This is a genomic window from Mesorhizobium sp. P160187 (genome assembly GCF_057766425.1).
Genome location: NZ_JBYMDX010000003.1, coordinates 2,455,058 through 2,568,710 on the forward strand (window position 1 = coordinate 2,455,058; position 113,653 = coordinate 2,568,710).

Annotated in this window: 100 protein-coding genes and 1 pseudogene (1 of these 101 only partly in view); 50 read left to right on the plus strand and 51 right to left on the minus strand. The window is 63.4% G+C overall.

Features of this window, described 5'->3' with window-relative positions; genetic code table 11:
* Window positions 1–85: 85 nt before the first annotated feature.
* A complete protein-coding gene (locus AC3CCE_RS15315; protein ID WP_032894632.1) occupies window positions 86–1,309 on the minus strand; it encodes a polysaccharide biosynthesis/export family protein in 1,224 nt (407 codons plus the stop codon).
* Between the two features lie 218 nt (window positions 1,310–1,527).
* On the minus strand, window positions 1,528–2,205 hold the full coding sequence (locus AC3CCE_RS15320) for a sugar transferase (protein WP_023668816.1): 678 nt from the start codon (window positions 2,203–2,205) through the stop codon (window positions 1,528–1,530).
* Between the two features lie 634 nt (window positions 2,206–2,839).
* On the opposite strand from AC3CCE_RS15320, the gene AC3CCE_RS15325 reads away from it, so the two are divergent.
* The gene (locus tag AC3CCE_RS15325) at window positions 2,840–3,085 is read left to right on the plus strand and encodes an exopolysaccharide production repressor protein (RefSeq protein WP_488377156.1); all 246 of its coding nucleotides are present in this window, start codon (window positions 2,840–2,842) and stop codon (window positions 3,083–3,085) included.
* 47 nt (window positions 3,086–3,132) lie between these two features.
* Here AC3CCE_RS15325 and AC3CCE_RS15330 read toward each other — a convergent pair whose 3' ends face one another.
* From AC3CCE_RS15330 to AC3CCE_RS15355, 6 genes are all read right to left on the minus strand, one after another.
* Window positions 3,133–4,968, minus strand: coding sequence for an ABC transporter ATP-binding protein (locus AC3CCE_RS15330; RefSeq protein WP_023711265.1), 1,836 nt, complete (start codon window positions 4,966–4,968; stop codon window positions 3,133–3,135).
* A 5-nt stretch (window positions 4,969–4,973) separates the two neighbouring features.
* On the minus strand, window positions 4,974–5,942 hold the full coding sequence (locus AC3CCE_RS15335; protein ID WP_352624049.1) for a phosphoenolpyruvate carboxykinase (ATP): 969 nt from the start codon (window positions 5,940–5,942) through the stop codon (window positions 4,974–4,976).
* Complete coding sequence (locus tag AC3CCE_RS15340) at window positions 5,942–7,858, minus strand: lasso peptide isopeptide bond-forming cyclase (protein ID WP_023711263.1); 1,917 nt, start codon at window positions 7,856–7,858, stop codon at window positions 5,942–5,944. Before AC3CCE_RS15340 ends, AC3CCE_RS15335 begins: the two co-directional genes overlap by 1 nt.
* Before the next feature lie 3 nt (window positions 7,859–7,861).
* Window positions 7,862–8,236 (minus strand): lasso peptide biosynthesis B2 protein, encoded by a 375-nt coding sequence (locus AC3CCE_RS15345; RefSeq protein ID WP_245261015.1) that lies wholly within the window; start codon window positions 8,234–8,236, stop codon window positions 7,862–7,864.
* Window positions 8,237–8,261: 25 nt separating this feature from the next.
* Window positions 8,262–8,531, minus strand: coding sequence for a PqqD family protein (locus AC3CCE_RS15350; RefSeq protein ID WP_245259933.1), 270 nt, complete (start codon window positions 8,529–8,531; stop codon window positions 8,262–8,264).
* 161 nt (window positions 8,532–8,692) lie between these two features.
* Window positions 8,693–8,845, minus strand: a complete 153-nt coding sequence (locus AC3CCE_RS15355; protein WP_023684233.1) for a lasso RiPP family leader peptide-containing protein — start codon at window positions 8,843–8,845, stop codon at window positions 8,693–8,695.
* A 484-nt stretch (window positions 8,846–9,329) separates the two neighbouring features.
* Between AC3CCE_RS15355 and AC3CCE_RS15360 the strand changes: the two genes are divergently transcribed.
* The 9 genes from AC3CCE_RS15360 to AC3CCE_RS15400 all read left to right on the plus strand — a co-directional run bounded on the left by AC3CCE_RS15360 (window position 9,330) and on the right by AC3CCE_RS15400 (window position 19,977).
* The gene (locus AC3CCE_RS15360) at window positions 9,330–10,454 is read left to right on the plus strand and encodes a nucleotidyltransferase family protein (RefSeq protein WP_352624046.1); all 1,125 of its coding nucleotides are present in this window, start codon (window positions 9,330–9,332) and stop codon (window positions 10,452–10,454) included.
* A 142-nt stretch (window positions 10,455–10,596) separates the two neighbouring features.
* Entirely contained in the window at window positions 10,597–11,619 is a 1,023-nt protein-coding gene (locus tag AC3CCE_RS15365; protein WP_023703574.1) for a glycosyltransferase family 2 protein, read from the plus strand.
* 127 nt (window positions 11,620–11,746) lie between these two features.
* A complete protein-coding gene (locus tag AC3CCE_RS15370) occupies window positions 11,747–12,142 on the plus strand; it encodes a cytochrome P450 family protein (RefSeq protein WP_023668807.1) in 396 nt (131 codons plus the stop codon).
* A gap of 121 nt (window positions 12,143–12,263) precedes the next feature.
* Window positions 12,264–13,163, plus strand: coding sequence for an endo-1,3-1,4-beta-glycanase ExoK (gene exoK / locus AC3CCE_RS15375; protein WP_023668806.1), 900 nt, complete (start codon window positions 12,264–12,266; stop codon window positions 13,161–13,163).
* A 55-nt stretch (window positions 13,164–13,218) separates the two neighbouring features.
* Window positions 13,219–14,550: a UDP-glucose dehydrogenase family protein gene (locus tag AC3CCE_RS15380; RefSeq protein ID WP_023668805.1), complete on the plus strand. Its 1,332-nt coding sequence runs from the start codon at window positions 13,219–13,221 to the stop codon at window positions 14,548–14,550.
* A gap of 31 nt (window positions 14,551–14,581) precedes the next feature.
* Window positions 14,582–15,661, plus strand: a complete 1,080-nt coding sequence (locus AC3CCE_RS15385; protein ID WP_023711257.1) for a glycosyltransferase — start codon at window positions 14,582–14,584, stop codon at window positions 15,659–15,661.
* A gap of 223 nt (window positions 15,662–15,884) precedes the next feature.
* Window positions 15,885–17,126: a glycosyltransferase gene (locus AC3CCE_RS15390; protein ID WP_023696969.1), complete on the plus strand. Its 1,242-nt coding sequence runs from the start codon at window positions 15,885–15,887 to the stop codon at window positions 17,124–17,126.
* A 221-nt stretch (window positions 17,127–17,347) separates the two neighbouring features.
* Window positions 17,348–18,517, plus strand: coding sequence for a glycosyltransferase (locus AC3CCE_RS15395; RefSeq protein WP_352624127.1), 1,170 nt, complete (start codon window positions 17,348–17,350; stop codon window positions 18,515–18,517).
* Window positions 18,514–19,977, plus strand: a complete 1,464-nt coding sequence (locus AC3CCE_RS15400; protein ID WP_023684224.1) for a lipopolysaccharide biosynthesis protein — start codon at window positions 18,514–18,516, stop codon at window positions 19,975–19,977. The genes AC3CCE_RS15395 and AC3CCE_RS15400 overlap by 4 nt, the downstream gene beginning before the upstream one ends.
* A 225-nt stretch (window positions 19,978–20,202) precedes the next feature.
* On the opposite strand, the pseudogene AC3CCE_RS15405 reads toward AC3CCE_RS15400, so the two are convergent.
* A pseudogene (locus AC3CCE_RS15405) lies at window positions 20,203–21,369 on the minus strand (polysaccharide pyruvyl transferase family protein); the annotation flags it as partial.
* A gap of 177 nt (window positions 21,370–21,546) precedes the next feature.
* On the opposite strand from AC3CCE_RS15405, the gene AC3CCE_RS15410 reads away from it, so the two are divergent.
* From AC3CCE_RS15410 to AC3CCE_RS15435, 6 genes are all read left to right on the plus strand, one after another.
* Window positions 21,547–22,719 (plus strand): glycosyltransferase, encoded by a 1,173-nt coding sequence (locus AC3CCE_RS15410; RefSeq protein ID WP_352624042.1) that lies wholly within the window; start codon window positions 21,547–21,549, stop codon window positions 22,717–22,719.
* A gap of 42 nt (window positions 22,720–22,761) precedes the next feature.
* A complete protein-coding gene (locus AC3CCE_RS15415) occupies window positions 22,762–23,757 on the plus strand; it encodes a glycosyltransferase family 2 protein (RefSeq protein WP_023694195.1) in 996 nt (331 codons plus the stop codon).
* Window positions 23,757–24,701, plus strand: a complete 945-nt coding sequence (locus tag AC3CCE_RS15420) for a glycosyltransferase family 2 protein (RefSeq protein ID WP_196813759.1) — start codon at window positions 23,757–23,759, stop codon at window positions 24,699–24,701. The genes AC3CCE_RS15415 and AC3CCE_RS15420 overlap by 1 nt, the downstream gene beginning before the upstream one ends.
* Entirely contained in the window at window positions 24,691–25,641 is a 951-nt protein-coding gene (locus AC3CCE_RS15425; RefSeq protein WP_023668796.1) for a glycosyltransferase family 2 protein, read from the plus strand. Before AC3CCE_RS15420 ends, AC3CCE_RS15425 begins: the two co-directional genes overlap by 11 nt.
* 75 nt (window positions 25,642–25,716) lie before the next feature.
* Window positions 25,717–26,613 (plus strand): UTP--glucose-1-phosphate uridylyltransferase GalU, encoded by an 897-nt coding sequence (gene galU / locus AC3CCE_RS15430; RefSeq protein WP_023668795.1) that lies wholly within the window; start codon window positions 25,717–25,719, stop codon window positions 26,611–26,613.
* Between the two features lie 190 nt (window positions 26,614–26,803).
* Complete coding sequence (locus tag AC3CCE_RS15435; protein ID WP_023668794.1) at window positions 26,804–29,182, plus strand: polysaccharide biosynthesis tyrosine autokinase; 2,379 nt, start codon at window positions 26,804–26,806, stop codon at window positions 29,180–29,182.
* A gap of 89 nt (window positions 29,183–29,271) precedes the next feature.
* Here AC3CCE_RS15435 and AC3CCE_RS15440 read toward each other — a convergent pair whose 3' ends face one another.
* Window positions 29,272–29,973, minus strand: coding sequence for a metallophosphoesterase family protein (locus tag AC3CCE_RS15440; protein WP_245266110.1), 702 nt, complete (start codon window positions 29,971–29,973; stop codon window positions 29,272–29,274).
* 71 nt (window positions 29,974–30,044) lie between these two features.
* Complete coding sequence (locus tag AC3CCE_RS15445) at window positions 30,045–31,952, minus strand: propionyl-CoA synthetase (RefSeq protein WP_352624039.1); 1,908 nt, start codon at window positions 31,950–31,952, stop codon at window positions 30,045–30,047.
* Between the two features lie 218 nt (window positions 31,953–32,170).
* On the opposite strand from AC3CCE_RS15445, the gene AC3CCE_RS15450 reads away from it, so the two are divergent.
* The 4 genes from AC3CCE_RS15450 to AC3CCE_RS15465 all read left to right on the plus strand — a co-directional run bounded on the left by AC3CCE_RS15450 (window position 32,171) and on the right by AC3CCE_RS15465 (window position 35,227).
* Window positions 32,171–32,968 (plus strand): DUF2259 domain-containing protein, encoded by a 798-nt coding sequence (locus AC3CCE_RS15450; RefSeq protein ID WP_352624037.1) that lies wholly within the window; start codon window positions 32,171–32,173, stop codon window positions 32,966–32,968.
* Between the two features lie 545 nt (window positions 32,969–33,513).
* On the plus strand, window positions 33,514–33,801 hold the full coding sequence (locus tag AC3CCE_RS15455) for a PqqD family protein (protein WP_023684213.1): 288 nt from the start codon (window positions 33,514–33,516) through the stop codon (window positions 33,799–33,801).
* Window positions 33,801–34,235, plus strand: coding sequence for a lasso peptide biosynthesis B2 protein (locus tag AC3CCE_RS15460; protein ID WP_023668789.1), 435 nt, complete (start codon window positions 33,801–33,803; stop codon window positions 34,233–34,235). The genes AC3CCE_RS15455 and AC3CCE_RS15460 overlap by 1 nt, the downstream gene beginning before the upstream one ends.
* Window positions 34,232–35,227 carry a serine kinase gene (locus tag AC3CCE_RS15465; protein ID WP_352624034.1) on the plus strand — a complete coding sequence of 332 codons (996 nt, stop codon included), beginning with the start codon at window positions 34,232–34,234 and terminating at the stop codon, window positions 35,225–35,227. The genes AC3CCE_RS15460 and AC3CCE_RS15465 overlap by 4 nt, the downstream gene beginning before the upstream one ends.
* Before the next feature lie 8 nt (window positions 35,228–35,235).
* Here AC3CCE_RS15465 and AC3CCE_RS15470 read toward each other — a convergent pair whose 3' ends face one another.
* From AC3CCE_RS15470 to AC3CCE_RS15540, 15 genes are all read right to left on the minus strand, one after another.
* Window positions 35,236–36,261, minus strand: a complete 1,026-nt coding sequence (locus AC3CCE_RS15470) for a nucleotidyltransferase family protein (RefSeq protein WP_352624125.1) — start codon at window positions 36,259–36,261, stop codon at window positions 35,236–35,238.
* Between the two features lie 131 nt (window positions 36,262–36,392).
* Window positions 36,393–37,379 carry a dihydroxyacetone kinase subunit DhaK gene (gene dhaK, locus AC3CCE_RS15475; RefSeq protein WP_352511057.1) on the minus strand — a complete coding sequence of 329 codons (987 nt, stop codon included), beginning with the start codon at window positions 37,377–37,379 and terminating at the stop codon, window positions 36,393–36,395.
* Window positions 37,380–37,399: 20 nt separating this feature from the next.
* On the minus strand, window positions 37,400–37,825 hold the full coding sequence (locus AC3CCE_RS15480) for a hypothetical protein (RefSeq protein WP_023668784.1): 426 nt from the start codon (window positions 37,823–37,825) through the stop codon (window positions 37,400–37,402).
* A 10-nt stretch (window positions 37,826–37,835) separates the two neighbouring features.
* Window positions 37,836–39,422: a phosphoenolpyruvate--protein phosphotransferase gene (gene ptsP / locus AC3CCE_RS15485; RefSeq protein ID WP_352624031.1), complete on the minus strand. Its 1,587-nt coding sequence runs from the start codon at window positions 39,420–39,422 to the stop codon at window positions 37,836–37,838.
* Complete coding sequence (locus AC3CCE_RS15490; protein WP_352511054.1) at window positions 39,406–39,708, minus strand: HPr family phosphocarrier protein; 303 nt, start codon at window positions 39,706–39,708, stop codon at window positions 39,406–39,408. The genes ptsP and AC3CCE_RS15490 overlap by 17 nt, the downstream gene beginning before the upstream one ends.
* A 21-nt stretch (window positions 39,709–39,729) precedes the next feature.
* Window positions 39,730–40,119: a dihydroxyacetone kinase phosphoryl donor subunit DhaM gene (gene dhaM / locus AC3CCE_RS15495; protein ID WP_352511052.1), complete on the minus strand. Its 390-nt coding sequence runs from the start codon at window positions 40,117–40,119 to the stop codon at window positions 39,730–39,732.
* The gene (gene dhaL, locus AC3CCE_RS15500) at window positions 40,116–40,718 is read right to left on the minus strand and encodes a dihydroxyacetone kinase subunit DhaL (protein ID WP_352511049.1); all 603 of its coding nucleotides are present in this window, start codon (window positions 40,716–40,718) and stop codon (window positions 40,116–40,118) included. Before dhaL ends, dhaM begins: the two co-directional genes overlap by 4 nt.
* Before the next feature lie 70 nt (window positions 40,719–40,788).
* Window positions 40,789–42,432, minus strand: coding sequence for a dihydroxyacetone kinase subunit DhaK (locus AC3CCE_RS15505; RefSeq protein WP_352624028.1), 1,644 nt, complete (start codon window positions 42,430–42,432; stop codon window positions 40,789–40,791).
* A 64-nt stretch (window positions 42,433–42,496) separates the two neighbouring features.
* Window positions 42,497–43,510 carry an ABC transporter ATP-binding protein gene (locus tag AC3CCE_RS15510; protein WP_023694183.1) on the minus strand — a complete coding sequence of 338 codons (1,014 nt, stop codon included), beginning with the start codon at window positions 43,508–43,510 and terminating at the stop codon, window positions 42,497–42,499.
* Window positions 43,503–44,615 carry an ABC transporter ATP-binding protein gene (locus tag AC3CCE_RS15515; protein WP_352624025.1) on the minus strand — a complete coding sequence of 371 codons (1,113 nt, stop codon included), beginning with the start codon at window positions 44,613–44,615 and terminating at the stop codon, window positions 43,503–43,505. Before AC3CCE_RS15515 ends, AC3CCE_RS15510 begins: the two co-directional genes overlap by 8 nt.
* Before the next feature lie 2 nt (window positions 44,616–44,617).
* Window positions 44,618–44,821, minus strand: a complete 204-nt coding sequence (locus AC3CCE_RS15520; protein WP_023694181.1) for a hypothetical protein — start codon at window positions 44,819–44,821, stop codon at window positions 44,618–44,620.
* A 214-nt stretch (window positions 44,822–45,035) separates the two neighbouring features.
* Window positions 45,036–45,986, minus strand: a complete 951-nt coding sequence (locus AC3CCE_RS15525; RefSeq protein WP_352624023.1) for a carbohydrate ABC transporter permease — start codon at window positions 45,984–45,986, stop codon at window positions 45,036–45,038.
* Window positions 45,983–46,930 carry a carbohydrate ABC transporter permease gene (locus AC3CCE_RS15530; RefSeq protein ID WP_352624123.1) on the minus strand — a complete coding sequence of 316 codons (948 nt, stop codon included), beginning with the start codon at window positions 46,928–46,930 and terminating at the stop codon, window positions 45,983–45,985. The genes AC3CCE_RS15525 and AC3CCE_RS15530 overlap by 4 nt, the downstream gene beginning before the upstream one ends.
* A 228-nt stretch (window positions 46,931–47,158) precedes the next feature.
* Complete coding sequence (locus tag AC3CCE_RS15535) at window positions 47,159–48,490, minus strand: ABC transporter substrate-binding protein (RefSeq protein ID WP_023684201.1); 1,332 nt, start codon at window positions 48,488–48,490, stop codon at window positions 47,159–47,161.
* Between the two features lie 268 nt (window positions 48,491–48,758).
* Complete coding sequence (locus tag AC3CCE_RS15540; RefSeq protein WP_352624021.1) at window positions 48,759–49,442, minus strand: PIG-L deacetylase family protein; 684 nt, start codon at window positions 49,440–49,442, stop codon at window positions 48,759–48,761.
* 26 nt (window positions 49,443–49,468) lie between these two features.
* Between AC3CCE_RS15540 and AC3CCE_RS15545 the strand changes: the two genes are divergently transcribed.
* From AC3CCE_RS15545 to nhaA, 5 genes are all read left to right on the plus strand, one after another.
* Window positions 49,469–50,359 (plus strand): DMT family transporter, encoded by an 891-nt coding sequence (locus tag AC3CCE_RS15545; RefSeq protein WP_352624019.1) that lies wholly within the window; start codon window positions 49,469–49,471, stop codon window positions 50,357–50,359.
* A gap of 40 nt (window positions 50,360–50,399) precedes the next feature.
* Entirely contained in the window at window positions 50,400–52,862 is a 2,463-nt protein-coding gene (hrpB, locus tag AC3CCE_RS15550; RefSeq protein ID WP_352624017.1) for an ATP-dependent helicase HrpB, read from the plus strand.
* A gap of 32 nt (window positions 52,863–52,894) precedes the next feature.
* Complete coding sequence (locus AC3CCE_RS15555) at window positions 52,895–54,220, plus strand: ActS/PrrB/RegB family redox-sensitive histidine kinase (RefSeq protein ID WP_352518597.1); 1,326 nt, start codon at window positions 52,895–52,897, stop codon at window positions 54,218–54,220.
* A gap of 86 nt (window positions 54,221–54,306) precedes the next feature.
* A complete protein-coding gene (locus AC3CCE_RS15560; protein WP_352518568.1) occupies window positions 54,307–54,870 on the plus strand; it encodes an ActR/PrrA/RegA family redox response regulator transcription factor in 564 nt (187 codons plus the stop codon).
* Window positions 54,871–55,230: 360 nt separating this feature from the next.
* The gene (gene nhaA, locus AC3CCE_RS15565) at window positions 55,231–56,418 is read left to right on the plus strand and encodes a Na+/H+ antiporter NhaA (RefSeq protein ID WP_352624015.1); all 1,188 of its coding nucleotides are present in this window, start codon (window positions 55,231–55,233) and stop codon (window positions 56,416–56,418) included.
* Between the two features lie 52 nt (window positions 56,419–56,470).
* On the opposite strand, the gene AC3CCE_RS15570 is transcribed toward nhaA, so the two are convergent.
* Together AC3CCE_RS15570 and AC3CCE_RS15575 are read right to left on the minus strand one after the other, a co-directional pair.
* Window positions 56,471–56,971 carry an MmcB family DNA repair protein gene (locus AC3CCE_RS15570; protein WP_352624013.1) on the minus strand — a complete coding sequence of 167 codons (501 nt, stop codon included), beginning with the start codon at window positions 56,969–56,971 and terminating at the stop codon, window positions 56,471–56,473.
* 566 nt (window positions 56,972–57,537) lie between these two features.
* Complete coding sequence (locus AC3CCE_RS15575) at window positions 57,538–57,708, minus strand: hypothetical protein (protein WP_023685143.1); 171 nt, start codon at window positions 57,706–57,708, stop codon at window positions 57,538–57,540.
* 165 nt (window positions 57,709–57,873) lie between these two features.
* Here AC3CCE_RS15575 and AC3CCE_RS15580 point away from each other — a divergent pair, with 165 nt between their 5' ends.
* A complete protein-coding gene (locus AC3CCE_RS15580) occupies window positions 57,874–58,194 on the plus strand; it encodes a hypothetical protein (protein WP_023736191.1) in 321 nt (106 codons plus the stop codon).
* Between the two features lie 381 nt (window positions 58,195–58,575).
* On the opposite strand, the gene cueR is transcribed toward AC3CCE_RS15580, so the two are convergent.
* Window positions 58,576–58,992, minus strand: a complete 417-nt coding sequence (cueR, locus tag AC3CCE_RS15585) for a Cu(I)-responsive transcriptional regulator (protein WP_023672853.1) — start codon at window positions 58,990–58,992, stop codon at window positions 58,576–58,578.
* A gap of 238 nt (window positions 58,993–59,230) precedes the next feature.
* Between cueR and AC3CCE_RS15590 the strand changes: the two genes are divergently transcribed.
* On the plus strand, window positions 59,231–59,848 hold the full coding sequence (locus tag AC3CCE_RS15590) for a L,D-transpeptidase (RefSeq protein WP_023692663.1): 618 nt from the start codon (window positions 59,231–59,233) through the stop codon (window positions 59,846–59,848).
* A 182-nt stretch (window positions 59,849–60,030) separates the two neighbouring features.
* Here the strand turns inward: AC3CCE_RS15590 and AC3CCE_RS15595 are convergent, their stop codons facing one another.
* The 6 genes from AC3CCE_RS15595 to AC3CCE_RS15620 form a co-directional block, all read right to left on the minus strand.
* Window positions 60,031–60,600 carry a NifU family protein gene (locus AC3CCE_RS15595; protein ID WP_023685140.1) on the minus strand — a complete coding sequence of 190 codons (570 nt, stop codon included), beginning with the start codon at window positions 60,598–60,600 and terminating at the stop codon, window positions 60,031–60,033.
* A 201-nt stretch (window positions 60,601–60,801) separates the two neighbouring features.
* Window positions 60,802–61,293, minus strand: a complete 492-nt coding sequence (locus AC3CCE_RS15600; RefSeq protein ID WP_023672856.1) for a universal stress protein — start codon at window positions 61,291–61,293, stop codon at window positions 60,802–60,804.
* A 101-nt stretch (window positions 61,294–61,394) separates the two neighbouring features.
* Entirely contained in the window at window positions 61,395–62,462 is a 1,068-nt protein-coding gene (trpS, locus tag AC3CCE_RS15605) for a tryptophan--tRNA ligase (RefSeq protein ID WP_023672858.1), read from the minus strand.
* Window positions 62,463–62,634: 172 nt separating this feature from the next.
* On the minus strand, window positions 62,635–64,242 hold the full coding sequence (gene murJ / locus AC3CCE_RS15610) for a murein biosynthesis integral membrane protein MurJ (RefSeq protein ID WP_023712866.1): 1,608 nt from the start codon (window positions 64,240–64,242) through the stop codon (window positions 62,635–62,637).
* A 76-nt stretch (window positions 64,243–64,318) separates the two neighbouring features.
* Window positions 64,319–67,114 (minus strand): [protein-PII] uridylyltransferase, encoded by a 2,796-nt coding sequence (locus AC3CCE_RS15615; RefSeq protein WP_023715570.1) that lies wholly within the window; start codon window positions 67,112–67,114, stop codon window positions 64,319–64,321.
* Between the two features lie 33 nt (window positions 67,115–67,147).
* Window positions 67,148–67,990 carry a glycosyltransferase family 25 protein gene (locus AC3CCE_RS15620; RefSeq protein ID WP_352496904.1) on the minus strand — a complete coding sequence of 281 codons (843 nt, stop codon included), beginning with the start codon at window positions 67,988–67,990 and terminating at the stop codon, window positions 67,148–67,150.
* A 176-nt stretch (window positions 67,991–68,166) separates the two neighbouring features.
* On the opposite strand from AC3CCE_RS15620, the gene AC3CCE_RS15625 reads away from it, so the two are divergent.
* From AC3CCE_RS15625 to AC3CCE_RS15640, 4 genes are all read left to right on the plus strand, one after another.
* Window positions 68,167–70,680 carry a heavy metal translocating P-type ATPase gene (locus AC3CCE_RS15625; RefSeq protein WP_352624007.1) on the plus strand — a complete coding sequence of 838 codons (2,514 nt, stop codon included), beginning with the start codon at window positions 68,167–68,169 and terminating at the stop codon, window positions 70,678–70,680.
* 43 nt (window positions 70,681–70,723) lie between these two features.
* Entirely contained in the window at window positions 70,724–71,107 is a 384-nt protein-coding gene (gene copM / locus AC3CCE_RS15630) for a CopM family metallochaperone (protein ID WP_023685134.1), read from the plus strand.
* 92 nt (window positions 71,108–71,199) lie between these two features.
* Window positions 71,200–72,045 carry an aldo/keto reductase gene (locus tag AC3CCE_RS15635; protein WP_023685133.1) on the plus strand — a complete coding sequence of 282 codons (846 nt, stop codon included), beginning with the start codon at window positions 71,200–71,202 and terminating at the stop codon, window positions 72,043–72,045.
* 52 nt (window positions 72,046–72,097) lie between these two features.
* Window positions 72,098–72,856 carry an MBL fold metallo-hydrolase gene (locus AC3CCE_RS15640; protein ID WP_023685132.1) on the plus strand — a complete coding sequence of 253 codons (759 nt, stop codon included), beginning with the start codon at window positions 72,098–72,100 and terminating at the stop codon, window positions 72,854–72,856.
* A gap of 4 nt (window positions 72,857–72,860) precedes the next feature.
* Here the strand turns inward: AC3CCE_RS15640 and AC3CCE_RS15645 are convergent, their stop codons facing one another.
* From AC3CCE_RS15645 to mutS, 3 genes are all read right to left on the minus strand, one after another.
* Entirely contained in the window at window positions 72,861–73,415 is a 555-nt protein-coding gene (locus AC3CCE_RS15645; protein ID WP_352624004.1) for a TetR/AcrR family transcriptional regulator, read from the minus strand.
* Between the two features lie 66 nt (window positions 73,416–73,481).
* On the minus strand, window positions 73,482–73,946 hold the full coding sequence (locus AC3CCE_RS15650) for a nuclear transport factor 2 family protein (RefSeq protein ID WP_352624002.1): 465 nt from the start codon (window positions 73,944–73,946) through the stop codon (window positions 73,482–73,484).
* 73 nt (window positions 73,947–74,019) lie between these two features.
* On the minus strand, window positions 74,020–76,749 hold the full coding sequence (gene mutS, locus AC3CCE_RS15655; protein ID WP_352624000.1) for a DNA mismatch repair protein MutS: 2,730 nt from the start codon (window positions 76,747–76,749) through the stop codon (window positions 74,020–74,022).
* 164 nt (window positions 76,750–76,913) lie between these two features.
* Here mutS and AC3CCE_RS15660 point away from each other — a divergent pair, with 164 nt between their 5' ends.
* The 3 genes from AC3CCE_RS15660 to AC3CCE_RS15670 all read left to right on the plus strand — a co-directional run bounded on the left by AC3CCE_RS15660 (window position 76,914) and on the right by AC3CCE_RS15670 (window position 81,717).
* Window positions 76,914–78,095 (plus strand): glycosyltransferase family protein, encoded by a 1,182-nt coding sequence (locus AC3CCE_RS15660; protein WP_352511031.1) that lies wholly within the window; start codon window positions 76,914–76,916, stop codon window positions 78,093–78,095.
* A 144-nt stretch (window positions 78,096–78,239) separates the two neighbouring features.
* Window positions 78,240–80,519 carry an NADP-dependent malic enzyme gene (locus AC3CCE_RS15665; RefSeq protein ID WP_023685127.1) on the plus strand — a complete coding sequence of 760 codons (2,280 nt, stop codon included), beginning with the start codon at window positions 78,240–78,242 and terminating at the stop codon, window positions 80,517–80,519.
* 124 nt (window positions 80,520–80,643) lie between these two features.
* A complete protein-coding gene (locus AC3CCE_RS15670) occupies window positions 80,644–81,717 on the plus strand; it encodes a GGDEF domain-containing protein (RefSeq protein ID WP_352511029.1) in 1,074 nt (357 codons plus the stop codon).
* 71 nt (window positions 81,718–81,788) lie between these two features.
* Here AC3CCE_RS15670 and AC3CCE_RS15675 read toward each other — a convergent pair whose 3' ends face one another.
* The gene (locus AC3CCE_RS15675) at window positions 81,789–82,781 is read right to left on the minus strand and encodes an adenosine kinase (protein WP_023709632.1); all 993 of its coding nucleotides are present in this window, start codon (window positions 82,779–82,781) and stop codon (window positions 81,789–81,791) included.
* Between the two features lie 216 nt (window positions 82,782–82,997).
* On the opposite strand from AC3CCE_RS15675, the gene AC3CCE_RS15680 reads away from it, so the two are divergent.
* Both AC3CCE_RS15680 and AC3CCE_RS15685 read left to right on the plus strand, forming a co-directional pair.
* Window positions 82,998–83,900, plus strand: coding sequence for a DMT family transporter (locus AC3CCE_RS15680; RefSeq protein ID WP_352511027.1), 903 nt, complete (start codon window positions 82,998–83,000; stop codon window positions 83,898–83,900).
* A 202-nt stretch (window positions 83,901–84,102) separates the two neighbouring features.
* Window positions 84,103–84,804: a sulfate transporter family protein gene (locus tag AC3CCE_RS15685; RefSeq protein ID WP_352511025.1), complete on the plus strand. Its 702-nt coding sequence runs from the start codon at window positions 84,103–84,105 to the stop codon at window positions 84,802–84,804.
* 5 nt (window positions 84,805–84,809) lie between these two features.
* Here AC3CCE_RS15685 and AC3CCE_RS15690 read toward each other — a convergent pair whose 3' ends face one another.
* The 6 genes from AC3CCE_RS15690 to AC3CCE_RS15715 all read right to left on the minus strand — a co-directional run bounded on the left by AC3CCE_RS15690 (window position 84,810) and on the right by AC3CCE_RS15715 (window position 89,399).
* The gene (locus AC3CCE_RS15690; RefSeq protein WP_352623996.1) at window positions 84,810–85,808 is read right to left on the minus strand and encodes a proline racemase family protein; all 999 of its coding nucleotides are present in this window, start codon (window positions 85,806–85,808) and stop codon (window positions 84,810–84,812) included.
* Window positions 85,809–85,821: 13 nt separating this feature from the next.
* On the minus strand, window positions 85,822–86,625 hold the full coding sequence (locus tag AC3CCE_RS15695) for an isocitrate lyase/PEP mutase family protein (RefSeq protein WP_352623994.1): 804 nt from the start codon (window positions 86,623–86,625) through the stop codon (window positions 85,822–85,824).
* 77 nt (window positions 86,626–86,702) lie between these two features.
* On the minus strand, window positions 86,703–87,521 hold the full coding sequence (locus AC3CCE_RS15700) for a hypothetical protein (RefSeq protein ID WP_352623992.1): 819 nt from the start codon (window positions 87,519–87,521) through the stop codon (window positions 86,703–86,705).
* Window positions 87,522–87,697: 176 nt separating this feature from the next.
* On the minus strand, window positions 87,698–88,357 hold the full coding sequence (locus tag AC3CCE_RS15705; RefSeq protein ID WP_023725825.1) for an HAD family hydrolase: 660 nt from the start codon (window positions 88,355–88,357) through the stop codon (window positions 87,698–87,700).
* On the minus strand, window positions 88,358–88,843 hold the full coding sequence (gene dut / locus AC3CCE_RS15710) for a dUTP diphosphatase (RefSeq protein ID WP_023698959.1): 486 nt from the start codon (window positions 88,841–88,843) through the stop codon (window positions 88,358–88,360).
* Window positions 88,844–88,928: 85 nt separating this feature from the next.
* Entirely contained in the window at window positions 88,929–89,399 is a 471-nt protein-coding gene (locus tag AC3CCE_RS15715; RefSeq protein ID WP_023690042.1) for an Lrp/AsnC family transcriptional regulator, read from the minus strand.
* A gap of 114 nt (window positions 89,400–89,513) precedes the next feature.
* Here AC3CCE_RS15715 and AC3CCE_RS15720 point away from each other — a divergent pair, with 114 nt between their 5' ends.
* The 3 genes from AC3CCE_RS15720 (at window position 89,514) to AC3CCE_RS15730 (ending at window position 92,250) form a co-directional block, all read left to right on the plus strand.
* On the plus strand, window positions 89,514–89,768 hold the full coding sequence (locus tag AC3CCE_RS15720) for a DUF6356 family protein (protein WP_023685117.1): 255 nt from the start codon (window positions 89,514–89,516) through the stop codon (window positions 89,766–89,768).
* Window positions 89,769–89,783: 15 nt separating this feature from the next.
* Window positions 89,784–90,578: a class II glutamine amidotransferase gene (locus AC3CCE_RS15725; RefSeq protein ID WP_352623989.1), complete on the plus strand. Its 795-nt coding sequence runs from the start codon at window positions 89,784–89,786 to the stop codon at window positions 90,576–90,578.
* 298 nt (window positions 90,579–90,876) lie between these two features.
* The gene (locus AC3CCE_RS15730) at window positions 90,877–92,250 is read left to right on the plus strand and encodes an amidase (RefSeq protein ID WP_352623987.1); all 1,374 of its coding nucleotides are present in this window, start codon (window positions 90,877–90,879) and stop codon (window positions 92,248–92,250) included.
* On the opposite strand, the gene AC3CCE_RS15735 is transcribed toward AC3CCE_RS15730, so the two are convergent.
* Window positions 92,244–93,317 carry an NAD(P)/FAD-dependent oxidoreductase gene (locus AC3CCE_RS15735; RefSeq protein WP_352623985.1) on the minus strand — a complete coding sequence of 358 codons (1,074 nt, stop codon included), beginning with the start codon at window positions 93,315–93,317 and terminating at the stop codon, window positions 92,244–92,246. The two genes, AC3CCE_RS15730 and AC3CCE_RS15735, sit on opposite strands and share 7 nt — an antisense overlap.
* A 140-nt stretch (window positions 93,318–93,457) precedes the next feature.
* On the opposite strand from AC3CCE_RS15735, the gene AC3CCE_RS15740 reads away from it, so the two are divergent.
* Window positions 93,458–95,050: a peptide chain release factor 3 gene (locus AC3CCE_RS15740; RefSeq protein WP_352511014.1), complete on the plus strand. Its 1,593-nt coding sequence runs from the start codon at window positions 93,458–93,460 to the stop codon at window positions 95,048–95,050.
* Between the two features lie 180 nt (window positions 95,051–95,230).
* Here AC3CCE_RS15740 and AC3CCE_RS15745 read toward each other — a convergent pair whose 3' ends face one another.
* Window positions 95,231–95,701, minus strand: coding sequence for a VOC family protein (locus tag AC3CCE_RS15745; RefSeq protein WP_352511013.1), 471 nt, complete (start codon window positions 95,699–95,701; stop codon window positions 95,231–95,233).
* A gap of 271 nt (window positions 95,702–95,972) precedes the next feature.
* Here AC3CCE_RS15745 and ilvD point away from each other — a divergent pair, with 271 nt between their 5' ends.
* A complete protein-coding gene (ilvD, locus tag AC3CCE_RS15750) occupies window positions 95,973–97,817 on the plus strand; it encodes a dihydroxy-acid dehydratase (protein ID WP_352511012.1) in 1,845 nt (614 codons plus the stop codon).
* A 267-nt stretch (window positions 97,818–98,084) separates the two neighbouring features.
* Here ilvD and AC3CCE_RS15755 read toward each other — a convergent pair whose 3' ends face one another.
* Window positions 98,085–99,842: an ABC transporter ATP-binding protein gene (locus AC3CCE_RS15755; RefSeq protein ID WP_352511011.1), complete on the minus strand. Its 1,758-nt coding sequence runs from the start codon at window positions 99,840–99,842 to the stop codon at window positions 98,085–98,087.
* Window positions 99,843–100,017: 175 nt separating this feature from the next.
* On the opposite strand from AC3CCE_RS15755, the gene AC3CCE_RS15760 reads away from it, so the two are divergent.
* The gene (locus AC3CCE_RS15760; protein WP_352511010.1) at window positions 100,018–101,298 is read left to right on the plus strand and encodes an amidohydrolase family protein; all 1,281 of its coding nucleotides are present in this window, start codon (window positions 100,018–100,020) and stop codon (window positions 101,296–101,298) included.
* A gap of 72 nt (window positions 101,299–101,370) precedes the next feature.
* Window positions 101,371–102,294 carry a DMT family transporter gene (locus AC3CCE_RS15765; protein ID WP_352511009.1) on the plus strand — a complete coding sequence of 308 codons (924 nt, stop codon included), beginning with the start codon at window positions 101,371–101,373 and terminating at the stop codon, window positions 102,292–102,294.
* A 1-nt stretch (window position 102,295) separates the two neighbouring features.
* Here AC3CCE_RS15765 and AC3CCE_RS15770 read toward each other — a convergent pair whose 3' ends face one another.
* A complete protein-coding gene (locus tag AC3CCE_RS15770; RefSeq protein ID WP_352511008.1) occupies window positions 102,296–103,198 on the minus strand; it encodes a phosphotransferase in 903 nt (300 codons plus the stop codon).
* A gap of 107 nt (window positions 103,199–103,305) precedes the next feature.
* Here AC3CCE_RS15770 and AC3CCE_RS15775 point away from each other — a divergent pair, with 107 nt between their 5' ends.
* Window positions 103,306–103,938 carry a class I SAM-dependent DNA methyltransferase gene (locus AC3CCE_RS15775; RefSeq protein WP_352511007.1) on the plus strand — a complete coding sequence of 211 codons (633 nt, stop codon included), beginning with the start codon at window positions 103,306–103,308 and terminating at the stop codon, window positions 103,936–103,938.
* A 12-nt stretch (window positions 103,939–103,950) separates the two neighbouring features.
* Here AC3CCE_RS15775 and AC3CCE_RS15780 read toward each other — a convergent pair whose 3' ends face one another.
* Window positions 103,951–106,404, minus strand: coding sequence for a GcvT family protein (locus AC3CCE_RS15780; protein ID WP_352511006.1), 2,454 nt, complete (start codon window positions 106,402–106,404; stop codon window positions 103,951–103,953).
* Window positions 106,401–107,285, minus strand: coding sequence for a phosphotransferase family protein (locus AC3CCE_RS15785; protein WP_023736174.1), 885 nt, complete (start codon window positions 107,283–107,285; stop codon window positions 106,401–106,403). The genes AC3CCE_RS15780 and AC3CCE_RS15785 overlap by 4 nt, the downstream gene beginning before the upstream one ends.
* A 420-nt stretch (window positions 107,286–107,705) precedes the next feature.
* Here AC3CCE_RS15785 and AC3CCE_RS15790 point away from each other — a divergent pair, with 420 nt between their 5' ends.
* The 6 genes from AC3CCE_RS15790 to AC3CCE_RS15815 all read left to right on the plus strand — a co-directional run.
* Window positions 107,706–108,470, plus strand: a complete 765-nt coding sequence (locus AC3CCE_RS15790; RefSeq protein WP_023685103.1) for a DeoR/GlpR family DNA-binding transcription regulator — start codon at window positions 107,706–107,708, stop codon at window positions 108,468–108,470.
* A 407-nt stretch (window positions 108,471–108,877) separates the two neighbouring features.
* On the plus strand, window positions 108,878–109,489 hold the full coding sequence (locus tag AC3CCE_RS15795; protein WP_023712606.1) for a DedA family protein: 612 nt from the start codon (window positions 108,878–108,880) through the stop codon (window positions 109,487–109,489).
* An 80-nt stretch (window positions 109,490–109,569) separates the two neighbouring features.
* Window positions 109,570–110,481, plus strand: coding sequence for a LysR family transcriptional regulator (locus AC3CCE_RS15800; RefSeq protein ID WP_023673412.1), 912 nt, complete (start codon window positions 109,570–109,572; stop codon window positions 110,479–110,481).
* A 211-nt stretch (window positions 110,482–110,692) separates the two neighbouring features.
* Complete coding sequence (locus AC3CCE_RS15805; RefSeq protein ID WP_023692632.1) at window positions 110,693–111,847, plus strand: ABC transporter substrate-binding protein; 1,155 nt, start codon at window positions 110,693–110,695, stop codon at window positions 111,845–111,847.
* A 206-nt stretch (window positions 111,848–112,053) separates the two neighbouring features.
* Window positions 112,054–113,052 (plus strand): ABC transporter ATP-binding protein, encoded by a 999-nt coding sequence (locus AC3CCE_RS15810; protein ID WP_352497095.1) that lies wholly within the window; start codon window positions 112,054–112,056, stop codon window positions 113,050–113,052.
* A gap of 220 nt (window positions 113,053–113,272) precedes the next feature.
* On the plus strand, window positions 113,273–113,653 hold the start of the coding sequence (locus tag AC3CCE_RS15815; protein ID WP_352496890.1) for an ABC transporter permease. The gene runs 585 nt beyond the window's last position; the window shows 381 of its 966 coding nt (coding positions 1–381); it begins with the start codon at window positions 113,273–113,275; the stop codon falls past the right edge of the window.

Here is a 113,653-nt window from a genome sequence, read left to right on the forward strand (position 1 = left end):
CCTCGCCGAGCGAGCCCGAGCGCTAGAGCAATTCCGGGAAAAGTGGGAAACGGTTTTCCGTCCGGAATTGCTCCAAACAAACAGGTTACTGGCTGGCCGTCGGCGCCAGCTTCACCTTGATGACGTCGCCCGGCAGCACCGGCGTATCTTCCTTGGCGTCGATCTCGCTGGTCTTGCCGTCCGTCACGCGCACCAGCGAATAGATGAGCGCCGGCTCTTCATTGTGGTTTGTGATGGCGGCGGTCGTGGCCGGGTCCGATGCCTGGGCCATCAGGCCCTGTTGCATGTTGACCCTGAGTGCGGCTTCGTTGAGGTCTGCTTCGACCTGCTGCCGGTCGGCGGCAAGTCTCGAGTTCAACGTGTTCTGGGCATCGATGGCATCCTGCGTCGCCTTGCTGACCGACTGCTTGGCGGTGAGGATCGCCGTCTCATAGTCCAGGATCTTGCCCTGCAGATCGGTGACCGACTGTTGCGAGGAAAGCAGGCGTGCGTTGGCGACCAAGCCCTTTTGCGCCAGCGGACCGATACTGTCCGCCTGCTGCTGCGCCAGGTCGACCTGCTTTTGCTGGTTGACGATCTTTTTCTGCAGCGCCTCGATTTCGGACTGCAGGACCCCTTTCAGATCGTCAAGCGCCTGCAGCTTCAGCTTCAACGCTTTCTGGTCGGAGATCAGGATCTGCATTTCGTCGGCGACGATTGTCGCCAGGCGCGGGTCGCCCTCGACTTCCTTAGGCGCCTCGAAACTCTCCTTGCCGGCGAGATCGGCATCGATGCGGGCACGCTTGACGATCAACCGCACGCGCTGGTCGTCATAAATGTCGAAATTGCCCTTGGCGGTGATCAGATCCTTGCCGAGCTGGGTGCCGAAATCGGCGTTGCGCCGGATGCCGCCGGCGATGCTGATCGCCTTGAGCACGGTCAGCTCCGGCACATAGGGAAACTGGCCAGGCGTCTGGATCTCGCCCGAGATGTAGAACGGCCGGAACTGCACCATTTCCACCGAGGCTTCCGGCTTGTCCGACAAGGCAAGCTTGCGCTGCAGGGCGACGCTGATCGCGGTCGCAACCTCCGACGTGGTCTTGCCGGCGGCCGGCAGTTCGCCGACGAACGGCACCGACAAATTGCCGGCTGGACCGACCGAATATTCGCCGTTTACCGCCGACCAGTCACGGAACGTGCCTTCCACCGTCTGCCACTCGGCGACGCGGATGTTGAGCTTGTCCTGCGAGCCGAGCCGGTACTCGTCGGCCATGGCCGGAACCGCGAGCGACAGAGCGAGGCACGTGGCGACGAGCCGTGCCGGCCGCATCGGGCCGGCAAGGCGAAAATACGCTGATATGTCTGTTTTCAACTGAACGTTTCCGATCCGTTTTGGCCCCATCCGCCCGATAGGCCTGCTGCCGAGTGCCTCCTTCGGAACCTGGCAGAATACTATGGCTGCAATGCGAGACCGGCCCATCGCCGAATAGCTTTGGACCGGATTGGCTTCGGGCCGTACCGGCCCGATTGCTGACCAGTTGCGGTCGGTCAGTAGGAACCGCGCGACATCCACACCGCAGGCACGGTCTTGAGGATGATGCGAACGTCTTCGAACAGCGACCAGTTCTCGACATAGTGACGGTCGAACGCGACGCGACTGTCATAGGAGACATCGTTGCGTCCGCTGACCTGCCAGAGCCCGGTCAGGCCCGGCCGCGACTTCAAATAATAGACCGCGGCGCTGCCGTAGATCTCAAGCTCGTCGCGCACCACCGGGCGAGGCCCGACAAGGCTCATGTCGCCCTGCAGGATGTTGATGATCTGCGGCAGCTCGTCGAGGCTGAGCTTGCGCAGAACGGCGCCGACGCGGGTGACGCGCGGATCGTTCTTCAGCTTGCGGGTCGCGATCCATTCGGCGTTGGCTTCCGGATTGGCCGCGAGATAGGCGGCCAGCACACGTTCGCCGTCTTCGACCATGGTGCGGAACTTGAGGCAGGGGAAAATCCGCCCACCGCGTCCGATGCGCTTGTGGCCGTAGAAGATCGAGCCGCCGTCGGAAAGCTTGACCAGAAGGGCCACCATCAGGAACAGCGGGCTAAGCGCCACCAGGCCGACAAGTGAACCGAAAATATCGAAACTGCGCTTCAGCAGCCCGCCGATGGGTGGCGGAAAATCTACGCCGACATGCGAAAATGCCGCATTGGCCGACTTGGCAACGTCCCTCATGCAAAAGCTCCATACGTTGAACGGATGGTTTATGCCACGATACCAAAAAAATGCTGCAGCGCAACACACAATTTCCCATATGGCTGAAATAGTCACGTCAGGAATTGACTAAATAATAAACCCTCCTTGCCCAAATTTTGCCCTTTATGGCGGGTTTGTGACGAATAATTAGCAACCGTAGGAAATGTAATGCATTTTTTCGGCGGGTTTTGGGCAAATCGTCCTTTGCCGCAGAGGGAACGGCTTTAACTGATTTTCGAATCACTGGCTTTGCTAAATTAATCAAGTAAAATACTAATCAACGTTGTAGATTCTACTGTAGTATAAAGCGCATGACGAGTTAGGTCACCACCCCTGCGTGTGCATCGCAGCATGGCGGAGTCCAAGCCGCCGCCAAGCCGAAAATTATTGCAGGTTGCCCTTGCCGTCAGTTTCGCGCCTTAATAGAGTCGCAAATTATTCCTGATAGAGTCTGGATGGGTTGGGAAGGCCGGAAGCAACCGGCCGAAAAAGAGCAGCTAAATAAGCTCGCATGGCGAATGGGGAGATACTCGGGTGGGTAAGTCATCGCTTTTGCATGCTCGGGCCGGTTGACGGGCCGCCGAACATGTCATTACCAAAATTCGTCATTGGAATGGTTTTCGCCCTCGGGATCGTGGTCGCGTGGTCCTATGTCGACGGCGCGACGGTCACCACAACGGTGCTTCGCGTCATCGGCTGCGCTGTCCTCATCCAAGTCGGTTATTTCCTGCTGGTGTATGTTATGATCGCCAGGAGCGCGCCGACATCGGCCGACAGGGCTCGCGACGCCGAAAGAAGCCTCGGCGCCGACAAGGCGGTTGAAGGCGAGAAGCTCTCGGCGAGGCGCAGCGTGCATTGAACAGTCTGAAGCCGCAAGGTCGGCCTCGGATCATCTTGCAGCCGGACTCAGCCTGCTTCGGCCGGCTCGGGTTCCGATTGCTCGCCTGAAAGCATTTTCGACAGGCGGCTGCCGGCCTTCGCTTTCAACCTCTGATATTGCCCGACTTCGACGATTCGTCCGTTTTCGACTGCAACCACCCAGTCGGCGAAGGCGATCATCGATGGCCTGTGCGCAATGGTCAGGATCGTCATCGATCCGCGCAAGCCGTCGATCGATTTGGCGATCAGGGACTGGTTCTGCCAGTCGAGCGCGCTGGTCGCCTCGTCGAGAATGAGCAGCGAAGGTTTGCGCAGCAGCGCGCGCGCCAGCGCGATGCGCTGGCGTTCGCCGCCCGAGAGCCGGACGCCGCGGTCGCCGACCACCGTGTCGAGCCGCAACTCCAGCCGCTCGACGAAGTCGGCGCCATGCGCAGCGCGCAGTGCAGTCCACAGCTCCGCGTCACTGGCTTGCGGCGCGGCAAGGCGCAGATTGGCGGCGATCGTATCGTGCAGCAGGAACACGTCTTGCGGCACATACGCCACCTGGTCGCGCCAGCGCCGGCGGTTGGCGGCGCCGATCTCGACGCCATCGGCCAGGATTTTGCCCTCGCTCGGTTCGAGCAGGCCAAGCAGCATGTCGGCAAGCGTGCTCTTGCCCGATCCTGACGGACCGATCAGCGCCGTTACCTTGCCGGCGGGTAGGCCAAAGGTGACATCGCTCACCACCGGCTTGCCGCCCGCCTCATAGGCAAAGGAGACATTGCGTATGTTGAGCCCGACATCGAGCGACAGCTTGGCATCCGATTCGAGGTTTGCCGGCTCGCGCTCGGCATCGAAACGCGCCTGCATGTCGCGCATCGAGGCATAGGCCGGCAGATTGATCAGCACCTGCTGCGCCTGCATCTGCATGTCCATGAAGCGCGGCGCAATGCGCATGAACACCAGAAGCAGGACAACGATCTCGGCCAGCGAGAGGTTGAAGCGCACCAAAGCGACATAGATGAACAGGCTCAGACCAATGACGCTGGCGACCTGGAACAGAGCGGTGCCGATGGTGCTGTTGCGCACATAGTTGATGTTGTCGGCCTTCATCTTCTCCAGTGTCGCGCGAAGCTGCGCGTAATAGGTCGCCTCGACATTCAGGCTCTTGGCCACCTTGATGCCGCCGAGGAACTCCGAGACCGTTCGGTACTGCTCCTGGCGATTGCTGGTCAAAACCCGGCCGAAGGCGCTGGCTCGTGCCCGAAACGGCTGCAGCGCCAGGAAGGTGACGATGCCGACGACAATGGCAAACGCCGTCATCACTGTCGAAATGAACAGCGAGACAACGAGATAACCCGCCAGAAGCACGGCGATCTGCACCAGCATCAGCAGGGAGAACGCCGCCGACTGCACGCGGTCGATATCGCCGGTCAGCGCATGGTCGAGATCGGAGCTGCGCATGCGCGCGAATATCCCCCACCGCGCCTTGCCGATGCTCTCGAACAGGTTCATGCGCAGCCGATTGATGAAGTCGAGCAGCAGCCGCGCCATGTAGACGGATTTATAGCGGTTGAACGCTGCCTGCAGCGCGACAAGCCCGACCAGCAGGCAAAGCACCGTGGTCAATTGCAGCGTTCCGTCCGGAGCCAGCCAGCGCACCCAGTCGCGGTCAGGCAACCTGACCGCGAAATTCTGCTCGGGTCGCCCGACCAGATGCAGCAGCGGCACCAGAAGCAGGATCGAGATGCCTTCGGTCAGGCTTCCCAGGATCAGGAACAGCAATGCCGTGAAGGTCCTGCGCCCGCCGATCCGGGCCATGGCGGCGCCGAAGCCGGCGACATCGCGGTAAAACGAAAAGCGCAGGATCTGCGATGCGGACATGTCAGTCACCGCGGCCCTTTGTCGGCCGCCAGATCGTTTTCGATCAGGGCGACGGCTTCGCCGATACGGTCGAGCCCGGTGGGCACTTCGAGGCGACAGACGCCGATCTGGCTGGCCAGGGCCGCGCATTGGCGAAGATGTGTCGTGGCAAAATCGCCGACCAGGGCTGGACGGCCGAAACGCGTCACATAGGAAAATTTGATGATGGCCGGCAGGGCGCCGATGCCTGGCAGCGGCATGATCGCTGCTTTGTCGCTGCGCTCGAGGATATAGATCCGGGTCGCCGGCACCGCGTCTGCCGCAAATCCGGCGTGCAGGCGATGCTGCATCTTGTCGATCGCCGCATGCACCTGCGGGCGTATCTCTGCCTGGCGGATGGGAAACGCGGCGGCCGCATCGGCGGCGAGTTTCAGCTGCGGAAAACCCGGAACGATCATCGGCCGGTCCGTGAGATCGAGCGCCACGACATCGTCGGTCAGCAATCGATGCCCGGCGCGGATCATCGCGCTCGCGGTCGTCGATTTCCCGGCGCCCTTGTCGCCCATGAAGACAGCGCTCTTGCCGCCGACCGCAATGGCGCTGGCGTGCAGGATGAGCAGGCCGCGCTGGTGCAGGAGCAGTGCCATGACCGGACCGAGCAGCGGAAACGCCAGCAGCGCATCGTCGACATCGGGCGCCGGCTCCACCTCGATCCGGCAGGCATCGGTGATCAGGAAGGCGCCGACCGTCTGCCATGCCAAATATTGCTGCCGCGGCTCGAAACGGAAAGCGGTTCCGGTCTCGGGCGAGGGTTTTGGCAGGTCGATCGGGCCGACCGTGATCAGCACATCGACGCAAGCTGGTTCGCTCGGCTCTAGCTCAGGCAGTTCGACCTGCGAAGCGATCGTCAGCCCATAGGCTTTGTACAAGTGCTGTGCGCGAGCAGCAATTGCATGGCGGTCATCAGCGGCAAGAGGCATGTTGGCCGGCATCATCAGTGGCTCCCGCGCTGTTGCACCTGCCGCAGCCACAACGATAGCGAAATCGAACGCCATACATACTGGACATCGGGCAAGGTCGCGGCCTCGGGTTGGCTGGAAATGCGGCCATAGGCGGCGGTCACCTCAGGCAGGTTGACGTAAGGGGCAATCCGCGCCGCATCTTTCACCAGCACCTTGTCCAGGAGATCGCGGTGGTTGCCCAGCATGCCTTTGACCAAATTGGAGGTGAAATCGATCTTGTCGCGCCGCCACTGCACCGCCGGGGGCAAAATTCCTTCCATGGCACGGCGCAACACCGAGCGGCCAAAGCCCTGGTTCAGCTTTTCCGCGCCGGGCAGTGCCAGGCAGAACTCGACCAGAGGCTTGTCCCAGAAGGGGTAGCGCGGCTCGACGCCGAAATTCGCCGCCGCCTTGTCGAGTACCTCGAAGGCGTGCGGCACCATGCCGTTCGACAGCAGCCAGCGATGGGTCAAGGTCTCGCTGGCGCTGACCGCGGGCGGCATATAGCCGGCCCTGCGGAACCGTTCGACGAGGTCGGTACGCATCGCCAGGTCCGGATTGATCAGGGCGCGCCAGCTCGTCGCCGGCCGCCCAGTGGGATGGCGCCGCAATTTGCCAAGCACGCGGTTCGCGAACCGCTTGATTCTCGCGATGCGCCAGGCCGGCCCGTAAAGGGTAAGGAACTGGTAGTAGAGGCCGAGCATGCCATCGCCATAGGTGTTGGAGGCGCTGCGCAGCTCGCGCCACAGCTCCATCCATTTGCCGGCATAGGCGAGTTCGTGCAGATGGCCGTGGCCCTGCGAAACCACCTCGTCGCCTCCATGGCCGTCGAGCAGAACCTTCATGCCCTTGCCGCCGGCGGTCCTGTAGATGTCGCGGGTCAGCGACAGGCCGGGCGCAAGAAACGTTTCTTCCTGCTCCTCCAGGATGCGGTCGAATTCGGCGAAGGGGGCATAATTGCCGACCGAAATCAAAGTGCCGTCGACCTTCTGCTGGCCCAGCACCGCCTCGATGAACGGACGCTCATCCATCGGCGAGCCCTTTTCGAACACCAGCGAGAAGGTCGGCAGCCTCGATCTTTGCTGGGCGGCATTCTGCAGGCCCGCCACGCAGGCGATCGAGGAGGAATCGAGGCCTCCGCTCAGCATAGCACCGACCGCAGGCGTGCCGCGCATGCGGTTGCGGACCGATTGCGAGAACAGATGCCGGAATTCCTCGGCCGTGTCCGATCGCATCGGCCTTGGCGAGGGTTCGATCTGCCAGTAGCGGCGCAGCACCACCTGGTTGCCGGTCACTGTCAGACTGTGGCGCGCCGGCAGGCGGAAGATATCGGCATAGGCTGTCGACTGCGGATCGTCGGGCAGCCCGGCCAGGAATCCCGAAATCTGGTGTTCGCTGATGCGCATGTCGACGCCGCCGGCATCGAGGATCGGCCCGATCTCCGAGGCAAAGACGAAGCGCCGGTCGCTCGAATGATAGTAGAACGGTTTGACGCCGAAATGGTCGCGCACGCAAAACAGCTGCCGGCGCTCGCCATCCCAGATGGCAAAGGCGAAGTCGCCTTGCAGATGCTCGGGGCAGGCTTCGCCCCAGCGCAGATAGGCGCTCATCACAAGCACGGCGTCGGCAACCGAATTGTCCCGGATGCCGAGCCTGGCCAAGAGTTCGTCGCGGTTGTCCAGCCGGCAATCCGCGGTGATTGCGAGCTTGCCGCCGGCCATGGTCAGCGGGCCGGGGCCGGCTTCATCGGTGGTGTTGAGCCAGGCGTGGCCAAGAACGACGCCCTCGTCGATCCACCACGAACTGCCGTCAGGCGCGCGATGCTGCATGCGGGCAAGCATGCGCTGGATGTCGGCCGCGGCGGCCTGCCTGCCTTCCTGCCTCAGCAGAATTCCGGCGACGCCGCTCATCGCTCACTGGCCGTGGTCGACGAGATGGTTAAACCTGCCAAGCGAGCCGCCGAGCACGATATGGTCGCCGCTGACCAGCCAGGCATGCGCCTTCAACTCGGTGCCGGTATCGCGCTCGATGCCGATGCGGATTTTTGAGGCGTTGCCCTGGCGGGCAAGCAAATATTGGCCGGAAAGCGCTTGGGTCAGACAGCTTGCGCCAGGCACCAGGCGGGCAGCCGCAGCCACGCCCCAGGCGACACGCCTGAGATCGCCGATGTCGGCTGGTTCGCGCGCGTCGAGCCGGGTCACCATGCGGCGCACTTTGTTGTAGGAAAGCAGCGTCAGCCCCAGCCGCACCGCCACGACCACCGCAAGGCAGTGGGCGAGAAAGAGCATCTCCGGCCCGCTCAGTGAGAAAGCTCTAGACAAGTTCCTCATCATGGAGCCTCGCAAGCCCGGCGTCCGCCAAGCCCTTCAACAATCCATCGACATCGGCCTTGCAGCGTTCCGGATCGACATTGTAGCGATCCAGCACGGCGCTGCGGATTTCGGAAATCGGCCGCGGCTCCTGGATCAGCTCCCAGATATAGGCGCCGACGCTGTTCAGGCTGTAATAGATGTTGGACCTCATATCGAGCAGCGCCAGGCCGTTGCCGAATTCGCAGGCCACGGCATCCTTGCTCGCGCTCATCCGATCATGGTCCGTGGGGTTCCAGTCCATCCTAAACCTCGCTCACAACCAACGCTTCGACAATTCCGGACAAAGACGCGAGAGCCGGGGTTTGACCCCCGACTCTCCTTAGTGCGCTCTGTTTGCAGAGTCCGGACTTTGTCACCCCAACGAGAGAATACTCAGGAGAAGGTGAGTTCGCCGACCGGCGTATGTGCCGGAAACGAGGCGTCGAGTGCCGTAGTACCGCTACCGCCTTGCGTGATGGTCTCGATCGAGCCGTGGACCGTCAGGCTAGGGGTTTCGTACTCATGCTTTTCAACATTCTGTTCCAATTTACTCTCCACTTGTGGACTGGAAGCGGCCTGTCGATTGCCGGCAGCGAGCTATTGCTGCACCGCAATAGCTGCATGGCAGCATTTATGAGTCAAGCCTGATTTACCAGCCGTTAATCAATTCTCGGTTGCGACTCCCTTCAATGGTGATCAAAGCGCTTTGCATTTTCACATCCAGGAGAATTCAGCAGAGTGTCCGAGGCCATGAACTAAGTATCTGATTTAGTTACGTTAAATTTTCCTTCGAATGCTCCTCACTTGGGCGCTGGCGCATTCCCACAAAATTGTTGCTGACGTACCCGCCACAAGCCCCGATCAGGCGGCGCCTTGCATCTCGTTGTAGGACTGTGTTGCGAAACGTTCAGGTTGCAGGAAAATTGGCGCCAAAGGAAAAACTGGACGCGGCGCATGAATTTGGCGATGCTTTGCTTCGCACTTGCAATATAACGCGCCTGGCGAATTTTTTGCGGAGATGCTGCAGCAGATGGCCTTGCAGGAAGGGACCTTCGAAAGGTTGCGCGCCGCTGGCTGCGCCGACGAAGTGGCCTATGTGCAGGCGTGCCTGCGGCTGTTCTTCGCCTCCGGGGCGAGCCCCAGCACCGCGCCTGCACCGGCCATCTCCGTTGCCGATGTTTGCGACATCGCCAGGCTGAACAAGGTCGCCACCTTCATGCTGAAGGCGCTGTCGCGCCCACCGGCGGGCGAGACGCCGCCGGGATTGCTCGAGTGGCTCGACACTTATCGCCGGCGCACGATTGCGATGAACTCGTCCGGCATCATGGATTCGATGGCCATCGACAAGGCGCTGCGCTGCAGCGGCATCGATTTCGTGTTCCTGAAGGGGCCCCTCCAGCAGCAACTGCTCTATGGCGACCATTTCATGAAGCCGTCCGGAGATGTCGACATATTGGTGTCGCCGGCCGGCTTCTTTAGAGCTCGCGATGCGCTGCGCTCGATCGGCTACGAGGTCGCCGGCAAGTCCCGCTCCGTCTGGTGGGTGCGCTTTCTGGGCGAGCAGCACATGGTTCGCAGCCAGGGTCGGAAATTGTCCACAGTCGATCTCCATTACCGGCTCCAGCAGCCGGGATCGCCCAGCCCGCGCGATACGGAAGGGTTCCTGCGCCGCAAGCGCGCGCTTGCGATCGCCGGCTCCAGCGTGCCGTTCATCTCGGCCTCCGACACTTTGCTTCTGTCCTGCATCAGTGTCGCAAAGGCGCTGTTCAACCGCGAGCCATGCGCGGGCTATGTCTGCGATATCCGGGCCGCTGCCAGTCGGCTGAGCGAGGCCGAGCAGCAGACTGTGCTCGACTACGCGGCCGAGCAGGGGCTGGCTGACACCCTGCTGCTGGGCCTGCGCGCCGCCGATGTGCTGCTTGGTGGCGCCGGCACGCTGCTGTCGGATCGGGCCACCAGGATCCTGTCACGCATCGGCAATGAAGACCTGTTCCACATGGTCATCGCGCCGTGGCTGTCGTCGCTCAGATGGCCGCAACGGCGCACCGTTTTGTGGGAATTGTGCGGCCGCGAACCTGTCCGCTATCTGACCGAGGCCGGCTGGGCCGCGTCAGCCGACCTCAGCCGGCGGATTTTCGAGCGGGAAAGCCGGTGACGATGAGGGTCGTCATGCAGCAGGCAGATAACGTTCCGTCCCGATCCGCTGGGGATGGATCGGGGGATGGATCGGGGTCCGGCGCCGCGCGCCGGGAGGGCGAGGGGCCTCGCGACACTTTATGCAATCGAAAGGCCACCCTATGTCCATGACAGAATCCCGGGTCTGCGTGATCATCGCGGCGCGCAACGCGGCCCGGACCATTCCCGCAGCCATCGCCTCGGCGCTGCGCGAGCCGGAGGTGGCGGAAGTCGTCGTCGTCGACGACGCCTCCACCGATGACACCGCAAAGGTGGCCAGCGCTGCCGATGATGGCAGCGGCCGGCTTTCGGTCATCCGGCTCGACGCCAATCGCGGCCCGTCCTTCGCCCGCAATACCGCCATTGCCGGGTCGAAATCACCTTTCATCAGCATTCTCGACGCCGACGATTTCTTCCTTCAGGGACGGTTTCGCCAGCTGTTTGCCAGCGCCGACTGGGATTTCGCCGCCGACAACATCATGCTGATCCGTGACGATACGGCGACCGATGTCTCGAAGATCGTCGCCCCGTCCTTTTCGGCGGACCCGGAATTCCTCGACTTCGAGCGATTCATCGAGGGCAACATCTCCAGACGGCGTGTCCAGCGCGGCGAACTCGGCTTTCTCAAGCCGGTGATATCAAGAGCTTTCCTCGACAGGCATGGGCTGCGTTACGACGAGAACCTGCGTCTCGGCGAAGATTACGAACTCTACGCTCGCGCCTTTGCCCTTGGCGCACGCTTCAAGGTCATCCGTTCCTGCGGCTATGGCGCGATCGTGCGCGCCGATTCGTTGAGCGGGCGCCACAAGACACAGGATCTGAAGCGCCTCGCCGATGCGGATCTGGCACTGCTCGAGATCGACAGCCTGCCGGAAGGCTCCAAGGCCCTGCTGCGCAAGCACGAGCGGCATGTGCGTGACAAATACCGGCTGCGCAATTTCCTCGATGTGAAGGCCGAGCGCGGCATGGCGTCTGCCGCCGCCTATGCGCTGGCCAGCCAGTCGAACTTCATTCCCATCGTTGTCGGCGTGGCCGCCGACAAGCTCGATGCGTTGTTTCGCCACGCCGGTCTGTCCCCGCGGCAGCAGCCGGTGCCGCCTTTGCGCTTCCTCATGGCCGCTACCAACACGGCGGCGCAAAAGTAGGCTCCGCCAAGTCCGGGACGGCGGCCGCAAGGCTGAAAAAATTGCCTTTCTGAAACTCGGAGGTTGCCTACACGCCCCGACGATGGCACTGTATGTTGCGGTGCAGCAATTTTGGAAGGCCAACCGGATGGCTTCAATTTTCGGCTTCAGGTCCAGGGACCCAGCGCGCGACAAGCAGACCGATCTGGCGCGTTTCGACCGTCTGGCAAAGCTGTTGGATCAGATCACGGCCGAGATTGCGGCCGAGAAGACCGGGTTGGAGGCCCGCTACCGGTCGAAGTCCACCAACGCGGCCTTCCTGGTCGAGTCGATGGAGAACGGCTCGGCGTCGGCACGCAAGCTGTCGGAAGTCGGCGAGCTGACGAAGTCCATCCTGAACTGCGAACAGCGCATCGCCGAGCTGGTGCGCCAGACGAGCCGGATGAAGGAACTGCGTCATTCACTCGACGCGATCGTCGGCGAGGATGGCCAGAGTTCTGATTCGCACGGGGAATATGTCAAACCCGCAGGTCGCTTCGGCTGAACACGGTCACACGAGACACAGAAGAGAAAGTTCGGGGACGGAGGATCGGGATCGGCCCGTTAGCAATGTGGGCCAATCGGTGACTTTGGGTTGGGGCGGAACAGCACAAAGGTGAATTGATATGAACGCAGATCCGAAGACGACGCCCATGGCGGCAATCGATGCCATGATTTCGACGCGGCCAAATCGGCCAATGCGTCTTGTAAACCCAACGCGTCTTCTATCCGTTGGTGCGCTTCTGTTGGCGGCAGCCGCAGCTCTGCTCGGCGCCGCCCACCCCTCCCGCGCCCAGGACGCCTCCCCGGAGATGCAAAGCGCACCGTCCTTCGTCGACGATTTCAAGAGTTTCGATCGTTCGCGCTGGTATGTCTCCGACGGTTGGTCGAACGGCAATCACCAGAACTGCACCTGGTCGAAAAGCCTGGTAAAATTTTCCGACAACATGCTGACGCTCGGCTTCGAAAAGCGCAAACTGAAGGACCGCGAGTTCGCCTGCGCCGAGATCCAGACCAAGCAGCGCTTCGGCTATGGGACCTATGAAGCACGGATGAAGACCGACACCGGATCCGGTCTCAACGCCGCTTTCTTTACCTATATCGGCCCTGCCGACAAACAGCCCTGGTATGAGATCGACTTCGAGGTGCTGACCAAGGATACATCCAAGGTGCAGGTCAACAGCTACATCGCCGGCAAGCCCAAGAACGAGAAGCTGGCCGAGGTCGAAGGCGGCGCCGACAAGGGCTTCAACGACTATGCCTTTATCTGGGAAAAGGACCGGCTGCGCTGGTACGTCAACGGCAAGCTGGTCCAGGAGGTGACCAATCCCGAGCAATTGCCGACCCACTCGCAGAAGATATTCTTCAGCCTCTGGGGCAGCGACACGCTGAAAAACTGGATGGGCGCCTTTTCCGACCCCGGCCGCCAGGTGACGATGCAGGTGCAGCGCGTCGCCTTCACCGCGCTCGGCCAGCCGTGCCAGTTTCCGGAATCGCTGGCATGCAGTGTAAGCAGCATAAAGTAGATCTGAACCGGCCCGGCTATATAAGGCCAAAGGGCGTGAACAGGAATTAACCCGAATGAATTTGACGGTCTTTGGAATTGGCTATGTCGGTCTCGTGCAGGCCGCGGTGCTGGCGGAGGTCGGGCACCAGGTGGTGTGCGTCGATGTCGATGAAAAGAAGGTCGAGCGGCTCAACCAGGGCCTGGTGCCGATTTTCGAACCGGGACTGGAGGCCCTGGTCAAGGAGAACCACGCCGCCGGCCGCATCAAGTTCACCACCGATGCCGCCGCCGGCGTCAAGCATGGCGAGATCCAGATGATTGCGGTCGGCACGCCACCCGGCGAAGATGGTTCGGCCGACCTCAAATATGTGCTGGCGGTGGCCGAGACCATCGGCCGCGAGATGGACGGTCCCAAGATCGTCGTCGGCAAGTCGACCGTGCCGGTCGGCACCTGCGAAAAGGTGAAGGCCAAAATCGCCGCGACGCTGAAGGCGCGCGGGCGCCAGGACCTGGCTTTCGACGTCGCTTCCAATCCTGAGTTCCTCAAGGAGGGTTCCGCCGTCGCCGACTGCATGAAGCCTGACCGCATCATTGTCGGCACCAACAGCGAGGGCACCGAGGCGGTGATGCGCGAGCTCTACGCGCCGTTCAACCGCAACCACGAGAAGATGATCGTGATGGACGTGCGCAGCGCCGAATTCACGAAGTACGCCGCCAACTGCATGCTGGCGACCAAGATCTCCTTCATGAACGAAATGGCCAATCTGGCCGAGCAGCTCGGCGCCGACATCGAGGAGGTACGCAAGGGCATCGGCTCGGATCCGCGCATCGGCTACCACTTCATCTATCCCGGCCTCGGCTATGGCGGTTCGTGCTTCCCCAAGGATGTCCGCGCGCTGATCAAGACCGCCGAAGGTGTCAAGTTCGACGCCAAGCTGCTGCGCGCCGTGGAGGAGCGCAACAATGCCCAGAAGTCGGTGCTGTTCGACAAGGTGCACCGTTATTTCAAGGGCAGTCTCAAGGGCAAGACCTTCGCGCTCTGGGGCCTCGCCTTCAAGCCCAACACCGACGACATGCGCGAGGCGCCGGCGCGCGTCCTGATGGAGGCGCTGTGGCAGGCCGGCGCCAATGTGCAGGCCTACGATCCCGAGGCGATGCAGGAATGCCAGGCCATCTACGGCCTGCGCGACGATCTGCTTTTGTGCGGCACCAAGGAGGCGGCGTTGCGCGGCGCCGACGCGTTGCTGATCGCCACCGAGTGGAAGAGTTTCCGCGCCCCGTCCTTCGACGCGGTGAAGGATGCCCTGACCACGCCGGTCATCTTCGATGGCCGTAACCTCTATGATCCCAAGGTCATCGCCCGTCACGGCATCGAGTATTTCTCGATCGGCAGGATGGCGGCGTGAAGGCAGGGCGGCACAACGCGGAGCCAGGTTCATGAAAGTTCTGTTTGCAGGCGGCACCGGCTACACGCCGCAATTCAGCGGGGGCGTCCAGTCGAGCACCCACCACCTGGTCGAGCAATTGCGCGAAAACGGTCACGAGGCATCCGTTCTGGCAGCCCTGTTCGGCGACGGCATGTTCGGCTTCAGGGCGCGCGCCAAGATGAAGCTCCTTCGTCAGCGCGCGGTCATCGACAATTTCCCGGGCTATCCGGTTGTACGGGCGTGGTTCCCCTGGGAAGCGGCCGACTTCGCCGTCAAAAAGTTGAGGCCGGATGTCGCGGTCGTGCAGTGCCACAATTCGGTGCCGATCGGCAGAGAGCTGCAGAGGCTTGGCGTGCCGCTGACCGTCTATCTGAGGAATGTCGAATTCGACGAATTGGCCGGCGATCTGCGTGAGCTCCATTCGGCGGTCTATATCGCCAACTCCGAGTTCACCGCGCGCGCCTATAAGGCAAAATTCGATATCGATTCGACGGTTATTCCGCCGACCATCAATCCCGCGTTCTACAGCACACCGACGACCGGTGAATTTGTCACGCTCATCAATCCGTATGAGGAAAAAGGCTTCGATCTTGCGGTGCGCATTGCCGCCGCCTGTCCCGAGATCCCGTTCCTGTTCGTCGAAAGCTGGAAGCTCGACGACGATCATCGAGCCCGGATCGAAGCAACAATCTCTCCCCTCCAGAACGTCAAGCTGGAAAGCCGCACCAGCGACATGAAGACGGTCTACGGCCGCACGAAAATCCTGCTTGCGCCCAGCAAATGGGAAGAAGCCTGGGGCCGGGTGGCCTCGGAAGCGCATTGTAGTGGCATTCCCGTGGTCGGCTCGCGGCGCGGCGGTCTGCCGGAAGCGATCGGCGCCGGCGGCGTGGTACTGGACTACGACGCCCCGCTCGCCGACTGGGTCGCAACGGTCAGGCGGCTGTGGAGCGATGAGGCCGAGTACAAGCGGCTGTCAGCGACAGCACGTCAGTTTTCGGAGCGGCGGCAAATGAACCCCGACAGCCAGTTCGCAACGTTCATGGGCGTTCTCGACCGCGCAAGACGTGTCGGTTTGGAGCGCGCAGCCTAAACGCGTCGTGTTGCAGTTCAGCTGAGACGCTGCACGACCGTGGTCGCGCAAAGTTCCCGTTAGCCAGGTCCAGGCGTCGTGCGCCCGTCCGGATCACTTTTAATTGCTGCAGTGCAATATCTTGTGGCACTGCAGCAATCAACGTGTATTCTGCCTGTCTACATTAGGGCTTGTGCGATATGGACCGCTTGGTCCGAGCAAGCCCCAACCTTATGGGCGGGTCATGCGCGTGGGCTTTGTCGTCGGCGAATTCCCTCTGCTTTCGGAAACCTTCGTCGTGGACCAGATGGCTGGGCTGCTGGCGCGGGGCTTTCAGGTCGAAGTGGTCTGCGAAAAGATGCAAGGTGACCACCGAATTGACCGGCAAAGCGAGCCGATGGCGACGCTGCTCGCCAGAACCCGACATTGGTGGCGATGGGCCGCTGTAATCAGCAAATTTGTACAGCGTCTGCCGCCGCGTCTGCGATACAAGGCCTCGACCGTTCTCGACATCGCCTTTGCACGCCGCCTGAACCGCTGCGACGTGATTGTCGCCCACTTCGGACAGAACGGCGAGAGAGCAGCCGCACTGAAGAAATGGAAGGTGCTCAAACCACCGATCATAACCATCTTTCACGGCGCGGACGTGGCGATCCCGGCGCGGCAGGCAGTGCTCGCGACACAATATGCCGGGCTGACCAAGCATGGGACCCTGAACCTGCCCGTCAACGATTACTTCCGCACGATGCTGCTGGAAGCCGGCCTGTCCCAGGCGAGCACGACGGTCCACCATATGGGAATTGACACCCGCGAAATCGGCTATCGCTGGGAATCGTGGGAAGGCACCCAACTGGTCGTGACGACGGTTTGCCGCCTGGTCGAAAAGAAAGGCGTCGAGTTCGCCTTGCGAGCCCTGGCCTCCCTCAAGGCCTCCCAGCCGCAGCTAGACTGGCGTTACGACATTGTTGGCGACGGTCCTCTGCGGATGAATCTGGAGAGGCTGGCCGTAGAGCTGGGCTTGGCTGGTCGCGTAACATTCCTCGGCAGCCTCCCTCACGCAGAGGTGAAAAGACGGCTTCGCATGGCGCATCTCTTTTTGCTGCCAAGTATCACTGCCAGCGACGGGGATATGGAAGGCATTCCGGTCGCGCTCATGGAGGCCATGGCCGCCGGATTGATTGCGGTCAGCACGTATCATTCGGGAATCCCGGAGCTCATCAAGGATGGGGAGACGGGGTTGCTTACGCCCGAGCGAGATATTTCAGCGCTTGCCGGCAAGCTTGCCTGGGCCGGGGAGCACCCGACCGAATGCGAGCGTATCGCGCTTGCCGCACGCCGCAAAGTCGAGGACGACTTCAACGCAGATGTTCTGAATGAACGTTTTGCGCAGATCGTTACCCAACTGGCCACATCGAGCCCTGCGCATGAACCTGCCGGTCATGTCGGGGTTTCCGAGGGCCTGGCGGATCCTTCATCTGCCGGCTGACACTGCTGCTCTGCGTTTGATCGGCAGACACGCCAAGCCGAGGGAGATCTTGCTACAGTGCACCAAAAATGTTGCAGTGCAGCAAGACCTGTACTAACGTCCCTGCGGGTGGGCCAACAGCGGTAGAGTTCCATGCTGCATGTCTTGTGCCTCCGGCACCCTGTTTTCGGCCCGGCTTTTGTCAAGGGCACACCGGCTCTCCGCACGAGCGCATCCTGCCGATGAAGATTTGCTTCGTAGTCGACAAGTTCCCCTCATTGTCCGAAACCTTTGTTCTCGACCAGATAGCCGGATGCCTTGAGCGCGGCATGGAAGTCGGCGTCGTCTGCAACGAGACGTCCTTCGGCAGGGACAGCAACATCGATGATCCGCGCTGGCAGGCGCTGCCAGGAAAGGTCGTATGCTGGTGGGGTGGCCTGGCTCGCTATCGCCCGCTGCTCAGGAAGTGGTCCGGCAGGTTCTGGGACAAGCTCTCGACCGCCATCGACATTGCTCATGCGCGAAAACTGCAGGGCGCCGACGTCATCGTTGCCCATTTCGGCAACAACGGCATGCGCGTGGCCCGCGCCATCAAGCGCGGGAGGATTTCCGCTCCCCTGGTGACGATATTTCACGGCCGTGATGTCGGCGAACCGCTGCATGACAATACGCTCGCGCGCTACAAGATTGTGTTCGAAAAGGGCGTTCTTCAACTGCCGGTGAATGCGTTTTTCCGCGATGCCTTGATTGAGGTCGGTGCATCGCCGGAGCAGGTTGTGGTTCACCATATGGGGGTGCGGCCGAGTGACATCGACTATCGGTGGCGTTCATGGGAGCAGGCTACGCTCTCTTTCATCTCGGTCTGCCGCCTGACTGAAAAGAAGGGCATCGAATATGCGCTTCGCGCGCTTGCTGGCCTGCCGCGGCGAGACTGGATCTACTCGGTGATCGGCGGCGGAGAACTTCTCGAGGAGCTGAAGGGGATCGCCGCAGAGCTCGGCATTGCCGACAGGGTGAATTTTCTTGGGCCCCGGCCGCACAGCGAAGTCAAACAGCGTCTGCGCGATGCGCATGTGTTCCTGCTGCCCAGCGTCGGCGCCCGCGATGGCGATCTGGAAGGCATTCCGGTTTCGCTGATGGAAGCGATGGCCGCCGGCCTGACGGTGGTCAGCACATATCATTCCGGGATCCCTGAACTGATCGACGATCACAAGACGGGTTTTCTCGTGGCTGAGCGGGACGTTGCGGCGCTGACCGGAAAGCTTGCCTGGATCGCCGAGAATCCGAAGCCGTGTGAAGAGATCGCTCTCGCGGCGCGCAAGAAGATCGAGGCCGAGTTCAACTCCGATCTGCTGAACCAACATTTCGTGGAAATCGCCATGCGGCTTGGCGAAACGAGGTCGCTTGCATGAACGCCAATCCGCCCCCCCAGTTCGGTCGTGTCGCCCTGCGCGGCGGGCTGGTAACCATCGGCGCCCAGGGCTTCAAGATGGCGATCCAGTTTCTCTCCGTCATCGTGCTGGCCCGTCTGCTCGTCCCCGAGGATTTCGGTCTGGTGGCTTCCGTCGGGCCGATCGTGGCCTTCGTCGGGCTGCTTCAGAATCTGGGCCTGCAGCAGGCTGTGGTTCAGCGCAAGGACATCAGCAACCAGCAGCTCAACCAGGTGTTCTGGATCAGCGCGCTCGTCGGGCTGGGTAGTGCCGTGGTAGTGGCCGGCCTGGCGCCTGCCATCGCCGCGTTCTATGGCGATCAACGTATGTCCGGCATCACCCTTGGCTCCGCCCTGCCGCTGCTTCTCGGCAGTCTCGCCGCAGTGCCGCTGGCGTTGATGAACCGGCACCTGCAGTTCGGCCAGCTCGCACTGAACGACGTGATAAGCGCCGCCGCCGGACTTCTGGCCGCCGCAATCGCGGCCTATGCGGGGTTGGGCTACTGGTCGCTGGTCATCGGCCCGGCGGTTTCGGCAGCTATCGCCCTGGCTGCCGCCTGGCTGGTGGCGCGTTGGACGCCTTTGCGGCCGGACCTGAAGGTCGATGCCGATATATTGTCGTTCGGCGCCAACCTGACCGGCTTCAACCTCGCCAACTTCTTCTCGCGCAATCTCGACAACATTCTCATCGGAAAATATTCCGGTGCGATCGAACTCGGCTATTACGACCGCGCCTACAAGCTCCTGTTGTTCCCGCTGCAGAACATCAACCAGCCGCTGACACGGGTTATGGTGCCGCTGCTCAGCCGCATCCACGATGACAAGGCCCGCTTTCGCGATATCTATGTGCGCACCAACTGGATGCTGGCGGCCGTTACCATGCCGGGCATCGCGGCGCTGACGCTGACCTCCAATCAGATCGTCGGACTTCTCTTCGGCGCGGGCTGGGCACCGGTCGCACCGATCTTTGCCTGGCTGGGCATCGCCAGCCTGGTCCAGTCCGTTTCAAGCACGACGGGATGGATATTCATCTGTCAGGGCAAGACGAAGACCATGTTCCATTGGGGCATCTATTCGTCGCTGACGACCGTCGCTGCCTTCGTCGTTGGCCTGCACTGGGGCGCCGTCGGCGTTGCCGCGGCCTATGCCATCAGCGGTTACGTGCTGCGCGTTCCCGTGCTGGCGCTACTGGTCCATCGCGTCGGTCCGGTGACCGCCGCCGACTTCCTGCTCATGCAGGGGCTTTTCATCGCCTCGTCCCTGCTTGCCTGGTTCCTGTACCTGTGGTTGCCGGCGTCTCTAACGGGCCAGTCAGACCTGCTCGCGGTCTTTTTGGCGCTTGCCCTCAACTACGGCATCGGTCTCGTTTTCATGCTTGCCGTCCCGCAGTCGCGACGCGCTTTGTTCACCACCCTGTCCAACGCCGCGCGCAATATCCGCTGAGCGGCCGGCGATCAGCGGCGCCAGCAGGTTTGTGGCCGACATTGCCGAAGCATGTTCTTCGAGCACGGCCTGAAGGCTTGTCTTGCGATAGCGGTCGAGATCTCCCGCAAACCGGCCGAGCTTTTCGCGCGCCTCTTCGGGCGTCACGGTGTCGATGTCGAGCAGCACATCGTCGACACCGATTCGCTTGGCCACTTCCTTGGTTTTGAACTCGTAGGCGATCGGCAGCACCGGCGTGCCGACGCAAAGCGACATGATCATCATATGCATGCGCGTCGCGACGACGAAGTCGAAGCCCTTCACCAGCGCCATCAACTGGTCCGGCGTGTGGAACGAAGCGTCCACTGTCACGTGGCTGGCGATCTCAGGATCGAGCTTGGCAACGATGGCCTGCGCGGTCTTGGAATCGTCATGGGCATATTCCGGCACGCCCTGACACGTGGAGACGAAGGTCACCTCCTTGCCAAGGTCCCTGACAAGAATTGTGGCGATCTCGCGGATCGAATCCAGATAGCGGCGCATGCCGCCCTCACCGTCGCTGACGTAGTTCCAGTGGCGGACCGAAATAGCGACGCGGCCCGTCGACGCCGGCGGCTGGCTGGAAGCGAGACGCTTGCCGATCCTGTCGGTATCCGCCAAGGCGAATACGGCATCGGCCACCACGTGGCACTTGCCGAGATCCTTCACCAAATCCCGGATATGGGTCCGCGACCGTTCGTCGCGCAGCAGGACGAGCGGGCTGCGGTTAAAGATCGGGCCGAGCTCCTGGCGGTTGTAACTTTTGTCGAACGGACCGAGGGATTGCGTGAAGAAGACCGGATCCTTGCCAAATACGGCATCGAGCCTGAACTGATTGAGGCGTCGTTCGAGATTGTAGTTCTCGACGAGATAGGTTCCCCCTGTGGTGACCACCATGTCCGCGTCGGCGTAGATATCGAGACCGCGCCGGTCGCGATAGCTGAAAAAATTGCCTAGGGCGCTGCTGCCAAACCAGCGCAGGGCCTGGAGAACGAGCCGATTGTAGATCGGCTTGAACCGGTCCCTCAGCCCGCTGCCATTCTTGTATCGGAACAGGGATTCCGACAGCAGCTTATGAAATTCGAGGTCGGGATAATCCGTCTTCGGATAGAGTCGTTCCGCAACCTCGGGCTGGCTGTCGAAGACGGCAAACCGCACGTCGCCTTGCACGATCGTCTTGAGAATGTGGCGGATCGCCAGCAGAATCGCCGCATCCCCGGTATTCAGGCAGACTGTGTTTTCAACGACGATCTTCATGGGATACCTCATTTCGTCAGCAGATTCCGCGGCGGGGCCTGCGGTGCCTAGGACGGGCATGGTGACCGAAAACACCAACGCCAGGACGATCCCGATGCGGCTCGCGTCACAATTCATCGCTGCATCGGGCTGGGTGACCAGTCAGAGCGGCGCTCAAGCCCGACGGAGGGTAACGCATCAATTTTGCAGTGCAACAAAAAACGTGCACTTATGCTACGGCGCACCAAAAATGTTGCGATGCAGCAAAAGCTGGGTTAGCATTCCCGTGGGTGGGCCAACAGCGGTCGAGTTTTCATGCTGCATGTCTTGTACCTTGTGCACGATGTTTCCGACCCGGCCGTGCGCCGGCGGATCATAATGCTCAAGGCAGGCGGCGCGCGGGTCACGTTGGCCGGCTTCCGTCGGACCACAAATGCTGTTCCCGACGTCGAGGGGCTGCAGCCGGTCGACCTCGGCGCGACGCGTGACGGCCGATTCGGCCAGCGTCTGGCGGCGGTCGCCAAGGCGGCGCTGTCGATAGGCTCGAAGCTTTCGGCGATGCCGAAGCCCGACCTCATCATCGCGCGCAATCTGGAAATGCTGGCGCTGGCCAGGCGCGCCAAGGCCGCCTTTCGCGGCGGCGTGCCGATCGTCTACGAATGCCTCGACATCCATCGCCTGGTGCTGCGCAATGACATGCTGGGCAAAGCACTGCGCACAGCGGAGCGTTATCTCGCCCGCGACGTGAAGCTTCTGGTGACGAGCTCACCGGCCTTCATCGCCAATTATTTCAAGCCGTTCGGGCAGGTCGCCGCACCGGTGGAACTGGTCGAAAACAAATACTTCGAAACCGCGCCGATCGCCTTGGATGACAGGTCAAAGGCCGAAAACCCTGCAGCACCCCCGTGGCGCATCGGCTGGTTCGGCGCGCTGCGCTGCCGCCGCTCGCTGGAGCTGCTGGCCGACTTCACGCGCCGTCAGGGCGGGCGCTTCGAGGTCGTCCTCCGGGGCCGTCCGGCACTCTCGGAATTCCCGGATTTCCATGCTTTTGTCGAGGCCGAACCCTATCTCTCCTTTCGTGGCCCCTACCGCAACCCGGAAGACATGGCCGCGATCTACGGCGAAGTGCATTTTTCTTGGGCGATCGATTTCTTCGAGGAAGGGCAGAATTCGGAATGGCTGCTGCCCAACCGCCTCTATGAGGGCTGCCGCTTCGGCGCCGTACCGATCTCGATGGGCAATACCGAGACCGGGCGCTTTCTCAACCAGCAGGACGTTGGCGTCCTGCTTTCCGATGCCACGCCCGAAATCCTGGAAACCGCGCTCGGCCGCATGGACCAGGAGCACTTCGGCAAGGCCAAGGCGCGTGTGCTGGCCCGCAACCCACGAACCTGGAGTTACGACCGCAGCGACTGCCGCGCCTTTGTCGACAGGCTGCGCGGCCTTGCGGTTGCCCCTGGTTCGTTCGCCACCGAGGCACTGGCCTGAAGGATGACCAATGACAAAAGTGCAGTTCATGGAAAGGCGCCGATGACGCAAACCGAAGCGCTGCCGCCAAGCCTGATCGTCATTCCGTGCCTGAATGAGGCAGCCCATATCGGCGCGTTGCTCGAGCAGCTCAGGCCGGCAGCGCTAAGGCTCGGCGCCCGCATCGTCGTTGCCGATGGCGGCAGCACCGATGGTACTTTGGCCATTGCCGAAGCGGTTGCGGCCAAGGACCCTCAGGTCGTCCTCCTGAACAACCCAAAACGTATCCAGAGCGCGGCGATCAATCTCGCCGTCGCCAGCCTCGGTGACGGCGCCGAATACCTGATCCGCATCGATGCCCATGGCGGCTATCCCGCCGATTATTGCGACCGGCTGGTCGAGGAGGCGCTCGCCACTTCAGCCGATTCGGTCGTCGTCTCGATGCTGACCAGCGGCAGCGGCGCGGTGCAGAAAGCGGTCGCGGCGGCGCAGAATTCCAAGCTCGGCACCGGCGGCTCCAAGCACCGGCACCTTTCCGCCGGCGAATGGGTGGACCATGGCCATCACGCGCTGATCCGGATCTCGGCCTTCACCGCGGTCGGCGGCTATGACGAGACCTTCAGCCACAATGAGGATGCCGAACTCGACTACCGCCTGCGCCGGGCAGGCTACCGCATCTGGATGAGCGGCAAGACGCAGATGGTCTACTATCCGCGTTCGTCGCTGAAGGGCCTGTATTTCCAATATCTCGGCTATGGCCGCGGCCGCGCCAAGAATGTGCTCAAGCACCGCATGATCCCGAAAGTTCGGCAGATGATCCCGCTGCTGGTGGCGCCGGTCGTCCTTCTCGCGGTATTTTCCTTTATCCACTGGCTGGCGGCGGTGCCGCTGCTGGTCTGGGCTTCGGTCTGTCTGGGCTACGGCGCTGTGACCGCCATCAGCCAGCGCAATCCCAACAATGTGCTGGCGGGCATTTCGGCGATGGTCATGCATTTCGGCTGGTCGCTCGGGTTTTGGCTGCAACTGCTCGGCTCGCGATCGCAGCGCGGGGTGGCATGATGGTCGCCGACAGCCGCCGAATCGACATCTGCGTCTGCACGTTCCGGCGGCCGGAACTGGCCGACACGCTGCGGTCGCTCGCTGCCATGGATATGCCTGCCGGTTTCGGCATCGGCGTCATCGTCGCCGACAATGACGACGAGCCGACCGCCGAGCCGCTGGTGACCGCGCTGGCGAGCGAATTGAAGCTCGTGGCCCGCTACCGGCACGCCCCGGCGCGCAACATCTCGGTTGCCCGCAACGCCTGTCTTGATGCCAGCACGGCCGATTTTGTCGCCTTCATCGACGACGATGAAACCGCTTCCCGGCAATGGCTGGCCGAACTGATTGCTATCGCGGAGACAAGCGGCGCCGAGGCCGTGCTCGGTCCGGTGCGGGCGCTCTACCGCTCGGATGCGCCGGACTGGATGCGCAAGGGCGATTTCCATTCGACCTTGCCGGTCTGGGTGCAGGGCGAAATCCGCACCGGCTACACCTGCAACGTCCTTTTGAGGATGAGCGCCGACAGCTTGCGCGACCGTCGTTTCAGCCTGGCGCGCGGCCAGAGCGGCGGCGAGGACACCGAATTCTTCGACCGCATGGTCAAGGCAGGCGGTCGCATCGCCTTTGCGCCGGAGGCGTGGGTCGAGGAAGTCGTGCCGCGTTCGCGAGCCGCTTTCGACTGGCTGCGCCGCCGCCGCTTCCGCTTCGGCCAGACGCACGGCCACCTCATCGGCCATGACGCAGGCGTGATACAGCGTGCGAAGGCTGTCGGCCTTGCCTCGGCCAAGGCCGCCTATTGCTTCGGCATGGCGGCGTTGACTGCGATTAGCCCGGTCCGCCGCAACCGCAGCGTGCTGCGCGGCATCATGCATGTCGGCGTCGTCAGCGGCCTGGTCGGTATCAGCGAAATTCGCCAATACGGACTGTCTTCCCCGCAGCAAGGAGGCAAGCGTGCAGCCTGACGTCTCCTTTGTCATCGCAGCCCACAATGCCGCGGCCACGCTCGACCGGGCGATCGCAAGCGCCATGGCCCAGCGCGATGTCAGCGTCGAAATCATCGTCGCCGATGACCAGTCGCGCGACAACACGCTCGACGTCGCAAGAGCCTATCCAAAAGATGTCGTCAAAGTGGTTGCGCTGCCGGCAAATCGTGGCCCTGGCGGCGCCAGGAATGCCGGCCTCGACCTCGCCACAGGCCGCTGGGTCGCGGTGCTCGATTCCGACGATGCCGTCCTGCCCGGGCGGCTCGCCGCCATGATCGCGCGAGCCGAAAGTGCGGGCGCTGTAATCGCCGTCGACAACCTCCAGGTGGTGCGCGAGGACGGCATTGCCGAAGCGACGATGTTTCCCGCCAAATATCTGGAGGGCCTGCGTGAAATCACGCTCGCCGACTACATCGCTGGCAACATCGTTTTCGAATCCACGTTCAACCTTGGCTATCTCAAGCCGATCTTCCAGCGCCGTTTCCTGATCGAAAACGGGCTTCGCTATGATGAAAGTCTGAGCATAGGCGAGGATTACATCCTGCTCGCCAACGCGCTGGCCAAGAGCGGAAAATGCGTCGTCGAGCCGACGACCGGCTATATCTACCACATCCGCACGGGCTCGATCTCGCGCGTGCTCGAGCTTCACCATATCGAGGCGATGCGCAAGGCCGACGCGGTCTTCGCCGAGACCAATTCCATGGACGCTGCTGCTGCGGCCGCCTTCGCCAAACGCGCCCGCAGCCTGCGCAAGGCGGCATCGTTCCTGTCGCTGGTCCAGCACATCAAGGCGCGTTCGCCGTTGAAAGCGATACGCACCGCGCTAAGTGATCCGGCGGCTGTCAGGCACATGTCGATGCCGATCGCCGTCCGCCTCAAAAGGGTGGCGGCGCAGTTTGCCGTCGGCGCGGAGAGGTAAGGAGGGCGAGTACATGAAGACGTTTGTTCGTGGCCTGCAACAGGCTGAAATCGATCTGCTCAGAAGGAATTTGCGATGAAGAAAATCAGGAAGGCAGTCATCCCTGTGGCGGGGCTTGGAACACGGTTCCTGCCGGCAACCAAGTCGATTCCGAAGGAGATGCTGCCCGTGGTCGACCGGCCGGTCGTCCAATATGCGGTGGACGAGGCCTTCGAAGCCGGCATCGAGCACATCGTGTTCGTCACCGGCCGCAACAAGGCTGTCATCGAGGACTACTTCGACCTGCACCCCGAACTGATTGGAACGCTCGAACAAACCGGCAAGAAGACCCAGCTGGAGGCGCTCGAAAGCATGCTGCCCGTGGCCGGCGCCACCAGCTTCATCCGCCAGCAGTCGCCACATGGTCTCGGCCATGCGGTGTGGTGCGCACGCGAAGTCATCGGCGACGAGCCCTTCGCCCTGCTGCTCCCCGATATGGTGTCGTTCGGTCGCCGAGGTTGCCTGGCTGAAACAGTCGATCTCTATCAGCAGACCGGCGGCAATGTGATCGCCGTCGAGCGCTGTGATCCCAGCGAGACCAGCAAATACGGCATCGTCGGGCGCGGCGCCGAGACAGGCAGCGGCTTCGAGGTGACGGCCATGGTCGAAAAGCCGGCGCCGGCCAATGCGCCGTCGAACTATTACATCAACGGCCGCTACATCCTGCAGCCCGAGATCTTCTCGCTGCTGGGCAACCAGCAGCGCGGCGCCGGCAACGAAATCCAGCTTACCGATGCCATGGTGCGGCTGGCGAAAAGCCAGTCTTTCTTTGCCCAGCCTTTCAATGGCCGCATGTTCGACTGCGGCTCCAAGGAAGGCTTCATAGAGGCGACCATCGCCTTCGCGCTGGCGCGCGACGACATGAAGGGACCTGTGCTGGAAATGCTGCAGGCGTTCGTGCGGTCGCATGAGCGTCAGGAAGTGGCCGCATAATGCCCATCTTTCGAGGGCATATGCGTTTGGACGATGGCGCGGCTCATGCCTGCACGCCTGGCCGCTCAGGCCCGGCGCCGGATGGCATGAAGCTTGCGTTGCATATCTTGCCCCCGATCTCCGCAGCTTCGGACGAGGTGGGACCTGACCCGTCTCGCTCCGGCGCCTGTAACCTAGAATTGGATCGAAGATGAATTATGCCAGCTTTCCTCTCGACAAGAGGATGCCATTGCCCAACCCCGATCAGGAAAAGGGTGAAGACTTCATCGACGTCGAGCGCCTGCTTGGCATGGCGGCGCGTCAGGTCAAGGTGGTGGCAGTCTGCGCCATCATCGGCCTGTTCCTGGGGTTGCTCTATCTGCAGACCACGCCCAAGCAATACATGTCGGTCGCCAGCGTGCTGATCGACGAAGGCCTGAACAAGGTCATCGACGACATCTCGGCTGCATCCGTCACCATGCAGACCGACGCCGCCCTGCTCAGCCAGATCGAAATCATCACCTCGGCGCGGCTGGCCTCGGTGGTGGTCGACAAGCTGAAACTCGACCAGAACGCAGAGTTCATGAACCCGCCGCAATCGGCGCTGGTCAAGGGCATCGGCTTCGTGCGCGGCGTGATCGGCTATTTCCGCTCAAGTTCCGCCGAGCAGATTCCCGGCATGGAAAACGTCGATGAGGCGACACGCCAGGCCATGATGCAGACGGCGCGCCACGACTATGCCGTGCTGAAGCTGCAGAGCGAGGTGCTGGCGCAGCGCAACGGCCGCTCCTATGTGCTCGCCATCGGTTACCAGTCGACCAATCCGGCGCTCGCCACCGCCATCACCAAGGCCTATGCCGACGCCTATCTCGCCGACCAGCTCAACGCCAGTTTCGACGCCACCGAACGCGCTGCGGTCTGGCTGCAGGGCCGGCTGACCGAGCTTCGTCAGAACTCACAGGCGGCCGCTATGGCGGTCGAGAAATTCAGGGCCGAGCATGGTCTGGCCGCCAACAGCGACGGCCAGCTGATCAGCGACAAGCAGATTGCCGATCTCACCGCGCAACTGATCGTCGCGCAGGCCGATACGGCGCGCGCCAGCGCCCGCTATCAGCAATACAAGACCATCGTCGAAAGCGGCTCGGACAATGCCTTCAACGATTCCGCCATCTCAAGCGATCAGCCGGCAAGCTCCGTCATTGCAACGCTCAAGACCCGCTATCTCACAGTCGCCAAGCGGCTGCAGGACGTGACGGCCAATTTCGGCGCCGACCATCCGCAGGCGGTGGCGCTGGCCAAGGAAAAGGCCGATCTGTCGACCCAGATTTTCGGCGAGTTGAAGCAACTGACCGAAAGCTATCGCAATGAATATGAAGTCGCGCTTTCACGCGAGACCTCACTGAGGCAGAAGATCGCCGACGCGGCCGGCAAGAGCTCCATCGACAACCAGAGCCAGGTCAAACTGCGCGAACTCGACCAGCAGGCGCAGGCGCTGACCACGCTCTACCAGACCTTCCTTAGCCGCTACGAGGAGGCCTCGCAGCAGCAATCCTTCCCGGTCGGCAAGGTCCGCATCATCTCGGATGCCTCAACGCCGCTTTCCGCCTCAAGCCCGCGCACCTCCAGGGTGCTGGCGCTGTCGCTGGTGCTTGGCGTGCTGCTTGGCGCCGGCTTCGGTGGCCTAAATGAGTTCAACGAGCGCTTCTTCAGGACCGGCGAGGACATTCGCGATCGCGTCGGCCTCAAATTCCTCGGCTATTTGCCGATGATCGGCGGCAGGCTCGGCAAGGACGCCGACGGCGGTGCGGCGGATGCCAAAGGCGCCAACACATTGTCGGCGGCCGAGAAACGGGCGCGCATGCGGGTCAGCGTCGATGCGCCGGCATCGATGTTCTCCGAAACGCTGCGCAACGCCAAGATCGCCTTCGACGTCGTCATGGAAGGGCAAGGCAGCCGGGTCATAGGCGTGGTCTCGGTCCTGCCCGGCGAGGGCAAGTCTACGGTCGCCGCCAATCTCGCCGGATTGCTGGCCGCCAACGGCTCGAAGACGCTTTTGATCGACGCCGATCTGCGCAATCCTGGCCTCAGCCGCAACCTCGGCATGGAGGCCGAGCAGGGGCTGATGGAGGCCGTGGTCAACGGCCAGACCTGGCAGTCGGTCGGCAAAGTCGACCGCCAGACCAAGCTGGCGATCATCCCGGCCGTGCTGCGTGGGCAGTTCTCGCATACCAGCGAGCTGCTGTCGTCGGCCGGCATGCGGCGCTTCATCGACAACGCCAAGGAGACGTTCGAGTACATCATCGTCGACCTGCCGCCGCTCGGCCCCGTGGTCGACGCCAAGGCGTTTGCGCCGCTGGTCGACGGCTTCGTGCTGGTTGCCGAATGGGGCCGCACGCCGCGCGCCATGGTGCGCTCGCTGCTGGAGCAGGAACCCTACGTCGCAAGCAAGGTCGTCGGCGCCGTGCTCAACAAGGTCGATCTGAAGAAGCTGCCGAAATACGGCTCGCTCGGCGGCTCGGAAAAGTTCTTCGACCGCTATTCGACCTACTATCTGGAGAAATCGGACGTGCGGGCCAAGACCGCCGCCTGAACGGAGCGCGATCCTGAAAAGGAGCGTGATCCGGAAAAGCGGATCCGGTTTTCGGAAAGGATCACGCTCAAACGAAGAAGCACGGCAGGTCAGGAAAAGATCAGCTTGCCGAATTTACCCGCGATCCTGAGCGCTGTCAGCCGGCCGCTTTGAAAGGCGCCGGTGTCGATCCCGAGCCTTCGCCCGTCAAGCCTGGGGATATCGACCGGCGTGTGCCCATGCACCACAAAGCGGTCGAGCAGATGGGCGGTGTTGAAGAACTCGTCGCGGATGTTGAGCAGGTCCTGCTCATCCTGTGCGACCAGGTCGATACCCGGCCTGATGCCGGCATGGACGAAAACGAATTTATCCGAACAGAGCAGCACCGGCAGGCTGCGCAGAAAGTCGATATGGCTGGCCGGAATGACTTCCTTCACGCGCCGGTCGACCTCGTCGCTCGAGGCATAGAGGCTGGCAAGCCGCGCCGGATCGACCCCATAGGAAAACAGCGTCTCGCGGCCGCCGACCGCCAGCCAGCGGTCCCGCGACAGATATCCGTCGAGATAGTTCAGCATCGCCACTTCGTGGTTTCCCGCCAGGCAGACGCGCAGGAACCCTGTTGGCGGTAGCGCCAAGACATGATCGAGCACGCGCGCCGATTGCGGCCCGCGATCGATATAGTCGCCGAGCATGACGATAATCTTGCGGCCGCGAAATTGCAGCGCGTCGAGCTGGATCTTCTGCTCCAGCGACAGCAATTCCTTGTAGCAGCCATGCACGTCGCCGATCGCGTAGACGACGGTGTCGTCCATATCCATTTCCAGGCGCTCGCGCGGCGCCGGCCGGGGAGGTCTGGACCGCTGAAACAACGCCACTGGGGCTGTCAGACCCCGATGCCGCGGGCTTTGAGCGCCGCGGTGATCTCGTCAAGAATGGCGGGATCGTCGATGGTCGCCGGCATCGTCCATTCTTCCTTGTCGGCGATCTTCTGCATGGTGCCGCGCAGGATCTTGCCGGAGCGCGTCTTGGGCAGGCGCTTGATCGTCACCACCGTCTTGAAGGCGGCGACCGGGCCGATCCGTTCGCGCACCAGCCCCACCACTTCGCCTTCGATGGCAGCGGTATCGCGCGACACACCGGCATTGAGTACGACGAAGCCGAGCGGGACCTGGCCCTTCATAGCGTCAGCGACGCCGATGACGGCGCATTCGGCAACATCGGGATGCGCTGAAAGCACCTCCTCCATGGCTCCGGTCGACAGCCGGTGTCCGGCGACATTGATGATGTCGTCTGTGCGCGCCATGACATAGAGGTAGCCGTCCTCGTCGATCATGCCGGCATCGGCCGTCTTGTAGAAGCCGGGAAATTCCTCGAGATAGGCTTGCCGGAAACGCTCGTCGGCATTCCACAGCGTCGGCAGGCAGCCGGCCGGCAGCGGCAGTTTCACCACCACATTGCCAAGTGTGCCGCGCGGCACTTCATGGCCGGCATCGTCGAGCACGCGAATGTCGTAGCCCGGCATCGGCACGCCGGGCGAGCCGTATTTCACCGGCAGCAGGCCGAGGCCCGCCGGGTTGATGGTCATCGGCGAGCCGGTCTCGGTCTGCCACCAATGATCGACCACCGGCACGTTGAGTTTCTGCTCCGCCCATTTGATGGTTTCCGGGTCTGCGCGTTCGCCGGCCAGGAACAGAGTGCGGAATTTCGACAGATCGTATTTCGGCACGAATTCGCCCTTGGGGTCCTGCCCCTTGATGGCGCGGAAGGCCGTCGGCGCGGTGAACAGCGCGACCACGCCGTGTTCTGCGATCACCCGCCAATAGGTGCCGGCGTCGGGTGTGCCGATCGGCTTGCCCTCGAACAGCACGCTTGTCGCACCATGCAGCAGCGGTCCGTAAACGATGTAGGAATGGCCGACCACCCAGCCGACATCGGAGGCCGCCCAGAATACTTCGCCCGGTCTGACGCCGAACTCGTTTTCCATCGTCCATTTGAGCGCGACCATGTGGCCGCCATTGTCGCGCACGATGCCCTTAGGCTGGCCGGTCGTGCCGGAGGTGTAGATGATGTAGAGCGGGTCGGTGGCGAGCACCGGAACGCAATCGACGTTGGCGCCCGCGGCGCGCTCGCGGGCAACGGCGTCGGCAAAATCGATATCGTAATGCTCCCTCAGATCGCAGCGCAGCTGGTCGCGCTGCAGGATCAGGCAGGCGTCCGGCTTGTGGCGGGACATTTCGATCGCCTTGTCGAGCAGCGGCTTGTAGGCCACGACACGTCCAGGCTCCAGGCCGCAGGACGCGGAGATGACCAGCTTTGGCTTGGCGTCGTCGATGCGGGTGGCGAGCTCGTGCGAGGCAAAGCCGCCGAACACCACCGAATGCACCGCGCCGATGCGGGCACAGGCAAGCATCGCGACCGCCGCTTCGGCCACCATCGGCATGTAGATGATGACGCGGTCGCCTTTGCGAATGCCGCGGTTCTTGAGCACCGAAGTCAGCGCTACCACTTCGCGCTTCAATTCGGCATAGGTGAATTTCTTGACCGTGCCGGTGATCGCGCTGTCGTAGATAAGTGCGATCTGGTCGGCGCGGCCGCCTGCGACATGGCGATCGAGAGCGTTGAAGCAGGTGTTGCAGCTGGCGCCGTTGAACCAGCGCCCGTAAACGCCCGCCTTGGCATCGAAGACGCTGGTCCACGGCGAATACCAGTCGATCGCCTCGGCCGCATCGGCCCAGAATTGTTCCGGGTCGCGTTTCCAGCCGTCATAGACCTCGTGGTAGCGTGACGCCATTCATCCCTCCTCGGGAAAACTCTCTATCTTGCAATAGCCTATGCGGGTTTTCCCGGCCACGTCTTTCCCCAAATGCCATGTCTTTCCCGAAATTTGGGGCTTGGCCGATCTCGCCTTGGCCATAAATTGCAGGCACCATGGCCGGGTTTGAAATCGGGGCAGGGCGCGCAATGACGGTACGATACGGGGTTGGATCTGCCGTTGGAGCAGCGCTGCTGTTGACGATCGTTTTCGCCGCCCAGGCCGGCGATGCCGCCGCGCGGCGCATCATCGGCTTTTCCCCCGACGGCAAATATTTCGCCTTCGAGCAATATGGCGAGCTCGACGCTGCCGTTTCCGGCTGGTCGCAGATCGACATCATCGACACAAGCACAGACGAGTTCGTCGGCGGCAAGCCGATCCTTGTCCTCGATGAATCGGAAGAGGCGACCACGACGGTGGAGCAGGCACGGGCGCAGGCCGCAAAGCAGGCCGCGCCAATCCTGGCCAAATACGGCATCGCCGAGCGCGGCACGCGCACGGCCTCCGACAGGTTCACCTTCCCGGACGACACGGTCGAGTACAACGACATTTCCCGCCTCGAGCAGGCCGCGCAGAAATGGCTGTCGCCGTTCTATGGCGAAACACAGATTTCGACCATCCAGCTCGATGAGATTTTGGCCGACAGCAAGACGGACTGCTCGGCAAGCTTCGATGACGCCAAGCCAAGCGACCAGGCTCTTCCGAGCGACAAGACACTTCAGGGCGAAAAGAAACTTCAAGGCGCCAAGACGGGCAAGGCGCGCGGCTTCCGCCTGTCGCTGCAGGGGCAGGACGGCAAGCCGTTCAAGGTGCTGCACGAGGACAAGGCCGTGCCGGGATCGCGCAACTGCCCGACTTCCTACAGCCTGTCGGAATCCTACGAATACACCCCGCCCGGCAGGCCGGCGGTAGTGGCGGTGCTGGTGCAGCGCTTCAGCCAGGGCTTCGAAGGACGCGACCGCCGCTTCATCGCCGTAACCGGCCATGCACGCTAAGCCGCGGCCCGTCTTGTGGCAGGCAGAAAAAGCTCATGCGCCCGGAGAAAGCAGGGCGTTCGTGTCGGATATCAGTCTTAAAGCGGCAAGGCCGCCAGCATCAGCCCGACGCCACCCGCAATCAATATGGCGGCTGCCAACGCTTTTCGATGACGTTCGAACGCGGTCGGCGCCCGCTCCCAGTTGTAACGCATACCCAATGCTCTCCCAAAACCCCGCGATTCCATAGCTTACTTTAGGTAAGAAAAGCAACACCTTGACCCTGCGAGATAGCTGGCTTGACCGTTTGCGGCGGTGATTCCCAGCCGCAATCACCGACTATTTCTGGGGTGCTTCCCCGTTCTCAGGCTCTGAATGATGTGGAAGTTACCACAATCTGAAATTGGATGTCTCCATTAGGCTTCGGTTGCCTGTGTCGTGAGGATGGTGGCGTTGCCGGATTGCCACAGAACGGTCAGGCCGGCTTGTTCTCCCTCTCGTCCGCGCAATGGACAGACCCGCATCGCCGCGCTATCTGCTCTCCAGGAAAATGGTGGAGGGGCTCCATGGCCCAAATCGGTTCTGAAATGGTTCTGCGGCTGGCGGACGACGCCTCGGTCCAGCATGTCGGCGATGGCGCCGTCGTGCTCTTGGCGCGCAGCGGCCAGCTTTACACCTGCAACGGCACCACCGAAGCCTTTCTCGACAAGGTGGACGGCGCCCGCAGCCTTGACCAGATCGTCGTCCTGTTGTCTGACGAGTTCGAGGTCGACAAGGGCACGCTCGACCAGGACATGGCGGCGCTGGCCGCCGAACTGGTGAGCGAAGGCATTCTCGCCGACCCGGCTCCCTGATGGTGGACGGCGTTCTCCTGCGCGCTTTGTTTCGTGTCCATTTATGGGCAAGCGCGCGGCTGATGCCGACCCTGATCGGCCGCCGCAGCTTCGAATCGGTGCTGAAATGGGCGCCGCTCAGCGCACCCACCCCTTATCGCGGCCTGTCGTCAGCCTACATCGTCGCTGCCGTCAACCGGACCGTCCGGCACCCCTGGCTGATGCGCGACCGCAGATGCCTGCGCGAGGGCCTGCTCGCCCACCGCTTCCTGCGCTTTGCCGGCTTCGATCCGGATCTGCGCTTCGGCGTCGATCCGAAGTCGATGCAGGCGCCGCGTATGTCTGCCCATTGCTGGGTCTGTCTCGATGGCCGCCCGGTGGTCTCGGACAGCCTCCCCGGCATGGTGCAGATCTATCGCCATCACGCCGATGCCGGAAAGGCGCACGCTGCTTGACCGGTCCGGCGACCACCTTCTGCTATGATCTCCAGGGCCAGGTCATCAGCATATCGGCCTCGCGGGCCGATCTCTGGCCGAGCTTCGACCTCTTGCTCGGCACGTTGCGCGTGAGCGGGCCGGTCGAGCCCGATTTCCGCGTCGACATCGTCGAGACGCGGGAGTTACCGGAATCGCCTGCCGGAAAACTCGCTTTCGACGGCGAGGTGCCGGAGGACGGCCATTGCCGGCTGATCGACGGTGGCGGCACCGTTCATCTGGTCTTTCCCGGCCTGCAGACCGTCTCGATCAATGCCGATGGAGGCTGGGCCGAGATACGAGTCCATCCCGATGCCAAGGTCAAATGGACGGTGCTGATGATGGTGCTGGATGCAGCACTTGATGCCGGCGACCAGCACATGCTGCACACCGCCGGCCTGACATTGCCCGGCCGCGAGGCGCTCGTGCTGATCCATGCGCCGAGCTGCACCGGCAAGTCAACGACGTCGCTGGCGCTGGCGTCGCAAGGTTTCGGCCTGTGCTCGGATGACGCCATGATCCTCAAGGTTTTGGCCGGTGGCGGCATCACGGCCTGGGGCTTGCCGCGCAAGGTGAAGGTCCACCGCCACACCGCGGCAATGCTGCCCTTCGTGGCGCCTTGCCTTGGCGACAAATGGGACGCCAATGGCGAGCAGGCCGTCTCGCTGGAACGTCTCGCCGAGATCATCCGCATCGAGGAAACTGTCGGCAGACCGGTTGCGGCACTGTTTCATCTCGCCCGCTCGGCGGACGCGCAAACCCGGCTCGTGCCCATGACCAGGACAGACGCCATGGTGGCGCTTGCCACCGACAATGTCAGGACCGGCATGACCGGCCTTTTGCCGGCGCAGAAGCGCCGCATGGCAACCATCGCAACGCTGGTCAAAGCCGTCCCGACATTTACCCTGGAAGTCGGCGCGAACCCGGCCGAGGCGGCCCCGCTGATCCGCTCGGCGCTGGCGGCGCGGGACTAAAGCACACTTCAGGCAGAATGCGGCTTTGGCCTGGCGAGGCGCTGGATCCAGCGGAAGGCGTCGCGGCGCAGGCGCGAATGCATCTTGTCCCTGGAATTGACGCCGAGCAGCGTATCGCCGGTGATCAGCCATTTGGCCAAAAATATCGAGAGGTCGGGCTTGATGCGGTCGGCCAGTTCGATCGCGCGCGGTGCATCAAACAGCCGCCCCGTCACATTGAGAACCGTCGCCAGTTCGAGCTCGATGCCGCTGATGCGCGCCGCCTCGAAAAGCCGGTCTTCATCCGCGGGCGACCGCAGCGCGCGCACGCCCTGCAGCACATCGACGCAAAGCTGCAGCCGGTGGAACTTGTGCCCGCCGGCGGCGTGGACAATGGCGATGGTCAGCAGCGCGGCCGGCGTGTCGGCCTCGCTGCCGTCGATGATCTGCAATTCGCGAAAGCCCAGCGACAGCCGCCGCCGCATGCCGGAATCATGCACCAGGTTGCCGTGCAGTTCGATCAGCAGGCTGGTATTCTCCTTCTCCAGCCACTTGAACTCCTGCAGATCCTGCGACTGCGTCTCCTCGCTCCAGAGTTCAAAGCCGCATCCGGCAATCACCGTGTTGGCTTCAATGATGCTGGCCGGCTCGACCAGAATGTCGATGTCGGTGAAAGGCCGGTCGGCGGCGTGGCGGTAGAGTTTGCGGGTGAAGACAGGCCCCTTGACGATGCGCGCCGGCACGCTGGCGGCGGCAAGCGCCTTCATGATGCGGTCGCCATGATATTGCAGCAGCATCGATTGGCCGGTCGCCAGCGTCGAGCGATCACGCAGTTCCGACAGCTTTTGCCGCAAGGCTGCGTCCGCAGGCAGTTGGGCGTCGCCGATCTCGCTGAGCTTGCGCAGCATGATCGGCAGCACGCCGTGGAACTCGGCATTGGCGAGCAGTGCCAGCAAGCTTTCGGCAGCAACGTCACGGCCAATGGCAACCGTCGCCTCCGGGTCGGCGAAGGTCAGCAGCAGTTTTTCATCGGCAGGCGCAAGAGATGGCAGCATCAAACCCGGATTGCGTTCGCCCACATCAGCAATTCCCGTCCGGAATTGCGTCAAACAACCAACTCAGAGGAGCGTATGTTGCAGAAAAGCATGCATGAAGCCAGCGTGTGATGGCAGAACCAGCCTCTCCGCTACAGTCCCCAGCGCAGCGCGACGGTGTGCACCGGCGCGTCCCACATTGACGTTGCCTCGTCATCCAGCATGGTCAGCGTGATCGAGCAGCCGGCCATGTCGAGCGATGTCACGTAGGACCCGACCAGCGAGCGGGTCACCGTCACGCCCTGTTTTTCGAAGATGTTTCGGGCGCTGTTGTACATCAGATAGAGCTCCATCAGCGGCGTGCCGCCAAAGCCGTTGATGAACAACAGTGCCGGGCCTTTCGCCCTGTCGCCGAGATCGCCCAGGATCGCGGCGCAAATCTCTTCGGCGATCGCATCGGCGCTTTTCAACGTGTCGCGACGCCGGCCGGGCTCGCCATGAATGCCGACGCCGAATTCCATCTCGCCATCACCAATCTCGAAGGTCGGCCTGCCCGCCGCCGGCACCGTGCAACTGGTCAGCGCCACGCCCATCGAACGCGTCGCGCTGTTGATGCGACCGCCGAGCGCCTTGAGATCCGCCAGCGCCATGCCTTGCTCGGCGGCGGCGCCGACGATCTTCTCCACCACCAGCGTGCCGGCGACGCCGCGCCGGCCGGTGGTAAAGGACGAATTCTCGACGGCGACGTCATCATTGATCACCACCTGCAGGACGCCGTCGGCCATTTCGCCGGCCATGTCGAAATTCATCACGTCGCCTTCATAGTTCTTGACGATGAACAGGCAGCCGGCGCCGGTATCGACGGCGGCGGCCGCCGCCAGTATCTGGTCCGGCGTTGGCGAGGTGAAGACCTGGCCGGGGCAGGCGGCGTCCAGCATGCCGTGACCGACAAAGCCGGCATGCAACGGCTCGTGGCCGGAACCGCCGCCCGAGATCAGCGCCACCTTCCCCGGCTTCAGTGCCCTGCGGCGGATGAATTTGTGCTCGTCGCCCAGCACCAGAATGTCGCCGTGGGCGGACACGAAGCCGTCGAGGCTTTCGGTCAGCACCGTGTCGACGGAATTGATGAATTTCTTCATGTGTCCTCCCGACACGTCGATCAGCCGCCACTCCTGCCGGTGATGCTGGTGATCTTCTGGATGAATTCGTTGATCGCCTTGTCGAGCGCTGCATTCTGCTTGTCGTCGCCGAAATCGGGCACGATCAGCGAGACATGCCGGGTCTTGCGCATGCCTGCCGCAACCGACATCTTGCCGGGATGCGCCAGATGATAGGCAGCCAGAAACTGATCGCGCTCGGCCGGACTGAAATGGCAGACCGAAAAAATAGCCGGCAGATGTTTTGACGGGATCGGGGTCGAATAGGCCGCGCTGGAAATCTGGGTGACGAAGCTGCGGTGCTTGCCAAGCGCGTCGGCAAGGCGTTGTCGCATACCCGACGGTCGCTGGTCGATGACCTGCGACAGGATCGTCTTGTAGGCGCGGATCGCCTCTTCGGAGCCGGCTTCTGGTGTCTTGTCGGCCATCTCAGTCATCCTAGACCGATGCATCCGAGATGGCCGCCTTGGCCATGGCGAGTTGGGCGGGAGCCACCGAGAGATCCCGCAGGCCGGCCTCGAGCAGTGCCGGGATCGATGCCGGATCGCCGCCGGCATCGCCGCACAGGCTGACTGGGATTTTCGCGCGCAGGCCAAAAGCGGCAACCGAGCCGATCAGCCGCAACACGGCGGGATGGCGGACAGAATTAAGATGCGCCACGGCTGCGTTATCGCGGGCAGCCGCCATTACATATTGGGTCAGATCGTTCGAACCGATCGAGAAGAAGGCGACATCGGCGAACGCCTCCGGCGCGATCGCCACCGAAGGCACCTCGACCATGATGCCGAGCGGCGGCATTTTTTGCGCGATGCCGCGCGCGGCAAGCCCGGCCTGCTCCTCCACGAACAGAGCGGCGGCGCGTTGGTATTCCTCCGGGACGGCGATCATCGGAAATATCACCTTCAGATTGCCGTGCACCGCCGCGCGCAGCAGCGCCCGGATCTGTACGCGAAACACCTCCGGCCTTGCCAGCGACAGCCTGATGCCACGCAGCCCGAGGAACGGGTTGCTCTCCTCGACGGTGAAGCCCGGCACCGGCTTGTCGCCGCCGGCGTCGACGGTACGGATGGTTACCGGCTTGTCGCCTGCCCATTCCAGCACCTTGCGATAGGCCTGGTATTGCGTCTCCTCGTCCGGCGGCGCCTTGCCGAACAGGAATTCGGTGCGCATCAGCCCGACCCCGTCGCAGGTCGAAATGTCGATGCCGTCGACCTCGGACGGATCGGCGATGTTGACCTGCACGCGCACTGTCGTCCCGGCCCGGGTTACCGCCGGTTTCGCGAGATAGACTCCGGCCTTATCTCGATGTGCCACAAACGAGGACGAGGACCGGTGGAACGCTTCGATCTCGGTCGTGGTCGGCGAAAGCACGATACCGCCATGCTCCGCATCGAGCAGAGCCAGACCGACGGGATTAGCCGGCGAAGCGCCAAGCCCCACCACCATCGGCACGCCGCGCGAGCGCGCCAGCATGGCGACGTGGCTGGCGGCGCTGCCGGCCCTCAGCGCGATGCCGCCGCCGGTGCTCCAGTCGGTCTCGAGAAAGCGCGTCGGCGCGATGTCCTCGCCATAGAGAATGGCGCCCGCTGGTGGAGCGCTCTCCTGCTCCTCGGTAAGGGCGCGCAGCACGCGGTCGCGGATATCGCTGATATCGGCGGCGCGAGCCCGGAAATAGTCCTGGTCTGACGTTTCGTAGCCGGAGATCTCGGCGTCCAGCGCCTGCCGCCAGGCCATGTCAGCCGGCATGCCCGACGAAATCGCGGCAAAAGCCGGGCCGGCCAGGGCATCGTCCTCAAGCATGGCGAGCTGGAATTCGAGAATGCCGGCGGCCTCCTCATCGGCGGTTTCAATCAGGGTCGCGAGCCGGTCAGCCGAACTGGCGATAGCTGCTTCCAATGCGGCCTTCTCGTCCGCGGCGCTCGCCTTGCCCGTGTAGTGCGCGGTGCCGTTGTCGAGGTTGAACAACGGCCCCTCGGCATAGCCGGCCGAGGCCGAAATACCCTGCAGCCTAAGCGGTTCGGGCATGGCCCGCATCCTCGTCGAAACCGCGTCGCACCAGCTCGGCCAGCGCGCCGACCGCCTCGCCGGCGCCCTCGCCTGTGGCCCGGATGTGCAGCATGGTGCCTTTCGGCGCCCTGGCCGCCATCACCTTGACGATGCTCTTGGCGTCGAACCATGGGCCGTTGGCAGCAAGCGCAATCTCCACCTCGGCGGCGAAGCTCTTGGCAAGCTTGGTGAACTTCACCGATGGGCGCGCATGCAGACCCACCTCGTGGGTGATCAGGACGGTCGCTTCGGCAAAGGCGGACATCAGGTCAAAATTCCCGTTCACTCACGACGGCGACAATTCATGCGCCGTCGCCACCACTTCCTTGAGCGAGGCGCCGCCGGACGCCTCTGTCGCGGCCATCACCGCGCCTTCGACGATCGGCGCGTTGCAGACGATAATCCTGAGCGCCCGCGGCTCGCCGATCATTTCCACCGCCATTTCCGAATTGGTCTCGGCGCCGCCGAGATCGACCAGTATGGCGACGCCCGCCTCCGACCACGCCTTGTCGATGGCGCCTATGATCGCTTCGACGCTGGTGCCGAGCCCGCCATGGCCGTTTCCGCCGCACCACGCAAGCGGCACTTCGTCGCCCACCATCTGCCGCACCATGTCGGCCGTGCCTTCGGCAACCAGCGGGGAATGTGAGACGATGACGATGCCGACATTGCTCATGCTTGGCCCTCGACGGTTTCGGCGACGGTCCGCACCAGCAGCGCCACAGAGCGTCCGCCGGCATCCATATGACCGATTGAGCGGTCGCCGAGGAATGAGGCGCGACCGCGCGTTGCCTTCATCGGCACGGTCGCCTCGGCAGCCACGTCGGCGATATCTGCAATTTCCATGGCCGTCTTTCCTTCGACCAACGCGTCATGCACAGGTTGCAGCACATCGAGCATGGTCTTTTGACCGACCTGGGATTTGCCTCTGGCGGCCACAGCTTCGATTGCCTTGCCGAAAGCAGCCGCCAGATTGGCACGATCCGGCTCTCCCGAAATCTCGTTGCCGAGCGCCAGGAACAATGTACCGAAGAGCGGCCCGGATGCACCGCCAACTGTCATCACCAGCTTGGTGCCGATCGCCTTCAGCGCCTCGGGCAGCGGCTTGGCCGAAAACGCCTCGGCATCGGCACGCAAGGCCTCAAATCCCCGCTTCATGTTCAGCCCGTGGTCGCCGTCGCCGATGGCCTGGTCGAGCGCGGTCAACTCTTCCGAGTGAGCGGCAATCGTGTCCGCGGCGGCGGTGATCAGCCTGGCAAGGTCGAACGCTGCCATGTCCAGATTCCCGGTTTCGGTCCTGCCGGCAGTATCGAAAGAATTCTCATTCGACAACTGAAGCATGCCATCAGGCCGTTGCATGCAGCGCCGCGGCGGCCGCGAACACTTCGGCCACGGCATGGGCGCCAGGGTCGGTCACGCCCTGCAATTTGGTGCCGACATAGGCGGAGCGTCCGGCTTTCGCCTTCTCCATGGCCGCGGTCGCCTCGGCGCCGTGCCTCGCCGCGGTCGCCGCGGCATCCAGCCCCTTGGCGTCGAGCGCCTTCAGCGCCGGCTCCAAGGCATCGACCATGGTGCGGTCGCCGACCTTGGCCCCACCGTAAAAAGTCATGCGGTCAAGCCCGGCAAGCAGCGCCTTGGACAGGGTTGCTCCGCCGTTCGAAGCCTGAGCCGCCGCCGTGAAGAAGATCGACAGCAAAGCGCCTGAGGAGCCGCCCATTGCGACGCCCAGACTATCGCCTATAGCCGCAAGCGTGGCGGCAGGGTCGGCCAGCGGCAGCGCATCGAGCTTCTCCAGCACGCTGCGCGCGCCGGTCGCAACCGTCGAACCGGTATCGCCATCGCCCGCCTTGGCGTCGAGCCCGTTCAGTGTCTCTTCGAGCGCGATCAGCCGTTCGCAGACCGTGATGATCAAACGCCTGGTGCCGGAATCCTGGCTGGCCCTTTGGGCTGCGCTGTTTCCAGCCGCTTTCGCCATAGGCACGATAGCCGGCGCGACGACGGTTTTGGCAGGCATCCAGGCATGTGGGCCGACAGGTGCCAGCAAGGCTGCCTCGCGCGCCGCATCGAGCTTGATTACCGACAGCGAAAAACCGTTCATGTTGAGCGCCGTCATCAGCGGTCCGGGGCCGATCGCAAGCTTCACGGTCTTGGCCAGCGGCGAGGCCAGCACGGCATTGGCGACCAGCGACATTTCGAGCGGCGGCACCGAGCCGAGATTGTTGATGAGCAACGCGTGGCTGGCGTTCGGGTCGAGCCGCACCGCCAGCCGCTCCGCCATGATCGCCACAAGTCTGTCGGCGCTCTGCACGGCGATGCGCTCGACGCCCGGCTCGCCATGGATGCCGAGGCCGAGTTCGCCGTCATTTTCGCCGAACCGCTCTTCATGTGGCTGGCCGGGGATCGAGCAGGACGACAGCGACATGCCGAGCGAGATGATGTCCTTCGTCGCCGCGCGAGCGGCTATAGCAACGGCTGCCAAGTCCTGACCGGTCTCCGACAAATGGCCGGCGATCTTGTGCACGAACAAGGTGCCGGCGACGCCGCGCGGCTGGTTGATACCCGGCAGGGCGATGTCGTCGGCAACGATCGCCATCTCGACGCGAAACCCCTCGGCGCGCGCCTTCTCGGCCGCCAGGCCGAAATTGAGCCGGTCGCCGGTGTAGTTCTTGACGACCAGCAGGCAGCCGGCGGGGCCGGTCACCGCGCGGATCGCGGCCAGCACCGCCTCGACGCTGGGCGAGGCGAAGATCTCGCCCGAAACCGCCGCCGTCAGCATGCCCTTGCCGACAAAGCCGGCATGGGACGGTTCGTGTCCGGCGCCGCCACCGGAGACGACGGCAACTTTCGCCTTGTCCCAGTCGGCGCGCAGCACGACCTTGATCTCGGGGTAACCGTCGAGGCGCGCGAGATCGCCGGAACCGATAGTCCGCAACAGCCCGTCCAGCGCCTCGGTGACGATCGTTTCCCTGCGGTTGAAAAAGTGCTTCATCGAATTCGTCCTGTATTCGTCAATCAGAAGCCGGTGCCGTGCCCTTGGCGAGACACCGAAAACCTCACATCAGTCTTTGTCCGTCGGCGCCGAAATAAAGTGGCGAGCGGTAGCGGATCACCACTTTGTCGCCCTCGGCCAGATCCGTATCGGGGTCGGTGAGCGTCACCAGTTTCTTCGGGCCGACCGTAACATGCAGATGGTTCTGGTCCCCGAGATGTTCGACCCAGTCGACGACGCCGTCGGCATGGCCGTTTGCGGTCTTCTCGATCGACAGATGCTCGGTGCGCGCGCCGATGGTCTTGGTTCCGGTCGGCGCCCCACCATCAGGCAGCAGTCCCGCTGGCAGCAGATTGATCGCCGGCTGGCCGAGCCGTGCGGCGACATGAAGGTTTGCCGGCTCGGAATAGATGGTGCGCGGCGTGCCGATCTGCACCAGCACGCCATTGTTGAGGATGCCGATGCGGTCCGCCATGGTCATCGCCTCGATCTGGTCGTGCGTGACATAGAGCATGGTGGCGCCGAGCTCGGCTTGGATGCGCTTGAGTTCGAGCCTGAGATCGGCGCGCAATTTGGCGTCGAGCGACGACAGCGGCTCGTCCATCAAATAGATCGACGGCTTGCGCACCAGCGCGCGCCCAATGGCGACGCGCTGCATTTCGCCACCCGAAAGCTTGGTCGAGCGGTTGTTCAGCTTGTGGTGGATGCGCACCATCTTCGCCACCTCTTCGATGCGGCGGCGAATCTGGTCCTCCGGTACTTTCCGCGCTGGCGAACGCAGCGGGAAGGCGAGGTTGTCGTAGACCGACAGATGCGGGTAGAGCGAATATTGCTGGAACACGAAGGCGGTGTCGCGCTCGGCCGGCGACAGCGTCGTCGCATCGTGGCCGCCAATATGGATCGTGCCGCCATCCGGCCGCTCCAGTCCGGCGATCAATCTCAGCGTCGTCGTCTTGCCGGCGCCGGTCGGGCCGAGCAGCACGACGAATTCGCCATCGGCGATGTTAAGGTCGAGGCCATCGACGGCGACATGGTCGCCGAAGCTTTTGGTCACGCCCTTGATGTGCACGTCAGCCATGCTGCGCTCTCCCTTGAGAGGCGGTGTCGTGGATCGCGGTGCGCACCGCGCGGCCCGATCCCTTGTCGAAGAGTGACAGCCGCGCGCTGTTCAACATCAGGCCGACATGATCGCCTGTGGACAGCCGGATTTCAGCCGGCACCCGCGCCTTGATGATGCCGTCCGCCGTCTCCACCGCCACGATCTGCGTCGTGCCGAGATATTCGGTGCCATAGATGGCGCCGCGCAGCTTTGAGGCGTCGTCGAAGCGAATGTGCTCGGGGCGGATGCCGAGCGCCATGTCGGCCGGCGCGATATCCTCGCGCACTTCCGGCACCGCCACCTTGGCGCCTTGCACTACGATCTCCTTCGCCCCCTTCGCCAATCCGCCGCCAAAGCCGAGAAAGTTCATTGGCGGCGAGCCAATGAACTCGGCGACGAACATGGTTGCCGGGCGGTCGTAGATCTCGCGCGGAGTGCCGAACTGTTCGATGACGCCATGGTTCATCACCGCGATCTTGTCGGCCATCGACATTGCTTCCATCTGGTCGTGGGTGACATAGACCGTGGTGGCGTGGATGCGGTTGTGCAGCTCGCGCAGCTCATGCACCATCAGATCGCGGAATTCGGTGTCGAGCGTGCCGAGCGGCTCGTCCATCAGGAAGCATTTTGGCCGTCGCACGATGGCGCGACCGAGCGCCACGCGCTGGCGGTCGCCGCCGGCAAGGCCCGAGACCGATTTGTTGAGCAGATGGTCGATGCGCAGCAGCTTCGCCGTTTCCTCGACACGGCTTCGAATCTCGGCCGAGGGCATGCCTTGCGCGAGAAGCGGGAAGGCAATGTTCTTGCGCACATTCATATGCGGATAGAGCGCGAACAGCTGGAACACGAAGGCGATGTCCCGCTCCCGCGCCCGGCGCATGGTGACATCCTCGCCGCCGAGCAGGATCTGGCCGCCCGTAGGCAGTTCCAGCCCGGCGATCATGCGCAGCGTCGTGGTCTTGCCGCAGCCCGACGGGCCAAGCATGACGAAGAACTCGCCATCCTCGACGATGAAGCTGGAATCCTGCACGGCGACGAAATCGCCGAAGGCCTTCCTCAAATGTTGGACGCGGATTTCGGCCATGATTATTCCGGGAATTTCGAGACGATGATGAACATCACTGTGCCGGCGAGCATGGTGATGAAGGAGTAGGTGTACAGCGCGAGCGCGAAAGGCTGGAACAGCATCAGGAAGCCGACGGCGATGAGCGCCGTCGCAATGTTTTCCATGAGGCCGCGCCGGGCCCAGCGAGGCCAGGATGACTTTTTGGAGATGGCTGGGCGCGTCATGCGTAGCTGCCTTCCTTCTGCCCGGCAACGGGGCGAGACGGTTGCCAGGTGGTTCCCCCACTCCGTCGCTGCTTCGCAGCGCCACCTCTCCCCCCTCCGGAGGGAGAGGAAGGCAGCCTGCCTGAATGAAGTTCGCGTCCTTCCTCTACCCCGTCGATCGGGGGAGAGGTGTCGAGCGAAGCTCGACGGAGTGGAGGTCGACTTGACACACCAATCATTTGCGTACCGCGCCGAAGGTGATGCCGCGCAGCAATTGTTTGCGAAGCAGGATGGTGAAGACCAGGATCGGCACCAGGAAGATCGTCGTGCCGGCCGCCACCGCCGGCCAGTCCTGGCCGCCTTCGCCGATGATAGTCGGGATGAAGGGCGGTGCGGTTTGCGCCGTGCCGGAGGTGAGCAGTGCCGCGAAGGCATATTCGTTCCAGGCGAAGATCAGGCAGAAGATGGCGGTCGCGGCGATGCCGGTGGTGGCTTGCGGCAGCACGGTGCGCCAGAAGGCCTGCAGCCTGGTGTAGCCGTCGATCATCGCCGCTTCCTCATACTCGCGCGGGATCTCGTCGATGAAGCCTTTCAGCAGCCACACCGCGAGTGACACGTTGACCGCGGTGTAGAGCAGGATCATGCCCAGCGCGGTATCGGACAGGCCGAGCTCGCGGTACATCAGGTAGATGGGAATGGCGACGGCGATCGGCGGCATGAAGCGCGTCGACAGGATGAAGAACAGAAGGTCATCGGCCAGCGGCACCTTGAAGCGCGAGAAACCGTAGGCCGAAAGCGTGCCGAGGAATACGGCGCAGAAGGTGGAACCGAAGGCGATGATCAGTGAGTTGACGAAGCGCGGCAGGAAGTTGGACGGGCCGGCAATCACCATGTTGCGCTTGCGCGAGGTCTCGTCGCAGAAACCGGTCGCGGGTCCGAGCGAGTTGATGTAGTGGGGCGTTTGCCTGGTGCGCGTCGTGAACAGGTTGCAATAGCCCTCGATGCTCGGCTGGAACAGAATCTTGGGCGGATAGGCGATCGAATCCGGCGGCGTCTTGAAGCTGGTGGCGAAGATCCACAGCAACGGCACGATCGAGATCAGCGCGTAGAGCACGATGATCGTGCCGGCGATCCGCTTCGAATTGGCCGAGGGGGCGACGACGGAGTGGGCGGTGGTCAGGCTCATCTCTGCTTCACCTTGTTCAGCGCCTTGACGTAGATGTTGGCCAGCCCAAACACCGCGACGAACAGGATGATGGCGAAGGCCGAGGAATATCCGCTACGCCAGCTCTCGAAGGCCTGCCGCTTCAGCGTGATCGAGGCGACCTCGGTGGTCGAGCCCGGCCCGCCACCGGTCAGCAGGTTGACCATGTCGAACATCTTGAAGTTCTCGATGCCGCGAAACAGCACCGCCAGCATGATGAAGGGCAGCGCCATGGGCAGCGTGATCGACCAGAACTGCCGCCAGTTGGACGCGCGGTCGACCTCGGCGGCTTCATAGATGTATTCGGGGATGGAGCGCAGGCCGGCGAGACAGATCAGCATGACATAGGGCGTCCACATCCAGGTGTCGACGATGATGATCGACCACGGCGCCAGCGACACGTTGGACAGCATCTGGATGTCGGTCGGTGGTATCCGGGTGACGAACGAGATGGCGTAGGCGAACAGGCCGATCTGCGGCTCGTAGAGGAAACGCCAGAAATTGCCGACCACCGCCGGCGACAGCATCATCGGCACCAGGATGATGGTCGTCCAGAAGGCGTGGCCGCGAAACTTCCTGTCGATCAGCCATGCCAGCGTGAAACCGATCAGCGTCTGCAGCAGGATCGTCCAGAACACGAAATGCGCCGTCGTCTGCATGGCGATCCAGATGTCCTGGTCGCCGAGGATGCGCTGGTAATTGGCGAAGCCGAGGTTCTTCACCACCTCGTTCGGGCGGTTCGCCCGGAAGTTGGTGAAGGACAGGTAGATCGCCCAGAACAGCGGGAAGATGTTGATGGCCAAGAGCAACAGGATCGTCGGCGAGATGAACAGCCAGGCGAGGCCCTTGTCGCTGATGCCCCGGACCTTGCGGGCCAACGGCTCCGGGGTCGCCCGGGCAACGTTCTCCGCAGTCCGATTGAGCATGGTGAGTCCTGCTTCGGTCACGTCAAGTCTCGACACTGGAATTTATCTGAACTGCGTCCCGTGCCAAGGGCGGCACGGGACCAAGAGCATGAAGCCGAAAAGTGTGAAGCGGTTTTCGGACGACATCATGCTCTCTCTCTTTTTAGCCCGAGGCGGATGATTTCTGGTCGATTCGGCCTGAAAATCATCCGCCTCTGGGGTCAGGCTCGGGAGGAGCCGTTGGTCCGGTTACATCTTGCCGTCGTCCTGGAACACTTGCGTCCAGTCCTTGACCAGGCCGTCAAGCGCGTCCTTGGCCGAACCCTGGCCGGCAACGACATAGTCGTGGAAGCGCTTCTGCGACGCCTGCAGCAGCGGTGCGTAGCTCGGCTCGGCCCAGAAGTCCTTCACAATCGCCATCGAGTCGAGGAAGGTCTGCGCATAAGGCTGGCTGGACGGGAAGGCCGGGTCCTTGACCACCGCGTTCAGGCAGGAATAGCCGCCGAGCGACCACCATTTGGCCTGCACATCCTTGTTGGCGAACCACTTGATGTATTTCAGCGCCGATTCCTGCTTGTCTGAATAGGACACCACCGAAATGCCCTGGCCGCCAAGCTGCGCAAACTGGGCGCCACCGGGACCCTTCGGATTTACGAAGTAGCCGATCTTGTCGCCGCCGACATTCTCGTCCTTCTGCAGGCCGGGCCAGGTGAAGGCGAAGTTCATGTGCATGGCCACCTGACCGGATTTGAAGGCGTCGACGCCTTCGCCCATATAGCTGTTCGAGGCACCCGGAGGCGTGCAGCAATCGTAGAGCGACTTGTAGAACTCCAGGCCTTTGACCGCGTCTGGCGAATTGACGAAGCCTTCCATCTCGTAGGGCTTCTTGGGGTTTTCATACTGGAAGCCGTAGCTGTAGAGCACGTCCATGGCGCCCATGGTGATGCCTTCCGAGCCACGCTCGGTGTAGATCGAAGCGCCATAGACGGTCTTGCCGTCGATCTCGCGCTTCTGGAAGAACTCGGCGACCTGCTTCAGTTGGTCGAAGGTGGTCGGCGGGCCGAGATCCCAGCCATACTTTTCCTTGAATTCCTTTTGCAGCTCCGGCTTGGAGAACCAATCCTTGCGGTAGGTCCAGCCGACGACGTCGCCCATGGCCGGCAGCGCCCAGTAATTCGGCGTGTTCTTCGGCCATTCGGAATAGCCGACGACTGTTGCCGGCACAAAGTCGTCCATGCTGATCTTCTCCTTGTCGAAGAAGTCGTTCAGCTTGACGTAGTGGCCGTTCTCGGCCGAGCCGCCGATCCACTGGCTGTCGCCGATGATCAGGTCGCACAGTTTGCCGTGCGAGTTGAGCTCGTTGAGGAAGCGGTCGGCATAGTTGGTCCACGGCACGAATTCGAATTTCATGCCGATGCCGGTTTCCTTGGTAAAATCCTTGGACAGTTCGACCAGCGCGTTTGCCGGATCCCAGGCGGCCCAGCAAAGCGTCAGGTCTTCAGCGTGCGCGGCGTTCGAGACGGCTGTCGACGCGGTAATCGCCGAGGCCAGCCCCAACGCCAGTTTCAAGCTCGATTTCATGCCTTCCTCCCATTTGCGAAACGCGCCCGGATGGCCGTTTCAAGAACCCCTCAACCCTCGCTCCTCCGAGGGGCTAAACACGGCGCGCTATGCGTCGCCAGGGCGGCGCGGTGCGCCGCAGATGTTTAGTAATTTGTTTAGTGATGCAATTTTTACTAAACAAGGCAAGCGAATTCGTCGCTGCGCCGCAACATGGCGAAACGGCGATTGAAATCGTTGGGAAATGATTGCCGGACGGCTCGCCCGGAAGTTGCTTAGCCGGGGCCGCCTATAATTTCGTCTGCGGCATCACCGGCCGAACGGGGGGCGCGGGCGGCAGCAGCGCGCGGATGTCGGCGAAGGGAAATGTCGGCTCGAATCGGAAGGCCTCGGCCAGGGCGCCGGGAACGCTGTTGCATTGCCCGGCGCGAAACTCATTCTGGACGCGCGCTCTGTCGACATATTGCTCCGGCCACTGCGACTGGTGCGCGCGGATCGCCTGCGTCTTGATATCGCCATAGGCGGAAATGTCGACGTAATGCGTCGGCACAAAACCGGTGCCGCCCATCGTGTCGGCATGCAGCACTGGGACGCCGAACGAGGCCGCGATGCGCACGCCGTCCGACAAAGCACGATGGTCGGCGTGATAGTCGTTGGGGGCATGCGTGATCACCAGATCCGCCGCGGTCTCGCGTATCAGCGCTTTCAGCGAAGCGATCAGTGCCGCATCGGCCACCAGTTCGCCGTCGGGAAAGTCGAGAAAGCGAAGGGTTGCGCCGAGCAACGCCGCAGCGGCCGACGCCTCGTCGCGGCGGACACGAGCCAAAACGCTCGGGTCGCCCATGCCGCCCCTGGCGCCATCCGTGGCCACGGCAAAAGTCAGTTCTGCGCCTTGCGTGGCATAGGCAGCCAGCGTACCGAACATGAATATCTCGATGTCGTCGGGATGCGCGCCGAGCGCCAATACCTTCACTGCACTCTCCCCGGAAATGGAAAAACGTGACGAACGGAATCCTGCTCGCCCTCATCGCCTATGCAAGCTATTCGTGCAGCGATGCCGTTATCAAGAGCCTTGGCGGACAGTTCACCGTCTTCGAGATCGGCTTCTTCACCACGCTGTTTGCCGGCTGCTTCCTGTTTTTCAGCCGCCCAGTCGATGAGCGCTGGCGCGACTTCTGGCGCACCGGGCGGCCATGGGCGGTGCAGGCCCGCGCCTGGGCCGGCATCGCCTCGGGCGTGCTCAGCGTCTACGCCTTCACCACCATTCCGCTGGCCGAGACCTATGCACTGATCTTCCTGGCGCCGCTTTGCGTTACCATTCTCTCGACCGTCATCCTGAAAGAAAAGGTCGGTCCATGGCGCTGGCTGGCGGTGGTTGCCGGCTTTGCAGGTGTCATGCTGGTGGTGCGGCCAGGTTTTCGCGAGTTGCATCTCGGACACCTTGCCGCCTTCACGGTGGCCTTCCTCGCCGCGGCCAGCGTCATCCTGATGCGGTCGCTCGCCCAGCAGGAAAAGCGCACCACCATGCTCGGCGTGCTCATCGGTTACGGGCTGCTGTTCAACGGGGCCGGCACCATCGCCACATCGTTCACCCTCCCCAACGCCATGCAGCTGCTGTGGCTGGTGCTGGGCGGCGCCTTTACCGCCGGCGGCCAATTGCTGCAGTTGCTGGCCGCCAAATACGCACCGGCCAACCGCATCGCGCCGACGCATTATTCGCAGATCGTCTGGGCGGTGATCCTCGGTGCGTTGTTCTTCCAGGAGTATCCGGACTGGATATCGCTGGTCGGCTTGGCCGTCGTTGGCGCGTCCGGCCTGCTCACCATGGTGCGCGAGGAGGTGCGGCTGGGCACGGTGCGCTGGAACCCGTTTGCGCGCACGAGGCTTTGAGCCGTTGCACGGTTGTGGTGACCGCTGATATGCGGACGCAATGACGACGAGATCCTTGCCGGAGCTTCCGGTATCCGCCGTGCTGCCGGCCCTGCGCGAGGCGCTCGGCTCCGGCAACAGCGCCGTTCTGGTGGCGCCGCCCGGCGCCGGCAAGACGACGCTGGTGCCGCTGGCGCTGCTCGATGCGCCCTGGCTGGTCGCCGGCAAGATCGTCCTGCTCGAACCGCGCCGGCTCGCCGCCCGCGCCGCCGCCCGCCGCATGGCCGAATTGCTTGATGAAGAGCCTGGCGCCACTGTCGGCTATGCCATGCGCATGGAAAACCGCACATCGGCCCGGACAAAAATCCTGGTCGTCACCGAAGGCGTCCTGGCGCGCATGATCCTAGACGATCCCGAGCTGCCCGGCGTCTCGGCGGTGATTTTCGACGAATTCCACGAGCGCTCGCTCGACGGCGATTTCGGCCTGGCGCTGGCGCTCGACGTGCAGGGCGCGCTGCGGCCGGATTTGCGGCTGCTGGTGATGTCGGCAACGCTCGATGGCGCGCGCGTCGCGAAACTCCTGTCCGGCGCCCCGGTGATCGAAAGCCAAGGCCGTGCGTTCCCCGTAGATGTCAGATACGACGAGCGGCCAGCCGGCGTTCCCATCGAAGACGCCATGGCCAAGGCGATCCGCTCCGCTCTTGCCGGCGAGAGCGGCAGCGTGCTCGCCTTCCTGCCGGGACAGCGCGAGATCGAGCGCACCGCCGAGCGGCTGCAGGGCCGGCTCGGCGCCGACACCGACATCGTGCCGCTCTACGGCCAGCTCGACAACAGGGCGCAGGATGCCGCCATCAAACCGGCGCCGCCCGGCCGCCGCAAGGTGGTGCTGGCGACGTCGATCGCCGAGACCTCGATCACCATCGACGGCGTGCGCGTCGTCATCGATTCCGGCCTGTCGCGGCTGCCGCGCTACGAACCGGCGAGCGGCCTGACCCGGCTGGAGACGGTGCGCGTTTCCAGGGCGTCCGCCGACCAGCGCGCCGGCCGCGCCGGGCGTACACAGCCAGGCGTCGCCATCCGCCTCTGGCGGGCCGAGCAGACGGCGGCCCTTCCCGCCTTCACCCCACCCGAGATTCTGGAAGCCGACCTGTCCGGCCTACTGCTCGATTGCGCCGCCTTCGGCGTCGCCGATCCCGCAAGCCTGTCCTTCCTCGATCCGCCGCCCATTCCCGCGCTCAACGAGGCGCGGGCGCTGCTCCTGGCGCTGCACGCCATCGATGCAGCCGGCCGGCTGACGGAGGCGGGCGGCGCGATGCGCAAGCTGGCGCTGCCCGTGCGGCTCGCACACATGGTCGCTGAAGCCGCTGGCGGCGGCCACGCGCTCGAGGCTGCGATGCTAGCCGTCCTGCTCACCGAGCGTGGCCTTGGCGGCGACGGCGCCGACCTCGAACGGCGCCTGATGCGCTTCCGCACGGAAAAGTCACCGCGCGCCGTTGCGGCAAGGCAGCTTGCCGGGCGATTGGCGAAGCAGGCGGGCGGCGCCAAGAGCAGCGAAGCCGCTTCTGCCGGTCTTCTCCTCATCCACGCCTGGCCGGACCGTGTCGCCAGAGCGCGCGGCGAGCGCGGGCGTTTCGTGCTGGCCAACGGCTCCGGCGCCATGCTCGACGCCGCCGATCCGCTGGCCGGTGAGAGCTGGCTGGTCGTCGCCGATCTGCAAGGCAAGGCGCAAAATGCCCGCATCACGGCGGCGGCAGCCGTTGACGAGGCCGATATCCGCGTCGCACTCTCCGACAGGATCGAGACGCGCCGCGAGACAAGCTTCGACCGCGAGCGGCGCGCGGTGCGCGTGCGCGAGACCGCCAGGCTCGGCGCCATCACTTTGTCGGAGCGCACGCTGCCCGCACCAACTGGAACAGACGCCGACCGCGCCATCCTGGATGCCTTGCGCGAGCACGGCCTGTCGCTGCTGGAATGGGGCAAGGACGGCGAGACGCTGCGCCAGCGCCTAGGCTGGCTGCATCGCGGCCTCGGCGCGCCCTGGCCCGATGTTTCGGAAGCCGCCCTGCTCGAACGCCTCGACGACTGGCTGCTGCCGTTCCTGTCGGGCAAGGCGTCCTTCGCCGCCATCGACCCCGGCACGCTGTCGTCGGGCCTGATGGCGCTGGTGCCGCACGAATTGCAGCGCAAGGTCGGCACACTGGCGCCGACCCATTTCGACGCGCCCTCCGGCAGCCATGTGCCGATCCGCTATGACGGCGAATGGCCGGTGCTGGCCATCCGCGTGCAGGAACTGTTCGGCCTTGACCGCCATCCGGCAATCGCCAACGGCACCGTGCCGCTGACGCTCGAGCTGTTGTCGCCGGCGCACCGGCCGATCCAGACGACGCGCGACCTGCCCGGCTTCTGGCGCGGCTCCTGGGCCGATGTGCGCACCGACATGCGCGGCCGCTATCCCCGCCATGTCTGGCCGGAAAATCCGCTGCTCGCTGCGGCCACCGCCCGCGCCAAACCGCGAGGGACCTAGCGCTCGTCCTTTCCCGGCTATAATCCTTGGCCATGATCAACATCGTGCACGCGCCAGACTTCCAGCAAAGCCAGCGGCTGCGCCTCAACACGCTGATCCGGCTGCGCTGGCTGGCCATCGTGGGCCAGAGCCTGGCGGTGCTGGTGATCGCCTATGGGCTCAAATTCCCGCTGCCAGTCAGCCTCTGCTTCGCGCTGGTCGCCTGCTCGGCCTGGCTCAACCTGGTGCTGACCTTCCGCTATCCGGCAGCGCACCGGCTGACCCCGTTCTCAGCCTTTTTCATCCTGACCTTCGACAGCCTGCAGCTTGCCGGCCTGCTCTATTTGACTGGCGGCCTCACCAACCCGTTCTCGGTGCTGATGACCGTGCCCGTCGTCATCTCGGCGGCCTCGCTGCCGCTGCGGCTGACTGCGGTGCTCGGCGCGCTGGTCATGGCGGCGGCCACGTTGCTGGTCTTCTTCCACCAGCCGCTGCCATGGTATGAGGGCGCGCCTCTGCCCATGCCATTCATCTATGTCGCCGGCATATGGATGGCGGTGTTTTCCTCGATCGCCTTCACTGCCATCTATGCCTTCCGCGTTGCCGAGGAAGCCCGCCTGCTCGCCAATGCGCTTGCCGCCACCGAACTGGTGTTGCAGCGCGAGCAGCATCTGTCGGCTCTGGATGGGCTTGCCGCCGCCGCCGCGCACGAACTCGGCACGCCGCTCGCCACCATCGCCCTTGTCTCCAAGGAGATGGAAAAGGCACTTGGCGACGACCCAAAATACGGTGAGGACGTCAAACTTCTGCGGTCGCAGAGCGAGCGCTGCCGCGAGATCCTGAAGCGGCTGACCAGCCTGTCCTCCGAGGGCGAGGCGCATCTGTCGCGTCTGCCGCTGACCTCGCTGGTCGAGGAGGTGACCGCGCCGCACCGCGATTTCGGCATCTCGATCAAGCTTCGGCCGGGCGAGCGCGTCGGCCCCGAACCGGTGGGACGGCGCAACCCCGGCGTCATCTACGGCCTCGGCAATCTGGTCGAGAACGCCGTCGACTTCGCCCGCAACAGTGTGACGGTGCGATGGAGCTGGGACGAACTCGACGTCACCTTCTCGATCATCGATGACGGGCCGGGCTTTCCCCCCGAAATCATCGATCGCATCGGCGAGCCCTATATGTCGACACGCCAGGGCAACGAGGCTGGCGGTGGCCTGGGTCTCGGGCTGTTCATCGCCAAGACCTTGCTCGAACGCTCCGGCGCCACGCTCGATTTCCGCAATTCGAGCGGACTGGGCGAGGGCGCCATCGTGCAGATATCGTGGCCCCGCACCGTCTTCCTCAACCCGGAATCGGTGGGGATCTCGATGTTCGACACCGCGTAAAAGCCTTGGCGGAGGCGGCAAAATTGGACAATGGCGTTCAGGAACTATATCTGCGTAAAATTAAGGCAGCAGGATTTTTTAAGATAATGACTGGCGAAGAAGCAATTGGCGCAATGGTCGAAGGCGAGGACACCTCGCTGCTCATCGTTGACGACGACAAGCCGTTCCTGACGCGGCTGGCCCGCGCCATGGAAACCAGGGGTTTCGTGGTCGACACGGCCGAGAGCGTCGAGGAGGCAGTGGCCAAGGCGCGCGCCCACCCGCCGGCCTATGCGGTGGTCGACATGCGGCTTGGCGACGGCAACGGCCTCGACGTCGTCGCCGCCATCCGCGAGAAGCGCGACGATGCCCGCACCGTCATCCTCACCGGCTACGGCAACATCGCCACCGCGGTGACCGCGGTGAAGCTCGGCGCCATCGACTATCTGTCGAAGCCGGCTGACGCCGACGACGTGTTTGCAGCGCTCACCCGCACCGCCGGCGAGCGCGCCGCCCCCCCGGAAAATCCGATGTCGGCCGACCGCGTGCGCTGGGAACACATCCAGCGCGTCTACGAAATGTGCGACCGCAACGTGTCGGAAACCGCGCGCCGGCTCAACATGCATCGCCGCACGCTGCAGCGCATACTCGCCAAGCGCGCACCACGCTGAGGTTCACGCGCCGGCGGCGCCGGCCGCCAATTGCCGAACCTCAGCGCTGCCCCTCACCTGCCTGCCGGCATCCTCTCCCCGTATAGAGACGGGGGAGAGGGGCGCTCTCATCGCCGGTTTCGCCAATCGCCGGCGTTGCAGGAGACGACGGCGAGGCTGAAGCTGCTGTCCAGCCGATAGATGGGTAACACTTTGAACCGGATACATAGGTGACACTTCTCTCCCCCTATGGGTCCGCCGCAGCGCCACGCGGATTGGTTGGGGCCGCGCCAACGCTGGAAACAGTTGCGCTTGCCGTGCCATCGACCTTTGCCCATCATCGGCAATAACGCCGCCGGAAAACCCGGCAACGGAGCACAGATGCGCGACAAGCAGCCGAAATCCATCCTTCGCGAATTCCTCGACGGCGAGGCGGCGGGCGGCATCATCCTGATGGTTGCGGCAGCCCTTGCGCTGATCGTCGCCAATTCACCATTGGCCGGAACCTATTTCGCCGCTCTCCACGCCTATCTCGGCCCGCTCAGCGTGTCGCACTGGATCAATGATGGGCTGATGGCGGTGTTCTTCCTGCTGGTCGGCCTCGAGATCAAGCGCGAGATGCTCGACGGTCAGCTCTCGACCTGGCCGCGCCGCGTGTTGCCGGGCGTCGCCGCCGCCGGCGGCATGCTGGTTCCCGCGCTGGTCTATGTCGCCATCAACCGCAACAACGCCGCCGCGCTCTCCGGCTGGGCGATCCCGACCGCCACCGACATCGCCTTTGCGCTCGGCGTACTGTCGCTGCTCGGCAACCGCGTGCCGGCGTCGCTCAAGATCTTTCTCACCGCGCTCGCCATCATCGACGATCTCGGCGCCGTCATCATCATCGCCATCTTCTACACAAGCGGCTTGTCGCTCGCCTATCTCGGCGCCGCCTTCGCCGTCATCGCGGTGCTCATCGTGCTCAACCGTATGCGGGTGACGAGGCTGACGCCCTACCTAGTGCTCGGCGCCGTGCTGTGGGTGCTGGTTCTGAAATCGGGCGTGCATGCCACGCTGGCCGGCGTCGCGCTGGCGCTGACCATCCCGCTCCAGGTGTCTCCCGGCAGCGGCCACGATCTCGACCATTCGCCGCTGCACCGGCTTGAACACGGCATGCACAAGATCGTGCCCTTCGTCATCATCCCGATCTTCGGCTTTGCCAATGCCGGCGTGTCGCTGGCTGGCCTGAGCGCCGCCGCTTTGGTCGAACCGCTGACGCTCGGAGTCGCCGCAGGCCTGGTGCTGGGCAAACTGGTCGGCGTCTTCGGCTCGTCGGCGCTTGCCATCCGTCTCGGCTTCGCCGACCTTCCGGTCAATGCCGGCTGGCTGCACATGATCGGCATTTCGCTGCTCTGCGGCATCGGCTTCACCATGAGCCTGTTCATCGGCCTGCTCGCCTTCGCCAACGACATGGCGCTGCAGGACGCCGTCAAGGTCGGCATCCTGGCGGGGTCCTTCGTTGCAGCGCTGCTGGGTGCCGCCGTGCTGCTGATGGGGCCGGCGGCAGGGGTGGAGGAGGTGGTGGAGTAGGTGTTCTTGGGTTCCTCGCCCCCGCAAAGCGGGGCGAGGAACTTGAGCTTCGTTACTCGCTCTCTCCCGCCAGCGCCGGCACCGCCACACCCGCCAGTTCCGCCGCCAGCAGCCGCGCCGCACCCGCCCGTGCGATGCGCAGCATCAGCGCCTTGCGCGTTGCCGCCGCCATCCGGTGCTCGGGCGCATCGCGCAGAATCTCGGCGCCGTAGCCGTCGGAGAGGATGAAGCCGCATTCCTCCGGAAAAATATCCGAGGGCACGCCCGGATGGGTGGCGAAGAAGAAGCGGTCGGAGTGCAGCCGGTAATCAGGCCATTTGCGGTCGACGCGAAAATCCTCGATCGAGGATTTGATCTCGATGATCCAGATGTCGCCCTGCCTGGTCAGCGCCACAAGGTCGGCGCGCCGCCCGGTGGCCAGCGACAGTTCGGGCAGCACATGCGTGCCCATTTGCATAAGCAGCCGCTGCACGCCACGCCGCACCAGCATGGCGCGTTCCGACTGGCGGCCATCGATCAGGGGATTGAGGAGAATCGGCGAAATGATCGGCATGGCACCCACCATGCCAGATTTTGTTCACGGTTTGAACCTATGCTTGGGCAAAATCCCGATTGACAAATTCGGCCAGATAGGAATATAATCCTGCTACGATTGATGATCCGAGAGGCATGTCACGTCATGGGCCAGGCGCTACGGGAAGTACTGCGGACAATACTGCGTTGGATCGAATCTCTGATCGGTGTCATCTCCGCGTTTGTGAGAAGCGGGATGGCCGAAAAGGTCCTGAAGTCTCGGATGAGCGAGGTCCGGCCGCTTATGTCACTGCCCGAAGCGGCCTTGCCTTCGCCCGGCCTAAGCCCGCCATATCATCAAAAATCGAGGCAGTCAGGGCCTGTTATCGCCGCGGCAAGCGTGGGCCAGTTCTGCAGAGGGCCCATGTCCCGGAACAGCCGTTGCACGCCACGCCGCACCAGCATAGCGCGTTCCCGACTGGCGGCTATCAGGGCGGATGCATACGAAACCTTGTAAATGACCAAGCCGTATACGAAACGACGACTCGTAAGCGTTAGGCGGAATTTGGTTCCGAAATTGGTAACTTCCCTACGGCTGGGTAGCTCCTAGAGCCATTTGATGGCTCCCAGGATCAGCACGACAATAACTGCCATCACTAATTCCAGACCAGGCCTGACCTGCGCACGAAGTTGCGGTGAAAACCGGCATGCCAGCAGGACGCCAAGCCCACCACCGAGCGGCGTTAGAACCTTGTCGATAAACTCAACGGCATTCATGTCTTGACCCCCAAACCCAAGCGCGAGACTAGCAGAGCCAAGGTCGTGAGCAAATGGGTTTGTCAACCATACAATCACCTTTCGCAGGGCGACTATATACTTTACAACGCGCCCTGCGGATTGATCCCCGCTATGCTTGAGATAAGCTACCGGGAGGCAAAGCATATGAAGCGTAGAACCGCACTCACCGCGCTGCTCGTATCGTTGGGCACGATAGGCCTAATCTTGCTGGGGATTGGCCTTCTTGCTAGCGCGGGAATCGTAGCTGAGAAGGGTACTTGGCCGCATATTGTAGGTGGCTTCACTGCGGTATTGATGATGCCGATAGCTTTTGTGGCGTTTCTGTCCTGTATGTTTTCAGTTCTGACCACCCTTCTTTTTGCGGCTCTGCGGCGAGAGAAGCTGATCCCCTATCTCAGAGCGTGGCCATTCAAGTTTTTGCTCTGGAAGGAAGTCAGAGAAGAGTTTGAACCTACCTCAAGCTAGGTCTGCTTCTTACTCGTTCGGTCTGAAGGTGGCGGTCGCTTTCGGATTTTGACCCCAGCATATGCGCGCCTCATCAGACGATTATTCGGTTGCCAAACCTGGGTGACGGCTTGGTCCGAGCGTCTTCCGCGATCGCACCATATTCGTCTGGGTGCAGTCTGGTATTGATCCACAGCGGCCCTATGTCGTGCCGATCGACTTCCGTTCTTAGCTATAAATCGGCCGGACTAAAGTCTTACGTCGTGAGCGCGAAGGTCTGATGTAACCGCTTTGGTTCCGTTCTTGTCCATTGGACGTTCCGTAATTTTAGCCAAATGAGATATAGACCTTTGGAGGTTTTTCTTGCGCGTCCGGCGCCCAGTCTATCCCGGCGCCCGTGCTTCAAACCGTGGCCCGCCTGTCTGCGGCCTGCGCAGCCCCCGCAATGTCATCCAAAATCGGGCAATCCGGCCGGTCGTCACCATGGCAGGCCTGGATCAGCGTCTGCAAGGTCGTGCGCATCGACTGCAGCTCGCGCACCTTTTCCTCGATGGCGCTGACATGGGCGGCGGCGATCTCGCGCACATCGTGGCTGGCGCGGCTGCGGTCCCGGTAGAGCGCCATCAGCTGCCGGCAATCGTCGATTGAAAAGCCGAGGTTGCGAGCGCGGCGCAGGAAGGCTAGCCGATGGATGTCGTCGCTGGAATAATCGCGATAGCCATTGCCGGCGCGCGCCGGGGCGATCAGGCCGATCTCTTCATAGTAGCGGATGGTCTTGGCCGGCAGGCCGGACCGCGCCGCGGCATCGCCTACATTCATTGTTATTCCTCGATGTGGTTCCCTGATTCTAGGCTATCCGACAGGACCGACCATTGTTTTTCCTTCACAATCCCGTGAGTCCTGTTGCCGAAATGCCATAGTTGCCGGCTTACCGGCACGTAAGCTCCTGCATATAGGCATCGCGCGCTTGGCAAGCAAAGCAAATGCCAGCATGAATGATTTCAGGAAAAGCGGCCGTAACGTGTCGCGACATCTTGGTGGGGCATCGGACCATTTCATGCGCATGAAGTCATTTGCAATCGTCGCCGCACTTGCGTTGTCGGCCGCGATCTCGGGTTGCAGCACGATCGGCTCTCAGCTGTTCACCAACAACTACGGTTCGGTGAACGATGCAGGCTACCAACTGCCGCGCATCCCGATCGAGAGGGTGCCGCTGAAGTACCACCGGCAAGAGGTAAACTACGACACCTCGGAAAAGCCGGGCACCATTGTCGTCGATACTCAGAACAAGTTTCTCTACTTCGTCGAAGGCGACGGCCGGGCGATCCGCTACGGCATCGGCGTCGGCCGCGAAGGCTTTGAATGGCACGGGACCGCCCATATCGCGCTGAAGCGCGAATGGCCGACCTGGACGCCGCCGCGGCAGATGATCCAGCGCCAGCCGGAGCTAGCGAAGTTCGCGAGCGGCATGGAGCCGGGCCTGAAGAACCCGCTCGGCGCGCGCGCCATGTATCTGTTCAACAAGGGCGGTGATATGGGCTACCGCCTGCACGGCAGTCCGGAATGGAATTCGATCGGCAAGGCGATGTCGTCAGGCTGCATCCGGCTGATGAACCAGGACATCATCGACCTCTACGACCGCACGTCGGTCGGCGCCAAGGTCATCGTGATGTAGGACCATGATCCGGAACCGAGGTCCACGAAAGCGAAAAGTGGAACCGGTTTTCGGGAAGATCATGGTCAAAGTAGGCGTTACCCTTCGTACGCGGACCGTCTAGGCAACAACGGACGTCCAAAACAGAAAACCGGGCAATCTGGCCCGGTTTTTTGTTGCTCGCTCGAATGCGTGAAGGGGTCTTAGGAGACCTGCTCGACCTGCTGTACTTCCGGCACGAAGTGGCGGAGCAGGTTCTGGATGCCGTGCTTCAGCGTCGCCGTCGAGGACGGGCAGCCGGCGCAGGCGCCCTTCATGTGCAGGAACACGGTGCCGTTCTCGAAGCCGCGGAAGGTGATGTCGCCGCCATCCTGGGCAACCGCCGGGCGCACCCTGGTGTCGAGCAGTTCCTTGATGGTGATGACCAGTTGCTCGTCAGCCTTGTCGTAGAATTCGCCGGTCTGGCTGGTCTCGGCGGCGGGGCCGGCGTTGACCATCACGGGCGCGCCCGACATGAAATGCTCCATGATGGCGCCCAGGATCGCCGGCTTCAGGTGCTGCCAGTCCGGGCCGTCCTTGGTCACGGTGATGAAGTCATAGCCGAAGAAGACGCCGGTCACGCCGGGGATCTCGAACAGCCGGCCGGCCAGCGGCGAGGCGCTGGCTGCACTGTCGGCGTCGCGGAAATCGGCGGTGCCTTCAACAAGGACTTCCTTGCCGGGCAGGAACTTCAGCGTTGCCGGGTTCGGCGTCGATTCGGTCTGGATGAACATGGCCGTCTCCGTGCCCCAGTCGGGCAGCTAGTTTGGAATAGTTCTAAATAGGCTCAATCTGCTGGACATTCAAGCGAAACGCGTCGCTCAAAACGGCTGGCTGGCGGAATGTCTTTGCTGGCTGGGGATGAATCCCGCGCGGGCTATAAATCCAGGATCGTGATGTTATCCGAACCGCTTCACACTTTCCGGCATCACTCTCTATGCGAGGCTGTCGATCTCCTCGTCGGAAAGGTTCTGCGGCACCACTGTGACGGGAATAGGGAAGGCGGCGCCCTTGCCGGCAACAGCCCCGACCAGCGGCCCAGGTCCTTCCTTGCCGGCACCTGCCGCCAGCACCAGGATGGCGATGTCCTGGTCTTCCTCGATCAGCTTGTGGATCTCTTCGGTCGGCTTGCCTTCGCGCACCACCATCTCGGGCTCGATGCCGAGCTTCTGGCGCACCTTGTTGGCGTAGCCGTCGAGTGCCGCGCGCGCCGTGGCGTTGGCTTCCTCGCGCATGATCTTCTCGACGCCCAGCCAGTGCTGAAAGTCGTCCGGTGTGATGATGTAGAGCAGCACCAGCGTGCCGCTGGTGCTCTGCGCCCGCTTGGAGGCGTACGCGACGGCGCGCTCGCACTCCGGCGTGTCGTCGATGATCGTCAGGAATTTCCTGCGATGGCCGGCTTCGCGACTGAGGCGTTTGGAGACCATGTCTATCTACTCGATGTTTTCGGCCGCAATCTGCCACCGCGACAGACCGGCGGCAAGCCGCCGGCCTTGGGCCAGAATGGTGCGGTGCACTGACGGTAGGATCAGCCCTGCAACAGGCCGATAATGTCGCGTACCGTCTTCATGGTGGTCTCAGCCAGCGCGCCGGCGCGTTCGCCGCCGTCTCTCAGCACCGCGTCGACATAGGCGCGGTCGCCCTCGATACGGCGCATCTCGCCGGCGATCGGCGCCAGTTTTTCCACGGCAAGGTCGGCGAGCGCCGGCTTGAACACGGAAAACTGCTGGCCGCCGAATTCCTTCAGCACGTCCGCCTTCGACATCTCGGCCAGCCCGGCATAGATGCCGACCAGGTTTTCCGCTTCCGGGCGGCTTTCCAGTCCGTCGACTTCGCTTGGCAACGCTTCCGGGTCGGTCTTGGCCTTGCGGATCTTCTTCGAGATGGTGTCGGCATCGTCGGTCAAATTGATGCGCGACAGGTCGGATGGGTCCGACTTCGACATTTTCTTCGAACCGTCGCGCAGGCTCATGATGCGCGCCGCCGGCCCGCCGATCACCGGTTCGGTTATCGGGAAGAACCCGTTTACCGTCTCCTCGCCAACCTGCATCTCGACGCCGACGCCAAGACTGGCGATGCGGCTCGAAAAATCATTATTGAACTTTTGCGCGATGTCGCGGGTCAGCTCCAGATGCTGCTTTTGGTCCTCGCCCACCGGCACATGGGTCGCGCGGTAGAGCAGGATGTCGGCCGCCATCAGCGAGGGATAGGCAAGCAGGCCCAGCGAGGCGTTCTCGCGGTCCTTGCCGGCCTTGTCCTTGAACTGCGTCATCTTGTTCATCCAGCCGATGCGCGCCACGCAATTGAAGATCCAGGCAAGCTCGGCATGCTGCATCACCCGCGACTGGTTGAAGACGATGTGCTTCTTCGGGTCGATGCCGGAGGCAAGGAAGGCCGCGGTAATCGAGCGGGTCTGGTCGGCGAGGTCGTCATGGACGAGTTGTGCCGTCAGCGAATGCAGGTCGACGACGCAATAGATGCAGTCTGACGTGTCCTGCAGGGCGACGAATTTCTTGATGGCGCCGAGATAGTTGCCGAGATGCAGATTGCCGGTCGGCTGTACCCCGGAAAAGACGAGCTGTTTGAAGGCGGTCATGGGTTCCTCATGGCTTGTGGAGGGCCGTATAAGCGTGATTCCGAAAAGTTGCAGACTTTTCGGAGCCAATCACGCGGCTGGAAACCACGCGCGGCGAAAGTCTTGCGACGGCGCGCTTATGGACGAAGGGGCGGAGAGGATCAAGACCGATGTTGCTGTTAGCTCGCCCGGACTATTCGTCCAGATCGGCCTTTGGCGCTGGCGCCGCTGCCTTGCCCGAGCCGCGTTTCACATTGCGCCGGATCATTCCGAAATCGGCGCCGCCGGTGGCGAAAGCCGTGACGAAGTAGAGCAGCGCCCCGCCGGCTACCAATGAGAGAAGCGTCACGGCCTTGATCACCAGTGGCGAGCCGGGGCCGAGCCTGACGGCCAGCCAGTGCTCGGCGAAATAGAGCGCCACCGCCATCACCGCAGCCGACAGCACCAGGCGCGGAATGCGCTTCAGCAATGGCACGTCGCGGCCCCAATGGCCGCGTCGGATCAGCACGGCGAGCAGCATCACAGCGTTGACCCAGCCGGCCACGGCCGAGGCCACCGCAATGCCGGGCGCGCCCATGCTCGGGAACAGCGTCAGTGCCGTGATCACGTTCACGCCGACCGAAATGGCGGCGAACATCATCGGCGTGCGCGTATCCTCGCGGGCGAAATAGCCGGGAGTGAAGGCCTTGATCAGCACGAAGGCCGGCAGGCCGAGGCCGAAAATCGCCAGGATCGCGGCCACGGTCGGCGTCGAGCCGTTGGCGGCGAAGGCGCCGCGCTCATAGACCAGCCGCACGATCGGCTCCGCCATTACCCAAAGGGCCGCCGCCGCCGGCAAGGTCATGAACAGCGTGAACTCGACCGAGCGGTTCTGCAGATTGGCCGCCTCGACCAGATTGCCCGATTTCAGCGCCCGCGACAGCTCCGGCAACAGCACGATGGCGACGGCAACGCCGACGACGCCGAGCGGCAGCTGGTAGATGCGGTCGGCGTAAGCAAGCGAGGACACGGCGCTGTCCTGCGCCGACGCGATCGCCGTGCCGATCAGCTGGTTGATCTGGGTGATGCCGCCGGTGATCGCCGCCGGCAGCGCCAGGATCAGCAGGCGCTTGACGTTGGGCGTCATCTTCGGCCGGCGAAAGCCGATGGCGATGCCGGCATTGCGCACCGCCACCCAGACGATGGCAAGCTGCACCAGCCCCGCCGCCAGCACGCCCCAGGACAGGCTGAAACCGACCTCACGGGCATCCATGCCGTGGTACCAGGCGTAGCCGAGCACGCTGATCAGGATGATGTTGAGGAAAGCCGGCGCCACGGCAGCCGCGAAATAGCGGCGCAGCGAATTTAGCATGCCGGCCATCATCGCTGCGAGCGACATGCAGATGAGATACGGGAACATGATCGTCGCCAGCAGGACGGTCGTCTCGAATTTGCCCGGCGTGTCGGCAAAGCCCGGCGCCACGAGATAGCGCACGATCAGCGGCATCGCCAATTCCATGACGATGGTCAGCGCCAGAAGTGCGGTGAACAGGACGCCGAACACTTCCTCCGAAAAGCGCTTGGCGCCGTCGGTGCCGTGGGTCTCGATCTCCTTGGCAAACAGCGGCACGAAGGCGGCGTTGAAAGCGCCTTCGGCAAACAGCCGGCGAAACGTGTTTGGAAACTGGAAGGCGGCGTTGAAGGCGTCCGCCACCGGCCCGGTGCCGAGTGCGGCAGCCATCAGCATCTCGCGGCCAAAGCCAAGGGCGCGGCTCATCAGCGTGCCGGACGCAACCGTGGCGAATTTCTTGACGAGGCTCATGCGCGGGGAGATTGCCTGGATGGTTGGGACAAAGGGGATGATTGGGACAAAGGGGGTGATTGGGACAAAGTGATGGTCACTCGGCCGCCGCCTTGGCCTTGCCGCCGCGCTCTGGGACAACGCCTTCAAGCGCCGCGATCAGCCTGGCGTGGATGGTGGCGGTGCGTGCCGGGTTGTCGATCTTCTGCCCCGTAAGGTCGGTGACATAGAAAGTGTCGATCACCTTCTCGCCGAAGGTGGTGATGTGAGCCGAGGCGATGTCGAGCGAGAGATCGGACAACGCACTGGTGATTTCCGACAACAGCCCAGGCCGGTCCAGTCCCTCGACCTCGATCACCGAAAACCGGTTCGACAGCGTGTTGCGGATTTCGGCGCGCGGCGGAATCTTGAACACCTTGGCGCCGCGCCGCGGCCGGGTGCGCTTCTCGATCATCTCCGGCAGCCAGCTCTTGCCCGACAGCACGTCCTCGATCAGCCGGCCGACGCGCTCGGCGCGACGGCGCTCATCCTCATCGCGGTCGAATTCCCGTGAGATCAGGATGATGTCCAGCGCGCGGCCGTCGGACGTGGTGAAGATCTGCGCGTCGACGATGTTGCCGCCGGCTCCCGCGCAGGCGCCGGCAATGACCGAAAGCAGGCGCGGATGATCCTGCGCCAACACGGTGATCTCGGTCACCGCCTCGAATTGGTGGGTCCTGACCACGGTGGCGAGCTTCTTGCCTGCCGCGTCGGCTTCGCGAATGAATTCGGCATGGCGCAGCTGATCGGGGAGGTCGACCGTCAGCAGATAGTTCTCGTAATGCAGGCCGACATAGCGCTTGCGGGCCTTGTCCGGCCAATCGGCCAGCGCCTCGGCCAGCCGCTCGCGCGCCGCCGCCGTCCGCTTGGCGCGCGACACTTCCGAGAAGCCGCCGGTCAAAAGCAGTTCGGTCTCGTAGTAGAGCGTGCGCAGGAGCTGGCCCTTCCAGCCGTTCCACACGCCCGGCCCGACACCCCTGATGTCGCAGACGGTCAGGATCAACAGCATTTTTAGCCGCTCAACCGATTGCACGATCGAGGCGAAATCCTCGATCGTCTTGCGGTCGTTGAGGTCGCGCGTCTGCGCCGTCATCGACATCACCAGATGGTTCTCGACCAGCCAGGCGACTGTCTCGGTGTCGGCCGCCGACAGCCCCATATGCGGGCAGATGCGGCGCGCGATCCGGGCGCCGGCCTCTGAGTGATCCTCCGGCCGGCCCTTGGCGATGTCGTGCAGCAGCACCGCGACATAGAGCGCCTCGCGGCTCTTCTCTAGCCCCGGCATCAGCGTGTGCGAGAGCGGATGCACCTTTTCGCCGTCGCCGCGCTCGATCTCGGCCAAGACGCCGATGCAGCGGATCAGGTGCTCGTCCACCGTATAGTGGTGGTACATCGAGAACTGCATCATGGCGACTATTCTGCCGAAATCGGGGATCAGCCTGCCGAGCAGACCGGCCTCGTTCATGCGCCGCAAATTAAGCTCGGCATTGCGGTCCGAGGTCAGGATGTCGAGGAACAGCCGGTTGGCCTCCTCGTCGCGCCGCAGCGACTTGTTGACCAGACCGAGCGAGCGGGTGAGCAGCTTCAGCGCATCGGGATGGAACTCCAGCCCGTGCTTGTCGGCGAACCAGAACAGCCTGAGCAGATTGACCGGGTCGCGCTCGAACACGCTGTCGTCGGCGACGTTGATGCGGTGATTGTCGACAATGAAGTCCGACGTGCCTGCCAGCTTGCGCTTGCGGCGCTGGAAGGTGAGGAAGATGCGGTTGAAGCCGGGCACATGCTTGGCCTGCTCTTCCTCGAGCGCGGCGCAGAAGATGCGGGTGAGGTCGCCGACATCCTTGGCGACGAGGAAGTAATGCTTCATGAAGCGCTCGACCGCCGACAGACCGGGATGGGTGGTGTAGCCCAGCCGTTCGGCGATCTCGCGCTGGATATCGAAATGCAGCCGTTCCTCTGGCTTGCCGGTGAGGAAATGCATGTGGCAGCGCACCGCCCACAGGAAGTCTTCGGCCTTCTGGAATTCGCGGTACTCGGCCTCGGTGAAGACACCTTTCTCGACCAATTCCTCGCCGGTGCGCACGCGATAGAAGTATTTGGCGATCCAGAACAGCGTCTGCAAATCGCGCAGGCCGCCCTTGCCGTCCTTGACGTTGGGCTCGACCAGATAGCGGCTTTCGCCGGCCTTGGCATGGCGATCGTCGCGTTCGGCGAGCTTGGCCTGCACATATTCCGGTCCGGTGGTGCGCACCACTTCATGGTCGAAGCGAGCGAGCAATTCGTCGAAGAGCTTCTGTTCGCCCCACAGGAACCGCGCTTCCAGGATCGTGGTGCGGATGGTGATATCGCTGCGCGACAGCCTGAGACACTCGTCGATGTTGCGGGTGGCGTGGCCAACCTTCAACCCGAGGTCCCACAGCATATAGAGCATATATTCGACGATCTGTTCGCCCCACGGCGTCTGCTTGTAGGGCAGCAGGAACAACAGGTCGATGTCGGAGCCCGGCGCCAGCGTGCCGCGGCCATAGCCGCCGACGGCGACGACCGCCATGCGCTCTGCGGTCGAGGGGCTTTTCACCCGGTAGACGTGGGTCGCGGCGAACTCGTAGAGGGCGCGGATGATCTCGTCCATCAGATGCGACAGCCGGGCGGCGCAGGCCGTGCCGCTGCCATCGTCCATCAGCATGCGCTCGGCAACCTTGCGGCCCTCGGTCAGCCGATCCTTCAGCAGCCGGAGCGCACCGACGCGCGCGCCGGGCTCGATGCCGCTGGCCGCCGAGATCAGCGCCGTCATGTCGCGGCGCAAAGCCTCGCTGTCGATCAGCGCGTCGAGCTTGAGGGAGATTTTTGCCATGGATTGCCGGTGGGCCTCGCCTTTGCGCGGCGTCTATAGCGCGTTTTCACGGCGCTGTGTATGGGGCGGACGGACGCGTCGGCCGCGATACCAGAAAGGGATGATCATCTCGCGCCGGAGCCGGAAGAGATCGGCGATCTGCCACGTCAACCGCCTGGTCTCGATCCTTACCTTGGCGGTGATTGGCCTGGGGCGCCGTTTACCTATCCCGCTTGCCACCCATTCCTCTGTTCGCTCCTGCTTGAGCAGGCTTGGCAATCTCACCGGACTGTCGCCGAGGAATTGTGCCTGCAGGCACAATGCTGGGACGAGTTGGTAAATGACCTTGTCGGACGAGGTAGCAAAACGCGGATTGAAGATGAGGTGATCGACGGGAATGCTGATCTCATTCGTTGCCGCAAGAAGGTCCCGCGCGGCCTGTCTGGACAGGATGTATCCCGCCGTACCGATATGGAGCCCGTGCAGTCTGCTCGCAAAAAAACCGTGGCCGCAGGCAACTTGCTTGCGTGAAATTACGGTCCGGTTGAAGAACGTTTCCAACTTGACGATGTCCGCATCGGCGGGAATCCAGCCCGCATCGGCAAGCAAAGCGCCGGCTTTGTCCGGGAAAACGACATCGTCCTCGAAAATCGCCGCGTAAGCATCCTCACCTGCAGCGATCGTCGACCAACACTGTTGGTGGCTGAGCAGGCAGGCAATCTCGGCGTCGGCCAGGCGCAAATGCTTCTTGCCCTGCGGCATTTCGGCCAGATCCGGCCGATCTCGCGCATCGATGGCGGCGACCCGCTCGAAGGCGATGCCGATGCGCGCGAACTCCGCCGTTACATGGGCGAGGCGATCGCGGGACCGATCGAGATTGATAATCAGGCATTTCATTTGGGTGGGATCGATGCAGTGGGACGCGCGTCCATAGCATGGGAACAAAGTTGCGTAAGCGATTTTCCCTCGATGTGCGCGATGACGGCCACGATCGAAAAGTGGAAATCGCCCCTTGACCTTCCAGTTACTGGAAGCACTACCTCCTCACCCAGACAGATACAAGGCACTTTTCGATGGCGCATTCCGAGCATCACCACCACGCGCACGCGGCCGATGGCAACTGCTGTACGGCAAAGGCTGCTGAGCCGGCCGCCGAAGCAGTGGTGCGCGATCCGGTCTGCGGCATGAGCGTCGATCCGGCAGCCGGTAAGCCGACGGCCGAGCATGGCGGCCGTCTCTTTCACTTCTGCAGCGAGGGTTGCCGTACGAAATTCGTCGCCGGGCCCGAAAAATACCTGACCGCCACCGACCCCGTCTGTGGCATGAGTGTCGACCGCGCTACCGCCAGGCATTTTTTCCGCCACGAAGGCCAGGGTTTCTATTTCTGCTCGGCCGGCTGCCGGGCGAAGTTCGAGGCCGAGCCGCAAAACTATCTCGGTGACAGGCCGACGCCGTCGCCAGTGCGGAAAGGCACGCAATACACCTGCCCGATGCATCCCGAAGTGATAAGAGACAAGCCCGGCTCCTGCCCGATCTGCGGCATGGCGCTTGAGCCGATGGGCGTTCCCACTGGCGATGAGGGCCCGAACCCCGAACTGGTAGACTTCACCAGACGGTTCTGGGTCAGCGCGGTGCTGTCCCTGCCGCTGCTGATCGTTGCCATGGCGCCGATGCTCGGCCTGACGTTCCAGGCGTTTGTCGACGGGCGAACGATGGTCTGGCTGGAATTGGCGCTGGCCAGCCCCGTCGTGCTGTGGGCGGCCTTCCCGTTCTTCCACCGAGGCTGGGAGTCGCTGGTCAACCGCAGCCCCAATATGTGGACGCTGATTTCGCTCGGTGTCGGCGCTGCCTATCTCTACAGCGTGGCGGCCACTCTGTTCCCGGACATTTTTCTACACCAGTTCCGCGGTCATGGCGGCACAGTGCCGGTCTATTTCGAGGCAGCCGCCGTCATCGTCGCGCTGGTATTCCTCGGTCAGGTGCTCGAATTGCGGGCGCGCGAAAAGACCGGCTCGGCCATCCGTGCGCTGCTCGACCTGGCGCCGAAGACGGCACGGCTGATCGGGGAGGACGGCTCCGACACCGACGTGCCGCTCGTTGCGGTCAAGACCGGCGACCACCTACGCCTCCGTCCGGGCGACGCCGTGCCGGTCGACGGCACTGTAACGGAAGGCCGTTCCTCCATCGACGAATCGATGATCTCGGGCGAGCCGCTGCCGGTCGAAAAAACGAAAGGCGATGCCTTGACCGGCGGCACGCTCAACAAGAACGGTTCGCTGATCATGCGCGCCGAAAAGGTCGGCTCCGAAACGACGCTTTCGCGCATCGTCGAGCTGGTCGCAAAGGCGCAGCGTTCGCGCGCGCCGATTCAAGGTTTAGCCGATCGCGTCTCCTTCTACTTCGTGCCGGCCGTCGTGCTGGTCGCGCTCATGGCCTTTGCCGCCTGGGCGATCTTCGGTCCCGAACCCAGCTTGATCTTTGCCATCGTCTCGGCGGTCTCGGTGCTGATCATCGCCTGCCCCTGCGCGCTCGGCCTGGCGACGCCGATGTCGATCATGACTGCCACCGGGCGCGGGGCGCACGCGGGCGTGCTGATCAAGGACGCGGCCGCGCTCGAGCGCTTCGCTTCGGTCGACACGTTGATCGTCGACAAGACCGGCACCTTGACCGAAGGCAAGCCTCGCTTGACCGATGTCGTCGCTGCCGAAGGCCTGTCTGAGAATGAATTGCTGGCGCTCGCCGCCGGCCTGGAAAAAGGCTCGGAGCATCCGCTGGCCGAGGCCATTGTCGGCGGCGCCGGCGAACGCGGCCTGACGCTCGTTGAGGCCGGCGGCTTCGACGCCGTCACCGGCAAGGGCGTATCCGGCACGGTGTCTGGCAGGAAGGTTTCGCTCGGCAACGCCGCCATGATGGCCGATGTCGGCATCGACACCGCTTCCCTGTCGGCCAGGGCCGAGGCGCTGCAGGCAGAAGGCAAGACGGCGATGTTCGTTGCGGTGGACAAAAAACTGGCCGGCATTGTCGCGGTCGCCGATCCGGTCAAGGCAACGACAGCCGAGGCGATCAGGGCGCTGCACGACAGAGGCTTGCGGATCATCATGGCGACCGGCGACAATGAATGCACGGCGCGCGCCATCGCCAAAAGCCTTGGCATTGACGAGGTGCGCGCCGGCCTGCTGCCGGAACAAAAGGCAGCCCTTGTCGAGGAGTTGCGTGCGAAAGGTGCCGGCGTAGCCATGGCCGGCGACGGCGTCAACGATGCGCCGGCCCTGGCCAGCGCCGATGTCGGCATCGCCATGGGCACCGGCGCCGATGTCGCTGTCGAGAGCGCCGGCATTACGCTGGTCAAGGGCGATCTCAACGGCATCGTCAGGGCCCGAACGCTCGCCCAGGGGACGATCCGCAACATCCGCCAGAATCTGTTTTTCGCCTTCCTCTACAATGTGCTTGGCGTGCCGGTTGCCGCCGGCGTGCTCTATCCGCTCACCGGCACGCTTTTGTCGCCGATGCTGGCGGCGGCGGCCATGAGCCTGTCTTCGGTTTCGGTCATCGCCAACGCATTGCGGCTGCGGACGTTGAAACTCTGAGCAAAGCCCCCAGATACGAATATCAATCAACAGGAGATCATGGATGACCTTGGCTAAGAAGATCGTGCTTTTGATGATGGCGGCGGGAATGCTGCTTGCCGTTTTCCTCGAAAGCGTCCCGGCGCAATCCGAAGAGATGAAACACGACATGGGCGCGATGGGCGCGCAAGGTCCTTCGACCGACGGCTACAAGGCGGCGATGGACAAGATGCACACCGACATGATGATCGAATATTCCGGCAATGCCGATGTCGATTTCGTGCGCGGCATGATCCCGCATCATCGGGGCGCGATCGACATGGCCAAGGTGGAACTCGCCAATGGCAAGGATCCCGAAATCCGCAAGCTGGCCGAAGATGTCATCGCCGCGCAGGAAGCCGAGATCGCCAAGATGCAGGCCTGGCTCGCCGCCCATCCGGCGAAGTAAGGCAGCAACGGCCATGCCGGAGAGATTCATTCTGGATTTCTCTCCGTGCTTGTGATGCCATTCGCATCGATTACACGGCGCCAGGAGCCCACATGCCATCGACGATAAGAGCCACCACACTGCCTTCGGGCGAGGCCGTCCAGGTGCTGGGACAGGGCACATGGAAGATGGGCGAGGATTCCCGCCGCCGCGCCGGCGAGGTCAATGCCCTGAAGCTCGGGCTGGACCTCGGCATCACGTTGATCGACACCGCTGAAATGTATGCCAGCGGCGGCGCCGAGGAGGTGGTAGCGGAAGCCATTGCCGGGCGCCGCGACGAACTCTTTCTTGTCTCCAAGGTATTGCCGTCCAATGCCTCGCGCGCCGGCGTGGCGCGGGCCTGCGAAAACAGCTTGAAGCGCCTGCGCACCGACCGCATCGATCTCTATCTCCTGCACTGGCCGGGCAGTGTGCCTCTATCTGAAACCGTCGAGGCTTTCGAGGCGCTGAAGGAGGCCGGCAAGATACGCCACTGGGGTGTCAGCAATTTCGACACCGACGAAATGGAGGAGCTGACCGGCCTGTCGTCTGGCAATCATGTCCAGACCAACCAGGTGCTCTACAATCTGTCGCGGCGCGGCCCCGAATTCGATCTCGCACCGTGGAGCCGGCAGCGCGGCATCCCGCTGATGGCCTATTCGCCGGTCGAGCAGGGCGCGCTGGCGCGCAATTCCAGGCTGGAAACCATCGCCGCCCGCCACAACGCCACGGCAGCACAGATCGCGCTTGCCTGGGTGATGGCGCAGCCCGGTGTCATCGCCATCCCGAAGGCGAGCAGCCAGGAGCATGTCCGCCAGAATGTTGCCGCGCTCGACATCGAGCTGACGGCCGAAGACCTCGCCGAACTCGACCGCGCCTTTCCACCGCCGACGCGCAAGCGCGGGCTGGAGATGATCTAGATTGGAACGGGTTTCGACCGGGTATCATCATACGGCGTATAGAGTCGGAGCCATGACGGTCACGTCGCTGCGCGACGGTTACGTCGACATGCCAATCAGGCGGCTGCGCCAGCCCGGAGACCGGACATTCGGTGACAACCTGCCCTCGCATGTACCGCTCGTCGACGGTGCGCTCAGGCTGTCGGTCAACGCCTTCGCCATCGATGACGGCGACGACATCACGCTGATCGACACAGGGGCTTCGAACGCCTGGCACCCGACAATGGGGCACCTGCCCGAGGCGCTGCGCGAGGCGAAGATCGCCACCGACCGGATTCGGACTGTTGCTTTCACCCACACCCATCTCGACCATATACACGGGCTCATCCTTGCCGATGGTGGCGACGGCTTCCCGCAGCTCTCTCGCCTGCTTGTCCCGCGCGCTGAGCTCGGCATGTTTCGCGACGTGGCGAGGCTGGAATGCTTCCACGATCGCGCCCAGCCTCTCGATGCTGGACAGCGCGTCAGCGCTGACATCGATACGATCGGCTCCGCTGGCCATGAAGCCGGCCACACTTGCTTTCGCGTTGTGAGCGCAGGCGAAACACTGTTGATCTGGGGCGACATCGTACATGTGCCGTCGCTTCAATTCGCTCGACCCGAGATCACGTGGGAATTCGACGCAGACCAGCAGCAGGCGAGGGCAAGCCGGTTGCAAATGCTGGCGCTTGCGGCCAACAACGACTGCTACGTCGCCGGCGCGCATCTTGATTCGCCCGGCGTCGGCCGGGTTTTTCGAACCGAGACGGCTTTCCGCTTCGAGCCCTTGTAGCACTCTAGCCGAGCGCCGCCCGCGCCCGTCGCAACGCGCGCGAAAACACTGCGGTGTCGTCGAAGGCGCGCGCCAGCGTGAGCGCGCCCAGGATGGCGCCGACCGTCTCTGCGGCGATTTCATCCGCCTTGGCCGGGTCGTGTCCGGCGCGCGTCAGCGCTTCGGCAAGATGCGCCACCCAGCGGCCGAAATAGCTTTTGATCGCAATGGCGAAGAGGTCGCGGGATTCGTCCAGCGCGAAGGCGCCGATCAGGCACACCCGGCGTCCCGAGCGGAAATAGCTGTCGGTCGCTTCGAACATCCGATCGATGCCCGTGCGAGGGTAGGCCCTGTCCTGCAACGGCACGAAGACATTCTCCTCGAACCAGCCATCTATATGGGCAATGACAGCCGCCGCCATCTCTTCCTTGCCGCCGGGGAAGAAGTGGTAAAGGCTGCCTTTGCCTAGGCCGGTCGCCGCACCGATCCGCGCCAGGCTCGCCCCTTCATAGCCGTGTTCGCGGAAAACCTCGCCGATGATGGAGAGCAAATCGGCGCGATCGGGCGCGATCCTGCGCATGCGCTAGTTTTTCCGCTTGAGCATGATCTTTGCCGAAAACCGCGACACAGTTCTAGGGATCACACTCTAAAGTCCGAGTTCGGTCAGGCCGGGATGGTCGTCCGGCCGGCGGCCGAGCGGCCAGTGATATTTGCGCTCACCCTCAGCGATCGGCAGGTCGTTGATGCTGGCGACGCGCCTACGCATCAGTCCATCCGCGTCAAATTCCCAATTCTCATTGCCGTAGGAGCGGAACCAGTGGCCACTGTCGTCGCGCCATTCATAGGCAAAGCGCACCGCAATGCGGTTGTCGTTCCAGGTCCAGACCTCCTTGATCAGCCGGTAGTCCAGCTCGCGCGCCCATTTGCGCGTGAGGAAGGAGACGATCTCATTTCTGCCCGAGACGAACTCAGCGCGGTTGCGCCAGGTGCTGTCTTGCGTATAGGCGAGCGAAACCCGTTCGGGATCGCGGCTGTTCCAGGCGTCTTCGGCAAGCCGAGCCTTCTGCGCGGCGGTCTCGGCGGTGAAGGGCGGCAGCGGCGGACGGCTCATGTCATTCTCCCATCGGCAAAGGCGATGGCGAGCATTGTACCAAACGGTACAATTGGTCAAGGCTGAAATCGGACTAGGTTTTCCCCGCCAGCCCCTTCAGCCGGTAGAGCGCTTCCAGCGCCTCGCGCGGCGTCATCTCGTCTGGATTGATCTCACCCAGCGCTGCGCCCAATGCGTCGCTCTTCGCAGGCTTTGCCGCTTCCCGCTTCATTGCCACCGAAAACAGCGGCAGATCGTCGACCAGCCGGTTGGCCTTGCCGGAGACATCGCCTTCCTCGAGCTGATGCAGCACCTCTTTGGCCCGGCCGACCACCGCTTCGGGCAGACCGGCAAGGCGAGCGACCTGAACGCCATAGGAGCGATCGGCGGCACCCTTGCCGACCTCGTGCAGGAAGACCACGTCGCCTTCCCACTCCTTAACCCGCATCGTGACATTGTGCAGTCGCGGCAGCTTGCCGGAGAGTGCCGTCATTTCGTGGAAATGAGTGGCGAAGATCGCCCGGCAGCGGTTCTTCTCGTGCAGATACTCGACTGCCGCCCAGGCGATCGACAGGCCATCGAACGTGGCGGTGCCGCGACCGATCTCGTCGAGGATCACCAGCGCCCGTTCGCCGGCCTGGTTGAGGATCGCCGCCGTCTCTACCATCTCGACCATGAAGGTCGAACGGCCACGCGCCAGATCGTCCGAGGCGCCGACCCGCGAGAACAGCCGGTCGACAACGCCGATATGGGCCGACGTCGCCGGCACGAAGGAACCGGTTTGGGCGAGGATGGCGATCAGTGCGTTTTGCCGCAGGAAGGTCGACTTACCGCCCATATTCGGACCGGTGAGCAGCCAAATCGCGCCGGCCTTGGCCCCGTCTTGCGGCGACAGATCGCAATCATTGGCGACAAACGGCCCTTCGCCCGAGCGCCGCAGCGCCTGTTCCACCACCGGATGGCGTCCGCCCGAGATATCGAAGGCGAGGCTGGAATCGACCAGCGGCCGGCACCAGGCTTCACTCTCCGACAACAGCGCGAGCGCCGCCGACACGTCAAGTACGGCAAGCGCATCGGCGCCGGCGCGAATTTTTTGCGCCTCGGCGACCGCCTCTGTCGTCAGCGTGTCGAAAGCGGCAAGCTCGATGCTCAGCGCCCGGTCGGCGGCATTGGCGATTTTGGTCTCGAGTTCGGCAAGTTCGGTCGTGGTGAAACGCATGGCGTTGGCCATGGTCTGGCGGTGGATGAAGCGCGCCTTGGCGCCGTCGCTTCCAGTCATGATTGAATGGTGGTTGGCCGTCACCTCGATGTAATAGCCCAGCACATTGTTGTGGCGGATTTTCAGCGAGCGGATGCCGGTCTCCTCGATCAGCGAGCGCTCCAGTCCGGCGATCACCTTGCGCGATTCGTCGCGCAGCGCCCGCATTTCGTCGAGCTCGGCATGGTAGCCGCCGCGCACGAAGCCGCCGTCGCGCCTGAGCAACGGCAGTTCCTCGCCAAGAGCCTGGGTCAGATGCTCGGCCAGCGCACGCGGCAGCGCCTTGATCGCGGCAAGTGCTTCCGTCAATTCATGGGGCAGCGCTATTGCGGCGAAGATTTCGGCAATGGTGGCCGCCGCTTCAAAGCCGGCACGCAGCGCGCCGAGATCGCGTGGACCGCCGCGGTTGAGCGCCAACCGCGACAGCGCCCGCGGCATGTCGGCGACGCTCTTCAGGCTTGACCGCACAGCCTGGCAGAGCAGCGTCTCGGTGCGGAAGAACGATACCGAATCAAGCCGGGCAGCAATCGCCGCCGGATCGGTTAGCGGCGCCATCAGCCGGTCGGCGAGCAGCCTGGCGCCGCCGCCGGTGACCGTGCGGTCTATAGCCTTGAACAGCGAGCCGTCGCGGCTGCCCGACAGCGTGCGCAACAGTTCCAGATTGCCGCGTGTCGCAGGATCGATGAACAGCGTCGAGCCCTGCTCCTCGCGTTCGGGACGCGACAAAGGCGGCCGCTCGGCCTTCTGCGTCTTTTCGACATAGGCGATGGCGCCCGAGATCGCCGACAATTCGGCGCGCGAGAAGGCACCGAAACTGTCCGGCGTCGCCACTTCGAAGAAGCGCGCGATCCGCCCCGCTGCCGAAGCCGAATCGAAAAGCGACGGCGGCTGCGGGCTGGCGACGCGGCCGATGAAGTCGAACGCCGGCTTCAGCTCGGGATCGTAAAACACCGGCTCGGCGACGATCAGCTCGCGCGGGTCGACGCGGAAGACATCGGCCAGCAGGCGGTCGGCCGTGGTTTCGGCGACGCGGAAGACGCCGGTCGAGATCTCGATCCAGGCCAGGGCGAAGGCGTCACCGCTGTTGCCGCCCTTCACCCGCCCTAGCGCCATCAGGAAGCTCGATTCCGACGGCGCCAGCAATTTATCCTCGGTGATGGTGCCTGGCGTCACCAGGCGCACCACGTCACGGCGTACGACCGATTTGCCGCCGCGCTTCCTGGCTTCCGCCGGGTCCTCGATCTGCTCGCAGACGGCAACGCGAAAACCTTGGCCGATCAGCTTTTGCAGATAGTCGTCGGCCGCATGCACCGGCACGCCGCACATCGGAATGTCGTTACCCTGGTGCTTGCCGCGCTTGGTCAGGACGATGCCCAGCGCCTTACTCGCCTTTTCGGCGTCGTCGAAGAACAGCTCGTAGAAATCGCCCATGCGGTAGAACAGCAGAGAATCCGGGTTCGCCGCCTTGATCTCGATATATTGCTCCATCATTGGCGTGACGCTGCCGACGGGCGCAGGCGGTGTCACCTCGGGGGCGTCGGTTTCTGCTGAAGTGTGCATGTTCATGCCCGCACGCTAGCAGATGTGGGTGCGGGGTTTAATGCCGGCGGCCCGAAAAGCAGGGGACGACCGGCCTCGACGGCGGCTTGTGCTCCCTCTACCCCGGGTGAAGCCGTTGGTTGCATCGGGCGACAACCCGACCCTATGATCGCCCTGGCGGGATAGGCGGCATGGATCAGGACAAGCAGGAAGGGTTCGAGGAACTGGTCGGTCCGGCTGGATCGACCGCCACGCGCCTGTTGCTTTTGGCGGCGCGGCGCGTGCATCGGACCAAAAGCAAGCTGCGCGGGTCGGTGCGCAAACGCGTTCCCTTCCTCCTGCCGACACGCGGCCCGCTGTCCGATCTCGATAGCGGCATCGACATGTCGCTGCATGTGCTCAGCCGCGACCCGCTGGTGCTCTATGTCCCGATTGGCGGAGCCCGTCCGCTCTATCCGCTGGCGGCCCTTGGCCGGCGCCTGGCGGGACGGCGCGTCACCTTCCTGACGATGCAGACCTGGACCATGGAGCGGCCGGCTGTCATCTCCCGGATGGGCCGCGATCTCGCCTGGTATGCCGGCCGGTTTCCGCTGCACGAAATCATCTTCCTGTGCAACACCGAGGAAGAGCGCCGTCTCGTCGCGGCTGCGGGCGGCAATGCCATCTTCTCCAACCACAATCTGATGGTGTCGGAGGATATATTCCGGCCGCTGCCGGACGTGCCGGTCGAATTCGACGCCGTCTACAATGGCCGCATCTCGCCGATCAAACGCCATCACCTCGCCTTCGACATAGAGCGGCTGGCCCACATCACCTATTCGATCGGCGAATTGCCGCCGGTTGCCGCCCGCGCCTTTGTCCGGCGACTGCAGGCGCAATCGCCGCTCCACAAAATCGCCAATCCGCTCGTCGACGGCTGGCCGGGCAAGCTGACGGCGCAACAGGTCAACCGCGTCTACAACCAGGCCGCCGTCGGGCTGTGCCTGTCGGCCGTGGAAGGAGCGATGTACTCCTCGATGGAATATCTGATGGCCGGCCTGCCGATTGTCAGCACCCCGAGCCTTGGCGGCCGCGACGTCTATTTCGATCCGGATTATTGCATCGTCGCCGATCCGGAACCGGCTGCCATTCGCCGCGCCGTCGAGACGCTGCGAGATCGTGCCATACCGCGTCAGCACATCCGCCGCCGCACGCTGGAGAAGGTTCACGCCCAGCGCATCGAACTCATGGCGTTCCTGACTGCATTGCTGCGGCGCAAGGGAAGCCGTGCGCCACTCATCGAGACGTGGCCTTTCCCCGGCACAGACGGCATGATGCGACGGGGAACGGTGCGCGAAATCGCTGCCTTCGTCAGCGAGCCAGAGCCGACGTGACGCCATTCGACCCTCGGGAGATTTCGCTGCGGGCGTGAAGATCGCTTGGCGATTTACAGCGGTGGCGTGTAGCCTTGATTCAGACGTTTCAAAAACACGCACCCGTCTCAAGGGGGCGACACCGGCGAGGAAATCAAAAGCATCATGGCCAAGAAAACCGAAAACAGCGGCCCCTCCGTCAGCGCCGAGGAGGCGCTGGAATTCCACGCCATGGGCCGCCCCGGCAAGCTGGAGATCGTCGCCACCAAGCCGATGGCGACGCAGCGCGATCTGAGCCTCGCCTATTCGCCGGGTGTCGCGGTTCCTGTGCTGGCCATCGCCGAAGACCCCAGCCGCGCCTTCGACTACACGACGCGCGGCAACATGGTCGCCGTCATCTCCAACGGCACCGCCATTCTCGGCCTCGGCAATCTCGGCGCGTTGGCCTCCAAGCCGGTGATGGAAGGCAAGGCGGTGCTGTTCAAGCGCTTCGCCGATGTCGATTCCATCGATCTCGAGGTCGACACCGAGGATGCCGACGAATTCATCAATTGCGTGCGCTTTCTCGGCCCGTCCTTCGGCGGCATCAACCTGGAAGACATCAAGGCGCCGGAATGCTTCATCATCGAGCAGCGCCTGCGTGAATTGATGGACATCCCGGTCTTCCATGACGACCAGCACGGCACCGCCATCATCTCGGCCGCCGGGCTGATCAACGCGCTGGAGATCACCGGCCGCGACATGAAGACCACGAAAATGGTCTGCAACGGCGCCGGCGCCGCCGGCATCGCCTGCATCGAACTGATGAAGGCGATGGGCTTTGCCCCCGAGAACATAATCCTGTGCGACACCAAGGGCGTCGTCTACCAGGGCCGCACCGAAGGCATGAACCAGTGGAAGTCGGCGCATGCGGTCAAGACCGACACGCGCAGCCTGGCCGAGGCGCTGGACGGCGCCGACGTCTTCCTCGGCCTGTCGGCCAAGGGCGCATTGACCACCAAGATGGTGCAGTCGATGGCCAAGAACCCGATCATCTTCGCCATGGCCAATCCCGACCCGGAGATCACGCCGGAGGAAGTGGCCGAAATCCGCACCGACGCCATCATGGCCACCGGGCGTTCCGACTACCCCAACCAGGTCAACAATGTGCTGGGCTTCCCCTACATCTTCCGCGGTGCGCTGGATGTCAGGGCCACCACCATCAATGACGACATGAAGATCGCCGCAGCGAGAGCGCTGGCCGACCTGGCGCGCAAGGACGTGCCCGACGATGTCGCCGCCGCCTATCAGGGCAACCGGCCGAAATTCGGCCCGAACTACATCATCCCGGTGCCGTTCGATCCGCGCCTGATCTCGGCCATCCCGCTCGCTGTGGCCAAGGCGGCGATGGAGTCAGGCGTCGCCCGCAAGCCGATCCTCGACCTCGACCGCTACGCGCAGGAACTGTCGGCCCGCCGCGACCCGATCGCCTCGACCTTGCAGCGCATCTACGACCGCGTCCGCCGCCAGCCCAAGCGCATCGTCTTTGCCGAGGGCGAGGAAGAACAGGTGATGCGCGCCGCCGTCTCCTATGTGAACCAGAAGCTCGGCACCGCGATCCTGCTCGGCCGCGACGATGTCATCAAGGAAAACGCCAGGCACGCCGGCATCGACCTCAACAAGCAAGGCATCGAGATCATCAATGCCAGGCTGTCGCGCCGCAACGGCATCTATACCGATTATCTCTACGAGCGCATGCAGCGCAAAGGCTTCCTGTTCCGCGACTGCCAGCGGCTGATCAACAACGACCGCAACCATTTCGCCGCCTGCATGGTGGCGCTGGGCGATGCCGACGGCATCGTCACCGGCGTCACCCGCAACTATTCCACGGCGCTTGACGATATCCGCCGCGTCATCGACGCCAAGCCCGGACACCGCGTCATCGGCGTCTCCATCGTGCTCGCGCGGGGCAAAACAGTCCTCGTCGCCGATACCGCCGTGCACGACATGCCCAATGCCGAGCAGATCGCCGACATCGCCGAAGAGGCGGCGGGATTTGCCCGCCGCATGGGCTACGAGCCGAGGCTCGCCATGCTTGCCTATTCGACCTTCGGCCACCCGCAGGGCGAACGCTCCGAGCGGGTGCAGGAAGCGGTGCGTATCCTGGACAAGCGCCGCGTCGATTTCGAATATGACGGCGAGATGGCCGCCGACGTTGCGTTGAACGCCCGCGCCATGGCGCAGTATCCGTTCATCCGGCTGACCGGCCCGGCCAACGTGCTGATCATGCCGGCGTTCCACTCGGCCTCGATCTCGACCAAGATGCTGCAGGAACTCGGCGGCTCCACCGTCATCGGCCCGCTGCTGGTCGGCCTCAACAAGCCGGTCCAGATCGTCTCGCTGAACGCCAAGGATTCGGACATCGTCAACATGGCTGCGATCGCGGCCTATAGCGCGGGAGCCTGATTGGCGGCAAAATCGCCAACCCATAAGAGATTGATAATATTCGGCTGCTATAGGGAACGTTCTCGCCCCCTATGGCCTTATGGCATTGGCGGCGCGCTCAGACCGCCAAAACGGGGATGCGGCCATGAAGCATGACACGGCATCTGTGGTCGGCCAGGGGGTCTATCACGACGAGCGCCTGGATGCGCTGCTGAGCATCACCGGCCGCATGGACGGTTATCTCTACCGTTGCCGCAACGATGCGTCCTACACCATGCTCTACATCAGCGACGGCATTTTCACCGTCAGCGGTTATCGGCCGAGCGACTTCATTCAAAATGCTGTGCGCGACTATGTCTCGGCCATCCACCCGGATGATCTCGCCGCCGTCTATGCCGCCGTCGATACCGCGCTCGAGGCGCGCTGCAACTGGAACGTCGACTACCGCATCGTGCCGCAGGTCGGCGAGCCGCTCTGGGTCCGCGAGATCGGCGGCGGCGTCTGGGACGAGGCCGGCGAACTGGAATTCCTGGAAGGTTTCGTCGTCGACATCAGCGACCGCAAGGTCGTCGAGGATCTCAACGCCGAGCTGCTGCTCGAACTCAAGGCCGCCAATGAGGAACTCTCCGTACAAAAGCGCGAGATCGAGCTGGCCAAGCAGCACAGCGACCACTCGGCCAACCACGATGCATTGACCGGCCTGCCCAACCGGCGCGCCTTTCACAACGAGCTGAGGTCGGTGATCGACCGCTGCGACAGCACCGGCCAGGCGGCCGGCCTGCTGTTCATCGACCTCGATAGGTTCAAGAAGGTCAACGACACGCTCGGCCACGAGGCCGGCGACGCGCTGCTGCATGAGGTGGCGGGTGAGCTTCGCACCGTCCTGCGCAGCGCTGATTTCGTGGCGCGGCTCGGTGGAGACGAGTTCGCATTCCTGTTTTCAGGAGAGGCTAGCCGGGCCCGACAGAAGGCCGTGGGCGTCGCCGAACGTATCCTGGAAAAGCTGCGGATCAAGGTGCCGACGCCGAATGGTGCCATCCATGTTGGTTGCACCGTTGGCGTCGCCATCTACCCGGCGGAAGCCTCCGATTCGGAGGCGCTGATAACGCTCGCCGACCGACTGATGTACATCGGCAAAAAGAGCGGCCGCAACCGGCTGGTCACCGCCGGGGCTTTGGAACCCGGGCCTACGTCCGACGACCTTCGCCGCACCGCCTGAGCGGAGCGCCGGACAGCCTCAACCGGCGGGCACCCCTCATCTGGCTCGGCGCTGCGCGCCGAAAGACGGCCCTACAGCAACCCCGCCAGTTGGGCCGCGCTGCGCAAATTCTGCCGCGGCCTTGGCCCAAGCTGCTGGATCACCAGCCCGGCGGCTAGCGAGCCGAGATCGCCGCAATCCTTCAGGCTGCGCCCGCTCGTGTAGCCGTAGAGGAAGCCGGCGGCGTAGAGGTCGCCGGCGCCGGTGGTGTCGACCAGCTCGCGGATCGTCGTCGCCTGGATGGTGACGGTCTCCTCGCCACGCACGATCACCGAGCCTTTTTCGGAGCGGGTGACAGCGGCAATCTTGCAGTCCTTGCGGATAGCCGCCAGCGCCTCGTCGAAGGATTTTGTCTGATAGAGCGACTTGATCTCGTGGCTGTTGGCAAAGACGATGTCGACAGTGCCCGAGCGCATCAGTTCGAGGAACTCGTCGCGGTAGCGGTCGACGCAGAACGAATCCGACAACGTCATCGACACTTCGCGTCCGGCCTCGTGTGCGAGCTTCGCCGTCTGCCGGATCGCCTCCTTGGCGCGCGGCGGATCCCACAGATAGCCCTCGAAATAGGTCACCTTGGCGCCCGACGCCTTGTCGGCCTCGACATCTTCCGGCCCGAGTTCGATGCAGGCGCCGAGATAGGTGTTCATCGAGCGCTCGCCGTCGGGGGTGACGAAGATCATCGAGCGCGCCGTCGGCGGCTGGCCCTCGAGCGGCCGGGTGTCGAAGGCGACGCCCTGGGCATGGATGTCATGCGCGTAGATTTCGCCGAGCGGATCGTTCGACACCTTGCCGAAGAACGCGGCGCGGCCGCCGAAGCTGGCGATGCCGGCGGCGGTATTGCCGGCGCTGCCGCCGGAGGCCTCGATCGCCGGCCCCATGCGGCTGTAGAGCAGCTCGGCGCGCTTGGTGTCGATGAGGTTCATCGCACCCTTGATGATGCCGTTGGTCTCGAGAAAAGCGTCGTCGCACTGGGCGATGATGTCGACAATGGCATTGCCGATGCAAAGCACGTCAAAATCCGGCATCAATGTCTCCGCCTTGGAACCTGCCGGCTTTCTGCCGCGCCCGGGCGGGTCTACAGCATCACCCCGAAAAATGGCAACCGATTTCCACCCTTTGCCCGCCCAGGCCGGCGCGCGCGCCTGGGACGAGGCTCCATCACAGTTCGACCGTGGCCGAAGCATCTGACCGCCGGGTCGCCTACAAGCTTGGCCTCAGATCAAGCGCTGGAAGCACCCTGCATGCAAGCAAAGACCGACATGACCACCGAACTGGCGCTGCTTGGCGTGCTGGCCGCCCTGTGGGGCGCGTCCTATACCTTCATCAAGATCGGTGTCGAGACGATCCCGCCGATAACCTTCATCGCTGCTCGCACCCTGATCGCCGGCGCCATCCTGCTCGTGCTGATCCGCTGGCGCGGCCTTTCCATGCCCAAGGACGGCGCGACCTGGTGGCGGTTCATGGTTCAGGCCTGCCTCAACAGCGTCGTGCCATTCACGCTGATCGCCGCCGCCGAGCGCTCCATCGACGCCGGCCTCGCCACCATTCTCAACGCGACCTCGCCGATCTTCACCTTCCTGCTGACCGCGCTCATCACCCGCCACGAAACCGTAACCGCCCGCAAGCTGTTCGGTGTCGGTGCAGGCATTGCCGGCATTTGCCTGATCGTCGGCACCCAGGCGCTTGGCGGGCTCGGCCATCAATTGTGGGCGCAGCTTGCCGTCATTGCCGCCACGGTCTGCTATGCCGGCGCCGCCATTTTCGGCCGCAGCTTTAGGGGACTCGACCCGATGCTGCCGGCCACCGGCTCGATGCTGTGCGGCGCGGTCATCCTCGTCCCCTTGAGCCTGGCCTTCGACCGCCCGTGGACGCTGTCGCCTTCAATGGCGTCGATACTGGCCTTGTTCGCATTGTCGGTGTTCTCCACGGCGCTGGCCTTCTGCATCTTTTTCCGCCTCATCCACACTCTGGGTTCGGTCGGCACGACGTCGCAGGCCTATCTGCGCGTGCCGATCGGCGTCGGCATCGGCGTCGTGTTTCTCGGCGAAAGCATCGGGCCGACGGCGCTCTGGGGCATGGGCTGCGTCGTCGCCGGCGTTGCGGCAATGACCATCCCAGCCCGCTCCCGGGCGCTGGCGCGCTAGATCATTATCAGATTTGGTTGAAATCTCATCATGATCTAACCCTTTGTTGGAGTATGATCTTTTCCAAAAACCGGTCCCCATTTTTTGGGATCATGCTCTAGTTAGTTCCCGTCCGGAATTGCGCCCGCTCCAGCAGGCTTGCGGCTGATAGGGTCTCCGCCTATGTCGGAGATGTCCGTTTGTTCCTGGGGGTGGAAACGCCGTGATCTCCAACGCTGCCCGCGCCGCCTTCAGCCGGCTGTTTTCTCCCGAATTCCGCGCGGTTTTCCTGAAGACGCTAGGCTTGACAGTGCTGGCACTGGTCGCCTTGTGGTTCGCTTTGACCGGGCTTGTCGATTGGCTGGCGCTGCCATGGGTTCACTCCTTGTTGCCCGGCCTGCCGTCCTGGGCCGGATGGCTGGGCGGCATTATCGCGGCCATCGCTCTTGCCTTCGGGATGGCGCTGCTGATCGCGCCGGTGACGGCAATCGTGGCCGGCCTGTTTCTCGACGACATCGCCGAAGTGATCGAGCGCACCGACTATCCGGCCGATACCGTCGGACGCGCCATGCCGGCGCTGCGCTCGCTCGTGTTGTCGGTGAAATTTTTCGGCGTCGTCATCCTGGGCAACATCGTCGCCCTGCTGCTTCTGTTGGTTCCGGGCGTCAACATCGCCGCCTTCTTCATCGTCAACGGCTATCTGCTGGGACGTGAATTCTTCGAATTCGCCGCCATGCGCTTCCGCCCGGAAGATGAGGCGAGGGCGTTGCGCCGGAAATATGCCGGCACCGTCTTTCTGGCCGGGCTGCTCATCGCTGCCTTCCTCGCCGTGCCCCTGCTCAACCTGCTGACGCCGCTCTTTGCCGCCGCCATGATGGTGCATCTGCACAAGGCGGTCGGCGCGCGGGAGAGCGCCGGGCGATAGGCCTATCAACGCAGAAGAAAACCGCGTCCCAATTCGTCATCCGGCTCGACGGTGAATTCCGCCCGGCCCGAATAGTAGGCGCGGCCACCGACGCGGGCGATGATCGCATCATGCGGGCCGGCCATGGTCGTGCGCGCCACCGCTCCGGAAAAGCGCGAGCCGGCGATGCTTTCGAAGGACCGCTCCTGACCAGGGTTGATCTCACCCTTGGCATGCATTGCCGCCAGCCGCGCGGTGACGCCGGAGCCGGTCGGCGAGCGGTCGACCTCGGCATCGGCAAAGACGCAGATGTTTTTTGTTGCCTCGCCAGAGAACGCATCGTGTCCATCGGTGAGGATGGTGCCGTAGAGGAAAGCGAGATCGGCATGGTCGGGATGCGATAGAGGGAACGCCGCCTTCAGCCGCTCGGTCAGCGCGGTTGCCGCGTCGACGAAATCGCGCACCCGGCTGCGGCCGAACTCCAGGCCGAATTGATGGCAGTCGGCCAGCGCGTAGAAGGCGCCGCCATAGGCGATGTCGAACGCAATCTTGCCGTATCCCCCCAATTCGATTTGTTGGTCAAGGGCAAACAGAAAGGCCGGCACGCTTTCGAACGACACCGATCCCGCTTTGCCGTCCTTGACCTCCACCGAAGCGACGACCAAGCCGCACGGCGCCTCGATGTTGACCATGGTGATTGGCTCCTGTTTCGCCACCAGGCCTTCGTCGACGGCGTAGCGGCCAAGCGCAATGATGGCGTGGCCGCACATGGTGGAATAACCCTCGTTGTGCATGAACAGCACGGCCAGCTCGGCGCCGGGCAGGTCGGGCTCCACCAGCAGCGCGCCATACATGTCGTAGTGGCCGCGCGGCTCGAAGATCAGCAGCTTGCGCAAATGGTCGAGGTGGTCGCGCACATAGGCGCGCTTTTCCAGGATCGTGCCTTTGGGAATGTCTGGATAGCCGCCGGTGACGATCCTGAGCGGCTCGCCGCCGGTATGCATGTCGACGACGGTGAGCGTCATGCGCCGGGAACCCTTAGCCTGAGGATTTGGAAAACAGCGCCTGCAATTTGCCGAACGGCATGGCGGCCCGGGTGAAGCCGAACGTGCCGTCCTGCTGGATCTCGCGCGCCGCCGTTTCCAGCATGCCGAAGGCGAAATTGGTCAGCCACGGCCCAAGCGAGATGCGCTTGACCCCGGCCATGGCGAGGTCGGCGATGGTGAAGGCCGGGAGTGCCATGACATTGACCGGCCTGCTCACTGCCGAGCAGACGTTCCGGATGGTCTCGACATCTTTGAGGCCCGGCGCATAGAGCACGTCGGCGCCGGCCTTTTCGAAGGCCTGCAGCCGCTTGATCGTGTCGTCGAGATCCGGTTTGCCCCAAAGGAAATTCTCGGCCCGCGCGGTGAAGACGAAATCGTGCTTGAGCGCCCGCGCCGCCTCCGCTGCCGCTGCGACGCGTTCGACGGCATGCGAAAACTCATAGATCGGCTTGTCCGGATCGCCGGTATGGTCCTCGATCGAGCAGCCGGCGAGACCTGCCGCTTCGGCCGCAAAAACCGTCTCGGCGGCACTCGTCGCGCTGTCGCCCTTGCCTTTCTCGAGATCGGCCGAGACCGGCAGGCTGGTTGCCGCCGTCAGCTCGCGGCAATGGTGGATCATCGCCTCGAAGATCACTGCGCCATCGGGCAGGCCGCGCGAGAAGGCAAAACCGGCGCTGGTGGTCGCCAGCGCCTTGAAGCCGAAGGACGCCAGGAGCTTGGTCGTGCCGACATCCCAGGGGTTGGGCATGACGAAGGTCGAGGCGTGCAGGTCGCGAAAGATCTTGCCCTTGTCCATAAGTGCTCCCTTCAGATGCGGAAATGCCGGCGGATTCTATCGTGCAGAAATGCACCGGGCAAACGAATGCGGTTGGCTCAGAAGCGTTTGGCGTTCTCTCCTGCCAGTTTGTCCAGCGCATCGGAATCCTTGACATAGTGCAACGTCTTCTTGTCCCAATGATAGGTGACGGAAATTGCATGGGCTTCAGGCTTGGGCGGCTGGTCGTCGCAGCTCTCGCCGTTGAGCACCGTGGCGTCGGTCACTATCACTTTGACCGCGGCATAAGGCTGCCCGTCAGCGATCGTCTGGAAAGCAACGTCCTGCTTGCGGCTGTAGGCGCACAGGTTCTCATCGAAGGTGAAGATCATGTCGATCAGTTGGAATTTGTCGTCGCGCACCATGATCAGCGGCGTGATCGCGTAGTTTTGGCTTGAATTGAAATGCGCGCTCATGGTGATCACGATGTCGTCGTTCGGCCCAACGGAAAGCTTGCCCGGTTCACGGAAATAGGTGTCGCGGTCGAGCGCGACATTGACGGCGTCGAGCAGCTTCGGCTTATCTGTGATGTCGTAGAGCGCCAGCACGGCATAGCCTTCGGCGCTGTCGGGAGAGTCGCCGAGGTCGTAGAGCATCGCCAGCCGGTCCTTACCCCCAGCCTTGATGGCGAGCACGCCGGCGTTGGAGAGGCCCGATGTCTCAGGCGGCGAACCGCCGCCATCCGGTCCCTCGATGTGGCGCATCTCGATCGGCAATCCACCCCGGTAGAAACCGTTGCTGTCACCTGCGAGGCCGGGAATGACCATCCTTGCGAGGTCCAGATAGGTCACATCCATGTGGCCGGGGATGGCGCTGCCGAGTTCCGGGAAGCTGACGGCTTGCGCGCCGGCTGCGGTCCAAAGCCACGGCAGCAGCACAAGCGCTAGAGCAATTTCAGGAAAAGTGTGTGCGGTTTTCCGGCCGGAAATTGCGACAAAACAAAAAGATAGAGCGGTTCGCCGTTTCCATGAAACGGTGAAACGCTTTGGGATGGAGCGAAGCAGGTTCGTTGGCATGGGCGCCTCAGGCTGGACGCGCGGAACCTAACACAGCTTCAGTGGATCGGCACCAGCCCGGCAAGTTCGCGCATGTCGTCGAACAGGACGCCGCCAGCGCCGGCCAGGCCATCGCGGTCGGAATAGGGATCGCCATGATAGGAATAGACACGCATGCCCGCGGCAATGCCGGCCTGCGTGCCGGCAACGCTGTCCTCGATGACGATGCAGTCGGCCGGCGCAAAACCCATGGTCTTTGCCGCATGCAGGAACAGGTCCGGGAACGGCTTGCCGCGGCTGACCATGGTCGAAGAGAACATGGCATGCTCGAACAGCGGCAGCAGCCCGGTCTGGCCGAGCGTGATGTGCATCTTCGAGATACGCGCAGAAGTGGCGACGCAATAGGGAATGCCGGCCGCGCGAACCGCCTCGATGAAGTCGCGCACATAGGGGATCGCCTCGACGCCATGCGCAAACAGATCGGGCAGGCCGGCATTCCAGCGATCGACGAAATCGGCGCCTAGCCGCACCGTGGTCGTCTCTTCGATTTCCTTCTGCACCGAAGCCATGCTGCGGCCGGAAAAATATTTGCGGCAATATTCGAATGTGGTGGGATAACCGGCGGCAACAAACCACTCGGCAAGCCGCCGGTTGGCAAGGTTCTCGGTGTCGACCAGGATACCGTCGCAGTCGAAGATGACCAGTTTCGGTATGCTCATTCAGGCGGTGCCGGTCGATCCGAACCCGCCCGCGCCGCGCGTCGTGGCGCCGGCCAGCGAGCGCTCCTCAACCGTCACCTGCGTCACCGCGGCAAAGACGATCTGGGCAATGCGCATGCCGCGCGTCACCGCGAAATCCTCGTCGCCGAGGTTGACCAGCAGCACCTTAACCTCGCCGCGATAGTCGCTGTCGACCGTGCCTGGTGAATTGAGGACGGTCAGCCCATGCTTGAAGGCAAGGCCGGAGCGCGGCCGCACCTGGCCTTCCATTCCTTCGGGAATTTCCAGGATCAGACCGGTCGGCACCAAGGCGCGCTTGCCAGGCAGGATCAGCAGCGGCCGGTCTTCCGGCACCGCGGCGCGCAGATCCATGCCGGCGGCGCCGGTGCTTTCGTAAGCGGGAAGGGGAAGTCCATCGCCATGCGGCAACCTGACGAAGCCGACAGTGGGACCAATGACGGAGGAATTTTGGAAGGCTGCGCGCATAAAATCGATCCTATCGGCGCGAACGGCGATTCGGTCAACTCGTCCGCAGGCCTATCAACGGCTTTCTTTCAGGCGTCAGTGTGACCTAGCGCAATTCCACCGGAACGACGGTCGTCTCCTTGATCTCCTCCATGACGAAGGAGGCCGAAACGTCCGACAGCGCCACCTTGGCGATCAGCCGCTGATAGAGCCGGTCATAGGCCTTCATGTCAGCGACGCGGGCGCGCAGCACGTAGTCGAGATCGCCGGACATGCGATAGACTCCGGTGATCTCGGGAAAACCGGTCACCGCCGCCCGAAACTTCTGCAGCCAGTCCGGGTCATGATTGGACGTGCGGATCAGGATGAACACCGAAAGCCCGAGCCCGAGCTTGTCGGCATCGACCAGCGCCACCCGTCCGGTGATGACGCCGTCCTCTTCCAGCCGCTTGACCCGGCGCCAGCAGGCGTTGCGCGACAGCGACACTTTTTCGGAGAGCTGATCAACCGACAGTGTGCCGTCGCGTTGCAGCTCGGCCAGCAATCTTCGGTCGATTTCATCGAATTCAAGCGCCATGTTGGGATGAATGTCCCGAACCACGGCGTTAGACAAGGACAAATTGAGACCGATGAACCTTTACCCCGTGGCAGGATACCCACATCGGGGCTTATCCCGGCAGGAGGGATCACCATGACGACGCTGTTTTCGAAGCTGTTCACCTCTCACCCGGCCAAGGTGGGCGAGACCTATTTCAGCCATATGGCCTTTGCCGCCTGGTTCTGCTCGCGCCTCCTGATGGCCGCTGGTGCGGCACTCGTTCACGCTTTCTTGCCGTTTCTCTTCGAAACTACGGCAAGCCGAATCGTTCGCGAACTCTATGAACGGACGCACAACAGAGGCTCGCACGCGGTCAAGGAGCCCCAGGCTCTCTTGGATCGCGCCTAGGATTGGTTAGAAGCGATGTGCCGATGGGCGGCCTATCTGGGTGACGCGGTCTTCCTCGAGGACGTCGTCACCGCGCCTTGCCACTCGCTCATCGCCCAGAGCCATTGCGCCCAGGAAGCCAAGTCGCCGACCAATGGCGACGGTTTCGGCCTTGCCTGGTATGGCGACCGGCCCGAGCCCGGCCTCTACCGCGACATCCTGCCGGCCTGGTCGGATCCCAATCTGAAAAGCCTTTGCCGGCAGATCAAATCCGGCCTGTTCCTCGCCCATGTCAGAGCGTCGACCGGCGGCGCCACCAGCCGCATGAACTGCCATCCCTTCATCTCCGGCAGATGGTCGTTCATGCACAACGGCCAGATCGGCGGCTTCGAAAAGATCCGCCGCGCGCTGGAGAACTCGCTCTGCGACGCCGTGTTCGACCAGCGTGAAGGCACCACCGATTCCGAGCTGCTTTTCCTGCTGATGATCGACGAGGGTCTTGCTGGCGACCCGCAAGGGGCAGTATCGCGCGCCACCGCCCGCGTCATCGAGGCATCGCGCCGCGCCGGTCTGGAGCCAGCCTTGAAACTGACTGCGGCCTTTTCGGATGGAAAGGCGCTGTATGCCGTGCGCTATGCCAGCGACGATCACGCGCCGACGCTGTACACGTCGGTGCGCAATGCCGGCCGTTGCATCGTGTCGGAGCCTTTCGATCGCGAGGGCGGGGAATGGCAGGCCATCCCGCCCGCGAGTTTTGTGACCATTACGGGTGATGGGATGAGCATTCGGCCGTTCGTGCCGGCTGTGGCAAGGCTGGCACTGGTCGTCTAGGCCCTAGTCTATGCCGCATTCCTTCGCGCCCCCCTCTGTCCTGCCGGACATCTCCCCCACGAGGGGGGAGATTGGAGGTCATGGCGGCCTTCGCCAATTTTCAACGCAGAAAAGAGGCGCCGAAGCCAAAGCTGCCAATCTCCCCCAAAGTGGGGGAGATGTCCGGCAGGACAGAGGGGGCGCCGTAGAGCGCCAACCTCAACCGACCGGCAAGCGCAATTTTGATCAAGCGCCGATGATCTCCGAATGCTGAACTTGGTTTTAAACCGCGATACGTTTGGCAGCAGCCGGAGCAACCATGGACCTCGTCTTCTCCTCAACCATCGATCTCGCCGCTGCAATCGCGGCCCGAAAGATCTCCGCCGTCGCGGCGCTGGACGCGCATCTCGCCGAGATCGACCGGCACAACGGGGCAATCAACGCGGTCGTCAATCTCGATGGGGAAGGCGCCCGCGAGCGCGCGAAACAAGCCGACGCGGTGCAGGCGCGCGGCGATGCGCTCGGGCCGCTGCATGGCGTGCCCTTCACCTTGAAGGACACGCACGAAACGGCCGGGATGAAGACCACGGTGGGCTTTCCGCCTTTCGCCGACTATGCGGCGCGGCAGGACAGCCCTGTCGTTACCCGGATCAAGGCAGCAGGCGGCATCCTGATTGGAAAGACCAATGTCGCGACGATGCTGGGCGACTGGCAATCGGACAATCCGCTGTTCGGTCGCACCAGCAATCCGTGGAACCGCTCGCGCACGTCAGGCGGGTCCAGCGGTGGCGCAGCGGCAGCGGTGGCGACCGGCATGACGCCGTTCGATGTCGGCACCGACATGCAGGATTCGATCCGCCTGCCGTCGGCTTTTTGCGGTGTCTACGGGTTGAAACCGACCGAGCACCGCGTGTCCCTGGCCGGCGCCTTCCCCGATCCGAACGGCGCGGCGCGTAGCGTGCGGCTGATGTCCTGCCTCGGCCCGCTGGCGCGCAGCGTGGAGGATCTTGCGCTGATCTACAAAATCATCGCCGGCCCGGACGGAGCAGACACCGACCTCGCGCCGGTGCCCGTAGAGGCCATGCCCAGGCTCGACCTCAAGACATTGCGCATCGCCGTCGCGCCGTCCTTCCCCGGCTTTCCGGTGGCTGGTAAAATCGCTGCCGCGGTCGAAAGCCTGGCCAAGCGCTTGCAATCAGCAGGGGTGATTGTGGAAGAAGCGAACTTGCCTGAGATCCATCTGCACGACGATCTGGAGCAGGGCGGCGATCTGATCGGCATGATGCTGGAGGCAGCGCAGCCCGAACCGCCGAAGCAGCCAACGCCGATCACCAATTGGTTCGAGGCGCTCGCTCGCCGCGACCGCTCGATCCTGGCCTGGGACAGGTTCTTCGAGACCTGCGATGCCTTGCTGTGCCCGGTCGCCATGGCCACGGCGTTCGCGCATTGTGAGCCCGGCACGCCGATCGAAGTCGACGGCAAGGAGCAACGCTATTGGATGCTACCGGCCTATGGCGCGGTCTTCAATTATTCCGGCCATCCGGCACTCTCGCTGCCCTGCGGGCAAGACCGCGACGGCCTGCCTATCGGCCTGCAACTGGTCGGCAAGCGCTGGTCGGAATCGCGGCTGCTCGGCATCGCCAAGGCGATCGAAGCGCTCACCGGCGGCTTCAAGCGTCCGCCGGGCTACTGAGCAAACCGACCCAACCCATAAGGCGTCAGCAGCGGATCACGCTCGCCGTCGAGAATTTCGCGCGTGGCGAACAGCCCGACCGCGGGCGCCAGCGTTATGCCGGAATGCATGACGGCGACATAGAGACCTTCCGTGCCCTCGGCGCGGCCGACGATCGGAAAGCCGTCGATCGGCGTCGGCCGGTAGCCAACCGTGTGGAAATCAAATTCCAGTTCGTCGGCGCCGCGCAAAGCCGCCTTCATTGCTGCAAACAACTCGCGCGCCGTGGCGTCGGGATTCTCACCGGGATCGCTCCCCGCGAAATCCGAGCCGGCGATGATGCGGCCCTCCGCCGTCTGGCGCATATGCAGCTTTTCGGCATGCACCAGCCCGTTGAGGAGCTTCTTGTAGGGCTGCGAGTGGACGATCAGACCGGGCGGCGTCTCGATCGGCAGCTTGATGCCGACGGTAGCGGCAATATCGGGCGCCCCGACACCGGCTGCGATCACCACCTCTTCGGCTGGCATCAGCCCATGCGATGTATCGACACCGGCAATCCTGCCATCGGTCTGGACAAGTGCGGTTACAGAACTGGAGAGAACGCGCGCACCTTGCCGTTCTGCGTCGGCCAGCAGCGCCTTGGCCGCTGCGACCGGTTCGGCCACGCCTTCTTCCGCGACATAGACAGCGAATTCCGGCGGCTCGACGAGATTGGGCTCGATTTGCGCTGCGCGCCCGGCGTCGACGCGTTCGATGCCGTAACCCCAGGAAGCGTGCTCAGCCGCGTAGGCTTCGAGCCTGTCGGCCGGCAGATCCCAGCACAGCCCGCCGCACCAGGCGAGCGGCAGGCCGGGCAGCTCGTTTGCCAGCCGCTTCCATTCGGCCATCGCACGGATGCGCAGCCGGAAATAGATTTCGGGATTGCCCCAGCTGGCGTTGATCCAGGCAAAGGAGTTTGGCGTGGCGACGCCGCCGGCACCACTATCGGAAATCACAGTCACCCGCGCCCCGGCCTTGGTCAGGTGCCAGGCGATGGACGCCCCGATAATGCCGGCGCCGATGACGATGACTTCCTTAGCGCTGCTCATGCCGGACCTCTCAAAATGGGCTCCTCTGATGCCACCGCAGCGGGTTAAGCTCAAGGGCGGTCGAGGCCTGCCGGCCCGAAACTGTCGACAGGCCAGCAATGCGCTGCTAGAAGCCCGCGCCACAGACAGGATTCCACAAATTGGCAGAAGACATCGAACAGGCGGTATCGCGCCGCCGCACTTTCGCGATCATCGCCCACCCAGACGCCGGCAAGACGACGCTCACCGAAAAGCTGCTGCTGTTCGGCGGCGCCATCCAGCTTGCGGGCGAGGTCAAGGCCAAGAAGGACCGCATCCAGACCAGGTCCGACTGGATGAAGATCGAGCGCGAGCGCGGCATTTCGGTCGTCACTTCGGTGATGACCTTCGAATATGAGGACAATGTCTTCAACCTGCTCGACACGCCAGGTCACGAGGATTTCGCCGACGACACCTATCGTACGCTCTCGGCGGTCGACTCGGCCGTCATGGTCATCGACGCCGCCAAGGGCATCGAGCCGCGCACGCTGAAACTGTTCGAAGTCTGCCGGCTGCGCGACATCCCGATCATCACCTTCATCAACAAGATGGACCGCGAAAGCCGCGACCCGTTCGAAATTATCGACGAGATCGAGCAGAAGTTGGCGCTGGACACCGCCCCCATCACCTGGCCGATCGGCCGCGGCAAGACTTTTGCCGGCACCTACCACCTGGCGCTCAACGCTGTGCGCAGGGGCGATGCCGAGAAAGACCGCACGCCGGTCAACGGCCCCGACTCCAACCGCGTCGCCGGCCTGCTGCCGGAAAACGAGCGCGAGGCCTTCATCGAGGAGCTGGAGCTCGCGCGCGAAGCTTGCCGCCCGCTCGACATCGACGCCTTCCGCGAAGGTCATCTGACACCGGTCTATTTCGGCTCGGCGCTGCGCAATTACGGCGTGCGCGACCTGATCGAGGCGCTCGGCGCCTTCGGCCCGCCGCCGCGTGCGCAGGACGCAGACACCCGCAAGGTCGAGGCGACGGAGGAGAAGATGACGTCCTTCGTGTTCAAGATCCAGGCCAATATGGACCCCAACCATCGCGACCGCATCGCCTTCGTGCGCGTCTGTTCGGGCAAGCTCGAGCGCGGCATGAAGGCCAAGCTGGTGCGCACCGGCAAGCCGATGAGCCTGTCGGCGCCGCAGTTCTTCTTTGCCCGCACCCGCGTCACCGCCGACGAAGCGTTTGCCGGCGATGTCGTCGGCATTCCCAACCACGGCACGCTGCGTATCGGCGATACGCTGACCGAAGGCGAGGAGATACTGTTCCGCGGCGTACCCAACTTCGCGCCGGAAATCCTGCGCCGTGTGCGCCTCGGCGACGCGATGAAGGCGAAAAAACTCAAGGAAGCGCTGCACCAGATGGCCGAGGAAGGCGTCGTGCAGCTGTTTTCGCCCGAGGATGGCTCGCCGGCCATCGTCGGCGTTGTCGGCGCGCTGCAGCTCGACGTCTTGAAGGAAAGGCTGAATTTCGAATACACGCTGCCGGTCGAATTCGAAATGTCGCGCTTCTCGGTCTGCCGCTGGATCTCTGCCGACGACAAGGCCGAAACGCTTCGCTTCATTGAGGCGCATCGCGGCGACATCGCCCGCGACCTCGACAACGACCCTGTGTTTCTGGCCCAGCACGCCTTCTCGCTGAACTACGAAGCCGAACGCTGGAAGGCGATCCGCTTCGCAACCGTCAAGGACTACCAGGTCCGCGACAAGGCGGCGTAAGGCGCCCCTTTTCCTTCTGCCCGTTTACGGGGAGAAGGTTGCCCGAAGGGCGGATGAGGGGCAGCGCCGACGTTGAAGGGTCAATTGGCTCCAACCCGCGCCGGCCCTTCGCATGGCTCAGCGTGTTCGAAGCTCGAAAAGCCAAGCAATTGGCTTTTCGTCCGCTACGCGGACCGCCTCTCACCCCTCCGCAGCTTCCTCGATCTTGGCAATATCGATCTTGCTCATCTGCATCATCGCCGACATCACCCGCCCCGCCTTGGCCCGGTCCGGATCCAGAAGCAGGCGCGGCAGTTGCTCCGGCACGACTTGCCAGGAGACGCCGAACTTGTCCTTCAGCCAGCTGCATTGCGACGGTTCGCCGCCGCCTTCGATGAGCTTGTCCCAGAAATAGTCTACCTCTTCCTGCGTCTTGCAGTCGATCGACTGTGACATCGCCTCGTTGAACTTGAATTGCGGTCCGCCGTTGAGCGCCTGGAACCGCACGCCGTCGAGTTCGAACGTGGTTACCAGCGCCTTGCCGGCATCGGTATGGCCTTCGGGCCAACGCAGCACGCTCAGTACCTTCGAGTTCTTGAAGATGGAGACGTAGAAATTCGTCGCCTCTTCGGCCTGGCCGTCGAACCACAGGCAGGTGGTGATCTTTTGCATGTCATGCTCCTCGGGTGTTTGGTTGCGGTTACAGGTGAAGCGGCTGATTTGTAGAAATGATGCCATTCCCTTGCCGTCGTCCCAAGGACGGATGCCGGGCTAGCGATCCGACACTGGCCGGCAATCTTTTTCGAAACCCTGATTTTCAGCGAGACTCTGGCGCATTGCAAAAATGTGGCCAGACCATACTTGCCGGTCTATAAACCCTGCGGTCCAAATTAAGCGCCGCCACGCTCCGCGTTGAGCGCAGCCAGCCAGCCAAGGAAGATTCATGCCTGCCTATCGCTCCCGCACCACCACCCACGGCCGCAACATGGCCGGCGCCCGCGGCCTGTGGCGCGCCACCGGCATGAAGGATTCGGATTTCGGCAAGCCGATCATCGCGGTGGTCAATTCCTTCACCCAGTTCGTGCCGGGTCATGTCCATCTGAAAGACCTTGGCCAGCTGGTGGCGCGCGAGATCGAGAAGGCCGGCGGTGTCGCCAAGGAATTCAACACCATCGCCGTCGATGACGGCATCGCCATGGGCCATGACGGCATGCTCTATTCGCTGCCGTCGCGCGAGCTGATCGCGGACTCGGTCGAATACATGGTCAACGCGCATTGCGCCGATGCCATGGTCTGCATCTCCAATTGCGACAAGATCACGCCCGGCATGCTGATGGCCTCCTTGCGCCTCAATATCCCAAGCGTCTTCGTCTCCGGGGGGCCGATGGAAGCCGGCAAGGTGGTGCTCGCCGGCAAGACACAGGCGCTCGACCTGGTCGACGCCATGGTTGCCGCCGCCGACGACAAGATCTCCGACGAGGACGTCAAGGTCATCGAACGCTCGGCCTGCCCGACCTGCGGCTCGTGCTCCGGCATGTTCACCGCCAATTCGATGAATTGCCTGACCGAGGCGCTCGGCCTGTCGCTACCCGGCAACGGCTCGACCCTGGCAACCCACGCCGACCGCAAGCGGCTGTTCGTCGAGGCCGGCCATCTCATCGTCGATCTCGCCCAGCGCTACTACGAGCAGGATGATGAGTCCGCACTGCCGCGCAGCATCGCCTCCAAGGGCGCCTTCGAGAACGCCATGACGCTCGACATCGCCATGGGAGGCTCGACCAACACCGTGCTGCATATCCTGGCCGCCGCGCACGAGGGCGAAGTCGACTTCACCATGGAAGACATCGACCGGTTGTCACGGCGGGTTCCGGTGCTATGCAAGGTCGCACCGGCCAAGTCCGACGTGCATATGGAAGACGTCCACCGCGCCGGCGGCATCATGGCCATCCTTGGCCAGCTCGACAATGCCGGGCTGCTCAATCGCGACCTGCCCACGGTGCATACGGCGAGCCTTGGCGAAGCGCTCGACCATTGGGACATTTCCCGCACGTTGAGCCAGAGCGTCCGCGATTTCTTCCTCGCCGCTCCGGGGGGCGTGCCGACGCAGGTCGCCTTCAGCCAGGACCGCCGCTGGGACGAGCTCGATCTCGACCGCGAGAAGGGCGTCATCCGCTCAGCCAAGACGCCGTTCTCGAAAGACGGCGGCCTCGCCGTGCTGAAAGGCAATCTGGCGCTCGACGGCTGCATCGTGAAGACCGCGGGCGTCGATGAATCGATCCTGAAGTTCACCGGCCCGGCCCGCGTGTTCGAAAGCCAGGACGCCTCCGTCAAGGCGATCCTGTCCAACGAGATCAAGGCCGGCGATGTTGTCGTCATCCGCTATGAAGGACCGCGCGGCGGTCCCGGCATGCAGGAAATGCTCTATCCCACGAGTTATCTGAAGTCGAAAGGCCTCGGCAAAGCCTGCGCGCTGGTCACCGACGGCCGCTTCTCCGGCGGCACATCAGGCCTGTCGATCGGCCATGCCTCGCCCGAAGCAGCGGAAGGCGGCACGATCGGACTGGTGCAGGAAGGCGATACGATCGAGATCGACATCCCCAACCGCACGATCCGGCTTGCTGTCAGCGACGCTGAACTCGACGCGCGCCGCGCGGCCATGGAGGCAAAGGGCGCCATGGCCTGGAAGCCCGAGGAAAAGCGCAAACGCAAGGTGACGACCGCGCTGCGCGCTTACGCCGCCTTCGCCACCAGCGCCGACAAGGGCGCGGTGCGGCACGTGCCGGAGTGAGGGGGGGCGGCGCCGACCCCTACCTCCCCCTACCTCCCCCTTGTGGGGGTGAGAAGTGGTCCGCATAGCGGACGAAAAGCCAACTGCTTGGCTTTTGGAGCTTCGAATGCCCTGAGCCTGCGAAGGGCCGGGCATTACACGGTCCGCCGGCCGGGTCCCCGCTGCTTCGCAGCGTCCCGGCGTTCGCCGGCCTTTCATCGTGCCACTGGCACGATGAATTCGCCTTCGGCGAACCGGCTGCTCACCCCCACAAGGGGAGGGTAAAGCTCACGGCATCAACTGGTACTCATAAAGCTTCTGATACAGCCCGCCTTGGTTGAGCAGCGTGCGATGCGCGCCGCTTTCCACCATCTTGCCGGCCTCCAGCACCACGATCGTGTCGGCCTGGTGCACGGTCGACAGGCGGTGGGCAATGACGATGGTGGTGCGCCCGACCGTCAGCTGCTGCAGCGCGTCGCGGAAAAGCGCCTCGGATTCGGCGTCGAGCGCGCTGGTCGCCTCGTCCAGAAGCAGGATTTCGGCATTGCGCAGCATGGCGCGTGCGATCGAGATGCGCTGGCGCTGGCCGCCTGACAGCAGCGCGCCATTCTCGCCGACATCCGTGTCGTAGCCTTTCGCCTGGGCGCTGATGAAGTCATGTGCATTGGCGGCCCTTGCGGCGGCCATTACTTCCTCGTCGGTGGCGCCCTCGCGCCCGAGCCTGATGTTGTGCATGATCGTGCCGGCAAACAGGAACGTGTCCTGGCTGACATACGCGATCTTTTCCCTGACCGAGGTGAGCGTGGCACAAGAAATGTCCTGGCCATCGAACATCACCTTGCCGACCTGCGGGTCGTACATGCGCATGATCAGGTTGAGGATGGTCGACTTGCCGCTGCCCGAGGGTCCGACCAGCGCCGTCATCTTGCCGGCGGCAAGCGTCAGGTCCAGTCCCTCGAACACCGGCGCGCTTTCGGGGTAGGCGAAGCTGACATTGTCGAAATGGATCTCGCCCGGCCCTGCCCGCAGCGGCTTTGCATCCGGCTTTTCGGCCAGCGTCAGCGGCCGGTCGGCGAGCTGGAACATCATGCGCACGCCGACAATGCCGGTTTCAAGCGAGATGCGTACGCGGGCCAGGCGCTTGGCCGGCTCATAGGCCAACAGCAGCGCCGCGATGAAGGCCATGATGTTGCCCGGCATCTGACCGCCGCCGCCCAGAACCAGGAAGCCGCTGACAAAAACGGCGCCAGCGATGGCCAGCCCCGCAAGCGTTTCCATAACCGGGCTGGTGGCGGCCTCCAGCGTGGCGATGTTGTTGGCGCGGCTCTCCACGTCCGACACGGCCTTGTACATGCGCTTCCGCATGGCGCCTTCGAGGCCGAAGGATTTGACGACGCGCACGCCGATCGCAGTTTCCTGCATCACCTGCACGATCTGGCCGAGCGAACGGAATTCTTGCGAGGCAATTTTTCGGACGCGCTTCAGGATACGATTGACGCCGTAAATGGCGATCGGCCCGATCACCAGACAGATCAGGGACAGCGCCGGCTGCTGCCAGACCATCACCCCCACCAGCGCAGCCAGCGTCACCAGGTCGCGAACATAGGACGTGACGATTTGGTCGAGCACGCTGCGCGCGGCCTGGGCATTGTTCGTCATGCGCGAAATCAGTTCGGACGAAGAGGTCGAATGATAGAATTCGATGCCTTGCGCGAGAATGCTGTCATAGATCTTGCGCTGCCGGTCGGCGATGATGGCATTGCCGACCCTGCTCATGAAGTAGGCCTGGATGAAGTTTGCGAAGCCCTTGAGAATGAAAATCGCTCCGGTCGCCGCCGCGATCAGATTGACCTGCCCAATCCTCTTGTAAACCACGAATTCATTGGTGATTTCGCGCAGCATATAGGCGCTGGCTGCTGTCGTTGCCGCCACAACCAGCATCGACAGAATGGCCGCAGCGTAGCCAAATCTATGCGCGTGAAAGGATTCCCGCAAAAGCCTTGCGATAAGGCGCTGGTTTTCCGTCGAACGGAAGAAGCGAAACAAATGGCCGATCCCATGCCTGACTGACGAATTTCGGATTCGCCACCAGGGCGAAAGGCGGCTTATAGAGCGAGTTGTGGCCGGATGGAACCTTTCGCTGTTGCGGAGGCAAACGGCTGCGGCACGGTGTCTTTTGTGCCACGATTGCGGCGATTGATCTGCGGGGAGATGACGACAGATGGATTTCGACCTTGTTGTGCGCGGCGGAACGCTGCCCGACGGCACCGTCGCCGACCTCGGCATCATCGGCGAGACGATCGTCGCCATCGAGCCCGAACTGCATGTCAGCGCCGGCACGTCGATCGACGCCCGTGGCAATCTGATCTCGCCGCCCTTCGTCGATCCGCATTTCCATATGGATGCCACGCTGTCCTACGGCATTCCACGCATCAACGCTTCGGGTACGCTGCTGGAGGGCATTTCGCTATGGGGCGAGCTGAAGCCGCTCCTGACGCATGACGCGGTTCGCGAGCGGGCGCTCGCCTATTGCGACTGGGCGGTCTCGATGGGCCTGCTCGCCATCCGTACCCATGTCGATGTCTGCGATGACAGGTTGCTGGCGGTCGAGGCGCTGCTCGACGTCAAGAAGATTGTTGCGTCCTATATCGATCTGCAACTGGTCGCTTTCCCGCAGGATGGCTTCTACCGTTCGCCGACGGCGCGGCAGAACACGCTGCGCGCGCTCGACATGGGCGTCGACATCGTCGGCGGCATCCCGCATTTCGAACGCACCATGGCCGACGGCACGCGCTCGGTGACCGAATTGTGCGAAATCGCGTCGAAGCGCGGGCTGATGGTCGACCTGCATTGCGACGAGACCGACGATCCACTGTCGCGCCACATCGAGCAGCTTGCCTATGAGACCCACCGCCTTGGCCTTCAGGGCAAGGTGGCCGGCTCGCACCTGACTTCCATGCACTCGATGGACAATTATTACGTCTCCAAGCTCCTGCCGCTGATTGCCGAGGCCGGTGTGTCGGCGATCCCCAATCCGTTGATCAACATCATGCTGCAGGGCCGCCATGACACGTTTCCCAAACGCCGCGGGATGACCCGGGTGAAGGAGATGCTGGCGCTCGGCATCCGCGTCGGTTGGGGCCAGGATTGCGTTCTCGACCCCTGGTATTCGCTGGGCACCGCCGACATGCTCGACGTCGCCTTCATGGGGCTTCACGTCGCTCAGATGTCGAGCCCTGCCGACATGGCGCGCTGCTTCGACATGGTCACCAACGTCAACGCCGCCATCATGGGCCTCGATCATCTCGGCCTTGCCGTGGGCAAGCGCGCCAGCTTCGTCATTCTCGATGCCGGCAACCCGATCGAGGCCTTGAGGTTACGTGCCGAACGGCTGTGCGTCGTCGCCAGGGGCAAGGTGGTGGCCGAGCGCACGAAGCAGGAGACACGGCTGTCGATCGCCGGCCGTCCCGGACAGGTGAACCGGCGGCACAAAACTGCGTAGAAACAGCCGATTTCCGCCGCTGGTCTTACCGATTTGCCTCGTCAAAGCGGCCGCTTGCAGCTAGGGAGCCGCATGGCCCAGTCGCTCGTCCGCACCTTTACCATCAGGAACGTGCTTTTGGCCGGCATCCTTTTGATGCTGGCCGGCGACTTCATGTTCGCGCTGAACGACGCGATGGGCAAATGGCTGGTCGCCAGCTTCTCGGTCGGCCAGGTGGTGCTGATCCGATCGATCGGCGCCTTCATCGTGCTCGGCCCGATGATCGCCAACCAGGGCGCCGGCAGACTGTTCCGGATGGAGCGGCCGGTCCTCCAGATTCTGCGCGTGCTGGCGACCACGGTGGACACGGCGCTGTTCTATGCCGCCGTCGTCTATCTGCCGCTTGCCGACGTGATGAGCTTCTACATGGCCGGGCCGATCTATGTGGCGGCGCTGTCGCATTTCCTGCTCGGCGAAAAGGTCGGCTGGCGCCGCTGGGCCGCCATCCTGGTCGGCTTCTGCGGCGTGCTGATCATCTTGAAGCCCTCTTCGGCGGCGTTCTCGCAGTCCTCGCTGTTCGCACTGGTCGGCAGCATTGCCTTCGCCTTCGCCATCATCCTCAGCCGCCGCCTGCGCGGCACCAGCGACACCACGTTGGTCACATGGCAGACGATCGGCACGCTGCTGGTTGGCGCCGTGATGACCATCGGCGCCTGGAAGGCGCCGCCGGCACTCGATTTCGGCGCCATGCTCCTGCTCGGCATCGTCTCCTGCAGCGCGCATCTGATGATTACCAGGGCGCTGAAACTGGCCCCTGCCTCGACGCTGGCGCCGCTGCACTACAGCCTCCTTCTATGGGCGGTGATCTTCGGCCTGGCCTTCTTCGGCGACGTGCCGGGACCGCGCATCCTGATCGGCTCGGCCATCGTCGTGCTCGCCGGCCTGTTCATCTTCCACCGCCAGAAGGTGGTCGAAACAGTCGTGCCGCCGGAGAACGTGCCGAAAGGCGTGAATTGACCTAACCTTGGCGCACCGCCGCCAGATGCCGTGAAAACTCAGGCGTTTCCATCAGCGCCTTGCAACGGGCGAAGCGGCCGTCGGCATAGGCGCGGAAGTCCTCGACCGGGTTGTTGTTGGCAAGCTGGATCAGCCCCCACAACGTCCACAACAGGTCGCACATCGCCTTGTAGATAACGACGCGGCCGCGCTCGGCCGGTTTCGCCTCGCCGCCGAAATAGGCGCGCATCATCTCTTCCTCCTGCGCGGTGTCGAACCGGCCTTCGACCGAGAGGTCGCCGAGGTCCCAGAGCGGGTCGTTCATCCCCGAATATTCCCAGTCGACGATCCACATCCGCTCGCCCGTATCGAGAAAATTCTCGCACAGCGGATCGCAATGGCAGGCCGCAAGCGGCAGTCTATGCGCGGCAAGGGCGGCACGCACGGTGTCGGATTCGCGCACCACGTCGTGGTAGCCCGGCGGCAAGGCGACGTCCTTGGTCGATAAGACCTTGAGATAGTCGTCGATCATCGCAAACAGGTCGAAGCGGAACGGAAACACCGCACCGGACGTGTGCAGCTTGCGGAAGGCTTCGCCGGCGCGGGCCGGGCTGCCGGCGCGCAGCTTGAACTTGTCCGGCGACATCGTCACGGCGCCGGCAACGAAACGGCTCGCCAGCACGCCTGTCGCGGGGTCGACATGCAGCACCTCCGGACTGACGCCCGCTTTGGCCGCCTCACGCGCCGCCACCGCTTCATTGGCGCGGTTGATATATTCCTCGGTGCCTTTGCCGGGGATGCGCAGGCAGATATCGCCGGCCCTAAAGACGAGATTGGTCATCCCGCCCAGCCGCTCCAGCGGTCCGTCATAGCCCGCCAATGCCGGAATCGCTGCAAGTGTTGCGCGTGCCTCGTCGGTCCCCATGCCTGTTGCCCCTGGCGTGTTATTTCTTGCGACAACGGTTCCACAGTTTTCGCCGTTTGGCTATCATCCCGATCGAGGGTGAGCAGCGAGCTGGCGGAGAAACAGCCATGGCGGGCAACAAGGATCATGGCGGGCTTGGCGCCGCCTATTCAGCGCAACGGCCCGAGGACGTCGCCGCGATCTATGACAATTGGTCGGAAACCTACGATGCCGATATGTCGGCCGCCGGCTACCGCCATCCGACGATCTGCCTGGCCCTGCTCGCACGGCATCTGCCGCGCGGCGCGGCCCCGCTTCTCGATGCCGGGGCCGGCACCGGGCTGATCGGCGAGTGGCTGGCCATCACCGGCTATCCCCAGGTCGAAGCGCTCGATATTTCGCAAGGCATGCTGGCCAAGGCGGCGGCAAAGGGCGTCTATTCGGCGCTGCATTGCCTGGCGCTCGGCGGGCCGCTCCCCTTTGCCGACAATGCCTATGCCGGCATCGTCTCGGCCGGCGTTTTCACCTCCGGGCATGTCGGCGCCGAGGGACTGGACGAACTGATCCGCATCTGCCGGCCGGACGGCATCATCGTGCTGACGGTCAAGAACACGCTGTGGAACGCCGGCTTCGCCGAACGCATCGCTGTACTCGAAGCTGAGGGCAGGGTTGTCCGCGCCGAGGAGACGGCGCCCTATGTCTCGATGCCGGGCGAGTCGGATACCGTGCCCAGCCGCGGCCTCGTGCTTCGTGTGAGCTAATCCAGGTTTCGTCTACGCTTTGATCTTGCTCATCGCCGAATCGTACATCGGCTCGAGATGGATCTTGGCCGGCGTCCGTTCCATCGCCACCACCAGCTCATAGTCGCCTGAGCTGAGAAAATCGTCGCCGACGCCATCGGCATTGCGGACATAACCGTAACCGATGTTCTTGGCCAGCGTGTAGCCATAGCCGCCGCTGGTGAGGTAGCCGACCGGCTCGCCATTGCGCAAAATCGTCTCGCGTCCGACCAGCACGATACCGGGATCGTCGACCGTGAAGCCGGCAAAGCGTTTCTTCAGGTCGGCGCCGCTGATCTTTTCGAGCGCCCGCCGGCCGACGAAATCGGTGTTCTTCCTCAGCTTCACCGCCCAGCCGAGGCCGGCCTCCTGAGGCGTGTCGTTGGGGGTGATGTCGGAGCCCCAGGCGCGGTAGCCTTTCTCCAGCCGAAGTGATTCCAGCGCCCGGTAGCCGATCGGCCGGATGCCGTGCGGCTTGCCTGCCGCCATCAGCGTGTCGAAAATCTCGCCGGTGGCGGCGATCGGCACATGCAATTCCCAACCAAGCTCGCCGACATAGGTGACGCGCAGCGCCCGAACCGTATGGCCGGCAGTCGTGATCTCGCGGATATGGCCGAACGGGAAGGCGGCGTTCGAGACATCGGCATCGGTCACGGCAGCCAGAACGTCGCGGGCCCGCGGTCCCATCAGTGAGAGCGTGCCGAAATCCTCGGTGACATCTTTCAGCGTCACGTCGAGGCCCTTGCCGACATGGTCGGCGATCCAGGAGAGATCATGCGTGCGGAAGCCGGTGCCGGTCACGATGTAGAATTTGTCTTCGGCGAGCCTGGCCACCGTCAAATCGGCCTCGATGCCGCCGCGCGTGTTGAGAAGCTGCGTGTAGGTCAGCCGTCCCACCGGCTTGGCGACATCGTTGGCGCAGATCCAGTCCAGCGCCTTAGCCGCATCCGAACCCGTCATTTCGTATTTGGCGAAGGACGACTGGTCGAAGATGCCGACTTTCTCGCGCACATGGCGATGCTCCTCGCCGACCGGGCCAAACCAGTTCTGCCGGCCCATGGAATAAATGTCTTCGGATGTGGCGCCCTGCGGCGCGAACCAGTTCGGCCGTTCCCAGCCGAGCTTGGAGCCGAACACCGCGCGGTGCGCTTTCAGCCGCTCGTAGAGCGGCGAGACGATGCGCGGCCGGCCCGACAAATACTCCTCATGCGGAAAGCCGATCGTGTAATGCTTGCCATAGGCTTCCAGCGTGCGATCGCTGACCCATTGCCGATCGCGATGCAGGCCGGAAAAGCGCCTGATGTCGACCACCCAGAGGTCGAGCGGCGCTTCACCGTCGACCACCCATTGCGCCAGCACCCAGCCGGCGCCGCCGCCGGAAGCGATGCCGAAGGCGTTGAAGCCGGCGCCGACGAACATGTTGGCGCATTCGGGCGCGACACCGAGGATGAAATTGCCGTCCGGCGTAAAACTCTCCGGCCCGTTGATCATCTGCTTGACGCCGACCGTCTCCAGCGCCGGCACGCGCGCGATCGCCTGGCTCATATGCTGTTCGAAATGATCGTAGTCGTCGTCGAACAGGCGGAACTCCCAGTCATCGGGGACATCGCCGCCGGGCAGGCCGGTCGCCCAGGCCTGCGGGTTCGGCTCATAGCCGCCCATCACCAGCCCGCCGACCTCTTCCTTGAAATAGGTGCGGCGGTCGGGATCGCGGATTGTCGGCGCGTCGGTCGCCAGCCCGTCGATCTTCTCGGTGATGATGTACTGGTGCTTGACCGGTTGCAGCGGCACGCAAATGCCGGCCATCGCGCCGACCTGGCGTGACCATTGCCCGGCGCAGTTCACCACCTTGTCGCAAGCAATGTCGCCCTTGTTGGTCTTCACCGCGGTGATGTGCCCGTCCATCATGTCAAATCCGGTGACGCGGACATCCTCGAACAGCTTCGCGCCATGCATGCGCGCGCCCTTGGCCAGCGACTGCGTGATGTCGGAGGGGCTGGCCTGCCCATCGGTCGGCAGCCAGGAGGCGCCGACGAGGTCGCTGGTCTCCAGCAGCGGCCACACCTTTTTGACCTCCCCTGGCGACAGCAACTGCATGTCCATGCCGAAGCTCCTGGCCGTCGTCGCCAGCCGTTTATATTCGGTCCAGCGGTCGGCATTGGTCGCAAGCCTGAGGCACCCGGTCATCTTCCAGCCGGTAGCGAGCCCGGTTTCGGCTTCCAGTCCCTTGTAGAGCTCGACCGAATATTTGAGCACGCGGGTGATCGAGGCCGACGAGCGCAACTGGCCGACCAGCCCGGCCGCATGCCAGGTCGAGCCCGAGGTCAGCTTGCCCTGTTCCAGCAGCACGACATCGGCCTTGTGGTCGCGCGCCAGGTGATAGGCCGTCGAACAGCCGATAATGCCGCCGCCGATGACGACGATGCCGGCATGTGTAGGCAATGTCATGACTGTGTCCCGTACTTCGTGCGGTAATTGTCCAGCGCCGCGTCGAGCCGCGTCAGGTTCTCCGCGGTGTAGGCGACGTAGTCGATGCCGGGCGCGTCGAGGTAAAGTTCGGAAACCATGCTCCACATCGCCTCGCGCAGCAGCGAGGCGCATTGCATGGCCGCGTGCGAGCGGCGGATCGCCTCATCCGGCTCGCGCATGAAATACGCCGTGAGGAAAGTGAAGGACTCCGCGTCGCTCATCTCGGCGTTGGAGGCAACGCCGGCAAGATCGAACATCGCGGTGTTGAAACCGGCATATTCGAAATCGATGAGCCACAACCTGTCGCCATCGTCGAGGATATTTGCCGGCAAAAGATCATTGTGGCCGAACACGATCGGCAGCAGCTTCTGCGCCCGCTCCAGTTCGTCGGCCAGCGCCAGCAGCCTGGGCAGCTCGTCCCGCTTGCGGCTGCCGCCTTCGCTCAGCGTTCGCGCATAGTCGCGGATGACATGGAAGACCCAGAACATGAAGCCGGCGCCGGAGATGTGATTGGGCATCTCGCGATGGAACCCGCGCATAAGGGCTGCGACGCGGCCGATATTGGCGCGCACATCCTCGGCGACAAAGGTTTTCGCGCCGAGGAATTCCGTGACCATAATGCCGGGTTCGGAATGGCGGACCGCCGGCGCGAAGCCTGCGGCGTGCGCCGCGCGGGCCGTCATCACCTCGCGGTCGCGAAAGACGTGGTGAAATGGATAGTCCTGGCCGAAGCGCACGACATGCCGCCCGGCTGCGTCCTTGACCAGATAATTGGCGTTGCTGAGGCCGCCCGGCAGCGGCGCAATGTCGATGTTGCCGTTCCAGCAGGGCAAGGCCCGGATGCGGTCTTCAGCAGTCACGGGACCATCCCTGACTTTTGCGGAGCTTTCTTGGGCGCCATGCGCCGCGCAACGAGCGTTGGGAAACGCAAAAATCACGTCGGTGCGGGACGCAGGAACTCCTATCCCGCGCCGCACCGACGAGCCCCTCTGGCCAGGTTTTGATACCCGGTCTCCGCCCCCGCGGATTTGAGAAACTTTTGTGCCAGTTCAAACCCAGACGGTCTGGCCAGACGGTCCGGTCCGTGAATTGCGGCTCTGCCATCACCCTCCCGTGGCAGTTCCGAAGCTGTCACGCCGTCAATGTCACGCCAGTGCTACCTAACTGTCAATGAAATGTTGTGACTTTTTTTGGGTGTTTTGCCCGAAACCACGAGCAATTCCTTTAAAAACGGCGGCATTGCCCTAAAACCGGGCAGGCCGCAAAATTCAGGAAGCCAGATGATCCATTCGAAACGGCATGGCGAAATCCTCCGCCTCCTCAAGGAAGAGGGCACCGTCACCATTGCCAGCCTCGCCGACCGGCTGGGGGTTTCGCTTGAAACGGTGCGCCGGGATGTCAAGCCACTGACCGGCAATGGCTCGGTGCTCAAGATGCATGGCGCCATCGGCCTGCCGTCGATGGCCGGCGAAGCGCCCTTCGAGCGGCGCATGCGCGACAATGCCGAGGCCAAGCGGCTGATCGCCCGCATGGTCGCTGCCACCATTCGCGACGGTGAATCGGTCATGCTGGACACCGGCACCACGACCTCGTTCCTGGCCCGCGAACTGCTCGGCCACCGGCGGCTGACGGTCGTCACCAACTCGTCCGATATCGCCCGCACGCTGGCCACCGTCAACGGCAACAAGGTCTATATGGCCGGCGGCGAATTGCGCAGCGATTCCGGAGCCGCCTTCGGCGCCTCGGCGATCGATTTCGTCAGCCGCTTCTCGGTCAGCCATGCGGTGATTTCGATCGGCGCCGTCGATGCCGCCGCAGGCCTTGCCGACTACGATCTGGAAGAGGCGGAGTTCGCCCGCATGGTGCTGTCGCGCGGCCAGCGCTCGCTGGTCATCACCGACCACACCAAGTTCGGTCGCCAGGGTCTAGTCCAGGTCTGCGGCTTCGACGGTTTTTCCGAACTCGCCACCGACCAGCCGCCGCCGCGCGACATTGCCTCGGCACTTGCCGAGGCTGGAGCGCGCCTCAGCATCGCTGCCGCCTAGCCAAATACCAGCGGCTGGTGCGCCGCAATCCCGGCCATGCCGCCACCCGAGCCGCGAAGGCGATGTTGTGCATCATGCGCGCCGCGTCGCCCGGCCGCAGAAGATGTCATTGTGGGGGAAGAATTTCTTTTTCACACATCCCGCTCTTCGCAATGTCCATGCAACTTGGCAGCTGCAAACAGCGCCTCGTCGAAATGCGGGCCGGGCGAATCGCCCGCATCAGCAATGAGGCCACCATGCTGCAAACGATGCCTTGTCTTTCCTCATGGCCTGGACGCTTGCGCGCTCCGACCTTGAAGCCGACCCGGCTTGGCCGGACATTCCGCAACTTTCCGCCGGCGACGGTGTATGACGGTGTATAAGGTGTCCAGGATCAAGAACCTCAAAACCTATGACTGGCGCTTCGCATGACTGATCCACTGTCGGCGATCCTGGGCTTCGGCCTGCTCGGCGTCGCCTGCCTCGCCTTCACAGAAAAGATCCTGCCGCTGCCGCCCTCGCATGTGCTGCTGCTGTTCCTCGGCATGACGGCAGCCCCCGATCTCCCGGCGCTGGCGATCCTGCTTCTGGTAACGACGCTGTCCGCCATCACAGGCTGCCTTGTCTGGTATAGTTTGGGTCGTCGGATTGGCTTGGATCGTGCCGACAGGCTGGTCCAGCGTTTCGGCAAATATGTCTGCTTGCGCTATGCGACCTACAGCAAGCTTGGTCAGGCCTATCGCCGCCATCATGTCCGGGTCTCCTTGCTGGCGCAGTTCATCCCGACGGTTCGCAACTATCTGCCGATCGCGGCCGGCGCGCTCCGTCTTCCACTCTTGCCCTTCGCGGCGGCGACGCTGCTCGGCGCCACGCTATGGAACACCGGCTTCCTCGTCACCGGCTACCTTATGCGCGGCAGCGGCCGGGATTCCTATGCCATCGGCTTTCGCATCATCGTCATCGTCATGGCGCTGGAGACGGCGTTCATGCTCGCGCTGCGCTACGGTTCAGCCTGCCGGCGGCGCCTCGGGTTCGGCTGACCAGGAGGCGCCTCAAGCCGTATGGGTATAAGCTCCGCCTTCGGCTTTCCTTCCCCGGCGCGCCGGTGTTTAGTCCGGCCATGGCTTTCACCATCCGCCAGCTGCAGTTCTTCATTGCCGTCGCCGAGCAAGGCACGGTGTCGGGCGCCGCACAAAACCTCTCCATCTCGCAATCCTCGGTCACCGAGGCGATCAAGGAGCTGGAGAGCGATCTCGGCGTCGAATTGTTCGAGCGCCATCCGCGTGGCCTCAACATTACCCACAAAGGCCACCAGTTCCTGCGCCATGCGACCAAGATCCTGGCCGACGTCTCCGACGCGCGCCGCGCTTTTTCCGACGACCAGGTGGTGGCCGGCGGGCGGCTGCAGCTCGGCGTCACCTCGCTGGTCGCGGGCTATGTGCTGTCCGATCTGCTGGCGCGCTACCGCCGCGCCTATCCCGGCGTCGATGTCTCGGCCATCGAGGACAATGGCGACTATCTCGAACATCTGCTGATCGGCGGCAAGCTCGACATTGCCGTCATGGTCACCTCCAATTTGCGCGACCGCACCGCGCTGCAGTCGGAAATCCTCGAGGTCTCGGCCTACCGGCTGTGGGTCCCGCTCGGCCACAAGCTGGCCAGCGCCGACATTATCGGCATAGGCGACATTGCCGGCGAGCCGCTGATCATGCTGACCGTCGACGAGATCGAGGAGAACACCGGCAAGCTTCTGGCGGCGATCGGCGCCAGGCCGCATGTCGCCTTTCGCACCCGCTCGGTCGAAGCCGTTCGCAGCCTCGTCGCCACAGGTGCGGGCGTGGCGTTGCTGCCCGACCTAGTCTACCGGCCGTGGTCGCTGGAAGGCGACCGCATCGAATCGCGCGACATTTCGGGTTCCCTGCCGGTCGTCCAGGTCGGCATGGTCTGGCGCCGCGGCTCCGGTCTGCCGCAGGCGTCGCGCGACTTCATCGGCCTTGCCCAGTCGCAGCGTATGGTACGCCAGCAGCGTTGATAGGGTGCGTGGTTATCTATCGGAAAAACCGATATCGCGTTTCTGATAAATGAATTTGCGAAACCGGAATTTTCCGAGCACTTTTGATGTCAGGGACGAAAGCCGCCATCAGAGCGGCAACGTGCCATCGGATGAACTGACGCTTTTCAGCCTGCGGCTGACCGCGGCGGCGACTCGCTTCGCAGTCAGGCGCCAAAATGGGAGATTGACGATGAATTCATTCCTGAAGACGTGCACCGCCTTGACGGTCGCGCTGACCTTTTCCGGTCAGGCCGTCGCCCAGGTCAAGGAACTTGGCAAGGGCGAAGGGGAGGTCAGCATCGTTGCCTGGCCGGGGTACATCGAGCGCGGCGAAACCGACAAGGGCTATGACTGGGTGACCTCCTTCGAGAAGGAGAGCGGCTGCAAGGTCAACGTCAAGACCGCCAACACCTCCGACGAGATGGTCTCGCTGATGAATGAGGGTGGGTTCGATCTAGTCACCGCTTCGGGTGACGCATCGCTGCGCCTCGTTGCCGGCAAGCGCGTGCAGCCGATCAACACCGATCTCATCCCGAGCTGGAAGGCGGTAGACGACCGTCTGAAGGATGCGCCCTGGTTCACCGTCGACAAGGTGCATTACGGCGTTCCCTATCAGTGGGGCCCGAACATCCTGATGTACAACACCGATGTCTTCAAGGAAGCGCCCAAGAGCTGGAACGTCGTCTTCGAGGAAATGAACCTGCCGGACGGCAAGTCCAACAAGGGCCGCGTCCAGGCCTATGACGGCCCGATCCACATCGCCGACGCCGCCAACTATTTGATGTTCCACAAGCCGGAACTCGGCATCAAGGACCCGTACGAACTGAACGAAGACCAGTACAAGGCAGCGCTCGAGCTGCTGCGTGTTCAGCGGACGCTGGTCGGCCGCTACTGGCATGACGCCGCCATCCAGGTCGACGACTTCCAGAACGAAGGCGTCGTCGCTTCCGGTTCGTGGCCTTACCAGGTCAACACGCTGGTTGCCGCCAAGAAGCCGGTCGCCTCGACCGTGCCGGAAGAAGGCGTCACCGGCTGGGCCGACACCACCATGATGGAGGCCGACGCCGCGCATCCCAACTGCGCCTATATGTGGCTTGAGCATTCGCTGTCGCCCAAGGTGCAAGGCGATGTCTCGGCCTGGTTCGGCTCGCTCCCCGTGGTGCCCGCTGCCTGCAAGGGCAACGAGCTGCTCGGCGAGGAAGGCTGCAAGACCAACGGCTACGAGAACTTCGACAAGATCAAGTTCTGGAAGACGCCGGTCTCGAAGTGCGCCACCCAGAACGACCAGTGCGTGCCCTACTACCGCTGGGTGTCCGACTATATCGGCGTCATCGGCGGGCGGTGAGCTCCCTTAACCCTCCCCCTTGTGGGGAGGGTCGACGCGCAGCGTCGGGGTGGGGGCAACGCTGACGTCCGGTGCTAGTCACCCCACCCGCGGCTTCGCCGCGACCTTCCCGATCGAGGGGGAGGTGAAGTGCCGTGCCCGCTGGCCTGATTGGTGGCGGCAAGAGCTATTTCGACGAACACAAACCGGCAACAGACGGACAGCCCATGACATCGGCCGTTTCCTTCCAGAAAGTCTCTCGCCATTTCGGCAGCGTGCGCGCCGTCGATGCGGTCGATCTCGATATCGTGCCCGGCGAGTTCTTCGCCATGCTCGGTCCGTCGGGGTCCGGCAAGACGACCTGCCTGCGCCTCATCGCCGGCTTCGAGCAGCCGACCTCAGGCTCGATCTCGATCTTCGGCGACCGCGCCGAGGGCATGCCGCCCTATCGTCGCAACGTCAACACCGTGTTCCAGGACTACGCGCTGTTCCCGCATCTGAACGTGCTGGACAATGTCGCCTACGGGCTGATGGTCAAGGGCGTCGCCAAGCCGCAGCGGCAGAAGGCGGCGGAAGAGGCGCTGTCATTGGTGCGGCTTCCAGGCTTTGGCGCCCGCCGTCCCGGCCAGCTCTCCGGCGGCCAGCGCCAGCGCGTGGCGCTGGCCCGTGCGCTGGTCAATCAGCCCAAGGTGCTTCTGCTCGACGAGCCGCTCGGCGCGCTCGATCTCAAACTGCGCGAGAACATGCAGGAAGAGCTGAAGTCGCTGCAGAAGGCGCTCGGCATCACCTTCGTCTTCGTCACCCACGACCAGGGCGAAGCGCTGTCGATGGCCGACCGCGTCGCCGTCTTCAATGACGGCAAGATCATGCAGATCGGCACGCCGGAAGACATCTACCAGCGGCCGAAGACCCGCTTCGTCGCCGATTTCGTCGGCTCCTCCAACGTACTGCCGCCGGACTTCGTCCAGCGCTATTCCGGCCAGCATCGCTGGGGCAGCCTGCGTCCCGAATCCATCCGCATCGGCCGCGCCGCCAAAGGCGAGGGCGTCGCCGCGCGCCTGGTCGGAACCAACTATCTCGGCGCTACGACCAAGCTGGCGCTCGACGCCGACGGGTTGAGGCTGCACGCCATCGTGCCGGCCGGGACAAAGCTGCCGGCGGAAGGCGAAGCGGTGGTGCTGACGTTCAACCGCGAGCATTTGCATTTGATGGACGAGCCGGCATGATTGAGGTTTGCGCCAAGCACCCCCCTCTGTCCTGCCGGACATCTCCCCCTCAAGCGGGGAGATTGGCTGTTCCTCCCGGTTTCGCCAATCTTCAACGTTGGGGATTTGGCGAGGCAGCGAAACTGCTGATCTCCCCCCTTGAGGGGGAGATGTCCGGCAGGACAGAGGGGGGTGTGAAGGAACGCGGCTTCTCAGGGTTCCTTCAGCACGCGGTCGCCCCATGACCATCGCCGCGCTCAACTCAACCTCCGCCCCCGCCATCCTGCCCGGCAGCGGTGGCATGCGCGGCGCACTGTCGGACCTTTTCTGGCGCAAGCCGCAACTGCTGCTGTTCCTCATGCTGCTGCCGCCGGTTCTATGGCTCGGCGTTATCTATATCGGCTCGTTGTTCGCACTTCTGGCGCAGAGCTTTTTTTCGATCGACGAGTTCTCCGGCCTCATCAACCACGAATTCACGCTGAAGACCTATGGCGACCTGTTCCAGCCCGCCAATCTCGACATCATCCTGCGCACGGTCACGATGGCGGTGCTGGTCACGCTGGCCTCGGCCGTCATCGCCTTCCCGATCGCCTATTATGCGGCGCGCTATGCCCGCGGCCGG

What these genes read in the sequence shown, in the direction of transcription:
- AC3CCE_RS15315 (WP_032894632.1), bottom strand. Translation starts at nt 1,309, where the DNA reads ATGCGGCCGGCACGGCTCGTCGCCACGTGCCTCGCTCTGTCGCTCGCG.
- AC3CCE_RS15320 (WP_023668816.1), bottom strand. Translation starts at nt 2,205, where the DNA reads ATGAGGGACGTTGCCAAGTCGGCCAATGCGGCATTTTCGCATGTCGGC.
- AC3CCE_RS15325 (WP_488377156.1), top strand. Translation starts at nt 2,840, where the DNA reads ATGGTTTTCGCCCTCGGGATCGTGGTCGCGTGGTCCTATGTCGACGGC.
- AC3CCE_RS15330 (WP_023711265.1), bottom strand. Translation starts at nt 4,968, where the DNA reads ATGTCCGCATCGCAGATCCTGCGCTTTTCGTTTTACCGCGATGTCGCC.
- AC3CCE_RS15335 (WP_352624049.1), bottom strand. Translation starts at nt 5,942, where the DNA reads ATGATGCCGGCCAACATGCCTCTTGCCGCTGATGACCGCCATGCAATT.
- AC3CCE_RS15340 (WP_023711263.1), bottom strand. Translation starts at nt 7,858, where the DNA reads ATGAGCGGCGTCGCCGGAATTCTGCTGAGGCAGGAAGGCAGGCAGGCC.
- AC3CCE_RS15345 (WP_245261015.1), bottom strand. Translation starts at nt 8,236, where the DNA reads ATGCTCTTTCTCGCCCACTGCCTTGCGGTGGTCGTGGCGGTGCGGCTG.
- AC3CCE_RS15350 (WP_245259933.1), bottom strand. Translation starts at nt 8,531, where the DNA reads ATGAGCGCGAGCAAGGATGCCGTGGCCTGCGAATTCGGCAACGGCCTG.
- AC3CCE_RS15360 (WP_352624046.1), top strand. Translation starts at nt 9,330, where the DNA reads ATGGCCTTGCAGGAAGGGACCTTCGAAAGGTTGCGCGCCGCTGGCTGC.
- AC3CCE_RS15365 (WP_023703574.1), top strand. Translation starts at nt 10,597, where the DNA reads ATGTCCATGACAGAATCCCGGGTCTGCGTGATCATCGCGGCGCGCAAC.
- AC3CCE_RS15370 (WP_023668807.1), top strand. Translation starts at nt 11,747, where the DNA reads ATGGCTTCAATTTTCGGCTTCAGGTCCAGGGACCCAGCGCGCGACAAG.
- exoK (WP_023668806.1), top strand. Translation starts at nt 12,264, where the DNA reads ATGAACGCAGATCCGAAGACGACGCCCATGGCGGCAATCGATGCCATG.
- AC3CCE_RS15380 (WP_023668805.1), top strand. Translation starts at nt 13,219, where the DNA reads ATGAATTTGACGGTCTTTGGAATTGGCTATGTCGGTCTCGTGCAGGCC.
- AC3CCE_RS15385 (WP_023711257.1), top strand. Translation starts at nt 14,582, where the DNA reads ATGAAAGTTCTGTTTGCAGGCGGCACCGGCTACACGCCGCAATTCAGC.
- AC3CCE_RS15390 (WP_023696969.1), top strand. Translation starts at nt 15,885, where the DNA reads ATGCGCGTGGGCTTTGTCGTCGGCGAATTCCCTCTGCTTTCGGAAACC.
- AC3CCE_RS15395 (WP_352624127.1), top strand. Translation starts at nt 17,348, where the DNA reads ATGAAGATTTGCTTCGTAGTCGACAAGTTCCCCTCATTGTCCGAAACC.
- AC3CCE_RS15400 (WP_023684224.1), top strand. Translation starts at nt 18,514, where the DNA reads ATGAACGCCAATCCGCCCCCCCAGTTCGGTCGTGTCGCCCTGCGCGGC.
- AC3CCE_RS15410 (WP_352624042.1), top strand. Translation starts at nt 21,547, where the DNA reads ATGCTGCATGTCTTGTACCTTGTGCACGATGTTTCCGACCCGGCCGTG.
- AC3CCE_RS15415 (WP_023694195.1), top strand. Translation starts at nt 22,762, where the DNA reads ATGACGCAAACCGAAGCGCTGCCGCCAAGCCTGATCGTCATTCCGTGC.
- AC3CCE_RS15420 (WP_196813759.1), top strand. Translation starts at nt 23,757, where the DNA reads ATGGTCGCCGACAGCCGCCGAATCGACATCTGCGTCTGCACGTTCCGG.
- galU (WP_023668795.1), top strand. Translation starts at nt 25,717, where the DNA reads ATGAAGAAAATCAGGAAGGCAGTCATCCCTGTGGCGGGGCTTGGAACA.
- AC3CCE_RS15435 (WP_023668794.1), top strand. Translation starts at nt 26,804, where the DNA reads ATGAATTATGCCAGCTTTCCTCTCGACAAGAGGATGCCATTGCCCAAC.
- AC3CCE_RS15440 (WP_245266110.1), bottom strand. Translation starts at nt 29,973, where the DNA reads ATGGACGACACCGTCGTCTACGCGATCGGCGACGTGCATGGCTGCTAC.
- AC3CCE_RS15445 (WP_352624039.1), bottom strand. Translation starts at nt 31,952, where the DNA reads ATGGCGTCACGCTACCACGAGGTCTATGACGGCTGGAAACGCGACCCG.
- AC3CCE_RS15455 (WP_023684213.1), top strand. Translation starts at nt 33,514, where the DNA reads ATGGCCCAAATCGGTTCTGAAATGGTTCTGCGGCTGGCGGACGACGCC.
- AC3CCE_RS15460 (WP_023668789.1), top strand. Translation starts at nt 33,801, where the DNA reads ATGGTGGACGGCGTTCTCCTGCGCGCTTTGTTTCGTGTCCATTTATGG.
- AC3CCE_RS15470 (WP_352624125.1), bottom strand. Translation starts at nt 36,261, where the DNA reads ATGCTGCCATCTCTTGCGCCTGCCGATGAAAAACTGCTGCTGACCTTC.
- dhaK (WP_352511057.1), bottom strand. Translation starts at nt 37,379, where the DNA reads ATGAAGAAATTCATCAATTCCGTCGACACGGTGCTGACCGAAAGCCTC.
- AC3CCE_RS15480 (WP_023668784.1), bottom strand. Translation starts at nt 37,825, where the DNA reads ATGGCCGACAAGACACCAGAAGCCGGCTCCGAAGAGGCGATCCGCGCC.
- ptsP (WP_352624031.1), bottom strand. Translation starts at nt 39,422, where the DNA reads ATGCCCGAACCGCTTAGGCTGCAGGGTATTTCGGCCTCGGCCGGCTAT.
- AC3CCE_RS15490 (WP_352511054.1), bottom strand. Translation starts at nt 39,708, where the DNA reads ATGTCCGCCTTTGCCGAAGCGACCGTCCTGATCACCCACGAGGTGGGT.
- dhaM (WP_352511052.1), bottom strand. Translation starts at nt 40,119, where the DNA reads ATGAGCAATGTCGGCATCGTCATCGTCTCACATTCCCCGCTGGTTGCC.
- dhaL (WP_352511049.1), bottom strand. Translation starts at nt 40,718, where the DNA reads ATGGCAGCGTTCGACCTTGCCAGGCTGATCACCGCCGCCGCGGACACG.
- AC3CCE_RS15505 (WP_352624028.1), bottom strand. Translation starts at nt 42,432, where the DNA reads ATGAAGCACTTTTTCAACCGCAGGGAAACGATCGTCACCGAGGCGCTG.
- AC3CCE_RS15510 (WP_023694183.1), bottom strand. Translation starts at nt 43,510, where the DNA reads ATGGCTGACGTGCACATCAAGGGCGTGACCAAAAGCTTCGGCGACCAT.
- AC3CCE_RS15515 (WP_352624025.1), bottom strand. Translation starts at nt 44,615, where the DNA reads ATGGCCGAAATCCGCGTCCAACATTTGAGGAAGGCCTTCGGCGATTTC.
- AC3CCE_RS15520 (WP_023694181.1), bottom strand. Translation starts at nt 44,821, where the DNA reads ATGACGCGCCCAGCCATCTCCAAAAAGTCATCCTGGCCTCGCTGGGCC.
- AC3CCE_RS15525 (WP_352624023.1), bottom strand. Translation starts at nt 45,986, where the DNA reads ATGAGCCTGACCACCGCCCACTCCGTCGTCGCCCCCTCGGCCAATTCG.
- AC3CCE_RS15530 (WP_352624123.1), bottom strand. Translation starts at nt 46,930, where the DNA reads ATGCTCAATCGGACTGCGGAGAACGTTGCCCGGGCGACCCCGGAGCCG.
- AC3CCE_RS15535 (WP_023684201.1), bottom strand. Translation starts at nt 48,490, where the DNA reads ATGAAATCGAGCTTGAAACTGGCGTTGGGGCTGGCCTCGGCGATTACC.
- hrpB (WP_352624017.1), top strand. Translation starts at nt 50,400, where the DNA reads ATGACGACGAGATCCTTGCCGGAGCTTCCGGTATCCGCCGTGCTGCCG.
- AC3CCE_RS15555 (WP_352518597.1), top strand. Translation starts at nt 52,895, where the DNA reads ATGATCAACATCGTGCACGCGCCAGACTTCCAGCAAAGCCAGCGGCTG.
- AC3CCE_RS15560 (WP_352518568.1), top strand. Translation starts at nt 54,307, where the DNA reads ATGACTGGCGAAGAAGCAATTGGCGCAATGGTCGAAGGCGAGGACACC.
- nhaA (WP_352624015.1), top strand. Translation starts at nt 55,231, where the DNA reads ATGCGCGACAAGCAGCCGAAATCCATCCTTCGCGAATTCCTCGACGGC.
- AC3CCE_RS15570 (WP_352624013.1), bottom strand. Translation starts at nt 56,971, where the DNA reads ATGCCGATCATTTCGCCGATTCTCCTCAATCCCCTGATCGATGGCCGC.
- AC3CCE_RS15575 (WP_023685143.1), bottom strand. Translation starts at nt 57,708, where the DNA reads ATGAATGCCGTTGAGTTTATCGACAAGGTTCTAACGCCGCTCGGTGGT.
- AC3CCE_RS15580 (WP_023736191.1), top strand. Translation starts at nt 57,874, where the DNA reads ATGAAGCGTAGAACCGCACTCACCGCGCTGCTCGTATCGTTGGGCACG.
- cueR (WP_023672853.1), bottom strand. Translation starts at nt 58,992, where the DNA reads ATGAATGTAGGCGATGCCGCGGCGCGGTCCGGCCTGCCGGCCAAGACC.
- AC3CCE_RS15590 (WP_023692663.1), top strand. Translation starts at nt 59,231, where the DNA reads ATGCGCATGAAGTCATTTGCAATCGTCGCCGCACTTGCGTTGTCGGCC.
- AC3CCE_RS15595 (WP_023685140.1), bottom strand. Translation starts at nt 60,600, where the DNA reads ATGTTCATCCAGACCGAATCGACGCCGAACCCGGCAACGCTGAAGTTC.
- AC3CCE_RS15600 (WP_023672856.1), bottom strand. Translation starts at nt 61,293, where the DNA reads ATGGTCTCCAAACGCCTCAGTCGCGAAGCCGGCCATCGCAGGAAATTC.
- trpS (WP_023672858.1), bottom strand. Translation starts at nt 62,462, where the DNA reads ATGACCGCCTTCAAACAGCTCGTCTTTTCCGGGGTACAGCCGACCGGC.
- murJ (WP_023712866.1), bottom strand. Translation starts at nt 64,242, where the DNA reads ATGAGCCTCGTCAAGAAATTCGCCACGGTTGCGTCCGGCACGCTGATG.
- AC3CCE_RS15615 (WP_023715570.1), bottom strand. Translation starts at nt 67,114, where the DNA reads ATGGCAAAAATCTCCCTCAAGCTCGACGCGCTGATCGACAGCGAGGCT.
- AC3CCE_RS15620 (WP_352496904.1), bottom strand. Translation starts at nt 67,990, where the DNA reads ATGAAATGCCTGATTATCAATCTCGATCGGTCCCGCGATCGCCTCGCC.
- AC3CCE_RS15625 (WP_352624007.1), top strand. Translation starts at nt 68,167, where the DNA reads ATGGCGCATTCCGAGCATCACCACCACGCGCACGCGGCCGATGGCAAC.
- copM (WP_023685134.1), top strand. Translation starts at nt 70,724, where the DNA reads ATGACCTTGGCTAAGAAGATCGTGCTTTTGATGATGGCGGCGGGAATG.
- AC3CCE_RS15635 (WP_023685133.1), top strand. Translation starts at nt 71,200, where the DNA reads ATGCCATCGACGATAAGAGCCACCACACTGCCTTCGGGCGAGGCCGTC.
- AC3CCE_RS15640 (WP_023685132.1), top strand. Translation starts at nt 72,098, where the DNA reads ATGACGGTCACGTCGCTGCGCGACGGTTACGTCGACATGCCAATCAGG.
- AC3CCE_RS15645 (WP_352624004.1), bottom strand. Translation starts at nt 73,415, where the DNA reads ATGCGCAGGATCGCGCCCGATCGCGCCGATTTGCTCTCCATCATCGGC.
- AC3CCE_RS15650 (WP_352624002.1), bottom strand. Translation starts at nt 73,946, where the DNA reads ATGAGCCGTCCGCCGCTGCCGCCCTTCACCGCCGAGACCGCCGCGCAG.
- mutS (WP_352624000.1), bottom strand. Translation starts at nt 76,749, where the DNA reads ATGAACATGCACACTTCAGCAGAAACCGACGCCCCCGAGGTGACACCG.
- AC3CCE_RS15660 (WP_352511031.1), top strand. Translation starts at nt 76,914, where the DNA reads ATGGATCAGGACAAGCAGGAAGGGTTCGAGGAACTGGTCGGTCCGGCT.
- AC3CCE_RS15665 (WP_023685127.1), top strand. Translation starts at nt 78,240, where the DNA reads ATGGCCAAGAAAACCGAAAACAGCGGCCCCTCCGTCAGCGCCGAGGAG.
- AC3CCE_RS15670 (WP_352511029.1), top strand. Translation starts at nt 80,644, where the DNA reads ATGAAGCATGACACGGCATCTGTGGTCGGCCAGGGGGTCTATCACGAC.
- AC3CCE_RS15675 (WP_023709632.1), bottom strand. Translation starts at nt 82,781, where the DNA reads ATGCCGGATTTTGACGTGCTTTGCATCGGCAATGCCATTGTCGACATC.
- AC3CCE_RS15680 (WP_352511027.1), top strand. Translation starts at nt 82,998, where the DNA reads ATGCAAGCAAAGACCGACATGACCACCGAACTGGCGCTGCTTGGCGTG.
- AC3CCE_RS15690 (WP_352623996.1), bottom strand. Translation starts at nt 85,808, where the DNA reads ATGACGCTCACCGTCGTCGACATGCATACCGGCGGCGAGCCGCTCAGG.
- AC3CCE_RS15695 (WP_352623994.1), bottom strand. Translation starts at nt 86,625, where the DNA reads ATGGACAAGGGCAAGATCTTTCGCGACCTGCACGCCTCGACCTTCGTC.
- AC3CCE_RS15705 (WP_023725825.1), bottom strand. Translation starts at nt 88,357, where the DNA reads ATGAGCATACCGAAACTGGTCATCTTCGACTGCGACGGTATCCTGGTC.
- dut (WP_023698959.1), bottom strand. Translation starts at nt 88,843, where the DNA reads ATGCGCGCAGCCTTCCAAAATTCCTCCGTCATTGGTCCCACTGTCGGC.
- AC3CCE_RS15715 (WP_023690042.1), bottom strand. Translation starts at nt 89,399, where the DNA reads ATGGCGCTTGAATTCGATGAAATCGACCGAAGATTGCTGGCCGAGCTG.
- AC3CCE_RS15720 (WP_023685117.1), top strand. Translation starts at nt 89,514, where the DNA reads ATGACGACGCTGTTTTCGAAGCTGTTCACCTCTCACCCGGCCAAGGTG.
- AC3CCE_RS15725 (WP_352623989.1), top strand. Translation starts at nt 89,784, where the DNA reads ATGTGCCGATGGGCGGCCTATCTGGGTGACGCGGTCTTCCTCGAGGAC.
- AC3CCE_RS15730 (WP_352623987.1), top strand. Translation starts at nt 90,877, where the DNA reads ATGGACCTCGTCTTCTCCTCAACCATCGATCTCGCCGCTGCAATCGCG.
- AC3CCE_RS15735 (WP_352623985.1), bottom strand. Translation starts at nt 93,317, where the DNA reads ATGAGCAGCGCTAAGGAAGTCATCGTCATCGGCGCCGGCATTATCGGG.
- AC3CCE_RS15745 (WP_352511013.1), bottom strand. Translation starts at nt 95,701, where the DNA reads ATGCAAAAGATCACCACCTGCCTGTGGTTCGACGGCCAGGCCGAAGAG.
- ilvD (WP_352511012.1), top strand. Translation starts at nt 95,973, where the DNA reads ATGCCTGCCTATCGCTCCCGCACCACCACCCACGGCCGCAACATGGCC.
- AC3CCE_RS15760 (WP_352511010.1), top strand. Translation starts at nt 100,018, where the DNA reads ATGGATTTCGACCTTGTTGTGCGCGGCGGAACGCTGCCCGACGGCACC.
- AC3CCE_RS15765 (WP_352511009.1), top strand. Translation starts at nt 101,371, where the DNA reads ATGGCCCAGTCGCTCGTCCGCACCTTTACCATCAGGAACGTGCTTTTG.
- AC3CCE_RS15770 (WP_352511008.1), bottom strand. Translation starts at nt 103,198, where the DNA reads ATGGGGACCGACGAGGCACGCGCAACACTTGCAGCGATTCCGGCATTG.
- AC3CCE_RS15775 (WP_352511007.1), top strand. Translation starts at nt 103,306, where the DNA reads ATGGCGGGCAACAAGGATCATGGCGGGCTTGGCGCCGCCTATTCAGCG.
- AC3CCE_RS15780 (WP_352511006.1), bottom strand. Translation starts at nt 106,404, where the DNA reads ATGACATTGCCTACACATGCCGGCATCGTCGTCATCGGCGGCGGCATT.
- AC3CCE_RS15790 (WP_023685103.1), top strand. Translation starts at nt 107,706, where the DNA reads ATGATCCATTCGAAACGGCATGGCGAAATCCTCCGCCTCCTCAAGGAA.
- AC3CCE_RS15795 (WP_023712606.1), top strand. Translation starts at nt 108,878, where the DNA reads ATGACTGATCCACTGTCGGCGATCCTGGGCTTCGGCCTGCTCGGCGTC.
- AC3CCE_RS15800 (WP_023673412.1), top strand. Translation starts at nt 109,570, where the DNA reads ATGGCTTTCACCATCCGCCAGCTGCAGTTCTTCATTGCCGTCGCCGAG.
- AC3CCE_RS15805 (WP_023692632.1), top strand. Translation starts at nt 110,693, where the DNA reads ATGAATTCATTCCTGAAGACGTGCACCGCCTTGACGGTCGCGCTGACC.
- AC3CCE_RS15810 (WP_352497095.1), top strand. Translation starts at nt 112,054, where the DNA reads ATGACATCGGCCGTTTCCTTCCAGAAAGTCTCTCGCCATTTCGGCAGC.